Genomic DNA, 115,343 nt, shown 5'->3' with positions numbered 1-115,343 from the left:
AATCCTATACGGGGATCGATAACGCTGTATGTCAAATCGATCACGAGATTGAGAGTTACAAAAAGGAGCGCCATGGCAAGAACAAATCCTTGAACGGCGGCGTAATCCGAAACGACGAGAGCCTCAACGGCGTAAGATCCAATGCCGGGCCATGCAAAGACTTTTTCTACCAATACATTCGCACCGAGGGAGAATGAGAAGACCATCCCTAACGTGGTAATGATCGGAAGAAGCGCATTCCGGAAGGCATATCCGTATGTAACTTTGTGGTCACTTAACCCGGCTGCTCTTGCTGTCCGAATGAAATCTGATGACAGGGCACTCAGCATGGCGGCACGTGTCATTCGTGCAATTGGCGCCAGAGTGAAAAGAGCCAGTGTGATTGCGGGAAGGATAAGTTGCTTGAGGGAGGCAAACCAGGTTTCCCAGTCCCCGGCAATCAACGCGTCAATTAAATAGAATCCCGTCACGTTGTCTGGTTCGATATATAAGAAATCCAACCGCCCAAGAGGAGACGGGGCCAATCCAAGGAGGTAATAGAAAACATAGATGAGTAGTATCCCTGTAAAAAATGTGGGCAGGGATACACCGGCGGTTACCAATATTCGGCACAATTGATCGACAAATGATCCAGGGTTCTTGGCGGCAAGTACGCCGATTGGAATGGCGATGGCGCAAGAGAGGATCAACGCGGTCAGGGTAAGTTCCAATGAAGCTGGAAGCCGGTTCGCCAGGTCTTCTGCGACCGGCTGTCCACTGTATACGGATTGACCGAAGTCACCCTGCAACAAATCTGCGACATATTGTAGGAACTGAATAGGCAGGGGTTTATCCAGACCCATTGATGTTCTGATTTGGGCAATTGACTCCTCGTCTGCGGCCGCTCCTGCGAAATAGACTGCAGGATCCCCGGGAAGTGCGCGCGTCAACACAAAGCTGATGACAACCACTCCAATGACAACAGGAATAGCCTGAACGAGCCGAAGGAGAATGGCGCGCAAACGAGGAGACATAAATCAAGCCCCTTTCAACGGACGAATATCCAGTTGGCGATGGAACCAGAATTCGTAATCCTTGGCACCATTAGCTGCGACATTGAGCGCGGGCTGCCAAAGCGGTATACGCGGAAGGTCCTCGAAGGCAATCTCGAACATACGCATAATTTTTGGTGCGTATTGTGGGTCATCCATCGGCATATGCAGAGTGGTGTCGACAAGGCTTTCAATTTCCGGGTTCATGTAGTTTGAGGAATTGAATAGATGTCCTTTTTTATACGCCCAGAAGAAATAGTAATCGGGTGTATTAAGCCATCCACCGAAGTTTTCGAGATGAAGCGGGAGCTTCTTCTCAACCAACGCGGCGGTTCTCCAGTTGGCGCCAGGTATCTTCTCAATTTCTGTTGAAATACCAATCTTTTCCAAGTTTTCCTGAATTAGCAATGCTGTTGGCTCCATCCAGTCCGCCAGCCCAAGGCTGATGGAGAACGGAACGGAAAACCCGTCGGCAAAACCGGATTGGGCCATAAGTTCTTTCGCTTTATCCAAATCCGTAAAATATGGAGATTTGCGCGGCCACTCGATTGAGTCGATCGTGTCCGGACCTCCCCATAAGCGGGCCCCTCTACCATAAGCGGCTGTCTGGAAGATTTCTTCATATGGAATGGAGTAAGCGACCGCTTTTCGAACATTGGAGTCCTGGAACGGCTCGAATGTATTATTCAGACCAACACAATGCATGCAGTTTTCTATCGGCGTTGAATAGACGTCTAGTTTTTCCGCTAACTCCTTTGCATCTTTATTTGGAATGTTGAATGATAGCTGGACGTCCCCTTTTTCGATCAGAGCACGACGCGTGGAAGGGTTAGGTACTTCCCTGACAATGACGCGTTTAATCGCAGGAAGTGGCCCGCCGACCCAATTGTCATTGCGTTCGTATACAAGCTGTTCTCCGGGGTTCCACTTCAGAACCTTAAAGGCACCAGATCCGGCGGCTGTTTTGTGAAGATACTCGGTAGCCCAGGGATCTTTCTCCGTTGCATGAGCTTTCGCGACCTTTGAGTTAATTACAATAGGCACAGGCACAGCTAAGTCCGGCAAAGTGAGTTTCGAGGCTTTTTCTAATGTAATGACGAAGGTTTCATCATCAATTGCCTCAAACTGCTCTGGCTTGACCAGACCGCCGGCCTTCATTTGTACACTCGGAAATCCGCCAACAGAAACAGCCCGGTCAAAGGACCATTTGACATCCGCTGCGGTTACTTTTGTTCCGTCCCAGAATGTTGCGTCCGGCTTAATCTTGAAGGTGAGCTTTAATCCGTCGTCAGAGACACTCCAGCTCTCCGCCAGTTCTGGTTCGATTTTAGTGTAATCGTAAGAAAGTCCACCGCCAGGGGCTTCTTTCGTTCCAAAGGATACCAAGCGGTCATAGCAATTAACGGCGACCTGATAGCTGGCTCTGTTAGTTCCTTTGCGGTGCAGATCAAGACTATTTATTGTTTGGCCTGTCACAGCGACAATGACATCGCCACTGGCCGCCTGTGCGGGCAATACCTTCAGGAAAGGTAAGCTGGCCACACCCAGCGCCCCACCTGACATTTTAAGAAAATTCCTTCTGGACGTTGATAGAGTCATCGTAATTCCTTTCAGCGCATAAAACTCGAATGGGGATTCTTGCGTATTGGATTAAACCGTGCCTCTTTCTTCGTGGTATTTCCAATGCTATAAATTCACAAAAGCGGTGCATTTTTTGCACCGGTTAAAAATGAGGGGCGATTGTGAAGCACTTACAGACGTTTCATTTGATCGAAGCCGTGAGCCGAGCAGGTTCTATTCGGAAAGCGGCTGAAGATATGAATATTACGGCGTCCGCCCTGAATCGGCGGATACAGCGGTTTGAGTCAGAATTTGGTTCGCAAATATTCGAGCGACTCCCCCGTGGCGTCCGCTTGAATCCGGCCGGTGAGCTGGTGTTACAGCATATTCGGAGTCAAATTTCGGATTTGACTAGAGTCCAGAATCAGGTGGCCGATCTTTCAGGGGAGCGCCGGGGACATATTTCAATTGCTTGCTCACAAGCACTTCTTCCGTATTTCCTGCCCGCTGAAATAGCGAGGTATCGCACTGAACATCCTCGGGTCAGTTTTTCAGTAAATGTAAGGGATAGAGCACAAGCGGAAGAGGAGCTAAGCACATTCGCCAGTGATTTGGCTTTGGTGTTCGAGCCTGTTCACCTTGTGGACTTTGAGGTGATTTGTGCGATTCCCCAGCCGGTTACCGTTTTAATGTCGCCGGACCACCCCTTAGCGAGAGCGGATGAGATCCGATTGCGAGATTGTTTAGACTACCCACATGTCTTGCCCACAACTCATATCGCAATTCGACATTTGATAGAGGCATCGGCACACCGCCTTTCCAGAACAACCGCGCCAATTGTTGAAACGGATTCCTTCGAGTTTATGCGACATTATGTGTTGCGGGAAAAATGTATTGGTTTTCAGATTCCGATCGGCTTGAAAGACGATCCTGCACGGCCTTATGTTACGAAAGAAATTTCAAGTAAGGATATTCCTGTCGGTAATCTTTTCCTGGGCCAGTTAAAAGGGCGTACACTCCCGGTTGCTTCTGCTCGATTTGCTCTGCGAATCGCAGCAATTCTTGAAGAACGCTATGATGTCTGACTGATGGCCTAATGTCTTGGCGCAGAAGTGAGCTGTCTTATCCCATCCTCTCGGATGCATAGCTTCCCGGGCTTGCTGGAAAGACGACCGTCTTGCTGCCGTTTATAAAAACTCGCCGATGAATATGCGCATGAATGGCTCGGGAGAGGACTTGGCTTTCCACATCGCGACCAAGGCTGACGTAATCTGCCGGACTTTGCGCATGGCTGACACGAACAGTGTCCTGTTCGATAATTGGACCTTCGTCGAGATCAGCTGTCACATAATGGGACGTTGCCCCGATCAGTTTGACCCCTCGCTCGAACGCCTGCTTATAGGGGTTGGCGCCCTTGAAGCTTGGCAGGAAGGAATGGTGGATATTTATGATCCGACCGGACATCTTCTTGCACATCTCATCGGACAGAACCTGCATGTAACGAGCAAGGACAATAAGCTCGGCGCCCGTTTCCTCGACTATTGCCATTTGCCGGGCTTCGGCTTCTTTCTTATTCTCCTTCGTCACCTTGATATGATGGAAGGGGATATCGTGATTAACGACGACTTTTTGATACTCGAAATGATTGGAAATGACCGCGACAATCTCGATCGGTAGCGCGCCGATCCGCCAGCGATATAATAGATCGTTGAGGCAGTGCCCGAAACGGGACACCATGATTACGACTTTCATCTTCTCCGATTCATCATGGAAGCTAAATTCCATACTCAGGCGTTCGCCAATCTCTGCAAATTCACCAGTCAGTTCAGCCAAGCCCTTTCCCTCTTCGCTCTGGAAGCTGATCCGCATGAAAAAGTTACCGGTTTCCTGATCATCGAATTGGGCGCTGTCCGTGATATTGCAGCCGTTTGCGGCGAGAAATTCGGAAATAGCAGCAACAATTCCGCGCGTAGATTTGCATTTTACGGTGAGCGCAAATGATTGCATGGGTATTTACTTTCCTGAGAGATCGGTCGTCAGGCAACACTATGCGCCGCTGTGACGAAGGTATGATGAAGTGAAGCCGCTGAGGAACGTGGTCCAAGAATTGTGAAATTCCTAACTGATTCACGGCAAATAATCAAGCAGCCCAAATGCTCGATTAGGCATCGCGTGGCATCGCCCGACGACATTGCTTTGCTATTTAGGTTGCAAATCCGTTCCAGAAGCGGAACAAGGTTATCGCCTGTAATGTCGAAAACGGCCCAGCCATCGGACTGCTCTGTGACGCTTGCGGCGTCGGTGACGAAATTATTTATCTCGTCGGCATAATCAGGATGGTCTGACAGCGATGCCATCAGGAACCACTGATGCACCCCCACCCATATGGCCGTTATATCTTCAGCGAATTGGGCTTGGCCAGGACCCGGCAGGCAGGCTCCCAGTAATGGCTTGAGAAGGTTTTGTAAGTCCTGCTCCGTACCCATACGGGCAGACAGAGAAACGATGGCAAGATCGGGGTTTTCGCTGATGGTAATCCCGCCGATTTTCTTAATCACAGGGACGGTTTTTCCAAGCGCAGTCAATGGAGCAAGCAAATTTTCAGACACGGAGTCGCACTCCTTCCGGGTCGATGAAATGAGGAATAGTGACGGTTATCTGAATATCCATGTTGTCGAGCGGACTCACGATCCGGAGCACCTCGCCATGGCGGTTCTCCCCTTTTTTAAGAAAGGCGAGAGCAATGGAAGAGCCGATATGCGGCGAATAGGCGGCAGAGGTGACCCAACCCTGATCATTCTTCGCATTGGCGGGATCTCCGACGCTCATGAGATGCGCGCCGGATAGGATTGTATCTTCGGCGTATACTGGTCTCAGCCCGACCAGCCGATAATCATCCTCCCGCATAAGATGCGGGCGTCCTGCGAGAACCCGACCAATGCTGTCTTTCTTTTGCGAAACCATGCGCCCCAAGCCGAGCATGGCGGCGGTGCTCTGGCCGTTCAGCTCATTCCCCGCGGCATGCCCCTTCTCGATCCGCAACACACCAAGAGCTTCTGTGCCATAGGGGACAATATCAAACTCCTCGCCCACGTCCATCAGCCGGCGGATGAGCGCGTCTCCATAGCGCGCCGGCACGGCAATCTCATAGGCAAGCTCGCCGGAGAAGGAAATCCGGAATAGCCTTGCGCGCAAACCGCTGCATATAGTGATCTCCCCGCAGGCCATATAGGTAAAGGCCTCGTTCGAAATGTCATGCTCCGGGTCGACTATTTTCTGAAGGAGCTGGCGGGAATTCGGTCCGGCAACGGCAAATTGCGCCCAGGCCTCGGTTGTCGAGATCAGCTGGACGTCGAGCCCCGGCCAGAGGCATTGGCGGCAAAATTCCATATGACGGAAGACGGAAACTGCATTAGCGGTTGTCGTCGTGACAACAAAATGATCCTCTGCGAGCCGCGCTGCGGTCCCGTCATCCATGGCCATGCCGTCCTCGCGCAACATCAGGCCATAACGTGTCTTGCCAACGGGCAGCTTGGCGAAACCATTGCAATATACATGGTTGAGGAATTTTGCCGCATCCGCCCCCTGCACGTCGATCTTGCCCAACGTCGTCACATCGCAGATGCCGACGGATTTTCGCACCGCCAGCACCTCCCGGTCGACGGATTGCCGCCAATGGGTTTCCCCTTCTATCGGAAACCATTGCGCCCGCAGCCAGTTGCCCGCCTCAACGAAGATAGCACCCTGCTCCTCGGCCCATTTGTGACTGGGCGTGAGGCGGTAGGGGCGAAAGTTTTTACCCCGGGACCGTCCGGCGAATGCTCCTATGGAGACCGGCGTATAAGGCGGGCGAAAGATGGTAGTGCCAACATCGGGGATGGTTTTCCCTTCAAGATCAGCAAGGATGGCAAGCGCGCCGAGGTTAGCAGTCTTTCCCTGATCTGTCGCCATTCCAAGGGTGGTATAACGCTTGACATGCTCGACAGACTTGAACCCTTCCTGATGGGCGAGTTTGATGTCCTTAACTGTGACATCATTCTGCAAATCCAGCCAGGCGCGGCCCTTTCCACCCTTTACATACCAGAAGGGGGCGATATTGACGGGTGCACCCTCCGCTTGAGGCAGATCCGGTAGATGGGCTGAGATATCCAAATCCTTTAGCGCTTCGATTGTTTTATCTGCGCCGGATTGAAGAGCCTCATGAGTCGAGAAAAGCCCCGCCGCGGCTCCGGCAACGCGGAGTAGGGGATCGCTATCCGGCACGGGCACAAACGCGGAGATGTGATCATTCCAGACCGGGCGCCCTCGTTTATGACAGGTCAGGTGGACATTGGGATTCCATCCCCCCGCGATACCGAGCGCGCCGCAGGTTAAATCCTTCACCGATCCGTCCTGAAGTCGGACTTTTACGGATTTGAGGCCCAGTCGACCGCGGCTGTCGATAATTTTCGCTCCAGAAAGGACTTCAAATTCCGGCGAAGTAGGGGCATCGGCACGGCTATCGACTAGCGCGGCGATCTTAACCCCTTTCGCATTCAGATCACGTGCGGTGCGGTGACCGTCATCATTGTTGGTAAAAATAGCAACTTCTTTTGCCGGCGCTACTGCCCATCGGTTGGCGTAGGCGCGCATGGCGCCCGCCAGCATCACGCCCGGTCTGTCGTTATTGTCAAAGGTGATGGGCCGTTCCGTCGCTCCGGCAGTGAGTAGTGTTCGCTTTGCATAAATCCGCCAGAGTATTTGGCGAGGCTTCTGAGATGGTGGTTCCGGAAGATGATCTGTTACTCGCTCGACTGCGCCAAAGATACCATGATCATATTGGCCAAAAACGGTTGTCCGCGTCATTAGACGAACATTTGGCAGGTTTGACAACTCCCCGACAACCTCCGCAATCCAGTCATTTGCATGCTGATCTGTGAGAAGCCCGGTGTCAGCGAGTAAGCGGCCACCAAATGTGAAATCTTCCTCGGCCAGAATAACCTCGGCTCCCGCTCGGCCGGCAGTCTGCGCCGCGACAAGCCCGCTCGGGCCTGCGCCAATTACAAGTAGGTCGCAGTGCAGGAAGCCCTTGTCATAATCGTCTGGATCCTCCTCCCCTGAGAGATGGCCAAGGCCGGCAGCGCGGCGGATAAAGGGTTCGTATATTTTTTCCCAGAAAGCGGCAGGCCACATGAAGGTTTTGTAGTAAAAACCTGCTGACAAGAAAGAAGAGAGCCTGTCATTTATCGCCATGACATCAAAGCGAAGGGATGGAAAGCGGTTCTGGCTTTGCGCCTCCAACCCATCGTAAAGTTCTGCAACAGTGGCGCGGGTGTTTGGCTCACGCCGAGCGCCGCTTCGAAGTTCGACAAGGGCATTCGGTTCCTCTGATCCAGCGGAGAAAACACCGCGCGGGCGATGATACTTGAAACTCCGGCCCATCAGCCGAACATCATTCGCAAGAAGCGCAGACGCAAGGGTATCGCCAGCATAGCCGGAATAATTCTTCCCATCGAAGGAGAAGGAGAGGCGGTGATTCCGGTCGATCTGGCCACCGTCGAGACGGTTTTTCTGGCTCATCTGTCCCGCCCCCGCCGCTTAGCATAGTCGACCGCCAGCTCGACATGAGTAATTTCATGGGATGCCGTATCGCGCGTCACCACCAGCCATGATCGATCCCCTTGTTCATGGAACCAGAGTTCTTGATGGCTGCCCGCTGGATTATCCCGAAGATAGAGATAATCATGAAAGTCATTGAGTGCTGTTTCCGCCATTGCATCCGGGCGATCGATCAGGCTGGCGTCACCAAGATAGACAAATTCCTGTGCATCGCGCGGGCCGAGTAAGGGATGGTTGATAATCATGCGCGCCTCAATGCAGGTTCGGCTGGGCGCCCGCGCCCTTTTCATCAATCATGGCTCCGGTCAGGAACCGGTCCAGCCGGAGCTGGGTCGCCGTTTCATGCGGCGTATCGGTCGCCAGTAAATGCGCGAACACATAGCCCGAGGCTGGGGTTGCCTTGAACCCACCATAACACCAGCCGCCATTGAAATAGAGGCCCTCGATCGGGGTTTTGTCAATGAAGGGAGAACCATCCATCGACATATCCATCAGTCCGCCCCACATCCGCAAGAGCCGAGCGCGCCCAATCATCGGCATCAGGGCCATGCCGCCTTCGAGCACATCTTCGACAACAGGTAGATTTCCGCGCTGGGCATAGCTGTTATAGCCGTCAATATCGCCGCCGAAGACAAGCCCACCCTTGTCCGACTGGCTGATATAGAAATGTCCTGCGCCGAAGGTAATAACGCCTGGAATTATTGGTTTCAGCCCTTCGGAAACGAAGGCCTGCAAAACATGACTCTCGATCGGAAGGCGCAGGCCCGCCATCGCCATTACACGGGAAGAACTGCCCGCGACCGAAACGCCGACCTTATTCGCGCCGATATATCCCCTGTTGGTTTCCACACCTTTAATTGTTCCCTTCTCGATCTTGAATCCGGTCACTTCGCAATTCTGAATGATGTCCACCCCATGACTATCGGCGGAGCGGGCGTAGCCCCAGGCGACGGCGTCATGGCGCACGGTACCTCCGCGTCGCTGCAAAAGTCCGCCTTTGATGGGGAATCGCGCATTTTCGAAATCAAGAAAGGGGACCATGTCGCGCACCTGTTCCTGATCCAGCAGTTCCGCATCTGCATCATTCAGGATCATCGCATTCCCGCGTCGCCGAAAGGCATCGCGCTGAGCATCGCTGTGGCAGAGGTTGAGTATGCCACGCTGACTGACCATGGCGTTATAGTTAAGGTCCTGCTCCAGTCCCTCCCAGAGTTTCAGCGCGAATTCGTATAAAGGCTCGTTGCCATCGAGCAAATAGTTGGACCGGATAATTGTTGTATTTCGGCCGACATTGCCACCCCCGATCCAGCCTTTTTCCAGCACGGCGATCCACGCCTTCTTATAGACCTTCGCAAGATAGTGTGCCGTCGCTAGACCATGACCGCCGCCACCGACGATGACGTAATCGTACTCGGGCTGTGGAGCGGGATCCCGCCACACGGGTTTCCACCCGGTGTTCCTCCTCAACCCTTCCAATAACACTCTAAGAGCGGAATAGCGCAAAGTTGGCTCCTTTTTATGAATGCTTGAACAATCGCATAATGCCGTAAATCCGATTGTTCTGATAGGGTCATGATTGACGTCAAAAAAGACATGCGCGGCATGATTACTGGCATGAAACAGGGAATACAATTCTTTGGGGAAAAACGCCTTGCAAGTTTCCTGCGTCGTTGACAGATATACTCTTCACTGAATACCCTTAGTCATGAGACCATCAACTTCGTAACAAGTGTATTTCACAATTTATAGTAGGGCTTTAATCCAGAATGATGGTTGAAAAGAGTAAATCTGAAAAAACCGGGCTCTACTCGAAAGAGCATTACATCCCGATCCTGCTGTCCTTCATTGCGGCCTTTGTCGATGTGATATGTTACCTCGCGCTTTTCAGAACCTTTACCGCCTTTATAACAGGCACTCTGATTATTCTGGCATCGGAAGTCATTCATCCGGACGGAGTTTGGATAATGAAGGCTTTGGTGGTGCTCACATTTGTCGTGGGACTATTCTTGTGGCTTATTCTTCTGCAAAAATTGAAGGATTGGAAATATATACGTGCAGCGGTGCTGGCGGTAGAGGCTGTTTTGCTGGGGGCCTTTATGATATCGGGAATGTTTTTCTCACCGCTGCTCGGCGCGGACACGCCTGAAACGATCCTTGTTGCGCTCATTGCCGTTTTTGCTATGACGCTTCAGAATGCTGTGATGGCAAAGGTTTTCCACCAGCATGTTCCAACGACCGTAATGACCGGTAATTTCGCGCGCTTCGCAATCAGTGTGATCGATATACTCGGTCCCGAACGCGCGAGTGTGGACAGGGACGAGGATGCTGCCTACAAAACCAGAAGGCAGTTACGGCATTATTGTTATGTGCTAACAGCTTTCTCTGCAGGCGCTCTCGCAGGCGCAGTTTCCTATAATGTTGGCGGATTTCTTGCGCTTGCCTGCCCTATCACAATATTAATAGCGCTCGCAATCCATCAATGGCGCATCCGATACGATTCAAACACATGATCTCTGCCTTCGGATAGAGCAAAGAAACTTAACTTTGGAGAACGCCTTTGCGCCGTGTAATTCCGGAAAACTAGAATTCCAAGGAATAACCAACCATTGCGCCTATCCGGTAGTTTTTCTCTCCTTCTTCCTCTTGATATTTATAGCCTGCACCAACTGTTATGCCATTTTCAAAGAGGTATCCCAATGAGGCTTGAAAGACTTCACCGTTCTGTGCCTCATCTGCGTCATCCGGATTTTTATTGTTGATATAGGTATATGTCGATCCCAAGACCCATTGCTGGTAACTCAGTTCCGCGCCGATGGTGTTATAGGTCCGATCGTGTGGTTCCTCGCCGCTTAGGTGATTGATATGCACGATTTCACCCAGAATCCGACCTCTCAAATCAGACGTGAAGATATGCTCATATTGGCCCGAGAATGTGTAGCGATCCTCGCTCGTCTCGTCTCCTTCTCCGGCGGCTTGATGAGCGTAGCCGAGGCGATAGGAAAGTCCCTCCGGGAGATTGCTTTTCAGGGAGTAGAAGTTAGAGCCGCCCAGAGAAACCGCGACGGATGAGAAATTATCCGTATTGGAAACGCCGCCATCGCTTTTGTGGGTGACGCCGCGTTCATATAGTATGGAATTGCTGAGAAAAGTCGTATCTGCGAAGAAGGTGCTCACATCGAGCCGGTGGGTGCCGAAATCACCGGCGTTCAGCTTGGCATAGCCGCCAACGCCGATCTTTTCCCGTACGGTATATTCATCAATAATCTGATACCCATACATGCCCGGCATAACATGTTGATCGAAGCTGATAACAGGATCGAACTTACCAGCATAAGCTCCGAAATTGTCCTCGTCATAATTCACCGTAAGCGCACGAATGAACAGAGGTTCATCCTCAAAGTACCGGTTACTGCCATCCAGCGTTGCGCCACCACCGCCATGATCATGGCCTGCAGGCTCGCCCTCCAGTTCAACATTCGTATTTACCGAAAAACCATTGCCGAACCCGTATCCCATTTCAAGATGTGAGTGGGTATAGGCCTCGTCTATTTCCTCGTCCGCCTCTCCCGCTTTATAGACATGGTCATAAAGGATTTTGACATGCAGATGGCCGTAAAACCCGCTCGTCCCATGGTCTTGACCGTGATCGTGACTATGGTCTTCTGCCATTGTGACAGCGGGAAGCAGGAAAAAAGTCAGGGATGGAAGTATGGTTTTCAGTTTCATTCGTCGGCGCCTCCATTTTCAGTAATGTTATAACATAACAATATCAAAAGAAAGGACCTGTCAAGGGCGATCCGAAGTGAAAGGTAATTTGCTCTGCAACAGGTTGTGATGGAAACTCGTTTAACGCTTGTGCTGAATAAAAAGAAGACGGACAGGTGCATTAATGAATAGCTTTACGCTAGCCACCCAAAGTAACTTTCTCATCACTGGTCGGAGATTTCCTGCGCTTCGCGATCTATTTGATTAATAGCTTTGGTTCGTAAGGAACGATTGAAGAGAAAGGCGGAGATCTGGCCTACAAAAGCCAAGGGCAGTTTTGGCATTACTGTTATGTGCTAACAGCTTTCTCAGCAGGTGCCCTTAAAGGGCGTAATTTCCTATTATATTTAGTGAGATCCTTGCCCTTGCTCGCTTCGTTAGAATCCTAACAGTGCTTGCACTCCATCATTGGCGCACCCGACACGATTCGAACGTGTGACCTCTGCCTTCGGAGTTTTGTTACTGATGCGGCGAGCATAGGTTTTCTGCGGACGCGTGAAGCCGATAGTGGCTATATTTGGCGCACTTTGACGGGTGTAACGCGGACAATGCACGGACATTAATCGAAAGCCTTTCTTGCCTTTTCAAGATAATCGGAATGATGGTGACTATAGAGCTCCGAGGTACGTTCATGGCTATGGCCTAGCCATCCCGCAATGTCGAACAAGGGCACACCCCTTTGCGCCATCCACGTTCCGGAAGTGTGCCGCAAGGTGTGCGGCGTAACGTCTGATAAACCAGCTTTTCGAACAGCAGTTGCGAATGACTTTTTAATATCCTTTATCCGTTCCCCATTGTTATGGATCACGAAACCGGTTTCGTAGCTCCTACCCTTGGCCTGTTTCAGGAAATACATGAGCCGCCGTGGTATTGGAATGATTGGGCGTTGTTTATTTGTTCGATTACGTCCGGGCGGATTGAAATCGATACGCTGATTTTAGAAGCTTACCTGTGGCCAGCGGAGCGACAATATTGCCTCTTTGCGGGCTCCGGTATAAAGGCCAAGCAGAATAAAAAGCGGCAGGTACAACCGGACTCTAGGTTCTGATTTGGCGGCCCATAGAAGTGAAGCGGCTTCACTGCGTGTCAACCAAACACTTTTACCTTCGGGCTTTTTTGGAAGCCATACATGTGGAACGCGGGTTAACCGGCCCATTTTATGATCGTGCTTGATAGCAGCTCTCAAAACGCCTAGTTCTCGCCTAATCGTGCTGTCAGAGCGGTTACGGCTAGCTGAATACGCTAAGCAAGTTGGACGAGAAATATCCCCAACAACATTAGCTCCCCAAAATCTTAATAGTGGAGAAATTGCAAAACCGATACGTTCCGGTGCCGCTGTGTTCACCGCATGCTCATCCGTATAATTTTCCAGAGCATCCAAAATCATATATTTCTCCGGAGGGAGAGGTCCGAAACGTTGCTGCTTGGATTTAATGAATTCTGCGAGCTGTTCTTCAGCTTCTTGATAATTCGTTGTCCCCGTGCTTCGTTCCCGCGTCCGACCCTTTTCGGACCAGCAGATATAATATTTTCCTCGCTTTTTGAGGTATTTGAGATATGCGCCTCTGTTTGGCCTTGGCATGACTTCCTCACATTCTGTTCAATGAATTCATCAATTGTTTCACGTGGATACATCCACGTTCCAGAAACCATAATGGCGGAAATTTTATTTTGCTCTCTGAGCGTCCGGACGGATCGAGCGGGAATGCCTAATTCCTTGGCAAACATTTCAGCGGTGAGTAGCCGGGGGAGATTACCAGTCATCACGCTTCACCCTATTCAGTTCGTAAGGCGAATTTGAAATCTCCTGTTGAAGAGATTGCGTGAGATGATTAGGATGAATATCAGAAAACGATCTCAAAATTTAGCTTCCATCTTACGGTTAAGTTTCATCGTTTTTATGATCAAAAGAGCTCGGCGGCCGTCAAACCTTGCCGGGCTCTTTTTCGTTTTTATTGCCTTTCAATTGAGCAATTTCTTTTCTTAATTCTGTTAGCGCCTCAAAGACTTTTTCCATTTCATAGCCAATGCCTTGAAGTTCCATAGCGTTATGTTCGCCGGTCCATTCATTTTCTAGGTCTTTGAAAGTGTACATGAAACTGAAGTCGGGATTTCTTCGGATAGCTTCTGTGTTGGCGATACACTCGAAAATTTTTCTTGGATCAAACTCCAAAATTTCAGCAATTTTTGCCATATTCACCATGGATGGATATTTTCCATCCGCTTCGCCGGCTTTTTCGTATTTCACCATTGAGTTTGGGCTAATCCCGGCAAATTTTGCCAAGGCGGCACGTGTCATGCCTTTATCTTTGCGCTTCTGTTCTATGATTTGACCCAAAGGCGCGTACGGGCTTGCGGCAGGTCTCTGGCTTGTTGGACTGTTCATAATTCTCTTTAGTGTGAAAATAGTACAAAAAAATATATACCAAAATGCATATTTTGATGCCAATCATTTTTCCCCTTATGGTAGGAAAAATCGTCGATAATGCTTTAGGGAGTATATTTATCTGAAAGTCTTAATGCCCAGTGAGGCTATTCTTAGCGCAAAATTTCTGAAACACATGGAATGGAAAGGTCTAAGGTATCTGCGATTTCTTTTGTCGTGTTACCTTTAGATTTGAGGGATTTAGCAGCGTCGGCTTTTTCGCGGTATATCTGTGAAACGCGAGATGGTGATATACCAAGGGCTTTAGCGATTTTTCTTACCGTAACATTCTTCCCTCGAAGCCTGATTACTTCTTCTGATTGTTTTTTGCGAATTGCCGCCTGTTCCGCTTGTAGCTGACGCTTCATATTTGCTGCAACGTTGATAGACGGAACGTCATTTTCGGACGCTGCCATTTGGATAGCCAGTTCTTTATCAACGCCCATAAAGAAATATTCTAAAGCATCCCGTCCGGCTTTATTAATCTCTCTTATCCGATCTCTCCGCCCATTAGCTTCAGCTTCCTTGTCTTCGGCACGCCGTCGAAGTATGGACGCCTGCACTTCCAGATAGTCGGCAAGGGCATACAAAGATTGCCTATCAAGCTTATTGAAGGTGATTTTAAATAGGTTATCAAGCAATGGAACTTGGTCCTCTCATTACGAACTAATGCTACGCAAAGAATGGCTCGATTAGCTCACTTGTCGGATTTACGGATGGCTCTCATTTTAACCATCAAATTGTCACCGTAAGGCGTAAGTATCCAATATGTGGCTGTATCGGTTACGCTCCTTTTTTTGGCGCTCTCTTGAATCAAGCCTAATGCTCGCAATTGGATGATAATTGTATCTACGTCATGTTCGCTTATTTTGCCGTGGCGGAAAGATTGCCCCTTTAACTTCTCAGTTTTTTCTGCTTCTTGATAGGCTAAAGCTCCAATAATTTCTTGTATTGAACGGCGCAAACGGGTTTCCCGTACTTCACTGATTAAGCTGCCAGATACTAAGGAAAAGACTTCGTTCCATGTTGGCTCGATTGTCACCCGATATTCGACGCCAAGGAAATCATCATAGGGGCGAACTGTAGCTTCAAACTTTGCTTTATCATCCCCTTGAGCAAGGTATTCAGCCCCTGCGGGAGGTCCAGAGCGTGAACCCTGCAATTCGACTTCAAGCTCTGCTACACGATTTCGAAGTGAGAGAATTTCGGAAATAGTTGCTTCTGAGGGAACTTTATCGGCGCGTATCCAGCCGACAGCGGGCCTCTTTTTAACAACCGAGGTAAGCCCGACAATAACGGAAGATTTCAGGTCATGGACAGAGGTCCAATATACGCATGTATGAGCATCTTCGACCTTCTTTCTAAAATTAACTAACTTCTCCCATGCTTGCTCGTCAGTTTCAGTGTTCCCTCTTGGTAATTTATCTGGATCTTTTATGAGGAAAGGAATTACGGCTTTTTTTGACTTTACGGCGTAATCATACTCTTTCTCAGTGTATCCTATCCCTTCACTATCGAGGGAACCATACCGCCCCCCAATGATCAGGAGGTAATAGTCCGATGCATCGATTACGTCTTTTATTAAGTCCCATGCGGTTTCGTCGGAGGCCGGAAATAGTTCCATTCCGGCAGGCATGTGATCAAGCTCTAGAACAGCCTTCAAGACGGCCTGGCGCTCGTCAATTAAATCGCGGAAGGTAGAGGAGATAAAAACCTGATATCGCTTATCTAACGTCATTGTTGAACATTTCTCCAACTGCTAGTAAAACAACATAGCGTTCCAAATTGAATCATTGAGACCCTTTTATCGATCTAACTAGGTAGGCTAACTGTTCAATTCCGTCGTATGTGGTAGGGAGTTTCTCTGGGTCAGCTGTTATTCCGCTAAAAATAAGGCTTTCAAATTTTTCAAGAGCTCCAGAGTTTTTCTCAATTAAATGCTTGGAGCTTTCCGCATAACTTTCAATGAACTGACATAGAGCTTGCCGAAGCTCTATCTGCATCTTTTGCGTTTTCGAACCTTTGTGGCTATGCAAGATAATTCTAAAAAAATAAATGAAGAGAACCTCAATCGCTATCAACGGCGGCAAAATATATAGATAATTATTGTCAATACTAAGATCATTATATAGTCGATATATTACGGTCACAATTTCTGCAACGAGTGGAGCAATAATCAACACGGCCATGAATATTAAACCGGAAAATTGCCACCATTGGCGGACTGAAATTCTCTTCTTTAAATCTTCAAAACCTTGGTTAAGTCCTACAAAGTTAAACTCAGATTTTTGATGCTTAAGTATGTCAGCAAGCGCATCAACCTGACTTTTTTGATTTGAAAGCTCTTTCTTCCAATCTGAAATTAGATTTTTAGCGGTTTCCATGTTTTCAGAAAATGTTTTGAAGTTTTGAATGCCCTCACTTTTGAGCATCTTCTTAATTATATCGGCGGGCATTAAGGTCGATGCATAACGCAAACTGTGTCGGGTATTTTGGTCAAATAAATTAAAATTTGATTCAACTTCATCCTTTACTTTAGTGATCGGAATTGGGGTTGCTTTTTCTTCAATTGGTGACATTTCAAACTCTAGTAAGAAACGATATGCCCAAACAAAAAGTTTATCGAAATGAAGTCGGTTTGACGTGTCAAATTCGTCGATCAGCGTGAAAAATCGACCTCCAATCACCCCTAGATTGAAGGCGCAGTTCTCATCCCACTCTGCTGGTTCGTCGAGTATTTGTAAGAGCACTGTCGAGATAAAATTTCTTTCAAGCTTTATCACCTCGTCACTAGTTTTATGGCTATCAAATTTACGCATGAGGCCTTGAATAGCAAAAATTGCCTTATCTTCAGAAAAAAGCATTATTCCCCCTATACGCGTTGGCATAATTTGAATTAGCTATTTGTAGGTTATAGAAATATAATTCGTTGAACAACTCAAACAGTTATTCATATCCGAAGTGTATACTTCCTTTTCTACGTAACGTATCGAAGGAAGAGTAAATTCCCCAAGAATCTTACTAGCTCTTATGTCGATGATGGGAATTGCTCGTTGTCCTCAAAATCCGGATACTCTTCACCCGCGAAAACCCTCTCATAAAAAGCTGCCCTGATTTCTTTCGCAATCTCGTTGTGATCTTGCCAGTCTTGCCAGAATAGACGGCCCGATGGACTAAGATCATGCTCATCGGCTATTCTTTAAAGTGCTTTAAGTTCGATTGAGAAAATATCGATACCAAACACCGCAGTATCCAAAATTCGGCGTGCCGCTTCCTCTACTTCATCGATTTGCTCTTCATCGATAACTATTCCTCGAAGTTCTGCAATCTCTCCTAACTCTTCGCCGTCCAAAAGCCGGAGGGCATTTTGCAATGCTTCAAAATGTGCACGGGCTTTGACGGGATAGGCACGGAAGCGACCTTGTCTGAGCATATCGAGTTCTCGAAGATGCAGAAGACAGTCTTCCATAAATTTCGAAGTGTGGATGCCACTGGCTGAAATTTCCTCTGGCGTTTCATGCGGGCCAGATGTTTCCATTTCAATCCCAATAACGGCCTCAGGTGTAATTCCCAATATTTCACATAGGGAGTGAAGTCGGGAAATATTGGGCTCCATTCCGCCGTATTCGTATTTCTCAATCGTTTTGACAGGGATGCCGGTGAGCTCTGCCAATTGTTTCCGCGTCAGGTTCTTGGTATTTCTTGCGGCCTTCAGCCGATCGGCAGGGGTATCGTTTTCTTTGATTGCATTGATTATGATTTCAGAAGTCATTTTTCTGATCCTTTCAGTTAAGTATTTGAAAATATTGGGATGGGGAAGGTTCCCCGGGTGTCTCGGGGAGGTCCCCGGGATAGTCTGGGACGAGGTAATCCGGGTAGGGGGTGCCGTCCGTCAAATTATTTCCGGAATTGTTTTTTCCGACGACAAGTGTCCGGACACTTGTCGTTGTTGTGTGCTTCATAGAAGCATTCGCCCGCCAAAGGCGAAGCGCCTGCAATTGCGTTTCTTCCAACTGTCGTTTCTTCAGCAAGTCTTCGAAATTGCCGGAGAAGTTACGAACTATCAGACAAGGCTCGTATCGATCCGTAAATTTCGGCATTGGATTGGTAATGCCTACCACGATATCGCGCGTATCGCCGCTGTCATTGCGTTCCTGAGCGGCTTTGGCTTTTAGCCTTAGGCATGATGTTCCAGAGCCATCTACCGCGCGCGTCTGGCGCTTTGACGAGCTTCAGGCCGTCTTCCTGGAGCTGCTTTCGGAACTCTCGTATTGGTCCAAGAGGGTGGAAAAATTTGAGCCTGTGCGTTTGCTCGAATAGTTCTTTGAGTTCGGGTCCCGCAAGCTGATCAAATTCCGATGGTTTGAAAACATATTTCACACATTCTGCGGGGTTCTGGATACGTTCATCATGGGCGTAGCCTTTTTCAAATCGCGATTTGAGTTAGTCCATGGTTTCCATCCATTTATTTGGCCCCAGCCGCTTGCCAGAGCGCATCAGGACGTGTGAATGCATATTAAGGTGTGGAGCCCCGTCAACCCGCTTTATGGTGTTTTCGACGTTGTAATAGACGAATGAAAGACCGCGCTCTTTGAGCAGCGGATCGCTGTTTAGTTTTGATATTTTCCGGGTGAAGGCTTTATGGGCTTCCCGGTATTCTGACAAGGGCACCCAACCGTTACTTATGACCAGCATACGGAGGTGCTTTTTATTCGCACCGTCCATGTAATAGCGGACATGCTTGAACATATCGTGGATGTTCTTGGCCTGCATGACGGGGATCAGGTTGGAATTACGGAAATTGTTGGCTTTCTCCGCTTGTCCGGTGCAGAGGCCTATGATGGTGGTGCCGTTTTCTTCCTGATAGGCGTTGATGCCCTCCGCCTCCAAACGAGCCGCAATGTCATGGGATTGTTTCTTTAGGATCCGTTCTCTGCTTTTGGCTTCGATAAACTTGTCGCGGTCCACGGCTTTACCAATGGTTTTCTCCCATAGATCGGCTGAGGACAGCACCCCGGTAGTCTCTGGGAGAGCTGTGCCGGAAAGCTTAATCTCGCCCGATTCTCCGTCATATAGCTCGCGAGATGCCGTAAGGCAGAGGGAGGCTGTGAGATTGCTGCGAGGGGGTGCCCCCTCGCGCTCCCCACGCTCGCCGCTGGGCAAGGGTGCAGGCACGTTGTGTCTGCACCCCTGCGGGGGAGCATCGGGTGTCGCCGCCGCATCAAGGGGCTGCCGCACCACTCCTGAGCGGGGCTCAGGACCGTGCAGCCCCTTGACCCGGACGTCAGTGCGCGAGAGGAACGCAGGCCCAGTATGCGGAGGAGAGAGCGCCATCAGTGGACGATTTCCTCGCCCGCTGAGTTTGAATTTCCCTCAAGCGTGTCATTTACAAGCTCGAGAGCTTCGGCAAACTCTTCATCGAAATGGTCAAGGCAGAATGCGAAAACCTGATCTGTCAGCTTTTCAATGGCGTCGGCTTCGCGGGTGAGGCCTTGCTGGTTCAGGAATTGCCGCAACTCGCATGATGCGGCGAGCCAGACGGCGGCTTTGATCGGGGAATACCTGCTCATACGGCACCCCCGATCAGGGCGTGCAAATGGCCGGTTACGGCTAGGATTGCCGTAGCAATTTTACGTCGAAAAAGAGAGGCTTTTTGGAGGTTGCGCGGACATAACGCGGACAGAGACCATTTTTCAGGTCTTTGAAATCTCGCTAAGTCATTGTAAAGATTGGCGCACCCGACACGATTCGAACGTGTGACCTCTGCCTTCGGAGGGCGGTGGTATATGTTTCTTGATATATTTTGATATTTTAATAAGGCATATAGATCAATATATTAATTTCCGTTCGTTTCCGCTTGTTTCCTTTATTGTGATTGCTGGTGATTGCTATATGATTGCTGGAACTGAAATTCGGGAGTGTGGTCATGCAGGCAAAGATCATCAAGCGAAATGTCGACGCGGCACGTCCGCAGGAACGGGACTGGTTTATATGGGATACGGAACTGAAGGGCTTCGGACTTAAAGTCACCCATTCGGGAAATCGTATTTATATTGTTCAGTACCGGATGAGCGGACGCGGCATGCCTACACGACGTCTTACAATCGGAAAGCACGGCTCGCCCTGGACGCCAGAAAAAGCGCGTGCAGAGGCTAAGCGCGTCTTGGGAGAGGTGGCGGATGGGCAAGACCCGCAGCAGGTCAAAATGACAGAGAAAGCCGCGATGACGGTGTCGGAGCTCTGTGACCGCTACTTAGAAGAAGGTTGTGCAACCAAAAAGGCGTCGACGATTGCAACTGACACAGGGCGGATAGAACGACATATCAAGCCTTTGTTGGGAAAGCGGCGGGTCAAGGACCTTACCGTAAATGACATAAAACGCTTTATGGCGGATATCGCAAAAGGCAAAACAGCCGTCGATGAGAAAACCGGACCGCGTGGACGGGCGCGCGTCGTTGGCGGGCAAGGGACGGCATCACGGACAACAGGACTTTTGGGAGGTATTCTTTCCTTTGCCATTGCCGAGGGAGTTCGTAGCGATAATCCGGCTCATGGTGTTAAGCGATTTCCTGACCGGAAGAATGAGCGCTATCTCAATTCTCAGGAGCTGGCAAAACTCGGTGAAACCTTGCGCATTGCCGAAGCTGCGGAAATAGAACGTAACGAGTTTGTGCGCATTTTAGGCAGTACAAAAGGTGAAGCGGAGCGGGCTGCGCTTCATGGCAAGATAACCACACTGGCAAAGGAAGGTGAGAATGAAATGGCAATAGCTGCCATACGCCTGTTAATCCTTACAGGATGCCGCAAGATGGAAATCCTCTCATTGAAATGGCATGAAGTCGATTTTGAATTCGGTTGCTTGCGTCTGGATGATTCCAAGACCGGGCAGAAAGTTGTCATGTTGGGTGCTCCGGCATTGCAATTACTTGCCGGGCTATCACGAGATGAACAATCATTTTTCGTTTTTCCGGCGATGCGAGGGAAAGGGCATTATGTTGGACTGCCAAAAGCTTGGAATAGAATTCGCAAACGCGCTGGATTGCATAATGTGCGTCTTCATGATCTACGACATACTTTTGCGAGTGCGGGCGCGGGAAGTGGCGTTGGGCTGCAGGTGCTTGGAAAGCTGCTAGGGCATTCAGATACTAAAACCACGAGTCGCTATGCGCATATCGCAAACGATCCGATTAAGGCGGCGGCTGATCGAACGGCAGGGCGGCTTGCGGATGCAATGAATAAACGACAATCTAGCGAAGCGACAGTTATCGAAATAAGCAAACACTAAAACAGGCATGTTATGGAGAAAAACAACCCTTACTTCGAAATATATGATGAGATTTTTTTCTTCTTGTGGGATGTCACGACAGGAATTGCCGTTTCAAAGCGTGAGGCATACAAGGGAGCGAGATTGTATGGCGAGTTTCTTTTGAGTGAAATAAGCCGATATGAGCAGGTAAAGAAAGAGGGCGGGCATGCTATCGAACGTCATGGGTTGGTGGCCCCAATGTCGATTATGACCGCTTGGGCTTTCAATGTTTTAGAAGATTGTCACGAGCACCGAATTACACCTCCTCTGGAACTTTGCCATGCGATTTATTATTTAATGGGCTGTAAGCATCTAAATCCAAAACGAGGAAAATATAAAGAACGAGAAGCCTTTTCAAAGCTTTCAAGAAATGTCGGAATTAGAGAAGCATCGCGAGAGATTGGGGTAAATCCGACAACAATCTTAAGATGGAAAAGTGAACTTAAGCAAAGGCACTACCCAGAATTTCCTGGTGGCGAAGATGCCCGGGTCGAAGAATACCAACGCTTAAGAAAGATGACGAACGTCGATGAATTTTACCCTATGCGCTGGCGGGTGTTGCGGAAGAAATAATTAGCGCAACACGGGCAGAATGTTCCATAGTTATCCGTAGGCCTTCACGGCTTTCGTTAACTACCAGAGGAACAGAATTTGCAGAAACCAGTATCTTACTCCCGCCGACTAAGAACCCGTGATGCCGCGTCATATTGCGGTTCTACCAAATCTACTTTCGAAAAACTGAGATTAGTTGGTGACGGTCCGACCTATGCCAAGATTGGCCGTGTTGTTGTTTATGATGTTGATGATCTCGACGCGTGGCTCGACGGTAAGAAGTATCGTTCAACCTCCGAGTATTCATCATCGCTTTGATCCGTGGAAGTGTCGCGGCTGATATCAACTTATGAAGCTGCTAAAAGACTCGGAATCTCCGTCAGAACATTAGAGCGCCATCGCCAGAATAAAACCGGCCCAGTCTTTCTCCGGCTGGGCAGGAGGGTGCTTTACAACGTTGCGGAGCTCCATCGATGGTGTGAAGAAAACAAAACCGTTTGATGGTTGAGGCTATTTAGAAACCACCCTTTATCTTTCCGGGTGTTTCCGCCATAGACCGTCATGAATGAAGACATTCTTCAATTTTTCGATTGTCAAAATGTTAGGAAATTCAATTGGTTAATATAGAGATCGACGGAACCTTACTTTATATAGTTATCTTATGATCGTAAGCATGAAATGAAGGTTTCTCACTACATCCATTATCCGGAAGCTTGCCAGTTTTTGATGACCGTGCGGCAAAGCCAATTGATGGGCAGGCCGGTCAATACGCTCACGACTGTAAATCTTGAGCAGCTTGGTATTCCACCCGTTGAATCTTCTCGTTACCTACGACATTCGTTGCAGAAGCTTCGAAGGTTGTTCGAACGGCGCGACTGCCCCTGGTGCGTTGCATGGGTGCTAGAGAATAGCGATATAAACGGCGTTCATGCGCATATCCTGATCCATCGTAACTTGCCCCTTATGAGCGACTGGCGAGCGTTTCGGGCGCTGGTTCTGAAAGCCTTGAATCAACCGAAGCCGCCGCCCCGCGCTATCCGCTCCTGTAAATTCAGGACATGGTTCCAAAGCTATGAGCAGAGTCGCGGCAATCTTGAGAACTATCTCTTGAAAGGTATCCGCCCGGAGGTCGCGGGCCTGCTCGACATAAATGCGACGCCACAAGGGGTGATTTACGGGAAAAGGATCGGATGGAGTCGGTAAAATTGAAAACAAATTTGCAGTTGCGGCCAAAATATTTCACATTTAGCCAAGGTAACTCATTTCAAGTATCAAATTACTAGTTTTTACTCGTTAAGGCAGTGTCAGGGAAAGCATGTTTGAACAAACCTTCAAGAATATTGATGATGTTTTATGGAAAGAGGCAGGCTGCACGACGGAACTTGACTATACGGAGCAAACGTCATGGATGCTGTTCCTGAAATATCTTGATGACCTTGAACGCGAACGGGCATTGGAAGCTGAGTTGAGCGATACGCCCTATCTATTCATTATTGATGAGGAACATCGCTGGAACCGCTGGGCCGCACCCAAGAAAGCGGATGGCAGCTTCGATCACGACACGGCATTAACGGGCGATGACCTGATTGCCTATGTCGATGATAAGCTTTTCCCTTACCTCAGAGGGTTTAAACAGCGCGCCTCCAGCCCCGATACGATTGAGTATAAAATCGGGGAGATTTTTGGAGAGATTAAATCCAAGTTTCAAAGCGGGTATAGCCTGCGGGATGCGCTGGAGCTGATCGATCAGCTGCAATTCCGCACCCAGGACCAGAAACATGAACTGTCGGCTCTCTATGAAGAGAAGATCAAGAATATGGGCAATGCGGGGCGCAACGGCGGGGAATATTATACGCCCCGCCCGTTGATCCGCGCCATGATTGCGGTGACGAAACCGAAGATAGGGGAGCGGATTTATGACGGTGCTGTCGGGTCTGCAGGGTTTCTATGCGAAGCCTTTGACTATATGCGGCAAGGCGATTTAAGCGCAGGGCAGCTTGATACCCTTCAGCGGAAAACCTTCTACGGGAAGGAGAAGAAGAGCCTCGCTTATGTTATCGCCATCATGAATATGATCCTGCATGGCATCGATACACCCAACATCCTGCATGTGAATACACTGGCCGAGAATATTATGGATATTCAGGAGAAAGACCGCTTTGATGTTGTGCTTGCCAATCCCCCCTTTGGCGGGAAGGAGCGCAAGGAAGTTCAACAGAACTTCCCGATCAAGACGGGGGAGACGGCTTTCCTGTTTCTGCAGCATTTCATCAAGTCCCTGAAGGCGGGGGGACGCGGGGCAGTGGTGATCAAGAATACGTTTCTTTCAAATTCGGATAATGCCTCCCGCGCCCTGCGGAAGGAACTGCTGGAAAGCTGTAACCTTCACACGGTGCTTGATTGCCCGGGCGGTACCTTTATCGGCGCGGGTGTGAAGACGGTGGTCCTGTTCTTTGAAAAGGGCGCGCCAACACGGAACATTTGGTTCTACCAGCTTGATCCGGGCCGGAATATGGGCAAAACGAATCCGCTGAATGACAACGATCTTAAAGAGTTTATCGAACTTCAGACGGATTTCAGGGAGAGTGAAAAATCCTGGTCAGTATCGATTGAGGATATCGACGAGACGGCCTTTGATTTGTCTGTGAAGAACCCGAATACGCCTGAAGAGGCACCACTCAGGGAACCGGAAGAGATTATCGCGGAAATAGCTGCGCTGGATGCTGAGAGTGCTAAAATCCTCTCGACCATCAGAGACATGTTGTGATGTGGAAAAAAGTAATTCTTGGTGAAGTATGCCAACTAATAAATGGTAGGGCGTATAAAAAGTCAGAGCTTCTTGAGGAAGGAAAATATCCAGTCCTTCGCGTTGGGAATTTTTTTTCAAACCGGAATTGGTATTACTCAGATCTAGAATTGAATGAAGACAAATACTGTGATTCAGGAGACCTTCTTTATGCATGGTCTGCTTCATTTGGGCCCCGTATATGGAAAGGGGGCAAGGTAATTTATCACTACCATATATGGAAAACAGATATTGATGAATCAAAATTAGACAAGATGTTTTTGTATTATTGGTTCGATTGGGATACGGAGCGAATCAAGTCCGATCATGGTGCTGGTACAACAATGATTCATGTTACAAAAAGATCAATGGAAGCTCGTGAAATTCTTTTACCACCGCTTCCGGAACAACAGCGGATTGTTGCCATTCTGGATGAGGCCTTTGCGGGAATCGACGCGGCGATTGAGAACACAAAGCGGAACCTGGCAAACGCCCGAGAGCTGTTCGAAAGCTACCTGAACAATGTCTTCACTCAGAAAGGTGATGGATGGTCTGAAAAACGACTTCGTGAGATTTGCGATAGAATTACTGATGGAACACACCAAACTCCTAAATACTATGACAATGGATTTATCTTTTTGTCTTCGAAAAATGTGAAAGAGGGCGTGATCGATTGGGATAACATTAGATATGTAGATGAAGTGCAGCATGTGAATATGCAGCGACGCTTAGCGCCACGTATCAATGATATATTACTTAGAAAAAATGGAGCGGGATATGGCAAGGCAGCAATAGTAGATAGAGATGTAATTTTTGATGTCTATGTTAGCTTGGCCGTTTTGAGGCCTCTAGAGTTTATATTGCCAAGGTATTTACTTCATTTCATAAATTCGCCGTTTGCGATGCAGCAGTTTAATAGTCGTATAAAGGGCACAGGTGTGCCAAATCTTCACCTAGAAGAAATTCAGGCAGTTATTGTAACCTTTCCGGACGACATTAAAGAGCAACAAAGAATTATTGACGGCTTGGACGCCTTCAACACGGAATCCCAACTTCTAGAAGCCGTTTACCAAAAGAAACTTGGTGCTCTCGTGGAACTTAAACAATCCATCCTTCAAAAGGCCTTTAGCGGTGAACTTACCAGAGAAGAGGTTGCCGCATGAATGAAGCGGAGACCCGGGCTGACCTGATCGACCCCGCCTTGAGAGAGGCTGGCTGGGGGGTGGTTGAGGGAAGCCGGGTCAAGCGGGAGGTTATTTCTCAGGGGCGTCTGGTCGGGGGCGGTAAGCGGGCGAAACAGGAAATCGCCGATTATGTTCTTCTCTATCGCGGGATGAAGCTCGCGGTTATTGAAGCAAAGAGAAAAGACCTTCCTGATACGGAAGGCGTTGGCCAGGCCAAGCAATATTCCGCAAAGCTGCAAACGCGCTACGCCTATTCGACAAATGGCGTCGGCATCTATCAGATCGATATGCAGACGGGCGCAGAAGATTATGTAGAGGCTTATCCCACGCCCGATGATCTATGGAATATGGTCTTTGTCGAACAGAACGAATGGCGGGATAAGTTCGCGGAAGTTCCCTTCGAAGACAGGGGCGGCGCATGGGAGCCACGATACTATCAGGACCTTGCGATCCAGAAGACCCTGCAAGCCATTGCGGACGGCAAGCAACGCATTCTTCTGACGCTGGCCACGGGCACCGGCAAGACGGCCATTGCCTTTCAAATCGCCTGGAAGCTCCATTACAGTCGCTGGACCCTCGCCCGTGACGGTGCGCGCCGACCGCGCATATTGTTTCTGGCGGATCGCAACATTCTTGCCGATCAGGCCTATAATTCCTTCTCTGCCTTTTCCGAAGATGCACGGGTGCGGATTGCGCCGGATGAGATTCGCAAGAAGGGCCGGGTGCCGAAGAACGGCAGCGTCTTCTTCACGATCTTTCAAACCTTCATGTCCGGTCAGGACGCGGACGGGAACCCCGCTCCAAACTTTGGGGAGTATCCACCTGACTTTTTCGATTTCATCATCATTGATGAATGCCACAGGGGCGGCGCGGACGATGAGGGGAACTGGCGCGGCATATTGGAGTACTTCTCCCCCGCTGTGCAGCTAGGCCTGACCGCCACGCCCAAGCGCAAGGATAACGTCGATACCTATGCGTATTTTGGGGAGCCCGTCTACATCTACAGCCTGAAGGAAGGAATCAATGATGGCTTCCTGACACCGTTCAAGGTGCAGCAAATAGCCACAACGATGGATGACTATGTCTATACCTCTGATGATGATGTGCTTGAGGGCGAAATTGAAGAGGGTCGCCGGTACAGGGAGGATGAGTTTAATCGCCTGATCGAGATAAAAGAACGGGAAGCCTATCGCGTCCGGCTATTCATGAACGCCATAGACCAGTCACAGAAGACGTTGGTGTTCTGTGCAACGCAGACACATGCGCTGGCTGTGCGAGACTTGATTAACCAGATGAAGCAGAGCAAGGACCCCAATTATTGCGTAAGGGTGACGGCCAATGACGGCGCGATAGGCGAGCAGCATTTGCGGACCTTTCAGGACAACGAAAAAACGATCCCGACAATCCTCACCACATCGCAGAAGCTTTCAACCGGTGTCGATGCCCGCAATATTCGCAACATTGTGTTGATGCGGCCTGTGAACTCCATGATTGAGTTCAAGCAGATTATCGGGCGCGGGACGCGGCTTTTCGACGGCAAGGATTATTTCACCATCTATGACTTTGTGAAGGCTTACGAGCATTTCAATGATCCGGAATGGGATGGAGAACCGCAAGAGCCTGTTACCACGACAACGACGCCTGGAACGGGCGGAGGAAAGGATGAACCTATTGGCGGGGGAAGTGAACCCCCAGCGCCGCGTCAGAAGATTAAAATCAAGCTGGCAGATGGTAAAGAGCGCACCATTCAGCATATGACCGCGACCATGTTTTACAGCCCCGATGGCAAGCCCATGTCGGCGGCAGAATTCATCAGGCGGATGTTCGGCGAGCTGCCCGAGCTGTTCAAGGATGAGGATGAGCTTCGAAAGCTTTGGGGGCAGCCACATAGCCGAAAAGCCTTGCTGGACAGCCTCTCAGAGCGCGGCTATGGCCGGGACCAACTGGATGAGATTAAGCGCATGATTAATGCGGAGAAGAGCGATGTTTATGACGTTCTGTCCTATATCGCTTTTGCGCTTTCTCCTATCACACGGCAGGAACGCGTCGACAGCCGGAAGGCGAAAATTCTTGATCAGTATGATGACAAGCTGCAGGCGTTTCTCGATTTTGTTTTGTCTCAATATGTCAAAGAAGGAACAAGCGAGCTGGAGGTTGAAAAGCTGACTTTGCTGCTCAAAGCCAAGTACGGCACAACAACAGACGGTGTGGAAACATTAGGCGGCACCCAAAAAACCCGCGATGCTTTTATCGGTTTTCAGCAGCATCTCTATGAGTGATGCCTTTAAGACTACCGGATCAGTGAACCAATAAACTGCGCACCGAATTGACGGGCTTCAGGAATTGATAGCGTAAAGATAAGTAAAACCTGCAAGACGGCAATTCCATACAGGCTGGATTTAAACGGTTGCTTGCGCGTCTTGTGCCTTAGAAGATGTTGAGCGGAAATTGAACCTATTGTTCCCCCTAAAAACGCGATAGACAGCAACTCCGATTCTGGTATGCGTCGCCTATCCTGTACAGCACAGTGTTTATCCCAGGCGAATGCCAGGAAGCCAACGATATTGATAATTCCGATATAAGCGGCGGCAATTAATACAATGGTGAAATCATCAGGCAATTGATAGTTTTCCTGTGTAGATCTAGCCTCACTTACAATGGTTCCTTTCAATAGTATTATGTGTGAATTAATGCCTCATTAACGAGGGTTCTATATGTTTGTCCCGAATAACATTCTTTTAGCTTTTTACGGACTTGAGAACTGATCCATACTTAAAGCGGTCCCTAGACCAGATTTGAAGATCTAAAATAGAGAGATATAGATAACGGCTACCAAAACTCCGGTTTTCTGAAAGGTGTTTTAAGGCGCATGATGCAAGGTTTCAAACTCATTCAGCTTCAAGTATTCTCAAAAGTGATTGAGCTACAGACATTTTCTGCGGCGGCGGAATATTTTGGAGTCACACAGCCTGCTATTACCTTTCATGTTAAGGAACTTGAAGAGGCACTTGGTGTTTGTTTGATAGAGCGACCAAATAAGAGCATGAAATCCAAGCCAACCCAGGCAGGCGAGGAACTGCTCAAACATGTCCACAAAATTGACGGCGCTATTTCAATGATGCGTGCAAGCATGGAAAAGTATCGTGAGAGCGTGAGCGAGTAATTCCCCGTGCTATTGAACCTGGTTTAAAAGGGTTATGGGCCCCGCATGAAAAGCAACTCGTTTAATCTTCAGATGTTTAAATTCAGCGCCCTAAATCTCCAACAGACCTTCCAATAATCCGCGCCACCCTGCCCGCTTCCATTTGCCGCAAGCCGGGGTTTGGCTCAGCAAGCGCCCTCATAAACCGCCGCGCCAGTTGCGGCCCCTTTTCGATGGTCAGGCTTATCTCGTTCAGCGCCTTTTCAAGTTGACGGCTGCGCACATCCCGGCGGGCGCACTCCCTCGCGGCCCGCTCGATAACAGATAGCGTTCTTTTAAGCTGGTCTTTATCCACCAGTTCTTCCGACCAGTTGCCGCCAAAGGCGACATTTCCGAGTTGCTTTTTCTTTTCCGTCATGAGAACAAAGTAAGAACATTTGGTTTTGTTTTGCAAGACGGATTTTTATGACATGACGCCCATGCGGTCCCTTTATGTTGATATGAATAGCTTTTTTGCGAGCGTCGAACAGCAGATAGATCCAGCACTTCGTGGAAAGCCCGTCGCGATAACAGCAATTGACAATGAATCAGGCGCTTGCGTTGCCGCCTCTTATGAGGCCAAGGCCTTTGGGATCAAAACTGGCACCCGCATCTATGAGGCAAGAGAGCTATGCCCCGGTATTATCTTCCGCCCCTCCCGGCATCGGCTGTATGTCCGGGTTAATCAAAAAATCGCTTCTGTCATCGATGAAATTGCCGAATTGGAGTTTGTCCGCTCCATTGATGAATTCCAGGTGGCGCTGGGCGGCGATAGCGCCACGCTTGACCGGGCGCTTGACCTTGCCCGTGATATCAAGGCGGCAATACGGGAAAGGGTCGGCTCGGAGCTTCGCAGTTCTATTGGCATCGGTCCGAACCAATTGCTTGCGAAAATAGCGGGTAAGCTGGAGAAGCCGGACGGGCTGCAATGGCTCGCCCCTGAGAACATGCCGGACGCTATCAGGCATCTCTCCCTGGATGACCTGCCCGGTATATCACGGGGTATTCGGGTAAGGCTTTATGATGCCCGCATTTATGATGTAACGGCGCTCTACAGGCTCGATCCGCGTCACGCCCGTATGATTTGGCATTCGGTGGAGGGAGAGCGCTTTGTGAGAGCCTTACAAGGCATGGATATCCCGTTGTTGCCAACCAAGCGGAATGGATACGGCAATAGTAAGGTTCTGGCCCCGGTTCATCGACCGCCTCATAAGGCGAAGCTGGTCGGGCGCTGGTTGGTTGAGAAGGCATCGGAGCGAATGCGGCGGGATGGCTATTGTACCCGGCGGTTTCATATGTCGCTCCGATTGACTGACGGGGCACGCCATGCCGGAAAGAAGATAGAAGCAACGCGGGATACGCGGTTTTTGCTCTCGCTTTATGAGGGGCTTTGGCGAGACATTCGCCGTCGCAGCAACGGGGATGTACTCTCGATTAGCGTTCACCTTGGCGATTTGATCCTGCTGACGGAGCGCAATGGCGACCTGTTCGCGCCGCTCTCGCCCGGAATGCCAAATAGACCTGAAAAGCTCGCCACCGTCATCGACCATATCAACCGCCGGTTTGGGGAGCGCATGGTGAAGTATGGAGAGCATCAGGACCATCCGGGTTTCTTTGAGAAGGGGTAAGGAAGTAAGGAAACCAGCGCGGGCGCACAAACTGCTTATCTAAAGTAGAGAAAAGTAGATATTCCTGTCTTGCACATAAAGCCCTGTTCTGAGCGTGAATTGGTGCAGGAATCTGCTGTTTATGGTATAATTTCCTATTGATTTCGACAAAAAATAATTGGGGTAATTATGGGTGGTAGTGGTTCCGGCACATGGTATCGGTGGGATAAGAAAACGGTTGTTGAGGGTGGCTTGACCCTGAATATTTTCAAGCTGGTTCGGGAAGAGGCACTCATTCCCGGCAAGCTGGTTTCAGGCTCCCTCACCTGGCGAAGCGAGAGGACGGGAGAGAAGACGGCGAGCATTAGTTATGAGGCAAACATGTTCGACCAGAATGCGGCGTGGGTGCGGCTGCATTATACCAGCGATGGCAAGCCGATGAATTACAAGGTTCGATTGACAACGACCCGCCCCCACTATGGCGGGCTGCGATGGTGGTTTATTTGCCCGGTAAATGGCTCCAGGGTGGCAAAGCTGCACTCTCCCCCAGGTGGAGACCTGTTCGCCAGTAGAACGGCTTACAGGCTCGGATATGAAAGCCAGCAGGAAAGCCCGATGTTTCGCTATCTATCGCAGGCGCAAGCTATCCGGCATCGGCTTGGCGGGAGTACCTGCATTGATGACTGGTTCCCGGAAAAACCCAAAGGCATGCACTGGAAGACGTATGAGAAATTGCGGGCGAAGTGCGAGCGGTATGAGCGGCGATGCAACGCGATGGCGGCGCAACGGTTTGGGTTTTGATGTAGGACTACGTTGTCAGCTTGTATATTACGGGTTAAAGGTGATGTACAAATACCTTATAGGATGTAGTGTATTGGGTGCGATGGATTATGGGTACGGCACGAGCCTTGGGGGGCGGGAGAAATGCAAAATGGCGAATTCTTTAAACGTTATAAAAAAATTTTGATTGGTGGTATCGGAGGTCTTTTAGGATTAGCTACAGCTATTGGCGCTATAACAAAATTTTTAGCCCCGTACCCCATTCTTTTGGTAAAAAAAGTATCTGAAAATGGAATTGTACTGGAAGCTGGTGAGTATGTTTTTTCTTACATTGCAGTTTTTCTAATATTATTTTTATTTATTCTGGCTATTTGCGCGCTGTTCGTCGGCTTTATGGGTGGTTTTGGCAAATTGTTTTTTAAACTTCAGAAAACTGAAAATGAACTTAACTTATTCACTCACAATAACAAAAAGATTGTAAGCCAGCTTTATGATGATCAGCCAAGACCCCGGATAATTTTTAATAGGTTAGACTATCTCTGTTATGCGGAGAAAAATGGTGATGCAAGGATTATAATAAACGCTTTAATTTCTTCTTCTACTCAAACTGCGCATTTTTGGACTTTCTGGATAGAGGCAGATGAAGAATCTATACCAATTCAATCCTTTGGCGATCTAGAAATTAAGTGCTCCTGTGGGGATAACAGTAAAGACGTTGCTATACTTGTCTTGGAGAACGAACTAAAGCGAAAACAATTTGCCTTATTCTTTTTGCCGGAGATAAACCCCGGTGAAATGAGAGAAATTCAAATCAGCTATGCTTGGCCAAAATATATGGGGCGTCTTATTAAAAAGAAAACAATGGATTTCACTTGGGGCTTTAAAACGGCTGATCCTACTTCAACAACAGATATGACGTTCTGCGTATACTTCCCCAAAAGCCTTGGTCATATTAACTGTGAGAATCAAGGTGTGGCAATAAACGAAACACACCTAAATCTCTCATCGGCTAACGAAGATGAAATTTTATGGAAATACAAGAACGAAAATGCCGTTTTAGACGGGAAGCAATTTAACTTCAGGTTCTCTATGAAATGAAATTTTGTGCCAATTTGTCAACCACCCCCACCGCCGCCGAAACCGGGCTGGAGAGAAATGTTCGTATTTTCAAATAACATATCGAACTCCTTGTTCTATCCGGTTCGAATATAAGCATTCCTGCCGGGTTACTTCAAGAGCAATTCTCTAAATAATTGGTCAAAAATTGGTTAATTTTCTTTGTGTTGCTAATCTAATACTGCTTGAAACCTAAAAGGAGAATTTTTGGAAAAGATATTCTCACCTATTAGCAGCTCATATTATAGACGAACTTAACCTTACGGCATTGTTTTTGTTGAAGAAATGGATTTGGTGTCAATGTAAAGGTAGTAAATTGCTGATTATATATTTTAATGAGATGAAGTCGACCGTATCTTAAGCGAATTGGTAAAAATCCGTGAATAAAGATTGCTATAAGATTGCTGGCCTAAAAGATCAGCTTATCCAATATCGCTAAGTGATTGAAAAATATGGCGCACCCGACACGATTCGAACGTGTGACCTCTGCCTTCGGAGGGCAGCGCTCTATCCAGCTGAGCTACGGGTGCTGAGATGAGAACCTTGCTATAGCCCAAGCGATCCGCTCTTGCAATGGTTTTAGGGCGCTGTTCTAAGATAACCGCGCCTGTCAGCTGTTATTGCGCCTCAGTCGGTCAATCTTGTCCTTATTCGCAGCTTTCCGGCGGTTGGCTGTTACCGTTGCCGTCAAATCGGCGTCATGGGGATCCGTTAAATTTCTCCGGAGGGTCGCTTCCCCTTGGAGCCTATGGCGTCGACGCAGGCTTTGCTTTTGAAGACGTTCAATATCTGCTTGCATTGACATGAATCTCTCCTTTCCCAACATTAACGTAGCCTTATACATAATGTAGTTCGGTTTGGATTTGATGCCAATCAATTCTCGGATAAATTCAGCATTGCCGGGCCAATCGGTTATGGGAAGTCAACTTTTCGGCCGTTCTTAACGACCATGCGGTGGTTTTTCTTCGCAGCCGCCATCAGGATGTCTTTTGCCGGATTGCCGTTCACAATGAGCAGGTCAGCCTTGAAGCCGGTTTTGATTTGTCCCCGGTTATCGAGTTCCATCAGGCTATGAGCGACCGAGGTTGCGCTGTTCAATGCGTCGATTGGTGTCATACCGCAATCGACCATATAGGCCATTTCCATTGCGTTCTCGCCATGCAGGTTGAAGGGCGTGCCGGCATCAGTCCCCATTGCGATCTTGCCGCCAGCTTTATAGAACATTTTGAAGCTTTCTTTGTGCTTCTCGAACACGCGTCTGGATTTTTCAACAACATAATCCGCGATGCCCTGATCTGCGTTATTGAGAATATTTTGAACTGCCGCGAGTGTCGGGACGAGATAGGTTCCTCGCTCCATCATCGCATCGAGGCATTCTTGGTCCATGAAGATACCATGTTCAATGGAAGTGATGCCAGCGTTCACCGCATTCATAATTCCTTCTGCTCCCTGGGCGTGGCTCGCGGAAGTCTTGTGAAAACGGGCAGCTTCGGCGACACCAACGCGCATTTCATCTGCGGAATAATGCGCATCTTCCGGGTTGACACCCGGCGTCATGACACCGCCGGTGGCCATGATTTTGACCAGATCACTACCCGCGTGGATCTGCTCCCGTACGGCTTTCACCACCTCGTCACAGCCATCTGCGACACGGCCATTCTTGTTGCCATGTCCACCGGTCATACAGATCATCTTGCCAGAAGCCATAATATTCGGGCCAAAAAACCGTCCGCTGTTGCAGGCATCGCGAACCGGGAATTCCAGATAGTTGCGTCCGCCGCAATCGCGCACAGCTGTGATGCCGGATTTGAGTGAAAGTTGTGCATTCTCGAGAACCCGGAGTGTTATTTCGCCGGGATTGACGCCCTCTATGCTGCCGCGAGGATCGGCCTCTCCCTTATAGACGAGGTGGACATGGCAATCGGCGATCCCGGGCATCAAGGTGCCGCCGCTGGTATCGACACGGTCTCCCTTATAGTCCGCAAACTTTTCTGAGGGCGCGACTTCCTTGATCGTATCGCCGTCTGTAAGCACGGCATGGTTTTTGAGAAGCTTGCCTGCGCCGTCGAAAACGTCGCCGCCGATATAGAGAATTTCTGTCATGTCTATTGCCCGTTAATTTGTTTGGTTTCCATCAATATCGCATGATTGACGGTTACATATCCAATAAAAAATCGAGCATGCAATCTACCTCATTCAGTAGTTGCAAGCCGTTGCGATTGAGACGCGCTAACCTGAGGACGTCATCTGAAGGAAAGCGTCCTCAAGGTCTGGCTCCTCCGTTGTGAGGTCGACGATGTCGAGGCCGTCATCTGCGGCAGCTGTGAGAATTTTTGCCATTTTCGTTTCGCTCGGATGATATGAAATATTGATCCGCCGGCCATGAGAAAGTGTCGCGTTGAATTGCTTTAAGTGCTCCGGCACTTCCGTGATATCATGACCAAGAAGTAAGCAGACATTTTTAATGTCGATCTTTCCAAGCAAGGCTTCGGTCGGCTCACAAGCAACAACTTCACCGTGATTTATGATCGCGATTGTGTCGCAGAGCTCTTCCGCTTCTTCTAGATAATGAGTGGTGAGGATAATTGTCGTTCCCTCCTCATTGAGCTTCTTTACATAGTTCCAGAGTTGCTGACGGAGTTCGATATCCACGCCGGCCGTCGGTTCATCGAGGATCAGAACTTCAGGGCGATGCACCATGGCCTTGGCGACGAGCAGCCGCCGTCGCATGCCGCCCGATAGGGTGCGCGCATAAACATCGGCCTTGTCGCTCAAGCCCATGGCGGCGAGGATTTCATCAGTACGCCGCTCTGATTTGGGAACGCCGTAAAGCCCGGCCTGAAACTCCATCACCTCACGCGGTGTGAAAAACGCGTCGAGATTGAGTTCCTGTGGAACAACGCCAACGGCACTTCGTGCTGCACGCATGTCTTTTACTGTATCGAAGCCGCAAATCTGAACCTCTCCGCTTGTTTTATTGACAAGTCCGGCGATGATATTGATCAGGGTTGATTTGCCCGCGCCATTAGGCCCCAGTAACCCAAAGAAGGAGCCATGCTTTACCTCCAGATTGATGCTTTTTAACGCTGTCTTATCTGGTGCAGGACCCTTAATTCTGTATATTTTTGTAAGGTCCCGGACCCTTAAAGCCGGTGTGGTGGACGTTATGTCGGTCATACTATTATTTTCAATTCTTAGTTTATTAATGAACTGGACAATCGCGACATCATATCCAAAAGGTCAATGCGAGCGGAACTACAGCAATCGTCAGCAATGTCGAAATCATGATATAGCTGGCTACATCGGATGCATATTCACTTTGGTAACGCTCTACCCAAAGATATGTCGCGACGGACGCTGGCATCAGGCACATCAATATAAAAACGCCGCGGGTGGTCCCGGTAAACCCGAACAACCAAGTGATCATATAGGCGACGGTGGCTGCCATGGCAATATGGAAGAGCGCAAGATAGGCCCCGGTAATAATTCCGTCCAACCGCAACGTTGCCAAAGTAAAGCCAAGGGTGAGCAGCATAAGCGGGATTGCGAGTCCGCTGAGAATGCTGAAGCAAGAAGCGATCGGTGCGGGCAAGCTGGTGCCCGTGCCCATCAGGATGAGCGCGAGAACAACGCTATAGACAGCTGGCTGTCGAATGAGATCGAGGAACGAGACTTTTCCGATAGGGATCCACATGCCGATGGTGAAGATGCCGGCGATAACGACCGCTACAACAGCAAGGCCGACTGCCATGCCTTCGTTTCCAAACGCCAGCAGGCTGATCGGTAGGCCGATATTACCAGCGTTGTTCAATATCATTGGCGAGAGAAAGGCCCGGACAGGCTTGCGGATGATTTTCAGGAAGGCAAAAGCAATAATAGCGAAGCAGAGTATCATGACTGCTGCCGCTGCCATGACATCAAGAAAAGCGCCGAAAGAGATATGCTTGGCGGTGAGGTGCGATAGGATCAGCGTCGGATAGCCAACATTGCCCACAATGCTGCCGATGGTCTTGGTGTCGAAATTAGTTTTGAATAGCGCAAGCCCGTATCCGACCGCCACACATAGCAGCACTGGGAGAAGAACATTGGTAACATGAATGAATAGCGCCTCCACGAGCTCCCCCTGTCTATGGATATATCTGCCTGCGCGCTGACGGAGCCCGAAATTAGTCATGTTGACAGTGCAAGGCAAATTTTTCTTTCGGCAGGACTATGATAACACCGCACAAATAGTAAATTGCATCATTTCCCGGTTGCGTCCCTGTGCCCAATCGATATCATCCATGCAGTGCCAGCAGATCGAGAATTCGATGAAGCCTCTGGCGATCAGCGTTTATCAGCAGAAGAAGTGAGACGGCTTTATGCAAGCTATTGAGACAATTGAAGTTGACAGCCCGAAAGTTGCCTGTGATGGCGGGAAGGGCTCCCTCGGCCATCCGCGCGTCTATCTCAATATGGGGGACAAGGGGCAGGTTGAATGCCCTTACTGCAGCCGAGTATATGTTTTGAAGGCGGGCGCGAAGGTCAGCGGCGGCCACTGATTTTTGCGAATTTCGAAGTAAAAGACGGGAATGCGGCATGACCGAACCGGACGTCACGGGCGATCCAAATCAAAAACACAGGATTTATCTGGTCGACGGATCGGGCTACATCTTCCGTGCATATTTCGCGATGATTCGAGGGCGGCAGCCTATGACCCGCTCGGACGGGACGCCTACGGGCGCAGTTCTCGGCTTTTCCAATATGCTGTTCAAGCTTATTCAGGATACCCAGGCAGACGGTCGGGTGAGCCATCTTGCGGTTATTTTCGATACCAGCCGTAAGACTTTCCGGTCTGAAATTTATCCAGAATATAAGGCCAACCGGGATGCCCCTCCGGAAGATCTGATTCCACAATTTCCGTTAGTGCGAGAGGCAACACGCGCGTTCAATGTCCCGGCGATCGAGAAGGAAGGCTTCGAGGCTGATGATATCATCGCGACTTATGCAGCTCAGGCTCGCGCGAACGGCATGGAATGCGTGATTGTCTCCTCTGATAAGGATTTGATGCAACTCGTCGGTGGTGACGTGACCATGCTCGATCCAATGAAAAACAAGATGATTGGCGAAGAGGGCGTGCAGGAAAAATTTGGCGTCGGACCGGAGCGGGTGATCGATGTTCAGTCATTGGCAGGGGACAGCGTCGACAATGTTCCGGGTGTCCCTGGCATTGGTATCAAGACGGCCGCGCTGCTGATCAATGAGTTTGGCGACCTAGATACCCTGCTTGAGCGGGCAGCGGAAATTCCGCAGAAGGGGCGCCGTGAAAAACTTATCGAGAATGCCGAAATGGCAAGGGTCAGCCGCGATCTGGTGACGCTCAAAAATGATGTCGAGCTTGATATCGATGTCATGGACCTAACCGTGCAGATGCCAACCGCCGAAGACCTGATTGCCTTTCTCAAAGAAAATGAATTCAAGCAACTCACCAGTCGGGTGATGGGGTTTTTCGGGAAAGGGTTTCGCGAGGACGCGGCGGCATTGCCTGAGGATGATCCGGTCGAGGCAGAGAGCGGCGCGCCGAAAGTTGAAAATGTCACATATACTACTATCCTTGAAATGGACGCGCTTCGGGCCTGGATAAAGGAGGCGTATCGCATTGGACATGTTGCGGTTGATACGGAAACCACCAGTTTGAATGCCATGCAGGCGTCACTTGTCGGCATTTCCCTTTCTATTCATCCGGGGAATGCCTGTTACATTCCGGTTGGGCATGTAAATCCCAAGTCGCAGGGCGGGTTTGATTTTGATGGCGCGGCGGAAAAAGGGGCGGACGATGTCCCGCCTCAGCTTCCGAAAGCGGAGGTTCTAGCGGCGCTGAAACCGCTCCTCGAAGATCCGGGCGTGATGAAGATTGGCCAGAATATCAAGTACGACCAAGTCATCCTCTCGCAGGAAGGGGTGCAGGTCACGCCGATCGACGATACGATGCTTCTCTCCTATTGTCAGGAGGCGGGTTTGCATGGGCACGGTATGGATGAACTGTCGAAGCTTCATTTTGGCATAACCCCGATTCCATTTAAGGAAGTGGCCGGAACCGGCAAATCCCAGATTACCTTTGCCGAGGTGCCCATCGACAAGGCGACGGAGTATGCGGCGGAAGATGCGGACATTACGCTCCGCCTGTATCAACTCCTGAAACGGCAACTTGTGAAAGTGAAAGCCGTCACTCTTTATGAAACGATTGAGCGACCCTTAGTGCCCGTCATCGCAAAGATGGAGCAGGAGGGCGTCAAGGTGGACGCCAAGCTCTTAAGTAACCTTTCCGCTGATTTCGGGGCACGGATGGACGGGCTGGTTGCGGAAATTCACGATCTCGCGGGCGAAGAATTTAACGTCGGATCGCCGAAGCAGCTTGGGCAAATCCTGTTTGATAAAATGGGGCTGTCTGGCGGCAAGAAAGGCAAGACCGGTGCCTATACTACGGATGTTAATGTGTTGGAGGGGCTGGCTGCGGATGGCGTGGAACTCGCGCAGAAAGTTCTCGATTGGCGCCAGCTTTCCAAGCTGAAAAGTACCTATACGGATGCGCTTCAAGGACAGATAAATTCCAAGACGGGACGCATTCACACCTCATTCTCGCTCGCCGCGGCATCCACCGGTCGGCTGGCTTCCAGTGAGCCCAATGTCCAGAACATTCCTATCCGCACAGAAGAGGGGCGCAAGCTGCGTCAGGCATTTATTGCGGAAGAGGGGAATAAACTGATCAGCGCAGACTATTCGCAAATTGAGCTGCGTCTGCTTGCCCATATCGCCGATATCCAATCCCTGAAAGAGGCATTCGCAGAAGGCCTCGACATTCATGCGAAAACGGCATCGCAGGTTTTCGGTGTGTCGATTGAGGGCATGGACCCAATGATGCGCCGTTCTGCGAAGGCGATCAATTTCGGTATTATTTATGGGATTAGCGCCTTTGGGCTGGCGCGCCAGCTCGGTGTCTCCAGAACCGAGGCTCAAGGCTATATCGACCAGTATTTTGTCCAGTATCCGGGCATCAAGGACTATATGAGCAACACAAAGAGTTTCTGTCACGATAATGGTTACGTGGAAACGCTCTTTGGCCGCAGGGTTTATCTTCCGGGGATTAACGATAAAAACGGGGCTCGGCGGAGTTTTTCCGAACGGGCAGCTATCAATGCTCCTATTCAAGGTTCCGCCGCCGATATTATCAAGCGGGCGATGGTTCGATTGCCGGATGTCTTGGCGACCGAAAAGCTCTCTGCACGTATGCTGCTTCAGGTGCATGACGAGCTAATCTTCGAAATGCCGGAGGGTGAAGTAGAGAAAACATCCGAGATTGTCAAATCGGTGATGGAGAGCGCCGCCCAGCCAGCGGTTGAGCTTTCCGTTCCGTTGATTGTCGATGCCGGGATCGGGGACAATTGGGGCGAAGCCCACTAATCGGAACGCATCCCTTGCGACATATGCCGGAGCAAGTTAGGGTCATATCAGTTCCACCTTGATGGTAAGGAATTCAATGCTGGAAACCGCGCTGGTTGCCTTTACAACTTTTTTCGCGACAATCGGGCCGCTGGATGTGGCAGCTTTGTTCGCGGCGCTTACGGTTGGAGCAACCCCAAAAGAACGGCGGCAGATGGCGCTGAAAGGTTCGCTGATTGGCGGCGGGATACTTCTCTTCTTTGCGCTTTTTGGAAAAGCGGTTTTGACGAGTTTTGGTATCACCTTGCCCGCGCTACAGGCCTCCGGTGGTATTTTGCTATTGCTGATCGCGATTGATATGGTGTTTGCACGTGACTCTGGCAGTACCACCGCCACAGATGAAGAAAAGGTCGAGGCGCAAGGCAAGAAGGATGTCTCGGTTTTTCCGCTGGCCACGCCCTTAATCGCTGGTCCTGGCGCGATTGGCGCTGCGGTCCTGCTCGTCGCCGAGACGAAAGGGGATACAGTCGAGACGGCACTGGTGATTGCTGTTCTTCTTGGCATGGTGCTGCTGACATTCCTGTTGATGCTGTTGGCAACGCAGGTGCATAAGCTTCTCGGTGTGACTGGGCTTCACGTGATTTCGCGTGTGGTTGGCGTGTTATTGGCCGCTCTGGCGGTGCAGTTTATTTTTAATGGCATTCGTGATAGCGGGCTTTTGGGATAGCACTTGTTCCTTGGCTCGCTATAGAGTAGATCGAATCGCCCGCATATTAACCATGAATTTGAAAAAATTAACCATATCAGATAGTTAAGGTGAACATGCCGTGGCGAAATTGCATGAGTGATTTGCTAAGGAACATCAGTATTTTACATTAGATTTTACGCAAATATTGGGTAAATTGTGTTGACAATAAGGCAAGTTATCGTCATTTATGAGCGATTAATTTTGCGATTTTTGCTTTGCAATTAACTGGCGCGTACGAAAATGGCCTTCGTTAAGAATATTTTTTTAGGGTTAGGCGTAATATTTAAAGGTTTTCGTAAGTAGCGTGATTTAAGAACAGTAGTAGGAGTACCAAACTATGATTAAATTATTTAAGACATTTTTGGCCGTCGCGGCTCTTTCTGGCTTCTTTGCTCTTCCGGCACAATCAGCCGTCGTTTCCTGGACAACAGATCTACCTGCTGCGGATACCGGTGTTCCATCCCCGACAACGTCCGTTGGTACGGTTTATGAGAACCTGACCACATCAGTGGCCAACCAATATCGTTCGCCTTGGCAAGGAACTGCACTTGATGGCGTTGGTACCTACACCTCGGTACAGAAAGGGTCATACGCGTCCTATATGTTTGACACGGGTTTTTATGCGATCGATTTTATGTGGGGATCCGTTGATGGTTACAATGGCCTTGAATTTTACTATCAGGGCAATTGGGTAGACGCCCTACATGGCGATGACGCACAGCTTAGCAGTGTCAGCAATGGTCTGGGCTTCATTGTCGCCTCGATCATGGCAACGGGCGTTTTTGACGAAGTTCGCTTTACCTCGGGAAGCAACGCATTTGAATATGCAAATATGACGGTATCTGCAGTACCGCTCCCGGCTGCGTTGCCACTTTATGGTGCAGGTCTTGCTGTCCTCGGGTTTTTTGGATGGCGCAAGCGTCGTAAATCCGCAGCATTGGTAGCTTAAACCCCCTTAATAAAGATACTCCTATTTGAAGCGGCGGCCTTTGGGTCACCGCTTTTTATTTTCTATTTATAGATCCGACCTGCACGTTGTTTATAGCGGGGGAGCGACCAGCCAAACAGGATGGCACCGGCGCGCACAGAAAAGCCTGTCACAATAGCACCGCAAGCAGCGATAAGGGGCGTTATACCGCCCAATTCAATTGCAATGACATAGACAGCCGCACTGATAAGTGCCGCTGTGGCATATACTTCCTGCTTTAGGAGGAGAGGTGTTTCGCCCGCAACAAGATCCCGTACGAGTCCGCCGAAAGTTGCCGTAATTATACCAAGTACAACAGCAATGAGGGGGCCAACATCGCTCCCTCTGGCAATTTCGGCACCAAGAACTGCAAATGCGGCCAGCCCGATGGCATCGCTCCAGAGCAGGACGATGTAGCGTCTTTGAACATGGGAGGCGAAAAAATACAGCAGGGTGGCCATGCCCAGACATACCAGCAAATACCGGGGGTCCTCGATCCAGAAAACGGGCTGGTCAAGAATGACATCTCGCATGGTACCACCGCCAATGCCGGTAAAAGTGGCCATCATGCCGAAACCGATCAGGTCCATTTCCTTACGGCTGGCCACAAGTCCGCCTGTCGCGGCGAAGACAGCAACACCAATAAGATCAAGAATGGTTACGAAATCCAAAAACATCACGCCTCCCTCAGTGAATGGCGAATGATCCGCCAGATTGATGGAAAGCGCAAGAGTTCCGCTGTTACAACATCGCCTGCAAAACCCGGTCGGGCGGGGTGTGTCCGTCGATAAAGGTCTTGATATTGATCAGGACCTTCTCGCCCATATCAATGCGTCCTTCGATCGTCGCTGAGCCCATATGCGGCAGAAGAATAACATTATCAAGTTCCATCAGGCGAGGATTGACGGCGGGTTCATGTTCGAACACGTCAAGGCCCGCACCCGCGACCTTGCCATTCCGGAGTAGGCGTGTCAGGGCGTTTTCATCAACGACTTCTCCACGCGATGTATTGACCACGTAACAGCTTGGCTGCAAGAGTGCCAAGCGCCGAGCATTGAGCAGATGAAACGTTGCCGGCGTATGCGGGCAATTGACGGACACGATATCCATCCGCGCCAGCATCTGATCGAGGCTCTCCCAATAGGTCGCCTCTAGCTCATTTTCGACATATTCCGGCAGTCGATTGCGGTTATGGTAATGGATGGAAAGACCGAAGGCACGTGCGCGGCGGGCGACTGCCTGGCCGATCCGGCCCATACCAATGATGCCGAGGCGCTTGCCCCAGATCCGGTGGCCGAGCATGCTGGTCGGGGACCAGCCTGTCCAGTTGCCGGACCGCATCATACGTTCACCCTCTGTCAGGCGGCGCGGTACCGCCATGATCAGCGCCATGGTCATATCGGCGGTGTCCTCGGTCAGGACACCGGGTGTGTTCGTCACAGTAATGTTACGTTGGCGAGCTGTGGCCAGATCAATATGATCAACACCCGTGCCGAAGCTCGCAATTAGTTTGAGGTTGGGGTTCGTCTGGCTGAGTACGCCAAGATCGATTTTATCTGTCACGGTTGGCACAAGAACATCCGCCGTCTTTACCGCCTCGATCAACTGGCTTTGGGTCATCGGCGTATCGTCATGGTTCAGCCGCGTATCGAACAGCTCCATCATGCGGGTTTCGATAACGTCCGGAAGCCTTCTTGTAACAACAACGATGGGTTTCTTCTGCGGCATTTGATGACTCTCTTGTTCCTGGATTTTTGGCAAGACCAATAGACTTTATCTAGCAGATCATGTGGGCGGTTACAATTGCGACCTTGGGTTAGGGGCACCAGTTTTTTTGAACCCTTGACCGGACGCCCTGTCACGCGGCATAAGATGACGTCCGCCTGTAATATACAAAGGTACTGGCATATTGAAACGCAGTCTTGCTATTCTTGGCTTTTTAACCCTGATCCTGATCGCTCCCCTGTCCAATGCGGGCCCAACGGGATCGGAGACCGGCTTGCCGTTGCCGCGTTTTGTCTCCCTGTCGTCAGATAAGGTTAATGTCCGCGCCGGGCCGGGGACCCGCTATCCTATCAAATGGGTCTATGTCCGCCGCGGCTGGCCGGTTGAAGTGGTTGAGGAGTATGAGCTTTGGCGGCAAATCCGTGATACCGATGGTTCAATCGGCTGGGTGCACCGTAATCTTATCAGTAGTCGCAGAACCTTGATCATTACGGGTGAGGTTCGGGCGGTCTATGAAGATCCTGACGAAAGCAGCCCCGTCGTCCTGCTTGCTGAGCCGGGAGTAGTTGGCAAGTTGGAAGAATGCGACGGGCGCTGGTGCGAAATCGAGATTGCCGGCCTCACTGGCTGGCTCATGGCCAACCAGTTCTATGGGGTATATGAGAACGAGAAAATTCGCTAGTCCGACTTAGGCGCTCAGGTCTTCGGCCAACGAAGTGCGCGTGTCGCTCTTGATCAGTGCAATATGTCCATAGTTTTCATGCTCGATACCGAGCTGAATTTCCGTTGCGGGGTCTTTGAACGCAGCCTTCTGCGTTTCGGTCAGGGGAAAATGGAGAAAATGGATGGAGGAGGCTTTGCCGTCATCCGTAGTGCGTTCCACTTCCTCTTCCGGCACGGCGTAGATTTTCTCGCCGCCAATGGAGAGATAAATCGTCCTCTCGATATGTCCGAGCTGGCGCAGCATAAAGTCACGGCGAACCGGATCATCGATTTCGATCATCAGTGTTGCCACGAGTTCCGACCCGTTTGGAATGAGCGGATTATAGGCTTCAAGTTCGTCTTTTAACTGCTCATCGCCCCCTTGTTCGATATACAGCATTTCCTGAATTTGCGACCACATGGTGTCGTAATTCTCAAAGTAGAATGTCGCAAAAGGGCCGATTTCTACCCGGCGGTTCTTTTTTATAGGGATGAGCTTCTGTTTATGTTCTTTCCGAATTTTCTGATATTCGGCGAGGGGCAGAATATCTTCCGGCGTAATTTCACGTTTTTGAGCGGCAGTCATAACAATTATTCCTTTTACAGGCCATAGGCTTTGGCCAAAAGTTCAATCGGATGTAAGGCCGTTTTTTCTTCGGCTCCATCGGTTCCGAGATTTTCAATTCCCTGCAACAAATGCTCTGCCGCCAGCGGGCATTCGGATGCAATATATTTTGCATTGGATTTGAGAGCTGTGCGCGCTGCCGGCTTGCCAACCTTGAGTGCGGTCTCATAATTGCCTTTCATGATCCCCCAAGAGCCGCCGTGGCCGGAACACCGCTCAATTACCGCGACTTTGGCATCGGGGATGAGGCGGAGCACTTCCGCTCCCTTCGCGCCCATATTCTGGGCCCGTGCGTGGCACGCGAGATGCATGGCCATGCTATCACCAATGGGTTGCATGCCGTCTGCGATACCTTCCTTCTTGGCGAATTCCATTACATATTCCGCGACATCAAAGGTCGCCTTCGAGAGTTTCGCTATGGACGCATCGTCTGGTGCCAGCAATGGCCATTCGAACTTCAGCATCAACGCGCAGGAAGAGACAAGCGCAATGACATCGTAGCCTTTGTCAATCCAGCTACCGAGGTCTGCAGAAACCTTTTTGGCATTTTCAACGACGCCCTTAAGGTCCCCCTGTTCCATCAGCGGCATGCCGCAACATCCGGGATAGACAACTTCTGTCTCAATACCATTCTTGGCCAGCACTTTACGGGTGGCTTCCCCGGTGGCGGGATTGTTGTAATTACCAAAGCAAGTGGCATAGATGACCGCCTTGCGACCATAGGCCGGGGCATCTTTGTTGATTTCCAGCGGGTTTTCTTTGGCGCGGACCTCAAGGGTCTTGGACTGGTATTTGGGAAGAGCGGCATGCTTATCAATGCCGAGCGTCGCTTCCATAATACCGCGGGTCATTCCATTGGAAGTTTTTGTAGCCCAGTTTGCAAGTGGTGCAACGGGGGCGGCGAGTTTACCGTTGCGATCAGTCTTGGAAAGCTCCCGGCTTACAAACGAATCTTTGCCGTTTTTCTTTTCCACAGCGCGATAACGCAGCATCAAATGCGGAAAATCCAGATTGAACTCATGCGGTGGTACATATGGGCATTTGGTCATAAAGCACATGTCACAGAGCGTACAGGCATCGACGACCGGTTTAAAATCCTCCGAGGAGACAGAATCGAGTTCTTCGGTTTCAGAGGCGTCGATAAGATCGAACAGGCGAGGGAAGGAATCGCATAAATTAAAGCAACGTCGGCAGCCGTGGCAAATGTCAAACACACGGCGCAACTCGTCGTCCAGTTTCTGCTCGTCATAGAATTCTGGATTATTCCAGTCAATAATGTGCCGTGTCGGCGCGTCCAAACTTCCTTCGCGCATAATATTCCTCTGAATGTAACTGGGAGCGAAGGGATAGCGAATCTAAAACTCGCTATCCCGGAAATTGAATCCGAAAGCCGGATTAGTCGTCCAGTGTGTTGAGTGCTTTCTGGAAACGGCCCGCATGGCTTTTTTCTGCCTTTGCAAGGGTTTCGAACCAGTCGGCAATCTCGTCATGGCCTTCTTCGCGCGCGGTTTTGGCCATACCCGGATACATATCAGTATATTCGTGAGTTTCGCCAGCAACAGCTGCTTTGAGGTTATCGGAAGTGCCGCCGATGGGCAGGCCGGTTGCCGGATCGCCTACTTCTTCAAGGTATTCCAGGTGGCCGTGTGCATGGCCGGTTTCACCTTCCGCCGTTGAGCGGAAAACCGTTGCAACATCGTTGTATCCTTCGACATCCGCTTTCTGAGCGAAGTAAAGGTAACGGCGGTTCGCCTGTGATTCACCTGCAAAGGCATCTTTCAGATTTTGTTCGGTTTTGCTTCCCGCTAGAGACATGAAGTCCTCCTAGAATGAAAATTTGGATTAGGTCTGTTCAAGACAGAACAGGATTACCCAAATAATATAGGTCCCGGAAAAACCACTGTCAATAAATTAGAATTCTTCTAAACAATAAATCTTAGGAATGGGCGGAAGATACTATTTTTGGGTCGAACTTACGCGCACAATTACATCGACACTGCTGATTTCCGTACCATCGGGGAGCGGAGGGATATTGTCGACCTTAAGGTCGTTCTTCGCGATATCTTCCAAAGTGCCGGATTGTTCATGAAAGAAATGGTGATGCGGCGTTACATTCGTATCGAAATAAGAACGGCTTGAATCCACAACAACTTCCCTCAGGAGACCAGCGGCGGTAAATTGATGTAAATTGTTGTAGATAGTGGCGAGTGATATCGCAACATTTGCGCCCATGGCGTCATTATGCAAGCGCTCCGCCGTGATGTGACGATTGCCATCAGAGAATAACAACTGTGCCAATACCAAGCGTTGCTTGGTTGGCCGTAACTGAGCATCCCTCAGTTTTTTCTCTAAATCCATTAACTCAGATTGCACCATTGGCTACACTCTATATGTCTAAGCTCCTCTCCAGTGAGGAACATTATTATAAGTATATAGGATTTATTTTAATAATTCAAATCTGCAACAGTAAGTTTCCCACTTTTCGGGCTATTTTCCTGTCATTATTCGCTCGATCAGCTGCTTGACGGTCGGAATGAAGCCATCTGCATAGAATGGATCAGTCGCGAAACGATATGCGCCATGCCCGGCAAACATAAGATTATTCTCAATATTTGCATCGGAATGGATCACGTCCTGCAGGGTTTTCTGGATGCAGAAGCTTCTCGGATCAGCTTTCCGGCCTGTGTTGCCCTTTTCGCCTTCCGCCCAGTTGGAGAAAGAGCATTGGGAGAGGCATCCCATACAATCAATCTGGTCTTTACGTATTTCCGCCATTTTCTCAGGCGATACGAAAATGAGCGTTGAGTCCGGAGTCTTCATGGTCTCGGTGTACCCTTCCGCGATCCAGCCTTCCGCCCGACCTTTATCTTCTGCCGTCAGGTAAACTTCTCGCTTGCGGGCGCCGATACCGAAAGACGTATCATGCGCTCCGATAGGTTCGTTTGAAAACGCAACCTGCCGTTCAGAGCGAGCTTTCAGCTCGTCCAGGAATTCGTTGCGCACGGCAGAAGACCAGAAACCAGTTGGGCTGAATTTATTGAGAAAGACGTCGCCCTTTTTCAGTGTGCCAAGTTTTTTCTTCCAGGCATCGGAAATAGGGCTCTCTTCCGTGAGAAGCGGTCGGGTGCCAAACTGGAACGCAATCGGGCCGATTTCCGGATTGTCGAGCCAATGCTCCCATTCGTCAATATGCCAAACACCTCCTGCCATGATGATCGGTACGTTGTTAAGGCCCATCTCATTCATGAGCTTGCGTAATTCTGCGACCCGTGGGTAGGGATCCTCAGGCTTCAGCGGATCTTCAACATTGCTAAGGCCGTTATGTCCGCCCGCAAGCCAAGGGTCTTCATATACGACGCCACCAAGCCATTCGGAAAATTTGTGATACGCGCGCTTCCACAACGCACGAAAGGCCCGCGCGGAGGAAATTATCGGATAGTAGTGAACCTTATAGTCGGCGGCGATCTGCGCAATGCGATAGGGCATGCCAGCGCCGCAGGTTATTCCGTGAATCAGGCCTTTGGTTCCCTCAAGAACGCCGTGGAGGATACGTTCCGCGCCACCCATTTCCCAAAGAACATTCATGTGAATGCGACCGTTTCCACTTGCAAGCTCGTGAGCTATCTGGGCCTGGGCAATACCGCCTTTAATGCCATAGGCAACCAGTTCGTCATGACGGTCCCGCCGTGTACGACCATGGTAAATTTGCGGAATAATATTTCCCTCATCGTCGAAGCTGTCGGCATTGACGCCTGAGAAAGTCGCAACACCGCCCGCGGCAGCCCAAGCGCCTGAGCTTTGCCCAGAAGATACAGCAATGCCTTTGCCACCCTCAATCAGGGGCAGGGCTTCCTTGCCTGACAACATAATCGAATTCAACGGCTTCACGAGATAATTCCTATGGCTACATACCTAAGCATTAACTTAACACTTAGAGCATGGTAGCCCAAGCATCAAGAGACATATAAAAAACGAGGGCGGCAGGACAACTACGTCCACACCGCCCTCGATCTCGAATATAGCTGGCGTTGGAGCCTTATTCCTCCGCTGCAGCCTTTTCGTCGTCTGCCAGAACGGCCTTCATGGAAAGCCGTACTTTGCCGCGACCGTCAATCTCTAGAACTTTCACGCGAACTTCATCGCCTTCGTTGACAACGTCGGTAACCTTGCCGACGCGCTGCGGCGCCAGTTCGGAAATATGAACGAGGCCATCGCGGTTTCCGAAGAAATTCACGAAAGCACCGAAATCAACGACTTTCACGACTTTACCTGTGTAGGTCACGCCAACTTCAGGATCATCAACGATGGATTTAATCCAGTTGATGGCCGCATCCGCACTTTCAGTTGTGGTTGCGGCAACCTTGACGGTGCCATCATCCTCGATATCGATTTTGGCGCCGGTCACTTCGCAGATTTCGCGAATAACCTTGCCACCTGTTCCGATAATATCGCGGATTTTGTCTTTATGGACCTGCAGCTGAGTAATACGAGGGGCGCCATCACGAACGCCGTCACGGGCGCTGTCGATTGCCTTGCCCATCTCTTTCAGGATATGCAGTCGGCCTTCGGTGGCCTGTGCAAGCGCGATGCGCATGATTTCCTCTGTAATGCCGGAAATCTTGATATCCATCTGGAGCGAGGTAATCCCTTTATCGGTACCCGCAACCTTGAAGTCCATATCACCGAGATGGTCTTCATCACCCAGAATATCAGAAAGAACGGCAAATTGGCCGTCTTCTTCCAGAATAAGGCCCATGGCAATACCGGCCACGGGGCGTTCGAGCGGAACGCCCGCATCCATCAACGCAAGAGATGTACCGCATACAGTTGCCATAGAGGAAGAACCGTTAGATTCGGTCACTTCCGAGACAACTCGCAATGTGTATGGGAATTTGTCTTTTGCAGGCAATAGTGGATGGATTGCCCGCCATGCCAACTTGCCATGCCCGACTTCCCGGCGACCGGTAAAACCGATACGACCGACTTCACCGACCGAATAGGGTGGGAAGTTATAGTGAAGCATGAAGTTTTCGCGATACTCGCCCGCAAGCGCATCCACGATCTGCTCGTCCTGTCCGGTGCCGAGGGTGGCAACGACCAGAGCCTGTGTTTCTCCGCGTGTGAAAAGAGCAGAGCCATGACTACGCGGCAGGGAGCCGATTTCAGCGATAATCGGGCGAACCGTTTTGGTATCCCGTCCATCAATGCGGCTACCCGTTGCAATGATGTTGCCACGGACAATTTTCTTCTCGATCTTTTTCAGGATACCGCCAGCATCTTCACGCTCATCTTCATCAAGTGAGGCAATCGCAGCTTCCTTCGCAGCTGACACTTTATCTGTCCGAGTTTGCTTGACCTGCTCTTTGTAAGCATCGGCGAGCGCGGATTCAGCAGCGGCCGTTACTTTTGCTTCCAGATCCTTGTCTGTTTCCTCGGGTGTGAAATCCCAGGGTTCTTTCGCACAAGCTTCTGCAAGCTCGATAATTGCATCTAGAACCGTCTGCATTTCGCGATGGCCATACATCACTGCGCCCAGCATTTCTTCTTCGCTGAGTTCGTGCGCTTCTGATTCGATCATCAGTACGGCTTCTTCTGTGCCAGCGATCACAAGGTCTAGCTTGGTATCGTCCATTTGTGCGGCGACCGGGTTCAGTACATACTCTCCGTCAATAAAGCCAACGCGTGCAGCGCCAACCGGACCGAGGAATGGAATACCGGAGATTGTCAATGCAGCGGATGCGCCAACGAGGGCAACGACATCCGGGTCATTTTCCATGTCATGCGCGAGAACTGTGCAAATAACCTGTGTTTCATTCTTGAAACCAGTTACGAAAGACGGGCGCAGCGGCCGGTCGATCAAGCGAGAGGTGAGAGTTTCTTTTTCACTCGGACGACCTTCGCGTTTGAAAAAGCCGCCCGGAATCTTACCGGCGGCGAATGCTTTTTCCTGATAGTTGACAGTGAGCGGGAAGAAATCCAGTCCCGGCTTCCGTGTCCTTTGGGCAACTGCCGTACAGAGTACCTGCGTGCCACCATATGTGATCATAACTGCACCGTCAGCCTGACGGGCAACTTTACCTGTTTCCAATACGAGCGGACGTCCGCCCCACATCACTTCCTTGCGATGTACTTCAAACATTTTTTTTCCTTCCAACGCAGGAACAGCCCCATGCCGTCCTGCCAAATCTGAGACCCTATGCCTCAGTCCTTATTTCTATTTTACTTAACTTCAAACGTTGCATTTATGAAGATCAAGCCTTCCTAAATGCGGCAAACGCCGATGTGCAATGGGCGAGCCCAAGGCAGACACCGGCGTTTGTTGGGAGTGCGGTCTGTATGACAGATCCACGCATCTTAACTTTACTTACGAATACCAAGGCGCTTAATAGTTTCCTGGTAACGTGTTTCTTCGACTTTCCGTAGGTAGTCGAGCAGACGACGACGGCGGCTGACCATTTTTAACAGTCCGCGGCGTGAATGCACATCGCCTTTATGTTCTTTGAAATGATCTGTAAGGTTGCCAATCCGTTCAGTCAAAATGGCAATCTGTACTTCAGGGGAGCCGGTGTCCCCTTCTTTTGTCGCATATTCCGTGATCAGTTCTGCTTTACGTTCTGCAGTGATCGACATCGGGTTCTCCTAGGTTTATAAATTAAAAATCCGGACAGGGTACATCCGGTCAGCCTCGATTTTCGCGATACCGATCGGGATGTTTCCGTCCATGGCACAGACAAAACCGTCTGCTTGATTTGGGGCCGCCACGTCATTACCGTGCCGCAAACGTATCGCCTGCGGTTCCGTTACGGCCAGAGCCGGGATGTCGTCCAGCGCGGTCGTAATTGGGAGCAAGCCCTCAAATTCTGCGGGACACTGCCACAGCTTTGCCAACTTATCCAGTGAAATCGCATCCATCTCTAAAAAAGGACCGACCCGGATACGGCGAAGGGCTGACAAATGGGCAACAGTTCCCAGCTTCACCGCTATGTCGCGAGCGAGAGAGCGGATATATGTGCCTTTTCCGCAGGTCACCTCAAAGATGGCGTGCTCGGTGTCAACGATCTCGATCAGGCTTAAGCTTTCGATACGGACTTCGCGTTCCGGCATATCAATGTCTTGTCCGGCACGGGCCAGTTTGTAGGCTCGCTCGCCATTTATTTTAATGGCGGAAAAAGCAGGGGGGTACTGTCGGATCGTGCCGGTAAAAGAAGGCAGGATATTCAGAATATCCTCTCGGGTTGGGCGGATATCGGACGTGGCCTCGATTTCCCCTTCAATATCATCCGTATTGCGCTTTTCCCCCCAACGGGCGGTGAAACGATATTCCTTGCTGTCATCAGTGATATAGCTGACCGTTTTCGTCGCCTCGCCAAGTGCGATGGGGAGAATTCCGGTTGCAAAGGGGTCGAGCGTGCCCGCATGGCCCGCCTTTGCCGCATTCATGATCCGCTTGACACGGCCCACCACCTGCGCAGAGCTCAGGCCAGCATCCTTGTCAATGTTGAGCCATCCATGGATGGGGATACCGCGCCGCTTTCGTGCCATAGGATGCTATTTGGAATCTTCCGGTAGCCGGTTTTTGCGAATGAGATCGTCTATATGGCTGCCGTAGGCAAAGGAATCGTCCTTCTTGAAAACCAGCCGTGGGGTGAACTTCATGGTAAGATGTTTTCCCATCTCTCCCTGAATGACGCCTGACGTCCGATTAAGGCCGGCGATGACTGCTTCCTCGTTGACACCGCCAAGAGAGGTGACATAGACGGTAGCATTTCGCATGTCAGGACTCGGTTTCACTTCCGAGATCGTGACAGACGACCCCGCAACATCCGGATCATGAATCAAGTCCCGTGAGAGAATATCGGCAATGACATGGCGGAGCTCTTCGCCCACACGTAACTGCCGCTTGCTCGCAGTCCTTGGGCCTCGTTTTGTATGTGCCATGAGATTTCTCCCGCGAATCTACGCGATGTTGAGCAGGGGAGCCCTAAAGCTCCCGTGCCACCTCTTCGACCTCAAAGCATTCGATGAAGTCACCGACTTTCAGGTCATGGTAATTCTCGAACGCCATACCGCATTCCATGCCGGATTTCACCTCTTTGACTTCATCCTTGAAGCGCTTGAGAGTTGACAGTGTTCCTTCATGAATAACTACATCATCACGCAGCAATCGTACCTTCGCGCCGCGCTTGACGTTGCCTTCGGTAACCATACAGCCGCCGATTTTTCCGATCTTCGAAATATTGAAGACTTCGCGAATTTCCGCATAGCCGAGGAAGTTTTCCCGCAGGGTCGGGGCCAGCATGCCGGACAGCATCGCTCGCATATCGTCGATCACGTTGTAGATGACTGAGTAATACTGAATATCGATGCCCTGACTTTCAGCTTCATCTCTCGCCTGCTTGTTGGCACGGGTGTTAAAGGCGATAATAATTGCCCGTGACGCGGCCGCTAGGGCAACATCGGATTCAGTGATACCACCAACGCCGGAGAGAAGGACTTTTACCGCAACTTCATCGGTGCCAAGGTTTTCAAGGGCCGTGGTAATTGCTTCCGCCGAACCTTGAACGTCCGCCTTGATCACGACCGGCAGTTCATCCGCTGTGCCTTCCTGAATGGCGCTGAACATCTGCTCAATCGTGCCACGGGCGCTTGCTGTAACCTTCTTGTCCTTGTCCAGTTGCTGACGGTAGGTGGCAATTTCCTTCGCCTTACTTTCCGACTCTGTCACAACGAAATCATCGCCCGCTGTCGGCGTACCCTGAATACCCAGAACTTCGACCGGAACGGACGGTCCCGCTTCTTCAACGTTTTGACCGCGATGATCAAGAAGAGCGCGAACTTTGCCCATTGCCGGACCCATCACAAAGTAGTCACCGACATGGAGAGTTCCCCGGTTTACAAGAACGGTACCGACCATGCCGCGTCCCGTCTCGAGTTTTGCCTCGACAACCGTACCATGTGCGGACCGGTTGGGGTTGGCTTTAAGTTCCAGTACTTCGGCCTGCAGGAGGATTGCTTCCTGCAGCTTATCAAGCCCGGCGCCCGTTTTGGCGGAAACTTCCACGTCCAGAACGTCACCACCCATATCTTCGACGAAGATTTCATGCTGGAGCAGTTCCTGCCGCACTTTGTTCGGGTCTGCGGCCGGCTTGTCGCATTTGTTGATAGCGACGATAATCGGAACTTCCGCCGCCTTCGCATGTTTGATCGCCTCAATTGTCTGGGGCATTACGCTGTCATCTGCGGCAACGACCAGAATAACGATATCAGTGACCTGCGCGCCACGCATGCGCATTGCTGTAAAAGCTTCATGGCCTGGTGTATCGAGGAAGGTGATGATCTCACCGGAGGCGAGCTTTACCTGATACGCACCAATGTGCTGTGTAATACCGCCCGCTTCGCCGGAGACAACGTCTGACTTGCGAAGGGCGTCCAGAAGGGAGGTTTTACCATGATCGACATGGCCCATGACGGCAACAACTGGCGCACGTGGCTGGAGGCTTTCAGCAGTGTCCTCCTCTTCACCGCCCAGGCCGATTTCCACGTCGGACGCGGCAATTCGGCGTGCTTTATGGCCGAGTTCTTCAACGACCAGCTCCGCCGTATCCGCATCGATGGTCTGATTGGCCGTCGCCATGATGCCAAGTTTCATCAATGCCTTGATAACATCGACAGAACGTTCGGTCATACGGTTGGCAAGTTCCTGCACGGAGATGACTTCCGGGATGGTAACTTCACGGAAAATTTTCTGTGGTGGCTCTGCATCTTGCTGGTGCTTTTTGCGGGCGCGCCGGATAGAGGCGAGGGACCGTTGTTTCGGCCCACGATCATCAAGCGCTTCCCCAATTGTCAGGCGGCCCGAGCGACGGCGCTGCTCATTCGGTTTGCGAGTAGGTGTGGGACGTTCTTCAGCACCGCGTATATTTTTCGTTGTTTTCTTGCGACCACCTGCGAGATCATTGCCTGGAGTGGAGTCACCTTCAACGGTCCGTTGATTGCGCGGCGGCGGTGCTTTCGCCTCGCGCCGAAGTTCTTCGTCTTTCGCAGTTGACTTGACCTTCTCACGATGGACGGCAACTTGCGCATTCTTTGTCGCGTTTGCTTCTTCTGACAGACGGCGCGCCTCTTCCTCTTCTGCACGGCGTCTTTCTTCAGGAGAGCGGCGTTTCTGTTTTACAGGCTCAGCTGGAGATTCTGCCTCTTTTGTGGCGTCATCGGCAGCTTTTGGTTCTTCTGCTGCTTTGCGTGCGTCCTCTGCGGCTTGCGCTTCTTCGCGGGCTTTTTGCTCCGCGGCATCACGCAAGGATTGCTCACGAGCGAGACCTAGCGCCGCTGCGCGTGCTGCCTTCTCGTCATTAGTCAGAATGACGGTTCCATCTTTGGAGCCACTGGATTTTGACGTTTCAGCTGGCTTTTTCTTGCTTGCCGCAGGCTTCGCGACATGGAGAGTCTTCTTTGCCGCCGGTGCAGCAGGGCTAGCTGTAGCTGGCTTCTGGCCGCCAAGACCCAGAGTGCTACGCTTTTTGCGCACTTCCACCTGTACCGTCTTGGAGCGCCCATGGGTAAAGCTCTGACGGACCTGACTATTGCCGCCAGCGGGTTTTTTCGCTTCTAACGGTTTATTCAGGCTAAGCGACTTACGCCCATCCTTGTCATTTGTCTCAGTCATTCTTACTCCGACACTTCGGTATTTAGGTTGCGTTGACCCCTGAACATTTTCAGCCGGGAGGCCGCCGTCAAAATCTTTTTCGTCAGGGCGCTATTTGTCAGGCAGGCATGGATTGCATTTTCCAAACCCAACGCCTGACTTAATTCGGCGCCGCTGAATATTTCTATCACTGGCAGCGGTCCAGCGATCCGCTTGAGCTTCTGCCGTCCGTCTTCGGCTCCATCGGCGGCGGCAATCAATAAGGTTGCCTTCCCCGATTTCAGCGCCCTCTCAACCTTGGCAAAGCCGACTGTCACCAAACCGCCTTTACGCCCAAGCCCTATCAGGGACAAACTTCGTTGTGCCAAAGACTGGTCAATTATCGCTACCAGGTCTTCCGACACAGTTACTGCTCGCTTCGCCGCTTTGCCAAACAGTCGTTTCTTAACTGCCAGCTCAACTGCTTTCGCATCGCAGCTTACCCAGATTCCGCGTCCAGGCAAGTTAAAGCCAATATCATGAACCAACTGACCATCAGGTGAGACCGCAAAGCGAAGTAGTGCGTCCTTTTCCTGTATTTGTCCAGTGGCTATACACCGGCGTTGCGGATCACTCAAGTCTACTTCTCCGCCAGCTGCCTCAATCGGCTGAATTTTCTTCCTCTGTTTCTTCTTCCGTTGCGGCATCTTCATCTTCGAACCAATGCGCGCGTGCCGCCATTACAACCTGATTGGCTTCATCTGCCGTCAGGCCGAATTCACGTAAAATTCCGTCTTCCGGGCTGATAAGTTCGTCGCCAGACAGATCCGCGAGATCGTCAAGTTCCTTAACGCCAGCTTCACCCAGAGCGACAATCATGGCAGGGGTCAGGAGCTGCAAATTCACGATGTCATCACTGACACCCATTTCCTGCCGCTTTTCTTCCAGCTCGGAATTAGTTTGCTCGACATATTCTCGCGCACGATTGCTCAACTCAACTGCGATTTCTTCATCGAAGCCTTCGATTTCGGCAATTTCGTTGACATCCACATACATGACGTCTTCAACAGAGGTAAACCCTTCCGAGGCCAATAGTTGGGCAATCGTCTCGTCCACATCAAGGGCGGCCATGAAGTTTTGTGTACGCTCAGTGAATTCAGCCTGACGTCGGTTGCTTTCCTCTTCCTCCGTCAGGATATCGATATCCCAGCCGGACAGTTGTGAGGCAAGCCGGACATTCTGTCCGCGCCGACCAATGGCGAGGGAGAGCTGGTCATCAGGAACAACAACCTCGATACGGTTTGCATCTTCATCAAGCACGACTTTGGCGACTTCTGCAGGCGCCAATGCATTGACAATGAAGCTTGCCTGATCGGGCGACCACTGAATGATATCAATCTTCTCGCCCTGCAACTCGTTGACTACTGCTTGCACGCGAGACCCGCGCATACCTACACAGGCACCAACTGGGTCAATGCTCGGGTCGCTGGAAAGAACGGCAATTTTCGCCCGGCTTCCCGGATCGCGGGCAACGGCCTTCACTTCGATAATGCCGTCATAAATTTCAGGCACTTCCTGACCGAACAGTTTCGACATAAACTGTGGATGACTGCGGGAGAGAAAAATCTGCGGTCCGCGAGGCTCTTGCCGCACGTCATAGATATAGGCACGAATACGGTCGCCCTGACGGAATGTTTCTCGCGGCAACATTTCATCGCGGCGGACCACGGCGTCAGCTTTGCCTAGATCAACCGTTACATTGCCATATTCAACACGTTTGACGATGCCGTTGACAACCTCGCCGACGCGATCCTTATACTCATGATACTGGCGTTCACGCTCCGCTTCACGGACCTTTTGAACGATCACCTGCTTTGCCGTCTGGGCAGCGATGCGACCAAAATCGATGGGTGGCAGCGGGTCGACCAGCAGATCGCCAACGACGGCGCCTTCTTTTTCCGGCTGGGCGTCGGCAACAGAAATCTGCGTCGCCTCATTCTCGACTTCCTCGGCGACTTCACGGATGCGGGCAAGACGAATTTCACCTGTTCCCCGATCAATATTGGCGCGAATGTCATTTTCATGCCCGTATTTAGCGCGCGCCGCTTTCTGGATAGCCTCTTCCATTGCTTCCAAAACGATATCCCGATCGATAACCTTTTCTCGGGCAACCGCATCGGCGACTTGCAATAATTCCAGGCGGTTTAAACTAGCTGCGTTTTCCATGACCAAATGTCCGTCCAAAAAACATGTTTACGATTTAATCACGACTTGTGCTCGCCGCGATCAGTTCGTCTGTCAAAATCAATTTTGCCTTCCTCACGTCAGAAAAAGGCAGCTCCAGTCGACTGGAGTCGTCCAGCTGCAGTATGACCATATCATTCTCTAGGCCCAACAGCTTCCCACGATATCGGCGCTGGCCGTCAACAGCCTGCTCCAATTCCACTTTTGCCTCAAACCCGGACCAGCGCTGAAAATCCTTGAGGCGCGTCAGCGGCCGATCAATTCCAGGAGAGGAAACTTCAAGATTATAGGCACCCGAAATGGGATCTTCCACATCTAACAGCGCCGATACCATCTGGCTGACTTCCGTGCAACCCTCAATGGTCATTGTCCCGTCTGGTTTTTCCGCCATAATCTGAAGCACTTTACTTTCGCTTCCCGTCAGGCGTACCCGCACCACTTCGTAGCCCATATCATTTAAAGGCGGCGTGATCAGATCTTCAATTTTCTCGATCGGGTTCAGGGTACTTCTCGCAGTTGTGACAAAACATAAAAAAACAGCGGACCAGAGGCCCACCGCTCAAATGCTCATCCTGACGGTGAGCGAACAGTATGTATACGCCTATAATAGCTGAGATGCTGGCAAAGCCAAGCTTTTTATTTGCGTTGGCCCCGCAGGAACTGGCCTATTGGCGGTGGAATCGATAGTAGACGGGCCGCAGCCCTTTTTCGACGGCCTTCATCTCATAGCGCGTTGGTGGCCAGTCGCTCCCGCGCTCACGCCAATCCTCAGGTTTTTCAGCTATCCATGTGAATTTTTCGGATCGCAGCATGTGCCAAAGGATCCATGCGCCGTAATCCTCATGATCAGTACCGATTCGAAGCTCCCCACCGGGTTTAATAACCCGGGCGAGGGATTCAATGTTTTCATTAGAGACGAATCGCCGTTTTTTATGCCCGCTTTTTGGCCAGGGGTCAGGGAAAAGAATAAACGCACGATCAATGCTTGCATCGGGCAGTTTTCCGATTACCAGTTCTGCCGCGTCGTTATGGAGCCGGACATTCTTCGCGTCATTTTCTTCCAGCTTGCCTAGAAGGGTTGCGACGCCATTGATATACGGTTCGCAACCGATAAAGCCGACATCGGGATTTTCCTTCGCCTGCCATGCCAGATGTTCCCCACTGCCAAAGCCAATCTCCAGCCAAAAGGCGCGGCAGGAATCGTCGAACAGGCAAGGGAGGTCAATCTGGCATGGCTCAAGCGAAATAGCCAGTTTTGGAAACCATGATTCGATCAGACGTTGCTGCCCCTTGCGAAGAGGCTTTCCCCGGCGACGGCCATACAGGATGCGCGCGCCGTCCTTCGTCTGCATGTCCGACATTGTCACAGCGTTAGGAAAGCGCAGATTTCAAACTGTCCACCAGATCGGTCTTTTCCCAAGAGAAGCCACCATCTGCTTCGGGCGCTCTGCCAAAATGGCCATAGGCGGCAGTCCGGGCATAGATCGGTTTGTTCAGGCCAAGATGCTCCCGAATGCCGCGCGGCGTCAGATCCATAACTTCCATCAGAGCCTTGGCGACTTTATTTTCGTCAACCTGACCTGTTCCGTAAAGATCAACATAGAGTGACAGCGGCTTGGATACGCCAATGGCGTAAGATACCTGGATGCAGCAGCGATCAGCAAGGCCAGCGGCTACGACGTTTTTGGCGAGATAACGAGACGCATAGGCGGCGGAGCGGTCGACTTTTGTTGGATCCTTACCTGAAAAAGCACCGCCGCCATGAGGCGCGGCACCGCCATATGTATCAACAATGATCTTACGGCCTGTCAAACCGGCGTCCCCGTCCGGGCCACCGATGACGAATTTTCCGGTTGGGTTGACGTAGAATTCATCTTCCGGACACATCCAGCCATCGGGTAGTACGTCGACGACGTATTTGCGAACAATTTCCCGCACGGCATCCGTGTCGAGGCCTTCATCATGTTGGGTGGAGACAACAACCGACGTTGCGCGGACGGGTTTTCCATCTTCATAGGCGAGAGTGACCTGACTTTTTGAATCCGGTCCCAAGCCTATTTCCGTGCCGCTGTGACGTGCATCCGCAAGTGCTTTCAGAATATTGTGGGAATAATAAATAGGCGCGGGCATCAGGACATCTGTCTCGTTCACCGCATAACCGAACATAATCCCCTGATCGCCGGCGCCTTCATCCTTATTGCCAGCGGCATCCACACCTTGAGCGATGTCCACTGACTGAGCATGCAGATACACATCGACGGACGCATTCTTCCAATGAAAGCCATCCTGTTCATAACCGATGTCCTTTACGGCGGCGCGAGCAGTTTCTTCAATAAGGGATTTCGTGATTTCAGCTGGGCCGCGAACCTCACCGGCAAGCACAATCTTGTTTGTTGTCGTCAGTGTTTCGCAGGCGACGCGGGAAAAGGGGTCCTGTGACAGATATAAATCGACAATACTGTCCGAAATCCGGTCACAAACCTTGTCAGGGTGCCCTTCCGATACCGATTCACTTGTGAAAAGAAAATTTTTGCTAGGCACGCGAACATCCTTTTGTTTTAGTCAATGGCGCTTTATGGAAGCCAAAGGGAACGGCGCCGACCACCCAATTTGAAAGTCTGCCGCACTCTAACAAAATCGAAGTTGCGGTCAAGAAAATCTGCGTTCCGGTCTAATTCGTCGACACAGAAGTGTCTTTATCTGCCTCATCAGCGGCCAATGCCTTGACGACATCAAAGACCCGTTTGCGAACGTCCAGATTATTAATTTTGTAGTAGGCACGGACAAGTTCCAAAGTCTCGCGTTTTCCGAGAAAATCATGTTCGAACTCGTCTGTTGGTTCCTGTATGCCTGAGGTTTGTAGGGTGCTTCCTGACGGCATTTCCTCAAAAAAGAAGGCGGGCTTTACATCAAGAATACGACTGAGCTCAAACAGACGGCTTGCGCCGATACGATTGGCGCCGCGTTCGTATTTTTGTATTTGTTGGAACGTCAAGCCCAGCTTTTCTCCCAGCTTTTGTTGGCTGAGACCAAGTAATGTCCGACGCATTCGGAGTCGGCTACCTACATGCGCATCCACCGGATGATTTGACATCTATATCCCTCATACTATCTGGCGGTTTGAAAATAACCATACGTGCTAACAGTTCGCACTTCTAAACCTTCAAGTTGTTTTTAATCAGTATCGCCAAAGAAATTTCTAGTCAAGAAGACAAGCGTGCGTTTTTCGAAGGTCGGCGGCGAAGACCGATCCCAATTCCAGTAAAGGCGATCACCAGTGCAACCGGGATTGCCTCACCGTAGTGCGCATACAATGTCCGTTCCGGTATCGGTAGAGGCAAATCTCCGTCAATAAAACCTGTTTCATTGAGGGCGAGTTCTTCTGGTACACGGCCATACGGATCAATGATTGCCGAAATGCCCGTATTTGCGGCTCGCACTACTGCGACACCCTGCTCAACCGCGCGGGTCCGGGTCATGGCAAAATGCTGGTAAGGGCCCGATGTCGTGCCAAACCATCCATCATTAGTAATATTGAGGATCCAGGAAAAGGGGGTGTCGGGATCTACCTCCCACGGGAAGACAATTTCGTAACATATCAGAGCCCGCGCAGGCGGTAGGCCGGGAATATTGATCACTTTTTTTGCGGAACTATCCGGCGTGGCAAAATCAGACATCTGATCGAGTGCGGGAATGATTTCAGAAAGGCCAGTCGCCGCCATAAGTGAGCGGAGCGGCATGTATTCACCATAAGGTACCAGATGCTGCTTGTCATAAATATCCAGTATCTCGCCAGTCTCGCCGAGAACCTGCAGGCTGTTCCAGTATTGTCGAACAACGGGGTCACGACGTGGGGCACCGGTTGCAATGGCGCCGCCCGGCGGGATAATTTGCGCCAGTTCTTTTTGTAACGGCTTCGTCGTCGTTAGATAATACGGCACCGCCGTTTCTGGCCAGATAAAGTAACGGGGTAGACTGGTTCCATCATCGGTCAGGCTGAGCGCTACAATCTTGCGCAAATGCTCCAGAAGAAGATTATGCTTCCATTTATCCTTTTGTGGAATATTTGGCTGGACGATGCGCAAAGTTGCATTCTCGAAAGTTTTCACGGCTGTGGCCGGGATGCGGGCTATACCGATACCGTAGAAAATTGCAAAAAGCCCGGCGGTGATAGCGAGTGAGAGAGAAGCCGTCCTTCGCGATGTTTCGGCTTCTCCAAAAAGCGCGGGCAGGGAGCTCAGAAAAACCGTCAGCAGGGTCAGGCCGTACACCCCCATAAATGCAGTTGTTTGCAGAACCGGGAGAATACCGCTCCAGCTATAGCCAATCGTGTTCCAGGCGAAGCCGGTGAAAATTACCCCGCGGACATACTCAAACGCGATCCAGGCTGCGCTGAGAATAAAAACCCTCGCAAGCGATCTTGCCCCGGACATATGGGTTACAAGCGTGGCGCAGCCAGAGAAAATGGCAAGAATTGCGGGAAGCACCAGAACGGGCAAAGGCATCAACAACGCATGTGTCTTTGCGTCCACCGTGAAGGCGACGCCGATCCAATATAGGCCGGCAATGAACTGCCCCCAACCAAACCACCACCCCGCAAGGAAAGCCTGCCGCCGCGTAGTTGCAGTACTGAGTATCCAGAGAAGGCCGGTAAAGCTGACCGGGAGCAAGAAGACAAGATTAAGTGGCGGCAACGCCGCGGCGATAAGGGCACCCAGTATAAAGGCAAGAAGATACTTCTTAATTTGGGACAAGTTTGAAACCCAAGTATTCAGGGCCGTCATTCAGCAAGTTCCGAATCCGGTGCGCGTCGCCGAATTCTAACCTTTTTGACTTTTCTGGGGTCCGCATCGATGATTTCAAAATCCAAGCCGCCGGAATGGGAGATGATTTCCCCGCGCGCTGGAATCTGACCGGCAAGCTGAAAGACCAGGCCGCCAACCGTATCTACTTCATCGTCTTCCTCTTCGGGAAGTAGGTCCATTTCCACGAGCGCTTCAAGTTCCTCAATGGATGCCCGCGCATCGGCTTCAAGCATGCCATTCGCGCCGACGACGATCAGTGGACCTTCCTGCTCGTCATGCTCGTCCTCGATGTCACCGACAATTTCCTCGACCAGATCCTCGATCGTAACCAGCCCGTCAATACCACCATATTCATCGACGACGGCCGCCATGTGAATATGTGTCGCGCGCATTTTAAGCAGGAGGTCAGGAACAGTCATTGATGGCGGCACGAATAGAATTTCGCGTCGGAAGTTCAACCAATCACCCCCGTCTTTCTTGCTCCAGAAGTTGATCAGGTCCTTGATGTGGAACATGCCGGTCACATTATCCAGTGTCTCGCTGTAAACGGGCATGCGCGAATGGCTTGTTTCCTTGAACCGCTCTACCACCTCATGCAGTGTCGAATTAGCATCGATCGCCTCTATGTCGGCGCGTGGGACCAACACATCACTTATGCTGAGTTCACTGAAACTCAGGATATTGGTCAGCATCAATTTCTCGGTGGCGTTAATGGATTGTTCCGGATCGTTATGCTCTTCGATCAATTCCTCAAGCGTTGAGCGGACGCTTCGATCCGATTGCTGCCCGATTCCGAGAACCCGCTTTAGCATATGTAGGACACCATTCGAGGATTTTGGTATTGTCGGATCTTCCGGCGTTTCGGGAAGGCTCTCGCTCGACACATTTTCGGTCATTTTCGGTCAGAGGTCTCCTGTCGCGGTTAATCTGAAAGCTCGTAGGGGTTGGCAATATTTAAGGTTTGCAAGATCATGATTTCAAGATTTTCCATCTTCTCGGCTTCATTTTCTTCCATATGATCAAAACCGGCAAGATGTAAAACGCCATGTACCAGCAAATGTGTCAAATGATCGCGGACGCTTTTGTTCTGCTCGGTTGCTTCGCGGATCAATGTTTCCCGCGCCATGACAATATCACCGAGCAATAGCGGCTCTTTCATCTGCGCGGCACTTGCAAGTTCTGACTGGTCAAGCGGGGCATCCGGAAAGGAAAGAACATTTGTTGGTTTATTCTTATCACGGTGATTCCGATTCAAGGTATGAACTTCTGCGTCATCTGTGAAAACAAGGCTGATCTCTACCGCTGGCTTTGGGGCATCGGTAAGGGGTGTGAGTTTAAACTCCTTGCTGACAACGCCAAGAGTCGCTTGGACGGCTTCTGTCGTCAGGCTGTTGATATCCGCAACATTTTCTTGCCAAGCGGAGTCGTTAATGGATATGGCAAGATCGATGGTAAAGGGAAGATTATCCATCAGAGCATCATGATTTTCGGGCCTTCAATGCCAGTTGCTTTTCCCGGTCATGTTCCCCATAGGCGCGAACGATACGGGTGACTAGCGGATGTCGGACAACGTCAGATTCACCAAAATTAATGAAATCGACCCCTTTAACGCCCTTTAAAATATCAACCGCTTCATGCAATCCAGAACGCATCCCGAGTGGTAGGTCAACTTGGCTCAAGTCTCCGGTGACTGCCATGCGGGAATTTTCGCCCATGCGGGTGAGTAGCATTTTCATCTGCACCGGCGTTGTATTCTGTGCTTCATCAAGGATAATTGCCGCATTGGAAAGTGTCCGACCGCGCATAAAGGCGAGCGCGGCTACCTCGATTTCCCCATTTTCAAGGCGTTTGACAACTTCCTCCGCGGGCAGCATGTCATAGAGCGCGTCGTAAAGTGGTCGTAGATAGGGGTCGATCTTGTCGCGCATATCGCCGGGGAGGAAACCGAGCTTTTCGCCAGCTTCCACTGCCGGCCGGGCCAGAATAAGCCGATCGACCTTATTCTCAATCAGCATGGCAACAGCATTTGCAACGGCAAGATAGGTTTTACCCGTACCGGCGGGCCCGAGGCCGAAAACCAGTTCATGGGTGCGCAAGGAATTTACATAAACGCCCTGATTGGTCGAGCGGGGCGTGATCCGCCGACGTTTGGTAACGATCAAACCATTCTCTCCGGAAACAGATCCGCGGCTCCCGTCTTCTGCTGGCGCATCGCTTGCCATGCGAATAGCGCCGTCGACCTCGCCTTCGGTGACATCCATCCCTTTTTTCAGGCGCTCATAAAGATCCTGCAGAACGGTTTTAGCTGCGGCCTTTGCCGTGTTGCTACCAGAAACGGCCATCTTATTGCCACGAGAAACAACAGAAACATCAAGCCCTTGTTCGATCCGTGCGAGATAGCGGTCATGCTCTCCGACGAGTTGGGCGAGTAGGTGATTGTCGTCAAATTCAAGAATAGTCGCGGTGTTCTTATCCGGATTGGATTTCGAGGTTTTGGAGCTGGATTGATTTTTTGCCACGTTTGTTCCTATGCCGCGTCTGCGACACTACCGGGTTTCAATTCGCCACGTAGAGAGTTTGCATTTCCCTCTTGTACAATGACAGTTGCAATGCGCCCTATTCGATGAGGGGGCGAGGGAATGAAGACGGACTGCATATAGGGGCTGCGGCCAACTAGCTGCCCTTCACGTTTTCCTTCCCGCTCCAGCAGGACATCAATTTCCTTGCCGACAAAAGTCTGGTTATAGGCAAGCTGTTGTTCATTCAAAAGAGTTTGTAGCTGCGCAAGTCGTTCGGATTTTACCGCCTCATCAATAATGTCGCCATCCAGTGCGGCTGCGGGAGTTCCGGGGCGCGGGCTGTATTTGAAACTATAGGCCTGCGCGTATTTGACGTCACGCACTAGCTGGAGGGTATCTTCAAATTCTTGATCCGTCTCACCCGGAAAACCGACGATGAAGTCGCCTGACAGAGCGAGGTCCGGCTTATAGTGTCGGAGCTTGTCAATAATACGCCGGTATTCATCCGCCGTATGGCGCCGGTTCATAGCCGCGAGAATTCGATCAGATCCTGCCTGAACAGGCAGGTGAAGATACGGCATCAGGATATCTACATCCCGGTGGGCCTGACAGAGATCCTCGGTCATCTCCAGTGGGTGCGACGTCGTATAGCGCAATCGGTCAAGCCCATCAATTTCCGCCAGTTCATAAATCAGACGCGCGAGACTGGCCGGTTTTCCATCTGCTCCGTCACCGTGATAAGCGTTTACATTCTGTCCGAGCAGGGTAATTTCCCTAGTTCCTCCGGCGACCATGCGCTTTGCTTCGTCAAGAATGGCGGCGACCGGGCGAGAAAATTCGGCACCACGTGTATAGGGAACGACACAAAAGGCGCAGAATTTATCGCAGCCTTCCTGAACGGTGAGAAAAGCGCTCAGGTTCTTGTCGATTGCCTCATCGGGTAGGTAATCAAATTTGGGTTCAACGGGAAACTCCGTCTCCAATATATGGCCGACGCCACGGGTTGCCTGAGCCACCATTTCCGGAAGCTGATGATAGGACTGTGGCCCGAACACCATATCCACATAGGGCGCCCGTTTCATGATCTCCGCTCCTTCGGCCTGCGCGACGCATCCGGCAACGGCGATAATCATGTCGCCTTCCTCGCGGGATTTTTTATCGGCGCGCATATTGCGCAGGCGCCCCAGCTCGGAAAATGTCTTCTCCGATGCCTTTTCGCGAATGTGACAGGTATTGAGAATTGCCATATCCGCATCTGCGGGTTTGTCTGTCAGGGAGTAGCCAAGGGGGCCCATCAAGTCTGCCATGCGGGCTGAATCATAGACATTCATCTGGCAGCCATATGTCGAGATATAAAGTTTTTTATTCACGCGTCCTAGTCAACCTCACCGGTACAGAAGGTCTTATCCATCAATCTGTAAAACCGTTCTTTATCATGGGTAAATTAGCAATTATATGACAAATAGAGAAGCGGGGCCTGTAATTCACGGGAAAAATCGCCAAATGCGCATTTTTCCTGAAATTACGGAACATTAAGGCTCTTCTCTTCCGGTTAATGCACGGCTAAGGCTTTTCGCGATGGTCAATTGACAATCACTTGCCATTGTTTTCCGAGAATCATAGTCATCAATTGTCACCGGCGGATGAAACCGCAGCTCCGCCGTAATAGTGCCCCGCTTAAGAAACTCCCATACATGGCTGAGCAGTTCTTCATCCCCGACCCAGGCAACAATCCTCATCGTGCCCCGTGTCAGCGGAATGTCATTTAACCGGCTGTAGGCAACGGTGACAGGCTGCACGAGAAGATGGCCGCCGTTAATCTCCCGTTCCGCTAGGCCGAAATATGCACTTTTGAAATTCTGGATAATGATCCCGTTTGACGATGTGCCTTCCGGGAACAGGAACAGGTTGTCACCATTTTCAAGATGTTCCTGCATTTCACCCTTATGGCCCTTGATCGCAGGGCGAGTACGTTCGATAAAGATTGTCTGCTGTAATTTGGAGATCGCCCCGACAAGCGGATATTTTTCCACCTCTTTCTTGGCGACAAAGCTGCCCGGGAGAACCTTCCCGACCACCGGAATATCGAGCCATGAGATGTGGTTGAGCACGAACAATGTCGGGTCTCCATGCTCAATCTTGCCTGAGACTACAACCTTCACTCGCAGCAGCCAGCAAATCCCCGCATGGAAAATTTGCGGAATACGGTATCGGTATTGTTTGAAGAACAGCAGAACCATTATCTGGGCGGGGACCAGAACCGCCACCCATAGAAGAACGGCCAGCACAGTAAGAATTGGGCGGATGTTACTCATATGCGTGGACGCATGGTACCATTAATTGAATTTCTTGCTATGGATTGTCTGCTTGATGTTGACGACTGATTCTTCGGGCGAGACCTTTGTCATCTTCGATTTTAACAGAGGCTTTCCGTAAAGCTCGAGCCGATGATCTATCAACTCGAAACCAAGCTCCTTTGCAATTTTCTTCTGCAGTTCTTCAATCTGTTCACTCGTAAATTCAATCACCTGTCCTGTTTGTACATTGATCAGATGATCATGATGATCTTCGGAGACTTCCTCATAGCGAGCCCGACCGTCGCCGAAGTCGTGACGCTCAAGAATCCCGTTTTCCTCAAACATACGAACCGTGCGATAAACAGTGGATATGCTGATGGTGTCATCAAGCTCCGAGGCCCGTTTATAAACCAACTCAACATCAGGATGGTCTTGTGATTCCGAAAGAACACGCGCAATTACGCGGCGTTGTTCCGTCATGCGCAGGCCTTTTTCAAGGCAGACTTGTTCCAAACGAGTTGGCATATGAACCTCTGTTAACATTCAACGACCACTGACTTGCTGTCAGCAGTCCTGATTTTATACAATTTATTTTTTAGGGCCAGCGAAAGTGGATATTACTTGCTCTTTGCTTTCTTGCGGCGGGTTCCAAGACCAATTTTTTTCGCAAGATTACGGCGCTGCTCGGCATAATTGGGGGCAACCATTGGGTAGTCGGACGGTAGGCCCCAACGCTCCCGATATTCATCCGGGGTCATGTCGTAAGACGTTTTGAGGTGCCGTTTGAGCATTTTCAGCTTTTTACCGTCTTCCAGGCAAATGATGTAATCCGGATTAACGGATTTACGGATGGCGACAACCGGCTCTGGTTTGTCTTCTTCTTCAGCTGCTTCACCAATGGTTGAAAGAGTCTTATATACATCACTAATCAGTGAAGAAATTTCTCCAGTACTGACAGGATTGCGAGACAAATGCGAGGTAACGATATCCGTCGTCAGAGCAAGAAGCTCCAGCTTTTCTATTTTTTCGGACATTAATAGTATCCCTCCCTCAATATCGGATGACTTAAAGTGTATAATCAATATAAGTGAAAGAACGAAATATTAAATAGAATAAAGAAAAAAATATTTTAAGCTAACATTTATTCCGATTTTCTGTTTGTTGCGATTAGTGGGTTAAATAATTCTTTTCATTATAATGGCATCTTCCGGATTCCCGTTTCGGTTGTAATAATTTTTTCGACGGCCGATTTCTTCAAATCTTCCCGTAGTATAAAGACGTATGGCTGTGAAATTTTGTGAACCTACTTCGAGAAACACAAACCTAACACCCGTGTCTTTTAATTTCTCAATACCTGCGGCAAGAAGTTGTGCGGCAAATCCCTTCCCGCGAAATTCCGGTAAGGTACCAAGAGTCAGTATCTCCGCTTCATCCGAGACAATCCGGTAAAGTGAAAGGCCCACAGGTTCTTGGTCGCTACTTAATATCTGCAGTAGAGTGCCCGGAATGCTAAGCGCGGAGGTAAACTCGACTTCACTCCAGCTTGCCATGAAGCAACGGGCATGCATTGCCGTTACGAGGGGTACGGCAGATGCGTCGGTGAAGAAGTTGTTGGATATTCTGTCTTTTTGCATGGCCCGTCTCGATCAGTTCGCTACCGGGTCTTTGCCGCCCGGTAACTTTGCGTCCGGTGCCCGAAGATAGAGCGGGGCAGGAGGCGGCGCATATGGGGCCGGTAATCCGCGCACGGCGGCAAGACGGACAAGATCAACAGCGTCCGGGTCGTCGGGTAAGTTCAGGATTTTGTATGCTTCAGCATCAAATCCCGGCATGTTTTCCAGAAGGCGCGCGCCCGAACCAACAAGCACAGCGGTCTCTATATCAAGAGATGCCAACGCCTGTTCTGTCTTGATTGCGGCGGGCGCATCTATCGGAGAAATTTCCTCATCCTTTTGCAGACGATTGAATGCCTGAATATAAACTTCTCCGCGTCGGGCATCGGCGGTGGCGATTATCGCGCGGCCCTTTGTTGCTAAAACGGGTACAGCGGCGGCAAGTGCTTCAAGTGTGGTAATACCGATAACCGGCTTTTTCGCGGCAACAGCTATTCCGCGCGCGGCGGCGAGGCCGATCCGCAGCCCTGTAAAAGTACCGGGACCGACAGTGACAGCAATCAGATCAAGGTCTTTATATATCATTGCTGCTGACTTCATTTGGGCCTCTATCATCGGTAGCAGGGCTTCCGCATGTCCGCGCCGGCGGTTCTCATGATCATGGGCAAGGATATTGTTTCCGTCGGCTACGGCAACAGAACAGGCATTCAGGGCTGTATCAAATGCCAGTATCTTCATTATATTGCCTTCCGTAATCTAGCCATGTAGGGTCACCGTGAGGCGAGAGTGTTACGCTCAATGCCGCGTGATTTCAAGCCAGCAGGTTCAAGATGCCCTTAAATGAGAGTTTAGTTGAAATAACCGCCGAAGACTTCAATGTTGATCTGGATCTGCGCTATGCTTCAACGAATAATTTCACCGGCAGGGCGATATATAGCAGAGGAGCCTGTTTCCTGAACTTAGAGGCGGGAGAGAATTTGCGCCGCGCGGTGGATCTGGCGGCGGATATCGGCTTGCGTTTTAAGCTCTTTGACGGTTTTCGCCCGACAGAGGCGGTACAAGCGCTCTGGGACCATACACCGAACCCGAATTTTCTTTCCGCCCCGAGCAGTGGTTCTCCGCATTCGAGAGGGGCGGCAATTGATCTCACCCTGATTGACGGCGCCGGGCAGGAACTTGAGATGGGAACGGGGTTTGATGCGATGACGCCCACCTCCTATCATGGCGCACGCGACATTTCAGCAGAGGCGCAGCGGAACCGGGCCATATTGCTGGGTATTATGTCGGCTGCGGGCTGGGATTTTTATCGAAATGAATGGTGGCATTACCAATTGTTTAGACCCCGCCGATACCCTACCCTCTCAGACAAGGCAGCCGGCACCCGGATGATGGACAGCGCCAGCCATTCAGAGGCGGGCTAGAGAGAGTTATGAGACAGACAGAAAAAGCAACAACACGCACCTTAAGGGCCATCTTAATGGCCATCGCCTTTCTGGGCATGAGCAGTCTTGCACAAGCCGCTGACTGGGCCAGTGTGATCATGTATCACCGTTTCGGGGAAGATCAATATACGTCGACCAACATCCGCGTTGAACAGTTCAAGGAACATATTCTGGAACTGCAAAATGGAGAGTATACCGTTTTACCGCTTAACGAGATTGTCGACCGCCTTGAAAAAGGTGAGGACCTTCCCGATCGCACCGTTGCGCTGACCATCGATGATGCCTATGCCTCGGTCTATAATGTTGCCTGGCCAATACTGCGGGAAGCAAAACTTCCGTTTACGATATTTGTTGCTGTCGAAGGTGTGGACAAGAATCTTCCAGGTTATATGAACTGGGATCAGGTCCGGGAACTCCGCGATGCGGGCGTCCATATCGGTCATCACACCTATTCGCATACTCATTTGCCGCTTCTGAGTCAGGATGAAATTGAAGCTGACATTAACCTCGCAAGTGAACGGTATGAAGCGGAACTGGGCTTTGTTCCCGCAATATTTGCCTATCCCTATGGTGAATATGGCAACGACGTAAAAACAATTATTCGCAAACTTGGCTTCAAGGCCGCGTTCGGTCAGCAATCGGGTGTTTCTTATTCCGGTCACGACCGTCTTGAACTTCCGCGCTTTGCAATGAGTGAGAATTATGGCGGCATTGGACGCTTTCGTTTGGCGGCGAATGCGTTGCCGCTTCGGGTCACGGACGTGACACCGTCTGATAACGTCCTGAAACGTAATCCGCCCAATTTTGGATTTACCATTGCCGAAGATTACGGCAACCTCAATGGTCTTTCCTGTTTTTCATCTAATCAGACCGGAGGTGCAGTGCCAATTGAGAAAATCGGCGACGCACGGATTGAGATACGGCTCGCCTCGGCCTTCAAACCGGGACGCGGCCGCATAAACTGTACTCTTCTTGGTCCGGACCGGCGCTGGCGCTGGTTTGGCTCACTATTCTACATCCCGAAATAATAGCAATCAGAAAGGGGAATGCCGATGTATCGCCCGAACAAACTAAAAGAGCACCTGAAGGCGGGGGAAAAGGCCGCGGCCTGCTGGATATTCTCAAATTCCTCGGACATGGCGGAGATTGTAGCAGGGGCAGGTTTCGATGCGCTTATGATTGATCATGAGCATGGTTCAGGCAGTTTAGAGACTGCGATTGATCAGCACCGGGCAGTGCGATCCGTCAGTGACGTGACTGTTCTGATGCGGGTTCCCTGGAACGATACTGTTCTGATTAAACGTGCGCTGGATAGCGGAATGGACGGAATTATGGTGCCATCCGTTAACACCGCAGAGGAAGCAAAGGTCGCCGTTGCAGCCTGCCGCTACCCCCCGACGGGTATACGAAGTGCAGGGTTTGGCGCGGCACGGGCGGGAGGATATGGCCGGACGGCGCGATCATATCGAGACAATCTCGACAATGACTTGATGATCATATGCCAGATTGAAACCAAGGAAGCCGTTGGAAATATTGAGGAAATCGCAGCTGTCGACGGTGTTGATATGCTGTTTATTGGGCCCAACGATCTATCCGGCAGCATCAACAAGCTCGGCGAATTTGATGACCCTGAAGTCAAGGCTCTATTTGAGGAGGCGCGGGATCGCATTAAGGCGAGCCCAGCCTATCTCGGTTGCATATCGAAGGGGGCGACACAAACCAGCGACCTTTTCTCGCAAGGGTTTGATTTTCTTCTTTGCACCGGGGATACAGGGCTGGTTTCAAGCGCTGCAGACGAACTCCTGAAAAATATCAAGAAATAGCGACATCCGTCCGACGTAATTCCTCTGCAGGCAGTTGGATCCGGTTAAAGTGTCACGTTATGGCTAGCGGCGGCTTCGGTGATCTGACGCCAGGTTTCCTCGTCAATGTCGATGCCCTCGGCACGGCGTTGCTCCCGCTGCTCTCGTTCCGGATCGCCCGGAACGATCACGTTGTCATAACCTGCACGCGGCGGAGAATCGCGCACGTAATCGCACATCGCCTTCATCTCGCTCGCGATATAGTCCGTATCCGTCAGACGAGTTGGATCTATGATGATGGAGAGCATATTATTAATAATGCGGGTGTCGCGGACATTCTTCGGCTGGATCGTGCCACCGCCGCCGATCGCGCCGGTCAATAACTCACACATCAATGCCAGACCATATCCCTTATGCTCTGCCAATGGGAGAAGAGAGCCAACCTCGTCAGAGAACATAACGCCCGGATCTGTTGTCGCGTTACCGTCTTTATCGATAAGCAGTCCTTCCTCCAACTTTTTGCCACTGTTATGGGCGACCCGAATTTTCCCTAGTGCGACCTTGCTCGTTGCGAAATCAAGGATGATGCGCGGCTCTTCCGCGGTATCGGGGAGGGAAACACAGATCGGATTCGTACCGTAGCGGGCATCCGCACCACGATGTGGCGCGACGAGGCCTCTATGCCCCGTGACATTGACAAAATGAATTGAGACAAGGCCCGCATCAGCGCATTGTTCCCCATAGGTTCCAACACGGCCGATATGGTGGGCATTTCGCAGGGCAGAGAGCGCGAGGCCAGTTTCCTTCGCGACGGAGATGGCCTGCGCCATTGCTTCGCGGGCGACGACCTGCCCAAATCCGGCTCTGCCGTCAAAAACCAGAATTGAACCATCCTTCTTGATCTGCTCCACATGCTCATTGGGATGGAGGGCGCCAGCCTTGATGTTGTCGATATAGCGGGGGATCATCCCGACACCATGGCTATCATGACCGGAAAGGTTGGCAAGGACGAGGTGATCGGCAACGATCGCGGCCTCAATCGGTTCACTTCCTGCCGCCTTGAATATTTTCTCAACGAAGTCCTGCAAGACGTCATGCTCAATACGCATAGATCGGTTTCTCCCGCTATTGGTTTTTATTTATATCGCTGTCATTCCGCCATCGACCACAAGTTCGGACCCTGTGACGTGGCGTGCCTCGTCGGAGGCAAGGAACAGAATGCAATTTGCAATGTCGACGGGCTCTGCGGCAGCTTTTAGGGGAACACGCCCGGGAATAGCGTCCCAGCCTTTTTCGATATTCCCGCCATACATCTCCATCAGCTCATCACCCATATTAGTGCGGACCGGGTCGGGATGCACGGAATTGCAGCGAATGCCATATTCCTTATTGGCGCAATGAATGGCGACCGTTTTGGTGAGCTGCCGAACAGCTGCTTTTGAGGCGCCATAGGCCGCGAGTGTAGGTGTGCCGATTATCGCCGCAACAGAGGAAATATTGACGATGGCGCCGCCTCGGTCTTTCATGGCTTTGATCGCGGACTGACAACCCAGGAAGACACCTTCGACATTCACCTTCTGGATAGCCTGCCAATGGGCCAGATCCGTATCTTCAATTGTTTGATGGTCCCCGATGGAGAGAATACCAGCATTGTTTACGAGAATATCGAGCCCCTTGGTATCAGAGGTGATCGTCGCCATTACCTGCTGCCAGTCTTCTTCTTTTGTGACGTCCTGAGCAATGAAACGGGCATTTTCGCCAAACTCCTTCACAGCGGCTTCCCCTACCTCTGTGTTTTTGTCGGTCATCAGGACATAAGCCCCTTCCTCGACAAAACGTCGGGTGGTCGCAAGTCCGATACCGGTTGCAGCCCCTGTTATCAGCGCGACCTTGTTTGCTAATCTACCCATGATCTCCCCTTTATTATTCTTATGGCGCCCTGGAAGAAGCGGCGTCCTTGTTCAGATTTGTTATGCTGTTATCTTTCCACATAGCACCGTAATTTGCGAGATGGAAAGTCGCAGGAATAGAAATTGAACAGGTCAGGGTGAATTTACGGGCGGTTCGCGGCCAATCGCTCGGGAGCAAGGTTAGCATCTTCGAAATCGTCGAACTGGTTTATTTCAATCAATGATCGCAGATTATCCACATATTCCTGCCCTTTCTCGGAATATACATGCAGCGTATCAACGAGAGGGGCAGTATCATAGGTGAGTTTCGGGCCTGTATGACGGCGGGCACGAATTTCCCGGAACTCGGCATAGGCCGCATGGGAATTCAGATTATGAACATAGGCGGCAATCGAGTCGGCGATAGAGTTGAATGCCTTAACTTCATGGGTTTCATCATCGGCCCTTTCGTCCGGGACAATTCCCTTACCTGCAGACCAGACTCGCTGTCCGAAAAGGGCGTTTCCTTCGCGAGCGAAACGAGACGTTCCCCAACCGGATTCTTCCACAGCCTGAGCAAGCGCCAGTGGTACAGGGACTTCATCGACTTTTAGCAAAAGCTGTTCAAGATCAGTCGTTTCTTCCCGGTAACGAATGGCCATTTCATCAAGCCATTTCCTGTCGGTGGCGCGGAGGTTGTCAAACCCTGTATTATCTTGAAGGAGGGTTGAAAGGCGCTCCCGCCGATCCAAGATTTTCTCATTGGTGCTCAGGATGAGGGGTAAAACGATCTTGATAAACGCCTTTTTGCGCTGGTCTACATCTGTAACGTCAGCAATATCAACCGGAACCTGCTCGACGTAAAAGCGCGGAACAGGCTGTCCGTTGCGAATATCCTGCAACTGGTAGTCTACCTGACTCAGAGCTGTATCAAGAGAAGCCATGTCGAATTGATCGGATTGCTCCCGCGTTTGAGAGCTCGCGGGGGTGCGTTTTGCGAACAATGCCCTGCTCTCGCCGTAGGAAGAAAAGCTGACATTATGTGCACTGTCAATAAGCTCAGGCACCAGATACGCCGTCGCCAGAACTACGCCTGCCAATGTCACGATCTTGTTTGATTTAATACCAGATCTAAAAAGCTGCATAATTAAATTTGCGTAGTGTCCTAGCCATCGAAATGAGCCAACTGCCGAGAATACAATATGTAGATGTGCTGCCGTTCTTTTACACAATATATAGGCTCAAAATGCGTTTTAATGCACTTTGAGCCGAAAATGGAATATGTGAGTCTCTATCTACGATATCAAGAGAAGATTTATCTTGTGTAATTTTAGTAATTGATTCAACTGGTTATAAAATTTCCATCTATTTAGCGCGAATTTGGGCCAAATTAAAATGGGCTAAATAGCGAATCAAGAAGTTGGTATAAGCGAAAACAGGAATACCGAGATCATGTCACCGCATCCAGCTGCCGAGTTGTCAGATTGCCTGGTACAACGGTAATCGGGATTGCAAATGTACCGGACATTTCGCCAACAAGGCTTTTGATCAAGGGGCCGGGCCCGACAGTATCTGGGGATGCCGCAAGCACAAGGACGCGGATATCGGAGTCTTCCTCAATCAGTGCCAAGACTTCTTCCTTTTTATGTCCGTCGCGGATGACGAATTCCGGCACGATGGTCGTTTCCTTCTGAATTTCCTCCGCGAGGTATTGCAAGAGCTCTTCGGCGCCCTCACGGGCTTCTTCTCGCATTGCTTGCTCCACCCCCATCCAGTGTTGGAACTCAGGCGGTTCAATGACATAGAGCAGAATCACGCCGCCGCCAACGTGCCATGCCCGACGGCTGGCGAAGCGGATAGCCGATTTGCATTCCGGCGTTTCGTCGACGACGACAAGAAACTTGTTGCGCACGCCGCTCTGGGTCTCCTCTGACATAAAGACTCCGTCAGTTGTTTTCGGGAAAATTATCCTGCCACTATCGGCACAGTTATTTCAAGAGAATGTTGCTGATCTCTTGCAGCTGTGTCCGGGCGCGCAAGACATAGAAGCCTTGAGCCGTCAGATGATTAGGGAGAAACTGGGAATCCGGCGTAGCATTGACGACAATAAATGGATCAAGGTCAATTACCGATTTAAGACTTGCAAGCATTTGCGCCCAGGCGTTGGTAAGTCCACGCTCCTTGATCAGGCTCTCATAGTCTTGCGACAGCGCCTTTAGCAGTAAGTAGTAGCCATACGCCTGCCCTTTAACGCCATAGAAAATATTATCCGCCTGAAAATCAATGAGATCGCCTGAATTTTCATCGATATGCTTGTCGATTGTTGCGGTCGACGATCCGATATCAAGGGCAATCCGGTCAAGCGTTGCCAACAGATTATCGGCGCGTTTCTCGAATACGGCTTTGCCTTCAGCGAGCCGCTTGTTATAGCTGATCAAAGAGGTCCGGGCCTTTTCATACTGCTCCTCAGAAGCCGCAGTAGGCAGCAGAGAGACGGACGGATCCCAAGCCCATTTTGTGCCTGAATATTGCAGCAAACCTGCCGCTTCCTGTAAGTCGGGGTCCGTCTGGCTGGAGCCGCGTGTCCGGCCAATCTGATCAGTCAATTCAAACCCGAACCGGGCAAGCGCGGAAATTATTCCCTGCTGGTAATTCGGCATATTGTCGAGGGCGGCAGAGGGCATGAAGAAAGGATCGTTCGCTGTCCAACGATTGACATTGATTTCCCTGTCAATAAGACCGGCCATCATATCCACCGCATGGCTGCCCCCGGCAACAACATTGGTACCGGTCGGCACAAAATCGGTGTCGTCCTCAATGTTGTTGATCATGATCATGCCGACGGGATAATAAAGAACCAAGAAAAGCAGAATAAGCAACGCGAATACTTTCCAGCTCCGCTTCGCGCTTTCTCGAACCGTCGCGGCCCGCCGCCCGATCCGTTTCGTCTCCTTCCCGCTACTGCCGATTTCGCTCATCTATCCTGCCCCGTAACCGAGTGATCCGTTCATCTGGCTTCATACAAAGATGTATGTTGTTTCGGTCAGACTTACAAGTTGCCTTCCTTAAGGGCGAATAAATCCGACTACTTCTTTGACCTCTGCCATGACCGGCGCGGCGAGGGCGGCAGCGCGTTCCGCTCCTTCTTTAAGGATAGTATCCACATGCGCAGGATCCGCCATGAGTCTTTTCATTTCTTCTCCGATGGGGCCGAATTTCTCAACGGCCAGTTCGGTAAGCGCTGGCTTGAAGGTAGAAAATGCAGCTCCGGCGAACTCATCGAGAACCGCCTGCTTGCTAAGATCGGCAAGCGCCGCATAGATGCCAACGAGATTGGCCGCCTCCGGCCGACCTTTCAGACCCTCTTCCGTTTCAGGTAGCGGATCGGCATCCGTTCGCGCCTTGCGGAGTTTTTTTGCGATACTGTCGCGATCATCCGTAAAGGTGATGCGCGAATAATCACTCGGATCAGACTTTGACATTTTCTTGGATCCGTCCCGCAGGGACATGACCCGCGTTGCCGCGCCAAAGATCAATGGTTCTACGAGCGGAAAGGTTTCGGTCTCGTAATCGTTGTTGAACTTCTGCGCAATATCACGGGTCAGCTCAAGATGCTGCTTCTGATCTTCACCAACCGGAACATGGGTTGCCTTGTAGGCGAGGATATCTGCCGCCATCAGGGAGGGATAGGCATAAAGGCCGACGGACGCATTTTCGCGATTTTTACCAGCCTTCTCCTTGAACTGGGTCATGCGATTTAACCAGCCGAGGCGCGCAACGCAATTGAATATCCAGGCGAGTTCTGCGTGGGCCGCGACAGTGCTTTGCGCGAAAATAATCGATCGCTTTGGATCCACTCCGGCAGCAATGTATGCCGCCGCCACTTCCCGCGTATTACTGCGTAAGTCTGCCGGATCCTGCCAGACCGTGATGGCGTGCATATCAACAGCGCAGTAAATACATTCATAATCTTCCTGCAATCCAACAAAATTGCGGATCGCGCCGAGATAGTTACCGAGATGAAGATTTCCGCTTGGCTGAACGCCGGAGAAAATACGAGACATGACTAAAAGCTCCTCACGCTTTGGACACGGGCCCCAAAATTGACGGACTGATCATCAGGCCATCGGGACCGGGATGGGCTGCTGCCCGGGAATTGATCTCGGCCTTATTGCAGGCGCCTTCGGTATCGTCAACAGATTTACGCGTTCGGGCGGCGTTTCAGCATGGATTTTATTTCTTGCAGGCGCGCAGTGCCGGTGAGAAGGCTGCTGACGGCATATAATACGCCGCCGCCAATCACCAGTGAGATGAGGGCGCCTACTCTCTCTGTCATGTCACCGGAAAAAGCATTGGCCAGATATTCACGGGCGAAATAGAGTCCGGCGGCCATGATAGCGGAAGCAACAATCATACCCGCGAACCGTCGGAGGAGACGTGAATCCGCGGTATAATGGCCGCGCCGTCGGAGAATTAAGAATAGTAACACGACATTAAACCAGGAGGAAAGAGAGGTCGCGAGTGCGATCCCCACATGCTCCAGATAGCGGATCAGTATGAGGCTCAAAACTACATTCAGTATCATGGCGAGAACGCCGACAACCACCGGCGTTGTGGTATCCTCCCGCGCAAAAAATCCCGGTGCAAGAATTTTAACAAGCACATAGGCGGGAAGCCCGGTTGCGAAGGCAAGCAGGGCCGCCGCTGTTGCGCGGCTTGCTTCTAAGGTAAATTCTCCATGCTGAAACAGGACGGACGTAATTTCCTCCGGGATGACAATTAACGCGGCTGCCGCTGGCAAGGTGAGGAGCATGGAAAGTTCCATCGCGCGGTTCATGCTGTTCATCGCTGTTTCTTCTTCGCCTGACCGAAGTTGCCGCGAAAGCATCGGCAACAGTGCGGTGCCGACCGCAATACCGATCACGCCCAGTGGAAGTTGATACACCCGATCAGCGTAGTACAGATAGGAAATAGATCCCGTCGCCAGGAAGGACGCAATAATCGTTCCAACCAGGATATTGATCTGCATCACGCCGGCACCAAGCGCACCGGGAAGCATCAGGCGGAAGAGGCGTTTGATGTCGGAATTGAAGGCGGGCCAACGGAGTTTGATACCGATCTCCGCCCGTTTGCACGCGATGGCAAGAAATATTACCTGAGCCACACCAGCAATCGCAACGCCTATAGCGAGCAGCATGCCGACATCGGCTTCTGTACGGCCTATTCCAATCAGCAGGCAGGCAATAAGAATAATATTGAGCAGGATTGGCGCTGCGGCCATCGCCGCAAATTTATAAAAGGCATTTAATATGCCTCCCAGAAGTGCAACGATGGCCATTGCAATCAGGTAGGGAAATGTGACGCGGGTAAATTCGACGGCCAGCTCAAACCGTGATCCGTCCGGGGCAAAGCCGGGTGCCAGCATCAGCATCATGACCGGCATGAAGATCATGAAAAGGGCTGAAAAGATAAGAAGAAAACCGACAAGAATGCTGAGCGCATGGCCCGCAAATTCGAGTGCTGGATCTTTGCCCTCCGCTTCTAGTTTGCGCGCAAACAGAGGGATGAAGGCGGCAGAAAACGCGCCTTCCGCCACCAGGCGGCGAAACATGTTCGGAATGCGAAAGGCAACAAAGAAAGCGTCCGCCACCGGCCCGGCACCTAACACAGACGCCATCAAAATATCGCGTAAAAATCCGAGGACGCGACTGATCATGGTAAAGCCACCGACTGTGGCCACGGACTTAATCAAACTCATGAACCCCCTATAGCACAGGCGCGCTAGAGCTGCCCATCAGCTTCCGCTACTCGCTGCTTTTTTTGTACGGGTTGCTTTTCTTTTTGGTTTCATATCTTCGGTAAGAGCAAGAAGCAGTTTCTTCTCTATATTTGCAAGCTTGACTTTGTTGGTAATTTTCAGGCCGAAACTGTCTTTTACATAGAAAACGTCAACCGCTCGTTCACCATAGGTCGCAATATGAGCCGACGAGATGGACAGGGAAAGCGTGAATAATGTTCGGGTCAGCTTGGCAAGCAAGCCGGGTCGATCGCGTCCCCGCACCTCAATCACGGTATGGGTGTTCGATGCCTTGTTATCCAGAATTATTGCGGGCTGTACGGTAAAGACTTCCGTTCTGCTCGGTAGGCTTGATTCCCGCAGCTCCACTATTTCCAAGTGAGGTTTTCGGGAGCCCTGAAGCGTGTCCTCGATCGCCTGGTGCAATTTTTTCATGCGTCCCCGTTGATCGTAAACCTTGCCTTCAGAATCCTGAATAAAAAATGTATCGAGCGCCATACCGTCCGTCGTAGTATGAATTTTCGCATCCACGATATTCGCGCCGCTTATCGACATGGCGCCAGTGATCCGGGAAAAGAGACCTGGATGATCGGCAGTATAAACAATAACTTCCGTTATTGAACGGAAGGGGTCGCTTTTTGACTCGATGGTGAAAAGCGCTTTCTCCTTGTCCGCTTTTCGCATTAGCTCCGCATGGGTGACGCGGTCTTCACTGCTGGTGCCGATCCAGTAGGATTGATAGAAACGCCGGATATGGGCATCAATATCGCCTTTTTGCCATGACCTTAGAAGTTCGCGTAATTCTTCCTGGTAATGCTTGGCCCGCTCCGCCCGGCCTTCTGAAATATGACCGCCGGTCAAGGCATTTTCCGAGGCGTAGTAAAGTTCACGCAGAAGCTGACCTTTCCAGCCGTTCCAGACATTTGGCCCAACCGCTCGGATATCCGCGACTGTCAGGACCAGCAGAAGCCGTAACCGCTCAGGGCTTTGAACGATTTTGACAAAATCCTCAATAGTTTTTGGGTCTGAGATATCCCGTTTGAAGGCAAAGGCGCTGAACGCCAGATGATATCGCACGAGCCATGCCACCGTTTCCGTCTCTGACGGCGACAGCCCGAGCCGGGGACAGAGTTTTTCTGCTACCTCGGCCCCGAGGATTGAGTGATCTCCGCCGCGTCCCTTCGCGATATCATGGATCAATACGGCGCAGTAGAGGACATTTCGTGACACGATCTTGGGCATAATATTGTGAGAAAGAGGGTGTTCACTTTGCAAGGCACCATCTTCAATCTGCGAAATGATGCCGATTGCCCGAATGGTGTGCTCATCCACGGTATAGACATGATACATATCATGCTGCATTTGGGCAACGACACGGCCGAAATCGGGAATAAACCGGCCGAAGACACCGGCCTCGTTCAGGCGTCGGAGGGTTGTTTCCGGATCTTTGCGACTGGTCATCATCTCAAGGAAGAGTTGGTTTGCCCGCTCATCATTGCGAACACTGCGATTGATCAGCTTGAGATCCTGTCGGATTAGACGGAGTGCATTTGGATGGACATCCAGGCCCTTTTCCTGAGCCAGATGGAACAGTTCCAGCATCCGTATCGGATCTTTTTTAAAATCATCTTCGTGGGCCACGTCAATGCGTCCGCTTTCGACGACGTAGCCTTTTAACTTCCGTCTGGCAAGCCCGAAACGAGGGATCGGCAGACGGCTTTTCTTCTGTTGCTCTGCCTCAAGATTGGCGCAGAAAATACGCGTCAGGTCCCCAACATCCTTCGCGACGAGGAAGTAATGCTTCATGAACCGTTCCACGCCGCTGGACCCGGCATGATCTTTATAGAGCAACCGTTTAGCGAGTTCCGTTTGAACGTCAAAGGTGATCCGTTCTTCCGGACGCCCTGTCAGATAGTGAAGATGACACCGCACGGTACGAAGGAAATTTGATGCCTTGGTAAATCTGCGGCGCTCCTTCTCGGTAAAAACACCGAGTTTCACAAGCTTTGATATATCCGTCGTCCCATGCAGAAATTTCGCGATCCAGAACAGGGTTTGCATATCACGGAGACCGCCTTTTCCCTCCTTGATGTTGGGTTCAACGACATAGCGGGAATTGCCAAAACGATCATGACGCTCTTTTCTTTCCTTCAGCTTTGCTTCGATAAACTCGCGGCTGTGTCCGGAAACAACCTCCTTCATATATTTGCGATACATCTCCGTGAACATTTCCTGATCGCCCCAGACATAGCGTGCCTCTAGCAGGGCGGTCTGGATTGTTGTGTCTTTTTTAGCGAGGCGGACGCATTCATCAACGGTACGGGTGGAATGCCCGACTTTCAGGCCGAGATCCCAAAGCATATAGAGCACAAACTCGATTACCTGCTCACACCAGGAGGTCTGTTTGTAGGGAAAGAGAAAGAGCAGATCGACATCGGAGAAGGGTGCCAGCTCCCCCCGGCCATATCCCCCAACCGCAACGAGCGACAGCTTTTCTTCTGGAGTCGGGTTGCTCAATTGATAGACATATTGGGCCGCAACATCGAAAATAGCACGAATTAGCTGATCGACCAGGAAGCACTGGGCATACATCATTGCCCGGCCTTTATTGGATTGCTGGAAGCGCTGTTTTACAACGTCGCTGCCATGGTCGAGGCGCACCTTAAGCTGGCGTAAAATTTCCTGTCGGAATTCAACGCTACTCGTATCGAACTTATCAGCTGTCTCGGCGATCGACTGGACTAATGCGCGACGGTCGATAATTTCTTTCTGATTTGGAATTTTTTCCATTTGCAATCCAATTGGCCTGCCGGCCTTGCTATATGACTGGCTGCCTTTTAAACTTTATTGAAACGCTATTTAGCAAATATTGGGACCAAAAGCCCGAATTATATGATCATTGATATTTTGAAGTACGGAATCTTACCAACAGGTCCCCTGTTATGAAACAGTTCGATATTGACGATTTGTCGGTTGCCGCAGCATATAAATCCTATCCCAAAGAACAAAGAAATAAACTTTTGGCGCTAAGGCAGCTTATATTCGAGACTGCCGAAACAATCGGCGATATGAAATTGAGTGAAACGTTGAAATGGGGGGAGCCAAGCTATAATGCAAGTGGCAAGGCGGGCACGCCAATCCGGCTTGCGCCGTCCAAGGAAAAGAATATGTGTGGTCTATTCGTGCATTGTCAGACCAGCCTTATTAATGAATTCAGAGATCGGTATCCGGATACTTTTCATTATAGCGGGACGCGCGCTATTTTTTTTGAGTCTGATAGTACCCTTGCAACTCCGGAGCTTCGGGAATTTATCACCGCGGCGTTGACGTATCACCGGCGCAAATCCAACGTATTCAAGGCTTGACCTTATGGATTTTTGGGCCTTAGTAGATGGCGCGGTAATGGGTGCCGCACTTATCATTGCCATCGGCGCGCAGAACCTGTTTGTCCTGCGTCAGGGTGCACGGCGCGACCAGATATTCATCATCTGCCTGTTATCATCCTTGATTGACGCATCGTTAATCCTGTTAGGGGCGATGGGACTTGGCTCTTTCATTGCGGCTTTTCCCGCGCTGGTGCCATGGGCGAGCTGGGGCGGCGCGCTTTTCCTGATCCTATTCGGTTTTCTTTCCTGTCGGCGGGCAATCTGGCCGGAGCCCATTCAGGCAATTGATGAAATACCGTTTATTACCTCAACCCGAAAAGCAATTCTATTGACGCTCGCGTTTGGATTCTTAAATCCGCATGTCTATCTGGATACGGTGATTTTGCTGGGTAGTATCGCCTCGGGATATGCAATAAATGCGCGGATTTACTTTGTGATCGGAGCGGTCGTTGCATCTTTCGTCTGGTTTTTCGCTATTGGATATGGCGCGCGACTATTTGCGCCAGTAATGCAGAACCGGACGGGTGCCCGCTGCCTCGAGTTGATTGTCGCCACGATGATGTTTTTTATTGCGGCCAGCCTTATTTATGATCAGCTGGCCGCAATAGATTAAAGGCTGGATCAGGTGATCGTCTGGCCGCCATCAATCACGATTGTTTGGCCTGTCAGGAACGTCCCGGCATCAGAGGCCATCAATATGGCGGCGCCAGCAATCTCTTCTGGCTGCCCGATCCGTTGCAGCGGCGCACGTGATGTTGCACGTTTCAGAATTTCCGGGTCTTCCCAAAGTGCCCGCGCAAAATTTGTCTGGATCAAACCTGGAGCGATCGCATTGATGCGAATATTGTCTGCGCCATGTTCAACGGCAAGGTTGCGGACGAGCTGCATATCTGCTGCCTTGGAAATGCTGTAGGCCCCCAGAACAGCCGAACCTCGAATGCCGCCAATTGAGGAGACAATGATGATGGCGCCATCCTTGCGGGCCTTCATTTCAGGCAGAACCATATTGCAGAGCCAGTGGTTTGACTTGATATTGGCGGCCATAATTTTGTCAAACGCATCATCGGGGATGTCTGTGGACGGGCCAAAGAAGGGGTTGAGGGCTGCATTGCAAACCAGTACATGGATTTCGCCCATCTGTTTATGAGCTTCATCCACAAGGTTTTGCAGTGACTCCTTAGAATTGATGTTGCAGGGGATGACAATTGCCTGACCGCTGCTTCCCTCTGGCAGGCTATCATTGATTTCCTTCGCCACTTCTTCGCAAACTTCTGCCTTCCGGCTTGAAATCGTAACCTTTGCCCCTGCCAGTGCCATTTGATGGGCAATTGCCTTGCCGATGCCCTTGCTGGAGCCGGTAATGACAATATTTTTGCCGGTCAGATCAAACATATTATGTCTCCCTTATTGTTATTTTTAGTGGTTTATTCTGAGTTGAAACCTAATGAGTTGTGACTGCGTTGTCATTAATTAGTTGGTCAGTCACGGCTCAGTTTCTTGAGTTCATAAAGCAGGTTGAGCGCCTCGCGAGGTGAAAGGTCGTCAACATTGATGGTCTTGACGCGCTCTTCAAGCTTGGATGGCGTTTTTGTCTTTTCCTGCGCCGCCGTTTCCGCAATCACCGTAGAAAAAAGCGGGAGGTCGTTGGCGAGCCGCGTTGCCGCCGAGCCCTGATCCTTTTCTTCTAACGCAGCCAGAACGGCCTCCGCCCGCTTTATGACGGTTTTGGGAAGGCCAGCTAATTTCGCAACCTGAATGCCATAGGACCTATCTGCCGATCCGTCTCCAACTTCATGCAGGAAGATGACATCACCTTTCCACTCCCGTACACGCATGCTGTGGTTCTGAAGCGCATCAAGCTTGGCGGCGAGCGCCGTTAATTCGTGATAATGGGTTGCGAACAGAGCCCGGCACTGATTGATGTCATGCAGGTTTTCAACCGTCGCCCATGCAATGGACAGACCGTCATATGTAGCGGTTCCCCGACCAATCTCATCAAGGATGACAAGGGCGCGCGGGCCCGCCTGATTGAGGATTGAGGCAGTCTCCACCATTTCGACCATAAAGGTTGAACGACCACGGGCGAGATCATCGGCGGCGCCAACGCGGCTAAAAAGCCGATCAACTATGCCAATATGGGCGGCATTTGCGGGTACGAAAGCGCCCATCTGCGCCAATATTGTAATCAGTGCGTTCTGCCGTAAAAATGTGCTCTTACCGGCCATATTCGGGCCAGTCAGAAGCCAGAGCCGCTGCGCTTCGTTGAGGCAACAGTCGTTGGCAACAAAATCGGCTTCGGCGCTGGCTTTAAGTGCGGCTTCGACGACCGAATGTCGACCTCCGGCGATATCAAAGCAAAGGCTATTATCCACGACAGGGCGACAGTAGGATTGTTCTGTCGCCAATTCTGCATTGCTTGCGGCGACGTCAATACGGGCAATGGCTTCGGCCGCGGCGAGGATTGCCGGTCCGGCCTTTTTCACTTTTTCGACCAGCTCATCGAATAAGGAAATTTCCATCGCCAGCGCCCGATCCGCCGCGCGTGAGATTTTGTCCTCCAGCTCGCCAAGTTCAACTGTCGAATAGCGCACTGCATTTGCCATGGTCTGACGGTGGATGAAATGTTCCGTCATTTTGTCGGCGAATCGCGGTGTGATCTCGATAAAATAGCCAAGCACATTGTTATGCTTGATCTTGAGAGAGGGGACATCAACTTCCTTCGCGTATGCCGCTTGCAGATTAGCAATATGCCGACGGCTTTCATCGCGGAGCGTGCGGAATTCCTCCAAATCGGCACGAAAACCGCGAGCGATAAAGCCGCCATCTCGCGCCAGTAAAGGGACATCCGGCGAGAGGGCCGCGCGCAAGAGTTCAACAATTTCCGCGTGATATCCAAGCCGTTCACTTGCCTCTGTCAGACCAGCGGGCAGGGAATCAAGACCGCTTGTGGCCATACATTCCCGAATATTCGCTGTCTCCGCAAGGCCATCGCGAATTACAGCGAGGTCACGTGGCCCACCCCGCCCCAGTGTCAGGCGAGAAAGCGCCCGCTCAGTATCCGGGCAGCGCCGCAGGATCTCGCGAAGCCGCTCCCGCCGGCCATGGTCGCTGGTAAAGAAGCTCACCATATCGAGCCGTTCGGTGATTTTTGCAGGATCAGTAAGAGGGCTTGATAAATCTGCGGCGAGGCGACGACCTCCACCGCCAGTGACCGTCCGGTCGATTGTGGCGAGCAGACTTCCGCTTTTCTCTCCAGTCATTGTGCGGGTTAGCTCAAGATTGCGGCGGGTTGCGGCATCGATGGACATAACATCTGAGGCGGCGAGCTTCACCGGTGCTTTGATCAGGGGGAACTTACCCTTCTGCGTCAGCTCTACATAGTCAACCAGTGCGCCCGCTGCAGCCAGCTCTGCTCGATTGAAGGCACCGAAAGCATCAAGGGTTGCCACATCGAACAGCACTTTGAGGCGTTTTTCGCCATTTTGGCTATCAAAACGGACAGACGGCAGTGGAGTCAGCGCTTTTCCCCAGTCGTTCATAAGCTCCGAAAAATTCTCTTCATCCAACCACTTATCCGAAACCAGAATTTCACCGGGCTGGAGGCGTGCAATCTGGGTAGGCAGATCATCCAGTTCGGTACCAACCGTAAAAAACTCACCGGTAGATATATCAAGCCAGGCCATGGCATAATCTTTTCCAGCCCGTGCGAGCGCGAGCAGAAAATTATGGCTTCTGGCATCAAGAAGGCTGTCTTCGGTAATGGTGCCCGGCGTAACCAGTCGCACAACCTCTCGCGCAACCACGGCTTTATAGCCGCGCTTCTTCGCCTCCGCCGGACTTTCCGTTTGTTCAGCAACCGCGACCCGATGTCCTTTACGGATCAGCTTTTGCAGATAGTTATCCGCCGCATGAACGGGAACACCACACATGGGAATGTCATCGCCTTCGTGCTTTCCTCGTTTCGTCAACGCTATATCAAGTGCTTTTGAGGCGATTTCGGCGTCGTCAAAAAACAACTCGTAAAAATCACCCATCCGATAAAACAGCAAGCTGCCAGGATGCGCCTCCTTGATGGCGAGATACTGTTCCATCATGGGGGTTACTGATTTATTCGGTTGCGACTTGGTTTTGACTAAGGTAGGCATGAAGGAAAACTACCATAGCAGGCCATTTTGCCAACTGCTTAATCGTAATTTTTAACCTAGAAATAAATGACAAAAGTTTTGTGAGGACACGGGTCGATGAGCGATAAACCGGATTTCAGCCAATATGAAGAGGCGTTGCGCTATCACGCGCAGGGCAAACCCGGAAAACTTGAAATTGTCGCGACCAAGGCCGTTGCGACCCAGCAGGATCTCTCTCTTGCTTATTCACCGGGTGTCGCCGGACCGTGCCTTGCCATCGCGGACGATCCGGAGCGAGTGTATGACTACACGACGAAGGGCAATCGCGTTGCCGTCATATCCAATGGTACTGCCGTGCTTGGCCTTGGCAACCTTGGTGCACTTGGGTCCAAGCCTGTGATGGAGGGAAAGGCAGTCCTGTTTAAGCGCTTTGCCGATATCGACTGCTTTGATTTAGAGCTTGATACCGAAAACGTTGATGAGATTGTCAATTGCGTTCGCCTGATGGGACCTAGTTTTGGCGGTATCAATTTGGAAGATATCAAGGCGCCCGAGTGTTTTATTATCGAGCAACGCCTGCGCGAGCTTATGGATATTCCTGTCTTTCATGATGACCAGCATGGCACAGCAATTATCTGCGCGGCGGGGATTATTAATGCGCTGGACTTGACGGGGCGGTCACTCAAGAACTGCAAAGTCGTGGTCAACGGTGCGGGCGCTGCGGCAATCGCCTGTCTTGAACTGATCAAGGCGATGGGTTTGCCGCATAACAACGCCATCCTTTGCGATACCAAGGGTGTGATCTATCAGGGCCGTGAAGACGGGATGAACCAGTGGAAATCGGCCCATGCGGTTGAAACAGAAACCCGCACACTGGAAGAGGCGATGGAGGGCGCGGATATATTCCTCGGACTATCCGTAAAAGATGCCGTTAGCAAGGAAATGGTCGGGACTATGGCAGATAAGCCAATTATTTTCGCCATGGCCAACCCGGACCCAGAGATCCGCCCGGAGGAAATTGCTGAAGTTCGTAAAGATGCGATCGTTGCGACGGGACGCTCTGACTATCCGAATCAGGTGAACAATGTTCTCGGATTTCCGTATATCTTCCGCGGGGCACTAGATGTGCGGGCGACAACGATCAATGAGGAAATGAAGATCGCCGCTGCGGAGGCATTGGCCGAACTCGCGCGGGAGGATGTCCCCGATGAAGTCGCCGCCGCCTACAAAGGTAAGCGGCCGATCTATGGCCCGGATTATATTATCCCCGTGCCATTCGATCCGCGGCTTATCAGCCATGTGCCGACGGCGGTCGCAAAAGCGGCCATGGATAGCGGCGTTGCTCGTCGTCCCATCATCGACGAACTGGCCTATCGTAACGAGCTTCGGGCGCGTCTCGATCCGACGGCAGGCTCCTTGCAGCTTATCCTCGATGAAGTGCGCGCCGCGCCGCGCCGTGTTGTCTTCGCCGAAGGTGAGGAAGAAAAGGTTATCCGCGCCGCCGTCGAATTCCAAAAAGCAGGATATGGCATTCCGGTCCTGATCGGACGCGAGGATGAAATTCGTAAAATCATGGCCGAGATCGGCATTGAAGGCTCTGAAAACATAGAGATTTATAATGCGCGGGAGATGGAGAATCGCGAGAAATATTATAAATTTCTCTATGAGCGGCTGCAGCGGAAAGGCTATTTGCTTCGGGATTGTGCTCGCCTTGTAAATCGGGATCGAAATATTTTTGCTGCCTGCATGGTCGCCATGGGAGATGCCGACGCGGTTCTCACGGGTGTTACCAGGCGCTTCTCTGTCGCGTTCAAGGAAATCCAGAAAGTGATCGATCCAAAACCGGATCAGCTTGTGATTGGCGTTTCCGTTATTGTTGGTCGTGATCGTACTGTCTTCATGGCCGACACGACTGTTACTACCTTGCCAACGGCGGAAGAGCTTGTCGCCATTTCCAAGGAAACAGCTGAGGTAGCGAGACGCTTAGGCCATGAGCCGCGTGTTGCGCTTCTGTCCTATTCCAATTTTGGCAATCCGAAGCATTACACGGCCGACAGCATTCGCGACGCCGTTGAGATGATGGATCGCGAAGAGCTTGATTTCGAATATGAGGGCGATATTTCCGCAGATGTCGCGCTGGACCCCGACTTGATGGCGAGCTTCTATCCATTCTGCCGCTTGTCCGGACCGGCCAATGTTCTGGTTATGCCCGGCCTGCATTCCGCCAATATCGCAGCGAAACTGTTACCGGTGTTGGGAGAGAGCAAAGTGATTGGCCCGTTGCTTGTCGGGTTGTCAAAGCCGGTACAGATTGTTCCCATCGGTGCAACCGTTTCCGATCTGGTCAACATGGCGGCGCTTGCCGCGCATGAGGCTAGTCAGTAACGAATAGCCTATGTCTTAATCATATAGCCTCTGGTGTAGCTTTCTGTGAGCAATCCAGAATGCTGCGGCGCTGAACACAACGATGTAGATGATATGTAGCATGATGGTGGCGACATCCAACTCCGTGCCGGCGGTGAGTGGACGGATGGCTGCTACGAGATGCGTCATGGGGAAAAACCAGGCAAAATACTGGACGAATTCTGGGAAGCGGCCAATGTCGAAGAAGACGCCACAGAACACGAACATGGGTGTCACCCAGAAAGTGAAGAAATAGGCGAAGAATTCATATCCCTTGGCGTAGGCGGTCGCGACCAGTCCCGCACAGGCAAAACAGATTGAACCCAGAAACACGATTGGCAGGGTCAGGAGCGGTTCAAAAGAAGTCGGGACGCCGCCCCATAGCCAGCCAACAACCAGGACACAAATGGCCGAGAATAGGGCCTTCACCGACGCCCAGAGGATTTCTCCCATCATTAATTCTGCTAATGTAACTGGAGTCGAGAGAATAGCATCCCAGTTTTTCTGTAGGAAATAGCGAGTGAAAGCGCCAATTGATGTCTCGAAACTTGCCGCGAAGGCAGCCGAATATCCGATCATACCTGCGACAACGAACGTCAGGTAACTCATCCCCGACATTGTGTCGATGAAGGATCCCATGCCAAATCCAAAGGCGAACAGGAACAGAATAGGGTTGGCGACGTTCGACACGAGAGAAGAGCCCAGAAGCTTTCTGAACACTCGATACTGGCGATCATAGACCGCCAATACATAAACAGATTCCGGCATTTTCATCGGGCTCAATTCTCCCTCAGTTTTCGCCCGGTCAGGCGTAGGAAAACATCCTCAAGATTGGCGGGTCGATGCAGATAGATCGCCTCTTCGGGCAGATCAGCAATAAATTCTGCAGTGTCATCGACAAAATAGAGCACGGAATCGCCAATGTCCTCCTGATCCCACCGATTTTCGGAAGAGGCGGCGAGGTTGGGTTTTTGCACTTCGAACACAAAACCTTTCACATGGCGTGCGATCAATTCCTTTGGCGTGCCCTGATCTAGGATTGTGCCGTTATCAATAACGACAATCTGGTCACAAAGCCGCTGCGCTTCATCCATATAATGCGTGGTTAGCAAAAGGGTGCGCCCCTCCTTTTTGAGTTCCGTCAGCTGTTTCCAGATGAGCACGCGGGCCTGCGGATCGAGCCCGGTTGTCGGCTCATCAAGGATCACCATTTCAGGGCTGCCAATAAGGGCTCGTGCAATCGTTAGCCGCCGCTTCATCCCGCCGGAAAGAGCATTTACCGGCGCAAATTTCTTGTCATTGAGTTGCATGAAATCGAGCAGTTCAGCCGTTCGCTGATCAATAGCAGATTTGGAAAGCGCAAAATATCGGCCAAACGCGACAAGATTTTCCTGAACCGTGATGTCCGGGTCGAGATTACTTTCCTGCGGTACAAGGCCGATTTTCGCCTTTATCTCCCGTCTCATTCGGCTGGCGGGCTCGCCGAAAACTTTCAGTTCCCCAGAGGTAACTTCAGATAGGCCCATGATCATACGCATGGTCGTGGACTTGCCCGCGCCGTTGGGTCCAAGCAGGCCGAAACACTGTCCTGCCGGTACGGAAAAATCGATTCCCTTGACCACTTCAAGCTTGCCGTAACGTTTGACAAGATTAGTTGCGGTGATGACGGCTGTGCTCTCCATGGGGTCCCTCTTGCGCTATCAGAGCGGGAGGGTATGGAGTTTGACCTCAAAGGGCAAGACTTTGGTCTTCAATATTGAGTTTTGGTTGTTTACTGAGGAATTAGGTGTAAGTCGGCTCGGTGTTGTCCGGGTCATTCTGTTCATACACACCAAGGCCAAGTACGGTGCGGTTGACATACGAGAAATAGGAAACCGCCTGATTTATCTCGAGGATTTCGCCATCTGAGAGCCCCGAATTTCGAAGTTCATCAATCATATTCACGGAAATCTGGTTTGGTCGTGTCGTTAACAGATTGGCATAGAGCATCATTGCGAGATCCGGACCGGCGAGAATATGATCCGGCTGGTCTGCTTCAAATGCGGTCCAGAGTCTGTTTGAATAATCTTCATCATCTAAAAGATCGGAGAGGCCCTTGAAGTAAAAATCTGCGCAGTAGTCACAACCATTTAATAGGCTGACATAGACCCCGATCGCATCAATTTTCCATTTCGCGAGCGCGTTGGCACTGTTGTTCAGTACATGTTGGGATAGGATCATATGCCCTTCCATCATATGCGGGCGTAGGGAATGGGCGACCATAACAGTATCGAGTTCCCCGTCCTCACCTCTGATGCGCTCATAAAGGCTTTTAAGAGGACCGTCCGCATGTTCCATCGGGATAGTTCTGATCCAGGTCATTTCGTTTCCCTCGCAAATGCGTACCAGGCAGACGGCACAGCACAAAGACGCGCGGCAAGGATCCGGCATATTTTTCGCAAATGCTTTTGTGCTCCATAAAATTGCAGCCTATATTCGCTGATAGAACCTTAACGAAGTCTTAAGAAAACTCATTCAGTCGGGAGAGGTGAAATGGCAGCTAAACACAAGCATGGCGATCCACTACCGGAGACAGTTCTTCGGGTGAAGAGCCTTGAATCCCTGCTTATTGAAAAAGGGCTTGTTGAGGCAGAGGCACTCGATGCTTTGATTGACAGATATGAAAACAAGGTGGGGCCTAGGAATGGCGCAAAAGTCGTCGCACGAGCCTGGGTGGACGCGGCGTATCGCGAGCGGCTTTTGAAAGATGCGACTTCGGCAGTCGCTGAGTTTGGGTTTACAGGTGCGCAAGGGGAAGAATTGGTGGCGGTCGAGAATACGGACAATATCCACAATGTCGTAGTCTGCACATTATGCTCTTGCTACCCTTGGCCAGTACTGGGCCTGCCGCCGGTCTGGTATAAATCCGCGCCCTATCGCGCGCGCGTTGTTCGTGAACCCCGAAAAGTACTGGAGGAGTTTGGAACCCAGCTTCCGCAGAGTCAGGAGGTGCGGGTGTGGGATAGTACGGCGGAAACCCGTTATCTTGTTATCCCAAAAAGACCTGAAGGCACGGAAGGCTTAGATGAAGGGGCACTTGCGGAGCTTGTCAATCGTGACAGCATGATCGGCACGCGCGAAGCGGATAGCCCGGCTACGGTGGAGGGTGTCTGATATGGATGGTATTCATGATATGGGCGGTATGCATGGCATGGGTCCGATAGAACTTGAGGAGAATGAACCGGTTTTCCATGCAGACTGGGAAAAGCGGATGTTTGCCATGAACAATGCGATTTCTGCTGTGGGCGTTCGCAATCTTGATGAATCACGCCATGCCCGGGAACGCATGGATCCGGCGACATATCTTGCCAGTAGCTACTATGAAATCTGGCTGGATGGCCTTATCCGAATACTGAGTGAAAAAGGCATGATTTCGGAAGAGGAGCTCTCAGGCGATATTCCGCCGGCGCCGGTAACGACGCCACGTCCGGCCCTGAAAGGCCGGGACGTCGATACAGTTATGGACAAAGGCGGAACCTATATTACTGAGGATGGAAAGCCGAGCCGTTTCAAGGTAGGGGACAAAGTGCGGGCAAAAAATTTCCACCCAATTGGGCATACGCGCCTACCACGGTATGCACGAGGGCATGTTGGCGAGATCTTTGCCGACTATGGTCCGCATATCTTTCCGGATGCAAGCGCACATGGCAAAAGCAATCCGCAACCTCTCTACAGTGTGAAGTTTGCCTCTACGGAACTTTGGGGGCCGGATGGCACCGAAGGCGACTATGTTTATATCGATCTGTGGGATGATTATCTGGAGGCGACTGGCGATGGCGCTTGATCCAGTTCTGCAATCCATCAATATCCCGCAGGATGAAGAGGGACCTGTGTTTGATGAGCCATGGCAAGCTCAGGCGTTTGCCATGACAGTCAAACTGAATGAAGGGGGCCAATTTAGCTGGAGTGAATGGGCGGAAGTATTCGGTGCTGAAATCGCAGCGGATACAGTGTCGGGGCAAGGTGTCGGGAATGCTGCCTATTACCAATGCTGGCTTTCGGCACTAGAAAAAATCGTCGATCAAAAAGCATTACTCACGCCTGAACAGCTTTCTGCGCGAAAGGCAGAGTGGCGAGAAGCGTCGGAACATACGCCGCATGGTCAGCCAATTGAAATCCGTAAATCATCGAAATAGATTTGCGTATAGTGTTCCAAAGTCTTATGTCTCTGGTCAAATGAAACTAGAAAACTGGAAAGCATGTGTCTGATAATTTTTCACCGCCATCGCCTGATCCCGAAATTAAAGACAAGCTGGATAAAGCTGCCGAGATAATCACGGGTCATCTCGACAAAGCTTTGCAGGATTGTGTATCCGCCGGGCTTGAGCGTGAACATTTCACGGCGGCCGTGATTGCGACTATGATGCAGGCGGTAGAAACCAGCCTCGGCGGCAATGCTGCAGGCGCTCTTCAGGAAATGGCGCAGATGGCGTCGGAACGTGAAGACGAAACGCCCGTCCAGTAGACGGGCGCTTCAGCGTTAATCCAATGTGTGGATTGGTAGGTCCAGAAGTGCGCGACGGCGGAGCCATTGGCTTGGTCGGTAACGATCTTCCCCGGTAATTTCCTGCAGCTTTTCCATAATCGTCAAGCAATTCCGGGTACCCATATTATCTGCAAGCTCAACTGAACCTAATGGGTAATTGAGCCCCAGCTTCATGCCTTTATCGATATCTTCCGGAGTGGCAACGCCGATCTGGGCCATTTCACAGCCAAGATTTGCGATCATCGCGCGGATACGCTGGGCAACGAAACCCGGGTTATCCTTGATACGCGTCACGCCGCCGGAAACCTCGCTCAACATTGCCATAACGGATTGAACGATTTCTTCGTTGGCACCGGGGGCGGCCATAACAGTCGCGCGGGAGAAAACGCCTGTATGGGTATCGATGGCGACAAGACGTTTCGGATCAAGACCGAGGCGGACACATAGTGCCGTGCAGTCTTCTCCAATTGGATCAGCGAGAATAGGCGATGTGCCATCGTCCTCAGAAAGAACACTCACGCCCAGATCCCGCAGCAAACCATCCAGCGCGGCAGAAGGCTCCGCGAGCACAACACGACGCGCAGGGCTCGCGGAGATTTTCTCTTCTACGTCCGGGCGGATGATTGTGCTGTCCTCGGTATATTCGTAAAAACCGGCCTTGGTTTTTTTACCAAGGCGACCCGCCTCCATCATGCTTTCATGCAGAGGATAGGTAGACAGGCGCTTATCCTGAAAATAGCCGTTGTAAATAATCTGGCTGACCGGAAAATTAACGTCAATCCCCGTTAGGTCAATAAGCTCGAACGGGCCCATGCGGAAACCGCAGGCTTCTCGCATGATGGCGTCCACCTGGAACGGTGTTGCAACGCCTTCAGAGACGATCCTCAGTGCTTCCGTCGTATAGGCACGGCCACCAAGATTAACCAGGAAGCCGGGTGCGTCCTTGACCACGACGGGAACGCGGCCCATCCGCTTTCCGATGACTTCAAGCGCCTTGGTTACATCTTCGCTTGTGTCTGTGCCATTAATGACCTCGACCAGCTTCATCAGCGGGACCGGGTTGAAGAAATGCAGGCCCGCGATCCGACCGCGATGGGTGCAGGCCGAGGCTATGGAGGAAATTCGGATACTTGATGTGTTGGAGGCGATAATGGTGTCTGGGCTGACAATATTTTCGAGTTGCTGGAACACCTTCTGTTTGATGTCGATATTCTCGACAATGGCCTCGACGACCAGATCGCACTCCGAAAGTCCGTCGATGCCCTCAGCAACATGAAGGCGCCCAATCGCTGCGTCGCCTTCACTTTTCTCCATGCGGCCTTTTTCAACGGAACGACTTATCATGGAAGTGATAAAATCTTTCGCTGTTGCCGCGGCACCTTCAGCGGCGTCGAAAATATAAACCAGCATGCCGCCGGTTGCGGATACCTGTGCGATGCCCCGGCCCATTGCGCCGGCGCCGACGATACCAATCTTTAAATCCTGCTTTTGCGGGTCGATACTCATTCTATTTTCCATTATTGTTCTTGTAGAAAGTTATGACCGACTTATACCGTGCGCATGAAATTTGTAAAACCCTACCTTGATGCTAGGGCAGGGAATCCTTACATGACTTAATGATAGTGCCTTATTGGGCTATTCAAAGCTGCGGTTAATAACTGATCGGCAGCAGGCTCGCTCATTTGGAGGAGAATATGTATGCCGCGTGCATCATCATTTAATCACCCGCTGATGCTCGGCTTTGACCGGTTTGACCAGATTCTCGACCAGTTGTCGAAATCTTCGAAGGAAGGTTATCCGCCCTATAATATTGAGCAGATGGGCGATAGAGAGTTGCGCATCACGCTTGCTGTTGCCGGTTTCACCGAGGACGACCTTCAGATAACACTGGAACAAAACCAACTTATCATTCATGGTAAGCAGAAGGACGAGTCGGAGCGTGTGTTTCTTCACCGTGGAATCGCGGCCCGCCAGTTCCAGCGTAAATTTGTTCTTGCGGAAGGGTTGAAAGTTACCGGCGCCGATATGGAAAACGGCCTTCTACATATTGAATTGCAGTTGCCCACGCCGAAAACTGAAAGCCATCAAATCAAGATCAGAAAGAAAAGTTCAAAAAAAGAAATGAAGCCCGTCAATTCGTCAGAATTTATTGAATAATAATTTATTGGGTCGCGTTAAGGAGTATTATAAATGCAATATCAGGAAGCTACTCTCCGCCAGCTAAGTCCCGCTGCCTTTGGTATGCTGGGATCTATGGATATGGCTTATATCCGTGCCGTTGGAGAAAACGATGCCGTTGTGTTTCGCATTTTCGCCGCCAATGGCCAGCAACTCGGAGAAGAAAAATCAGCCGATGCCGCAATGGTTGTCGCTCGCCAGAATGATTTTGAGGCGTTTCTGGTTAACTAGGCGCGGCAGCGAAATTTTCTCTCAATAGGATTAGGCGGCGGACTGTGCGCCTTCTTCGGTCAGAATTGCGTATAAAGCGTCCGCATCCTGGCTGCCCCTCAGTTTTTCACATCGCCCCTTGTCCCGTAGCGTGCGGGATACGCGGGCGAGAGCCTTGAGATGATCGGCGCCGGATGATTCAGGAGCCAGCAGCAAAAACATGAGATCGACCGGCAGGTTGTCCATCGAATCGAAATCGACGCTAGTGCTCAGCTTCGCGAATATGCCATACACCTTGTCAATTCCGGGAAGTTTGCCGTGAGGGATTGCAATGCCCTTGCCGATACCTGTGGTGCCTAGACGCTCGCGTTCAATCAGAACGTCCAGAATGTCCCGCTCGGCGCAGCCGGTTACAACAGCGGCGCGGCGAGCCAACTCCTGCAATGCCTGCTTTTTGCTGGTTGCTTTCAGATCCGCAAAGACAGTCTGCGGCTGAATAAGATCACTGATTTCCATGATACCTGATCTGGTTGCTGAATTAAGACGGCAAATAAAATTTATGCGGACTTTTCGACTTTGGGGTCGATCCAGCCGATATTGCCGTCGGGCCGCCGATACACCACATTCAGTTCCCGCGTGGAGGAGTTCTGAAACATCATGGCGGGCAGATTTGCAAGATCCATCCGCATTACGGCTTCGCCCACCGAGCAGTCGGGAATATTTGCGCTACTTTCCGCAATGATCATGGGTTGCCAATCGTCCTGGGCGTCCGTTTCGGATGGGTCTTCTTCTGGCTCTGGTGCCAGAACATAGCTTTGGGCGGCAAAGGCCATTTTTGCCTGATACCGTTCTTTACCGTGATGGCTTTTAAGTCGGCGTTTATACCGGCGGAGCTGTTTCTCAACGCGCTCTAAAGCAGCGTCGAAACTGCTATAGGCATCCGTATGATCGGCCGAGGCCGCAACGTCAATGCCAGAGCCGATATGAACATTACATTCTGTGTGAAAGTTATGGCTGTTCTTGCTCAGTGTTACTTGAGCGTCGATGGCATTATCGAAATATTTGGAAACGCCGTTTTCCAGACTCCCTTCGATATGCTCGCGAAGGGCATCGCCGACATCAATCTGCTTACCTTTTACAATCACATGCATCTCAATGATCCAATCTTAAGAAGTGAGGCCAATACCCGCCAAAAATAGCGCTAAATTCCATTTGAGGGCGGGACCATAGTTTTTGCGCGTGGCAATGTCAACACACGCTATTTGAAACGGAAAAACGCCGTGCCAGAGGCATCCTTTGTTGCATCCCATTTATGAAGCAATCAACTGCTTCTTCATTCTCCGTCTTTCCACGGACGACGGAATATTCATAGCATCACGATACTTTGCAACGGTCCGCCGTGCAATATCTATCCCCTGAAGTTTCATCAATTCAACGATTTTGTCGTCGGAAAGAATACGATTTGGGGCTTCATCATTCACAAGCTGTTTTAATTTATGCCGGACGGACGCAGCTGAATGGGAATCGCCACCGGATGTCGAGTTGATGGCGGAAGTGAAGAAGTATTTTAACTCAAACACTCCGCGGGACGTAGCCAGATACTTATTGGACGTGACGCGACTGACGGTGCTCTCATGCATCGAGATCGCCTCGGCAATTGTTTTAAGGTTAAGCGGGCGGAGGAATTCAATGCCTTGAGTGAAGAACATTTCCTGCTCTTCGACAAGCGCGGTGGCAACCTTTAGTATAGTATGCGCCCGCTGGTCGAGGGATTTTACCAGCCAGTTGGCGGAGTTCAGGCATTCGGACAGATATTCTTTCTCTTCCTTACGCCGCGATTTGTTGTTGATAACCGAATAATAGCGATTGTTAACCAGTACCTTGGGCAGAGTTTCGCTGTTTAGCTCTATCTGCCAGCCACCGTCCGGCCGCCGGTGAACGAAAACATCGGGCACTACAGTCTGGGCCACCTCGCCGCCGAATTGCAGTCCGGGCTTTGGATCGAGGGCCTTGATTTCCGCAATCATTTCGGCGAGATCTTCCTGATCGACGCCGCAAACCTCCAGCAAACCTTTGAGGTTTCCTTCGGCCAGCATCGGCAGGTTTTGAAGAAGTGCTGCAATGGCCGGATCGTAGCGGTTTTTTTCCTTTAGCTGTAAAGCAAGGCATTCCGTAAGATCAGTAGCGAAAACGCCGGTTGGCTCCAAGCCGCGCAACGTTTCTAAAACTGACTGAAGTCTTTCTGTCGTGCAGCCTAGATTTTCTGCCGCGTTGCCTAGATCGCCAACAAGGTATCCCGCATCACTCACCATATCGATTAAGTATGACGCAATCAGTTTGTCTGCTGGCGACAGAGATAGGAGATTTAGCTGCTGACTGAGATGGTCGTGAAGTGACAGTTCCTCACTCAATGTATTCTCAAGATTGAGGTCAGTTCCGGAAAAGGAACTGCTTCCCCCTGAACTTGCCGCCAGAACGCCGGTATTGGCGGCATCCGCGCCAATCACATCCGACGGGGCATCGAGAGCGGCGTCACTTGTATAGATATTGTCGTAATCTGTGTCGATGGCAGTATTTTCAGCGGCTGAAAGGGGGGCTTCGTCAGAAATGGTTATTTCTTCAAGCGGTGTAGAATCCCTGTCATTTTCGATGTCTCTATCGTTATCCGCAGTAAGATACTCTTCCTCATCGGGGTGCGTCTCATCGCGTTCAAGGAGGGGGTTTTTCTCCAGTTCTTGCTCCACATAGGCGGCAAGGTCGAGATTGGACAATTGCAACAGCTTAATTGCTTGCTGCAACTGTGGTGTCATCACAAGTTGCTGGCTTTGCCTTAGATCAAGTCTGGGCGTTAGCGCCATTGTCTCTCCTGATCCCCGTCAATCTCAAGCTGTCTAGAGATTGAAGCGATCCCCCAAATATACGCGTCTCACTCCTTCATCGGATACGATTTCCGACGGATTTCCTTCCTTTATGACACGTCCTTCGTTAAGAATATATGCACGGTCAATGATATCAAGCGTTTCACGCACATTATGTTCCGTAATCAGAACACCTATTCCCCTGTCTTTGAGATGAGAAACCAGATCGCGAATGTCGCCGACTGCGATTGGATCGATGCCCGCCAAGGGCTCGTCCAGCATGATGTAGTTCGGCTGGCCCGCCAGTGCGCGTGCAATTTCAACCCGGCGACGCTCCCCACCCGACAGGGCAATCGACGGCGTGCGACGAAGGTGTGAGATGGAAAACTCTGCCAGCAGGCTCTCTAACTGGTTCTCGCGCTTTTCGCGGACTGGCTCAATAAGTTCAAGAACGGATCGAATATTCTGCTCTACATTCATGCCACGGAAAATCGATGCTTCCTGCGGCAGATAACCGATACCAAGTCGGGCGCGACGATACATGGGGAGGTCCGTAACATCGCGACCGTCAAGATAAATCGTCCCGTAGTCTGGGCGCAGTAATCCTGAAATGATATAGAAGCTGGTTGTCTTACCGGCACCGTTTGGACCCAAAAGGCCAACGGCCTCACCGCGGTTGACGGTTATGTCAACGCCACGAAGGATCGGTCTCTTTTTAAAAGACTTCCCGATGTTTTGCGCTCTCAGGCCGGAATTTTCTGCTACCAGTCGCGGGCCCCGATCCAATTCCTCTGTTCCTGTTGTCATATCCGTCTCTAACTCTACTCGCCGGCTTTCTTTTCAGGAACAAAAATCCCTTTTACACGGCCTGTGCTGCCATCTGTCGCGCCGCCGCCTTCAACGCGGCTTTTGCCGGTGATCAGATCCAGGGTCAGCTTGTTGCCACGCAGAACATTCTTTCCCTGCGTTAATACCACATTTCCCTGCAAATCAATTTGCTTATTTGTAACATCGTAGACGCCTTTGTCGCCCTGCGCTGTTTCGCGCGGGCTGGAGAGAAAAACATCCCCTAAGGCGTCGATCTGGCGAATGTTGGCGGGCTCTCCATTTGTTGACTGGTTTTTGTCGGAATAATGCACCATCAGCTTGGCGGCCCGCATCCTGATCTCGCCCTGAACAACCTGAACATTCCCCTCAAAAATGGCAAGCTGGTTGGCTTGCTGCACTTCTAACGAGTCTGCCGTGATCTCAATCGGCTGGTTGGTGTCAATGCTACCCCCCGTGAGTGCAGATTGCGCCAATGTGCTTTGTGGCAGGCCGATTAAAAGCAGGCCAATGGCAAGGGTCAGTATATTCACTTTTTTTGTCAGCCTGCGCATTTGGGGATGTCCAAGATTCTTTATTAAGGATTGATAGTCATTTTGACATTACCGTCAAATCGTATGTTACCAGTAATCTGGTCCGCGGCAAGACCATCCGCTTCAATGGCCCCGAGCGGGCCGTGACCTTTCAGTCGATTGTCGCTTGTGATTGTCCGTTTCTTCAGGTTGACCTGAGCTGAATTGGCAGAGAACTGGTTGCCACTGTCGCTGAAAATGTCAATCACGCCATAGAGATCGAGCACGCCGGTTTCCGTGTCCAGTTCACCCGCTGGCGCAGAGATTGAAATCCAGTCTTTACTGGGAAGTGTGATATCTGCCTGAATATTCGTAAGTGAGACAAGAGAGGCCGTTGCTGTCTTCTGCGTCGCTGTATCCGCCGTCACGACATATTGCCGCTCGTTAATATCACTTGCGACATACTGCGGATTTTTCATCGTCAGCCCGTCATCGGATACCGTGACATCCGCATAGTCGAGCTTGAAGCCTTCGGGCTTATCAAGATTGGGGAGGATAAATGCCAGGCCGACCAGAAGGATTGCAAGTCCCAACAGTATGAATTTGATAACGGAAACAAAATGACTGTATCGGGCGTTGAACTTCAATTCAGCCAGACCCGGTGTGCCAACGAAGTCCGCTGTGCCGGCAAGTGTCTCGTTGGAGATTTCATCTTTTGTTGGTAGGGCATCTACGCGCTTCATGTTTTACATGACCCCGCTGCGCAGGCAGTCATGTACGCTGATGATGCCAATCGTCTGGCCGTCATCGACCACGAAAAGACAAGTAATGCCGTTAAAGCCGGTGGAATTCATCTGGGCGAGGGCTTCACCTGCAAGCGCTCTGGACGTAATCGTCTGCGGGTCGCGTGTCATGACTTCACTAACGGGTTTGCCGAGAAGGTCTGCGCCCATATGGCGCCGCAAGTCACCATCCGTAATGATTCCGATAAGCGCTTCGTTCGCATTTAGAATGCCAACGCAGCCGAAGCTTTTCGTTGATATTTCTATCAGCGCTTCGCTCATCAATGTGTTTTCACCGACAAGTGGCATGGCCTCTCCGGTATGCATTAGGTCGGCAACCTTGATCAGGGAGCCGCCAAGCTTCCCGCCCGGGTGAAAGACGCGGAACTGTTCTGCATCGAAACCACGGCGGGAAAGCAGAGCAACCGCCAACGCATCCCCCATCGCCAAGGTAGCCGTTGTCGAGGTTGTCGGCGCCAGACCCATCGGGCAGGCCTCCGGAACATCCGGCAGGAGTAACAGCGCATCGGCGCGTCGGCCAAGTGTACTATCCGCCTTGCCAACGATCGCGATAAGCGGGATATGGAACCGCCGGGTATAGGCAATGATATCGCTTAGCTCTTTCGTGCCACCGGAATTCGACAGACATATCACGACATCGTCCTTGGTGATCATGCCAAGATCGCCGTGGCTTGCCTCTGCTGGATGAACGAATTGCGCAGGTGTGCCCGTGGACGCAAGTGTCGCGGCAATCTTATTGCCGATATGCCCGCTTTTGCCCATGCCGCTGACAATGACCCGGCCACGTGCCTTAAAGATAAAATCTAAGGCTTTGATAAATTCATCGTTGAGATCTTCCAGCAGCTGCAAAATCGCATCGGCCTCTGTTCTCAGGACTTTTCGGGCGGCAACAAGGTCGTTCGTTTCGTCAACTCCCATCGTTGCCGCGCCCTTTGAAATTGCCATTAGCCGATCCGTCATCTGTTTGCGTTTCCCGGCGCCAAAAAAATCGGGCCGACGCGCCATCGCTGAACTTCACCAATATATAAGAAAATTGTGCCTTCTTAACAAGGTTAATAGCGCTTTGCCACTATACCCTAACTATGTGCGAAGATGTCTGTGTCTGGCCATCCTGCAAGATCGAGTTGTGCACGCGTTGGCAAAAATTTGAAACATTGCGCTGCAATCACCGCTCGCCCTTCGCGTATTAGCATTTCATCAAGGCGTTCTTTCAGCTGATGCAGATAGAGAACATCGGATGCGGCATATTCCATTTGCGCATCGCTAAGCTCATCCGCGCCCCAGTCGGAAGATTGCTGTTGCTTTGAGATATCAATGCCAAGAACCTCCTGACAGAGGTTCTTCAGCCCATGCCGATCGGTGTAGGTCCTGATCAGGCGGGAGGCGATTTTTGTGCAGTAAACTGGCGCGCAGGTCACATTGAGATAATGTTCCAACACGGCAATATCGAACCGGCCGAAATGGAAAATTTTGAGCCGTTCCGGATCACTAAGCTGCCGGACGAGATTTGGTGCATCATAGCTTTGCCCATTGAACTTGACGAGATGTGCGTTCCCATCGCCGGACGAAAGCTGAACAAGACAAAGCCTGTCACGATGCGGGAGAAGTCCCATTGTCTCACTGTCCACTGCAATGGACGGTCCGAGATCGACATCGTCAGGAAGGTCGCCATGATGTAGAAAAATTGCCATTTCATCCTCCGGTAACGGCTAGTGCAGCGAGAAGGATGGGGCATAACCGTAAATATATGCTAAAGCATTGGTGCCCAGGAGAAGACTCGAACTTCCACTTCCATACAGAAACTAGCACCTGAAGCTAGCGCGTCTACCAATTCCGCCACCTGGGCAACTTATCGTCGCCTCTGATATAAAGCGCATGGCCGTATGTCAACAAACTTCGTCAAAAGAATTGAAGAAATTTACGGTTTGCCCTTGGCGTTGCAGAGCTAAACGGGTAGATATTGGCATTAACTGAGGTATTTCGGGTGGGTGCAAGACCTCGCCGTAAGTAGAGGAACTAGGGAATGTCGGGTCATTTGATTACCATTTTCGGCGGGTCCGGCTTTATCGGCCGGCATCTGGTTGGTCGTCTGGCAGCGAAGGGGTATCAAGTCCGCCTCGCTGTGCGTGACCCGGAAAGCGCGGCCCAATTGATGACGCAGGGCGTCGTTGGCCAGATCGCCGGAGTCAAAACGAATGTCCGGGATCAGCGGTCTGTCGATCGGGCGGTCGCGGGCGCGGACATCGTGATTAATCTTGTTGGCGTACTTTATGAGAAGGGCGCGCAGAATTTTGGGCGACTTCACGTCGATGCGGCAGAGCGCATTGCTGCTGCGGCAAAGGCGGCAGGTGCGACGCAGCTTATTCATATGTCTGCGCTTGGCGCCCGAAAAGATCATGAGGCGGCCTATGCGCGTAGTAAGGCCGTTGGGGAAGAACTGGCAGCCAAGGAATTTCCGGGCGCGACCATTCTCCGTCCGTCGGTCGTGTTTGGTTGTGATGACGATTTTTTTAACCGCTTTGCAACTATTTTGTCTTTGGCACCGGTCTTTCCGTTGGCGGATGGCGGTAAGACGAAGATGCAGCCGATCTGGGTGGAGGATCTCGCGGATGCAATCGTCAGGATCATTGAAACGCCGTCGCAGCAGGGAAAAATCTGGGAACTGACAGGTCCGGATGTTTATAGCTTCAAGGAACTTATGGAGAAGGTTCTCGAATTTACGGGGCGTAAATGTGTACTGTTGCCGGTACCCTCAGCCATTATGTCAGTTATGGCGGGTTTTATGGCCCTTGCACCAGGGCGGCCGCAATTGACTTCGGATCAGGTCAAGATGCTGCAGGAAGATAATGTGGCGAGTGGCAATTTCCCGAATCTTGAGGATATCGGGATTCAACCAAACACGATTGATGCAGTGGTGCCGGAATATCTGCGACGCTATCGTCGGGGCGGCGGCCTGAATTCCATTGCCGCACAATAGGTCCGTATCGGACTTATGTATTTGGGAAATTATGGAAAAATTGCGACCCTAAAACGGTAAGCTGCAAAAATGAACGAATTATACGTCAGTAGTGCTGACATATAATGATTTTTTTGCTGGTATTTTGCGAGCAATTAGGTTATTCAAATCAATAACTGAGAGATTTTCGCGGCTTCGCGCTTCTTGAGGGGACATTCAAGAATGACCCGCCCGCTCGCTGCTATGTCTTAATTTGTAATTTGATCAATATGACTGTTTTTACCCGAGCCTTTATATTGAGGTTCGGGATGGGAATGCCTGATGACTGAAAAAATGCTAAAGTTTGTCTCTCTGGATAAGAAAATGCCATCCAAGCGCACCGCAGAGACGCGCCGCCAGGATTTCGACGAAATTTATGACGAGTTTGATAGTGACCGGGCCACGGAGCAGTCAAGCCGTTGTTCGCAATGCGGTATCCCCTATTGTCAGGTTCATTGTCCCGTCCAGAATAATATTCCGGACTGGTTGATGATGACGGCGGCAGGTCGCCTGGAAGAGGCGTATGAAGTTAGCCAGTCCACAAACAATTTCCCGGAAATCTGTGGTCGCATCTGCCCGCAGGACAGGCTTTGCGAAGGTTCCTGTGTCATTGAGAAGGGCTTTGAATCGGTCACAATCGGAGCCGTTGAAAAGTATATTACGGACACTGCCTGGGAAAAAGGTTGGGTCAAGCCGACTGTTCCAAGTGTCGAGCGCGAACAGTCCGTTGGTGTTATCGGCGCAGGTCCGGGTGGCTTAGCAGCAGCGGACGAACTGCGCAAGAGAGGCTATCAGGTTCATGTCTATGATCGTTATGATCGCGTCGGCGGCCTCATGATCTATGGTATCCCAAGCTTTAAGCTGGAAAAGGATGTGGTTGAGAAGCGAGCCAAGTTGCTGAGCGACAGCGGAGTAACCTTCCATCTGAATTTCGAAATAGGTCGCGATGCAACGCTTGCCGATCTTCGGGCGAAACATGACTCGATCGTTATTGCGACCGGTGTTTATAAATCTCGGGACATAGCGGTACCAGGAAGTGGTCTTGGCGGAATTGTGCCGGCGCTGGAATATCTGACGGCGTCGAACCGGAAAGGCCTCGGCGATGACGTCCCGGCTTTTGAGGATGGAACACTGAATGCTTCGGGTAAGAATGTTGTTGTTATTGGCGGTGGTGATACGGCGATGGACTGCGTCCGGACAGCTATCCGGCAGGGAGCGAAATCTGTTAAATGCCTTTATCGCCGGGACCGCAAGAATATGCCGGGCTCACTCCGTGAGGTTTTGAACGCGGAAGAGGAGGGTGTTGAATTTGTCTGGCTCTCCGCGCCGAAGGCCTTTCTTGGCGATGGGCAAGTAAACGGTGTCAAGGCAATCGAGATGCATTTGGGCATTGCCGATTCCACTGGCCGACAGGTGCCGGTCGAAATTGAGGGATCGGAATATGACATTCCGTGCGATCTGGCGATCAAGGCGCTTGGCTTTGATGCAGAGGATATTCCTCAACTGTTTGACGAGCCGGGTCTTGAAGTTTCCAACTGGGGCACTGTTTCGGTCAACTTCAAAACGGGAATGACCAATCTGGAAGGGGTATTTGCCGTAGGTGATATTGTCCGCGGGGCGTCCCTGGTGGTCTGGGCTATTCGTGACGGGCGCGATGCCGCGCAGTCTGTCCATCGGTTCCTGACCCATAAACAGATGAATGAACAAACAGTGCTGGCTTCGTAGCGGAGTGGGATGAAAAATGAAAAAGCAAATTGAAAATCAACAAGCCAATCTCTCCTCAGGCGAAGAATTCGTTAAATCTTGGACGGAAAACGCAACGCATTTACAGGCTAACGGACTCTACGACCCGGCTGAGGAAAAAGACAATTGCGGCGTGGGTCTCGTCGCGGCGATTGATGGCAAGGCTTCGCGCGCTGTCGTTGTGGCCGGGATCGATGCCCTGAAAGCTGTCTGGCACCGAGGGGCAGTTGATGCCGATGGGAAGACCGGCGACGGCTGTGGCATTCACGTTCAAATTCCGCAGGATTTCTTCAAAGAGCATATTATGCGGACCGGTCATGAGCCGATCGACGGAAAGCTGGCTGTTGGGATGGTGTTCCTGCCTAAAACGAATTTCGAGGCGCAGGAGACATGCCGGACAATCGTTGAGAGTGAAATTCTTGCATTTGGCTATTATATCTATGGCTGGCGGCAGGTGCCGGTGGACGCGAGCATTATTGGTGAAAAGGCCAATGCGACACGCCCCGAGATCGAGCAGATCATGATCGCCAATACGCGTGGCGTCGATGATGACGAGTTCGAACGCGACCTTTATATCATCCGTCGCAGGATCGAAAAGAAAGTACTGGCGGCGCATATCAGTGGCTTTTATATTTGCACACTGTCCTGCCGGTCGATTATCTATAAGGGAATGTTTCTAGCCGAACAGTTGTCGAGCTTTTACCCTGACCTGCTTGACGAGCGGTTCGTTTCGACCTTCGCGATCTATCATCAGCGTTATTCGACTAACACCTTCCCAACCTGGAACCTGGCGCAGCCTTTCCGGATGCTTGCCCACAATGGTGAAATCAACACCATACGGGGCAATGTCAACTGGATGAAAAGCCATGAGATCCGGATGGTGTCTGACACCTTCGGCGATAAATCAGATGACGTAAAACCCATTGTACAGGCGGGTAGTTCAGACAGCTCGGCCCTTGATGCCGTGTTTGAAGTGCTTGTCCGCGCCGGACGTAGCGCGCCAATGGCGAAAACACTCCTGATCCCGGAAAGCTGGGGTAACAAGGAAAATATGCCAGCAAAGCATAAAGCCCTTTATGCCTATTGTAATTCGGTTATGGAACCATGGGATGGTCCTGCCGCCGTCTGTGCGACTGACGGTCGTTGGGTCATCGCCGGATTGGATCGGAATGGCCTGCGCCCGCTTCGCTATACAATTACCGGCGACAATCTATTGCTGGTGGGGTCGGAGACGGGCATGGTGCCTGTCAATGAATCCAAAATCGTGCGCAAGGGCCGGGTTGGCCCGGGCGAAATGATCGGCGTGGATTTGAAGAAAGGCCGGTTCTTTTTTGATCGCGAATTGAAGGACAAGATGGCTAACGCCCAGCCCTTCGAAAAATGGATCGAAAATACGGTTGATCTTGGCAGCCGGCTTGAAGGCGCCGACGAACCACATCATTTTGACCGTAAAGATCTCCGTAAACGGCAGCTTTGCTCCGGCTGGTCACTGGAAGATCTGGAATTGATCGTACAGCCCATGGCCGAAGATGGAAAAGAGGCTATCGGCTCTATGGGGGATGACACGCCGCTTGCTGTCCTCTCCAAGCATTACCGGGGCTTGCATCATTATTTCCGGCAGCGTTTCAGTCAGGTGACAAACCCGCCGATTGACAGCCTGCGCGAACGCCGTGTTATGACCTTGAAGACCCGGCTGGGCAATCTGAATAACATTCTGGATGAGGACAAGAGCCAGGCGGAAATCCTGTCGCTTGAGTCGCCGGTTCTGACGAATGGTGAGTTCGACGCCATGCAAAAATATATGGGCGATACCGCGCAGGAAATTGACTGCACCTTTGATGTCACGGACGGTCCGGAAGCCCTTACCAAAGCGCTCCGCTATATCCGTGCTGAGGCGGAAAACGCGGTACGTGGCGGCTGCGCCCATTTGATCTTGAGCGATATGAATACGGGGCCGACACGTGCGCCTATTCCGTCAATTTTGGCGGCGGCAGGGGTTCACACGCATTTGGTGAGCGAAGGGCTGCGTACTTTTACTTCAATTAATATTCGTTCAGGCGAATGTCTGGATGTTCAGTATTTCGCCGTTCTCATTGGAGTAGGCGCAACAACGGTAAACGCCTATCTGTTGCAAGAAACGATCATGGATCGCCATGAACGAGGTTTGTTTCCGGGACTTGATATCAAGTCCTGCCTTCAGCGCGCGAAAGAGGCGGTCGATCAGGGCTTGTTGAAAGTTATGTCCAAAATGGGCATTTCGGTGATCAGTTCCTATCGTGGTGGTTATAATTTCGAGGCCGTTGGTCTGTCGCGTGCGCTGGTCGCAGAATTTTTCCCGGGCATGCCCTCGCGGATTTCTGGCATCGGTCTTCCTGGTATCCAGCATAAGGTGCTTGAGCAGCATGAAAAAGCCTATCGCGAGGATGTAATTAGCCTGCCTGTTGGGGGATTGTACCGCTACAGAGCTTCCGGTGAGGTGCATTCTTTCGATGGAGAATTGGTCCATCTGCTGCAATCGGCCGTCGAAAAGGACAGCTATTCTCTCTATAAGAAGTATAGCGAGGGAATGAGCAAGATGGCGCCGGTGAACCTGCGTGATTTGCTGGATTTCAAGTCACCGCGTCAGCCGATCCCGATTGACGAAGTTGAAAGCATTACGGAAATTCGCAAGCGGTTCGTAACCGGCGCGATGAGCCTTGGCGCGCTCAGTAAGGAGGCGCATGAGACTTTAGCCATCGCCATGAACCGGATTGGGGGCAAGTCCGATAGTGGCGAGGGAGGCGAAGATGTGAGCCGGTTTAAGCCGCGCCCCAATGGTGACAACCCCAGCTCTGCAATCAAGCAGATTGCTTCGGGCCGGTTCGGCGTAACGGCGGAATATCTCAATAACTGTGAAGAGATTGAGATTAAGATTGCACAGGGCGCCAAGCCGGGTGAAGGCGGGCAACTTCCCGGCTTCAAGGTGTCGGAAATGATTGCGAAACTGCGGAACTCAACGCCGGGAGTGACCCTGATTTCACCGCCGCCACATCATGATATCTATTCTATTGAGGATCTGGCGCAGCTTATTTACGACCTGAAACAGATCAATCCTGAGGCGCGGGTTTGCGTCAAGCTGGTGGCGGAAGCTGGCATCGGAACGGTTGCTGCGGGCGTCGCCAAGGCGAAAGCTGATGTCATCATGATTTCCGGAAACTCTGGCGGGACCGGGGCGAGCCCGCAGACATCACTTAAATACGCGGGTGTCCCTTGGGAAATGGGCCTGCCCGAAGTCAATCAGGTGTTGACCCTGAATAAGCTTCGCCATGGGGTGTTGCTCCGGGTCGATGGCGGGATGAAGACCGGCCGTGATATCGTTATCAGCGCCATGATGGGGGGCGAAGAGTATGGCCTTGGGACAGGCGCGCTGGTTGCGCTTGGCTGTATTCTCGTGCGGCAATGTCATTCCAATACCTGCCCAGTCGGTATCTGCACGCAGGATGAGGAATTGCGTAAAAAATATGAAGGGAATGCGGATAAGGTCGTCAATCTCTTCAGTTTCCTCGCGGAAGAGGTGCGGGAGATTCTGGCCCAGCTTGGCTATCGATCCCTGCAAGAGATTATCGGGCAGAGCGGTCTGCTTTCTCAGGTCAGTCGTGGTTCGGCGCATCTTGATGATCTCGATCTGAACCCGTTATTGGCGGAAGCCGATGCAGGAAATAACCCCAGATATTGCGTCAATGAGGGACCGGTTCCTGTTCCTGAAACATTGGATGCGCAGATGATCATGGACGCGGCGAGTGTCTTTAACAAAGGCGGCGAGAAAAAGCAGCTTGCCTACAGCATTCGCAATACGCATCGGGCCATTGGTACCAAGCTGTCGTCCCGGATTGTTCGAAAATTCGGAATGACCGGCCTTGAGCCCGGTCATATTACGGTGCGCTTGCGCGGCTCAGCTGGTCAGTCTCTTGGTGCCTTCGCGGTTCAGGGCCTGAAGCTGGAAGTACTGGGGGATGCCAATGATTACTGCGGTAAGGGGTTATCCGGCGGGACAATTGTGGTTCGGCCTGTTACATCCAGCCCTCTCAAGTGGAACGAGAACGCCATCATCGGCAATACGGTTCTATATGGGGCGACATCAGGCGAGCTTTATGCCGCCGGTCAAGCAGGAGAGCGGTTTGCGGTTCGAAATTCTGGCGCTACTTCAGTCGTTGAAGGATGCGGCACTAATGGCTGCGAGTATATGACGGGTGGCATGGTGGCAATTCTGGGCGCTGTCGGTGATAACTTCGGCGCCGGTATGACCGGCGGTATGGCGTTTGTTTATGATGTCGACGACGTCCTGCCTGTTCATATTAACGATGAATCCGTTGTCTATCAGCGACTCGCGTCCAGCTATTGGGAAGGCGTTCTGAAAGAGATGATAGCGGAACATGCCGAAAATACTCACTCCAAGTTTGCTCAGGCGCTGCTTGCCGATTGGGGGTGGGAGCGGGATCGCTTTTACCAGGTTTGCCCTAAGGAGATGCTGAACAAGCTTGAGCATCCGATTTCTGATGAAATTGCTCAGCAGCGAGCCTAGAAGCGTCATTTACGTATGATAGAAAAGCCGAGATACTGCTATCTCGGCTTTTTTAATGGGTAGAAATTTCCCTGCAAAGAGGCGAAATTGCCGCCGTAATTATAGATTTACGCTAATTGATGGCGGTTGATAACGGCGATGTTCTGGCACGGTGTTTGCTTTGTTTCAGGTAGTAAAATGTTGCAAGTTCACACAGGAGAAACAGAAATGGAAAATGTAGCTGCCTTTGATACGAATGATATGGGAACTTTACCGCCTAAACTTGCGGATCCGATAATCAGCACAGAATATGTAAAATGGGCGGCACGACGTTTCATTCTGATCTATGGGGAAGAGGCGCCGGAAATGGCCCTTAAACAGGTCACGCGTCTTGACGGACTTGGGAAAATTCGTATTGCAGAAATGTTTGACCGTGTTCGACGTGAATGTGCGCGGCTCTTGAAACGGAGTGAAAATCTCAGGATTTATCCTGTTAACTAACCAACATGCCGATTAATACAAATTTTTCGCAAAATCGTCCATTCAGCCTATTCTACATTCCTTCCGCATGGGGTAATGTCGCCCCATGCGTACACTCTATCATTTCTGGATATCTCCTGCTTGCCGCAAGGTGCGTCTCGCCCTTGCCGAAAAAGAGCTAAAGTTTGAGCTGAAAATCGAAAAGCCTTGGGAACGGCGCCCGGGCTTGCTGGCCAGAAACCCCGCAGGGGAAGTTCCGGTGCTAATCGATGAGAATGAGATCACATTGGCCGACAGCCAAGCAATTTGCGAGTATCTAGAAGAAACCTATGAAGATATCCGGTTGCTACCCGAAGACCGACTTGATCGCGCAGAAACAAGGCGCCTTATTGGCTGGTTTGATCGGAAATTCTTTAGTGAGGTGACCGATAATCTCGTCGAAGAAAAGATCATGAAGCGGTTAACGAAATCGGGAACACCAAATACGGCCGCCATCCGCGCAGGCCATCATAATATTCACTACCATCTAGAATATATTTCCTATTTAGTGGAGCGGCGGTCTTGGCTGGCGGGCGATCAATTCAGCCTAGCTGACATCGCGGCAGCGGCGCAGCTCTCTAGTGTGGATTATCTCGGCGATGTCCCATGGGAGCAGCATCCCTCAGCCAAGATATGGTATGCGCGGGCAAAATCGCGCCCGAGTTTCCGTGCGATCCTCGCGGATAACCTGCCGGGAATGCCAGCGCCCTCACATTATGCCGATCTCGATTTCTAGTTCCTTTCCAGTGTCCGTGGACAAAGCAGCACTTCGCACGGCTGCGCGTGCCGAAGGATTTGACGCGATTGGGTTTGTGTCTGCTGATATCGGAGATATCCCCGGAAAACATCTGAAAGAGTTTATCTCGGCCGGACGTCATGGCGACATGGACTGGATTGTCGAGAAAGCTGCACGCCGTCATCATCCACAGGCTCTTTGGCCGGAAGCTAAATCGGTTATCATGCTTGGACTCAATTACGGCCCGGAGATTGACCCGCTTGCCTATACAGAAGAGAGCGAACACGGGGTCATTTCCGTCTATGCGCAAGGCCGGGATTATCATGATGTCGTCAAGAAGAAGCTCAAACGCATCGCCCGCGGAATCGTCCGGGATTATGGCGGAGACGTAAAAGTCTTCGTTGATACGGCACCGGTGATGGAAAAACCATTGGCGGCTAAAGCAGGTCTTGGCTGGCAGGGAAAGCATACCAATCTCTTAAGCAGGGATTTTGGCTCATGGCTGTTCCTTGGATGTATCTTCACCACGCATGAAATCACGCCTGACCTGGCGACGGAGGGGAGTTGCGGCTCATGTACGGAATGTCTTGATATCTGCCCGACGAATGCCTTTCCTGAGCCGTATCAGCTTGATGCGAGGCGCTGCATCTCCTATCTCACGATTGAGACAAAGGCACATATTGATCGGCATATGAGGCCGTTAATCGGTAACCGGATCTACGGTTGCGATGATTGCCTGGCTGTCTGTCCCTGGAACAAGTATGCGAAAACAGCACGTGAACTGAAGCTCCGGGCTCGCTCGGAACTCATTGCGCCATCGCTTGCAGAACTCGCAACACTCGATGACGCGGCATTTCGGGCTCTATTTTCGGGTTCGCCCGTTAAGAGACTGGGGAGGAACCGGTTCTTGCGCAATGTCCTGATTGCGATAGGAAACAGCGGCCATTTGGCTTTTCTGGAAGTAGTAACACCGCTTTTGAGCGATAGATCGGCAATTATACGGGTTGCTGCAGTTTGGGCTCTGGGGCAGCTGGCCACACCTGAGATTTATGGCCAGCATTTTGATATTCTGGTAGGACAGGAAACGGACGACGCGGTGCGGACGGAATGGTTTTTAAGTAAAGGGAATGAGAATGAGCAGGCTTGAAAGTTTTATCCGGCGCATTAGTGCACAGCGTGATTGCCTGAACCATGCCGCTGCCATTATCGAGGATAAACCGGGAAGTGTGTTAGAACTCGGCCTGGGCAACGGCCGAACATTTGATCATCTCCGCAGTCTGATGCCGGAGCGGGATATCTATGTGTTCGACCGTCATGTAAAGGCGCACCCTGATTGCATTCCGGATTCCGATCATATGATCGTCGGTAATTTTCTTGAAACCGTTCCGACCGCGCTAGAGAAGATGACGGACAAGGCTGTCCTTGCCCATTGCGATATTGGTTCCGGCGACAAGGCGGCCAGTGTCGCGCTTGCCAGAATGCTTGGTGAAAGTCTTCCAAAGCTGCTGGTCACGGGCGCGATAATTGTCAGTGACCAGCCATTTGAGGTGCCAAGCTGGCAATCCCTTCGGCTTCCTGAAGGTGTTGCCGAAGGCCGCTATCACATATATCGCCAGATGTAATTGGTGCTATTGGGCGAGATAGCCGCCATCGGCAACAAACTCTGCGCCAGTCACAAACGCCGCTTCGTCGGAGGCAAGATAAAGGATCATTGACGCAATCTCCTCTGGTTTGCCGAGACGCCCGAGAGGGTGGGATTCCTTTAATCTAGTTTCTTCAGCCTCTCGCTCGGCCTCTGCGATTTTATCGAACCGACGCATAACCATTGGCGTTTCGATATATCCCGGATGCACTGAGTTTACGCGCACATTATATCTCTTGTTTGCGCATTCAATGGCAGCAGCCTTTGTGAATAGCCGAACGCCACCCTTGCTTGCGGCATAGGCCGAAATATTGGACATGCCGACAAAGCCGAGAACGGAAGAAATATTGACGATGGCACCACCACCCGTATCCTTCATGCTGTCAACGGCGGCCTGTGTGCCGAGGAATGTCCCATCCAGATTAATGGATATTGTCTGGCGCCAGAAATCATAGCTCATCTCGAGAAGGCCTTTTGCCCGTCCGATCCCGGCGGAATTGACCAGAATATCAAGCCGATCCCAGCGGTTGATGACTGACTCGACAACAGTGCGCCATTCCTCCGGGTTCACTACATCAAGATTCTGATAAAAGGCTTCATGCCCTGACTTTATTAATTCTTCCGCCAGCGTCTCGCCTTTATCCGGGTCGATATCGGTAAGGGCAACTTTTGCGCCTTCGCGAGCGAACCGTTCCGCGGTCGCTTTGCCGATGCCAGACGCCGCGCCTGTGATCAGCGCGATTTTCCCCTCAAGGCGGCCATTGTTTGGTGATCCTTGCAGCATGTTCCCCTCCCTTTTTATTATTTTTCCCTAACTTTGCCGTAAGCCTTCGTCTTCGGCAAGCCCTAACCGCCGGAAGATTTCGGCAATAAGGTGTAGGTCACGACGGGTGTATGGCCTTTCAGTTCAGCTTCTCCTTGCGGTTTCAATCTGAATTCGCCATTTAATAATTTCGCCGTCGTTTCGGAAATGAGAATGTCGCCCGTCCGGGCCGTTTGTTGAAGACGCGCGGCAATATTCACGGCATCACCCCAGATGTCATAGGAATATTTGCTGTGGCCGATGACACCGGCAACGACCGATCCTGTATTAATTCCGGTTCTTAATCCCAGAGATCCTGTTGACGGCCCGGATAGTTCATTTACATAGGCCATAGTTTCCAGGGCAAACTCCGCCGCTTCTTTGGCGCCAGTTTCTGCATCTCCATCCATGCCACCGCATACCATATAAGCATC

Annotated in this window: 115 protein-coding genes and 2 tRNA genes (2 of these 117 running past the window's edge); 38 read left to right on the top strand and 79 right to left on the bottom strand. The window is 51.1% G+C overall.

Annotated features, from left to right (window positions below; all coding sequences use genetic code 11):
• Together LKE13_RS03375 and LKE13_RS03370 are read right to left on the bottom strand one after the other, a co-directional pair.
• Nucleotides 1–1,013, bottom strand: the 5' portion of a protein-coding gene (locus LKE13_RS03375; protein WP_227948282.1) for an ABC transporter permease. Its footprint begins 13 nt before the window's first position; 1,013 of the gene's 1,026 nt are visible here — the first part of the coding sequence; its start codon is at nt 1,011–1,013; its stop codon lies off the left edge, out of view.
• 3 nt (nt 1,014–1,016) lie between these two features.
• Nucleotides 1,017–2,630, bottom strand: a complete 1,614-nt coding sequence (locus LKE13_RS03370; RefSeq protein ID WP_227948281.1) for an ABC transporter substrate-binding protein — start codon at nt 2,628–2,630, stop codon at nt 1,017–1,019.
• 143 nt (nt 2,631–2,773) lie between these two features.
• Between LKE13_RS03370 and LKE13_RS03365 the strand changes: the two genes are divergently transcribed.
• Nucleotides 2,774–3,676, top strand: coding sequence for a LysR family transcriptional regulator (locus tag LKE13_RS03365; RefSeq protein WP_227948280.1), 903 nt, complete (start codon nt 2,774–2,776; stop codon nt 3,674–3,676).
• 37 nt (nt 3,677–3,713) lie between these two features.
• Here the strand turns inward: LKE13_RS03365 and purU are convergent, their stop codons facing one another.
• The 5 genes from purU to LKE13_RS03340 are packed head-to-tail and all read right to left on the bottom strand — an operon-like array spanning nt 3,714 to nt 9,692.
• The gene (gene purU, locus LKE13_RS03360) at nt 3,714–4,598 is read right to left on the bottom strand and encodes a formyltetrahydrofolate deformylase (protein WP_227948279.1); all 885 of its coding nucleotides are present in this window, start codon (nt 4,596–4,598) and stop codon (nt 3,714–3,716) included.
• A 29-nt stretch (nt 4,599–4,627) separates the two neighbouring features.
• A complete protein-coding gene (locus tag LKE13_RS03355; protein WP_227948278.1) occupies nt 4,628–5,200 on the bottom strand; it encodes a sarcosine oxidase subunit gamma in 573 nt (190 codons plus the stop codon).
• Nucleotides 5,193–8,150 (bottom strand): sarcosine oxidase subunit alpha family protein, encoded by a 2,958-nt coding sequence (locus LKE13_RS03350; protein WP_227948277.1) that lies wholly within the window; start codon nt 8,148–8,150, stop codon nt 5,193–5,195. The genes LKE13_RS03355 and LKE13_RS03350 overlap by 8 nt, the downstream gene beginning before the upstream one ends.
• Nucleotides 8,147–8,434, bottom strand: a complete 288-nt coding sequence (locus LKE13_RS03345) for a sarcosine oxidase subunit delta (RefSeq protein ID WP_415776492.1) — start codon at nt 8,432–8,434, stop codon at nt 8,147–8,149. Before LKE13_RS03345 ends, LKE13_RS03350 begins: the two co-directional genes overlap by 4 nt.
• 7 nt (nt 8,435–8,441) lie before the next feature.
• Nucleotides 8,442–9,692 (bottom strand): sarcosine oxidase subunit beta family protein, encoded by a 1,251-nt coding sequence (locus LKE13_RS03340; protein WP_227948275.1) that lies wholly within the window; start codon nt 9,690–9,692, stop codon nt 8,442–8,444.
• A 263-nt stretch (nt 9,693–9,955) separates the two neighbouring features.
• Here LKE13_RS03340 and LKE13_RS03335 point away from each other — a divergent pair, with 263 nt between their 5' ends.
• Nucleotides 9,956–10,699 carry a YoaK family protein gene (locus LKE13_RS03335; protein ID WP_227948274.1) on the top strand — a complete coding sequence of 248 codons (744 nt, stop codon included), beginning with the start codon at nt 9,956–9,958 and terminating at the stop codon, nt 10,697–10,699.
• A 70-nt stretch (nt 10,700–10,769) separates the two neighbouring features.
• On the opposite strand, the gene LKE13_RS03330 is transcribed toward LKE13_RS03335, so the two are convergent.
• The 12 genes from LKE13_RS03330 to LKE13_RS03275 all read right to left on the bottom strand — a co-directional run bounded on the left by LKE13_RS03330 (nt 10,770) and on the right by LKE13_RS03275 (nt 19,949).
• The gene (locus LKE13_RS03330; RefSeq protein WP_227948273.1) at nt 10,770–11,915 is read right to left on the bottom strand and encodes a hypothetical protein; all 1,146 of its coding nucleotides are present in this window, start codon (nt 11,913–11,915) and stop codon (nt 10,770–10,772) included.
• Nucleotides 11,916–12,513: 598 nt separating this feature from the next.
• Nucleotides 12,514–12,882, bottom strand: coding sequence for a tyrosine-type recombinase/integrase (locus LKE13_RS03325; RefSeq protein ID WP_321576132.1), 369 nt, complete (start codon nt 12,880–12,882; stop codon nt 12,514–12,516).
• 9 nt (nt 12,883–12,891) lie between these two features.
• Nucleotides 12,892–13,341: a hypothetical protein gene (locus tag LKE13_RS03320; protein ID WP_227948272.1), complete on the bottom strand. Its 450-nt coding sequence runs from the start codon at nt 13,339–13,341 to the stop codon at nt 12,892–12,894.
• The gene (locus tag LKE13_RS03315) at nt 13,338–13,718 is read right to left on the bottom strand and encodes a helix-turn-helix domain-containing protein (protein ID WP_227948271.1); all 381 of its coding nucleotides are present in this window, start codon (nt 13,716–13,718) and stop codon (nt 13,338–13,340) included. Before LKE13_RS03315 ends, LKE13_RS03320 begins: the two co-directional genes overlap by 4 nt.
• A gap of 160 nt (nt 13,719–13,878) precedes the next feature.
• Entirely contained in the window at nt 13,879–14,340 is a 462-nt protein-coding gene (locus LKE13_RS03310) for a helix-turn-helix transcriptional regulator (protein ID WP_227948270.1), read from the bottom strand.
• 152 nt (nt 14,341–14,492) lie between these two features.
• Nucleotides 14,493–15,020: a hypothetical protein gene (locus LKE13_RS03305; protein ID WP_227948269.1), complete on the bottom strand. Its 528-nt coding sequence runs from the start codon at nt 15,018–15,020 to the stop codon at nt 14,493–14,495.
• Between the two features lie 56 nt (nt 15,021–15,076).
• On the bottom strand, nt 15,077–16,117 hold the full coding sequence (locus tag LKE13_RS03300) for a DUF4062 domain-containing protein (RefSeq protein WP_227948268.1): 1,041 nt from the start codon (nt 16,115–16,117) through the stop codon (nt 15,077–15,079).
• Between the two features lie 52 nt (nt 16,118–16,169).
• Nucleotides 16,170–17,243, bottom strand: a complete 1,074-nt coding sequence (locus LKE13_RS03295; RefSeq protein ID WP_227948267.1) for a hypothetical protein — start codon at nt 17,241–17,243, stop codon at nt 16,170–16,172.
• 335 nt (nt 17,244–17,578) lie between these two features.
• Complete coding sequence (locus tag LKE13_RS03290; RefSeq protein WP_227948266.1) at nt 17,579–18,151, bottom strand: helix-turn-helix domain-containing protein; 573 nt, start codon at nt 18,149–18,151, stop codon at nt 17,579–17,581.
• Nucleotides 18,152–18,164: 13 nt separating this feature from the next.
• Entirely contained in the window at nt 18,165–18,479 is a 315-nt protein-coding gene (locus LKE13_RS03285; protein ID WP_227948265.1) for a hypothetical protein, read from the bottom strand.
• 343 nt (nt 18,480–18,822) lie between these two features.
• Nucleotides 18,823–19,554 carry a hypothetical protein gene (locus tag LKE13_RS03280; protein WP_227948264.1) on the bottom strand — a complete coding sequence of 244 codons (732 nt, stop codon included), beginning with the start codon at nt 19,552–19,554 and terminating at the stop codon, nt 18,823–18,825.
• A gap of 158 nt (nt 19,555–19,712) precedes the next feature.
• The gene (locus LKE13_RS03275) at nt 19,713–19,949 is read right to left on the bottom strand and encodes a hypothetical protein (protein ID WP_227948263.1); all 237 of its coding nucleotides are present in this window, start codon (nt 19,947–19,949) and stop codon (nt 19,713–19,715) included.
• A gap of 356 nt (nt 19,950–20,305) precedes the next feature.
• On the opposite strand from LKE13_RS03275, the gene LKE13_RS03270 reads away from it, so the two are divergent.
• The 8 genes from LKE13_RS03270 (at nt 20,306) to hsdR (ending at nt 28,485) form a co-directional block, all read left to right on the top strand.
• Nucleotides 20,306–21,664: a site-specific integrase gene (locus tag LKE13_RS03270; protein ID WP_227948262.1), complete on the top strand. Its 1,359-nt coding sequence runs from the start codon at nt 20,306–20,308 to the stop codon at nt 21,662–21,664.
• Nucleotides 21,665–21,676: 12 nt separating this feature from the next.
• Complete coding sequence (locus tag LKE13_RS03265; protein WP_227948261.1) at nt 21,677–22,258, top strand: hypothetical protein; 582 nt, start codon at nt 21,677–21,679, stop codon at nt 22,256–22,258.
• Nucleotides 22,259–22,336: 78 nt separating this feature from the next.
• Nucleotides 22,337–22,555 (top strand): DNA-binding protein, encoded by a 219-nt coding sequence (locus tag LKE13_RS03260; RefSeq protein ID WP_227948260.1) that lies wholly within the window; start codon nt 22,337–22,339, stop codon nt 22,553–22,555.
• 3 nt (nt 22,556–22,558) lie between these two features.
• Nucleotides 22,559–22,738 carry a helix-turn-helix transcriptional regulator gene (locus LKE13_RS18850; RefSeq protein ID WP_415776479.1) on the top strand — a complete coding sequence of 60 codons (180 nt, stop codon included), beginning with the start codon at nt 22,559–22,561 and terminating at the stop codon, nt 22,736–22,738.
• A gap of 177 nt (nt 22,739–22,915) precedes the next feature.
• Entirely contained in the window at nt 22,916–23,440 is a 525-nt protein-coding gene (locus tag LKE13_RS03250) for a hypothetical protein (protein WP_227948258.1), read from the top strand.
• A 112-nt stretch (nt 23,441–23,552) separates the two neighbouring features.
• Nucleotides 23,553–25,004 (top strand): N-6 DNA methylase, encoded by a 1,452-nt coding sequence (locus LKE13_RS03245; RefSeq protein ID WP_227948257.1) that lies wholly within the window; start codon nt 23,553–23,555, stop codon nt 25,002–25,004.
• A complete protein-coding gene (locus tag LKE13_RS03240) occupies nt 25,004–26,185 on the top strand; it encodes a restriction endonuclease subunit S (RefSeq protein WP_227948859.1) in 1,182 nt (393 codons plus the stop codon). Before LKE13_RS03245 ends, LKE13_RS03240 begins: the two co-directional genes overlap by 1 nt.
• Nucleotides 26,182–28,485, top strand: coding sequence for an EcoAI/FtnUII family type I restriction enzme subunit R (hsdR, locus tag LKE13_RS03235; RefSeq protein WP_227948256.1), 2,304 nt, complete (start codon nt 26,182–26,184; stop codon nt 28,483–28,485). Before LKE13_RS03240 ends, hsdR begins: the two co-directional genes overlap by 4 nt.
• An 11-nt stretch (nt 28,486–28,496) precedes the next feature.
• Here the strand turns inward: hsdR and LKE13_RS03230 are convergent, their stop codons facing one another.
• A complete protein-coding gene (locus LKE13_RS03230) occupies nt 28,497–28,826 on the bottom strand; it encodes a DUF1294 domain-containing protein (RefSeq protein WP_227948255.1) in 330 nt (109 codons plus the stop codon).
• A gap of 249 nt (nt 28,827–29,075) precedes the next feature.
• On the opposite strand from LKE13_RS03230, the gene LKE13_RS03225 reads away from it, so the two are divergent.
• Nucleotides 29,076–29,369 carry a LysR family transcriptional regulator gene (locus LKE13_RS03225; protein WP_227948254.1) on the top strand — a complete coding sequence of 98 codons (294 nt, stop codon included), beginning with the start codon at nt 29,076–29,078 and terminating at the stop codon, nt 29,367–29,369.
• Between the two features lie 82 nt (nt 29,370–29,451).
• Here LKE13_RS03225 and LKE13_RS03220 read toward each other — a convergent pair whose 3' ends face one another.
• Nucleotides 29,452–29,766, bottom strand: coding sequence for a hypothetical protein (locus LKE13_RS03220; protein ID WP_227948253.1), 315 nt, complete (start codon nt 29,764–29,766; stop codon nt 29,452–29,454).
• Between the two features lie 52 nt (nt 29,767–29,818).
• Between LKE13_RS03220 and LKE13_RS03215 the strand changes: the two genes are divergently transcribed.
• The 3 genes from LKE13_RS03215 (at nt 29,819) to LKE13_RS03205 (ending at nt 32,872) form a co-directional block, all read left to right on the top strand.
• Nucleotides 29,819–31,015 carry a Y-family DNA polymerase gene (locus LKE13_RS03215; protein WP_227948252.1) on the top strand — a complete coding sequence of 399 codons (1,197 nt, stop codon included), beginning with the start codon at nt 29,819–29,821 and terminating at the stop codon, nt 31,013–31,015.
• A 168-nt stretch (nt 31,016–31,183) separates the two neighbouring features.
• Nucleotides 31,184–31,795, top strand: coding sequence for a hypothetical protein (locus LKE13_RS03210; RefSeq protein ID WP_227948251.1), 612 nt, complete (start codon nt 31,184–31,186; stop codon nt 31,793–31,795).
• Nucleotides 31,796–31,918: 123 nt separating this feature from the next.
• On the top strand, nt 31,919–32,872 hold the full coding sequence (locus tag LKE13_RS03205) for a hypothetical protein (protein WP_227948250.1): 954 nt from the start codon (nt 31,919–31,921) through the stop codon (nt 32,870–32,872).
• Between the two features lie 471 nt (nt 32,873–33,343).
• Here the strand turns inward: LKE13_RS03205 and LKE13_RS03200 are convergent.
• The 5 genes from LKE13_RS03200 to LKE13_RS18730 form a co-directional block, all read right to left on the bottom strand.
• Nucleotides 33,344–33,420: transfer RNA gene (locus tag LKE13_RS03200), tRNA-Arg, on the bottom strand.
• 80 nt (nt 33,421–33,500) lie between these two features.
• Nucleotides 33,501–33,695, bottom strand: coding sequence for a hypothetical protein (locus tag LKE13_RS03195; RefSeq protein WP_227948249.1), 195 nt, complete (start codon nt 33,693–33,695; stop codon nt 33,501–33,503).
• Between the two features lie 107 nt (nt 33,696–33,802).
• Nucleotides 33,803–34,993: a metal-dependent hydrolase family protein gene (locus LKE13_RS03190; protein WP_227948248.1), complete on the bottom strand. Its 1,191-nt coding sequence runs from the start codon at nt 34,991–34,993 to the stop codon at nt 33,803–33,805.
• 126 nt (nt 34,994–35,119) lie between these two features.
• Nucleotides 35,120–36,067: an ABC transporter ATP-binding protein gene (locus LKE13_RS03185; RefSeq protein ID WP_227948247.1), complete on the bottom strand. Its 948-nt coding sequence runs from the start codon at nt 36,065–36,067 to the stop codon at nt 35,120–35,122.
• Nucleotides 36,068–36,116: 49 nt separating this feature from the next.
• The gene (locus LKE13_RS18730; RefSeq protein WP_227948246.1) at nt 36,117–37,004 is read right to left on the bottom strand and encodes an AEC family transporter; all 888 of its coding nucleotides are present in this window, start codon (nt 37,002–37,004) and stop codon (nt 36,117–36,119) included.
• A gap of 247 nt (nt 37,005–37,251) precedes the next feature.
• Between LKE13_RS18730 and LKE13_RS03175 the strand changes: the two genes are divergently transcribed.
• The 4 genes from LKE13_RS03175 (at nt 37,252) to LKE13_RS03160 (ending at nt 42,006) form a co-directional block, all read left to right on the top strand.
• Nucleotides 37,252–37,431: a zinc-finger domain-containing protein gene (locus tag LKE13_RS03175; protein WP_227948245.1), complete on the top strand. Its 180-nt coding sequence runs from the start codon at nt 37,252–37,254 to the stop codon at nt 37,429–37,431.
• Nucleotides 37,432–37,468: 37 nt separating this feature from the next.
• Nucleotides 37,469–40,330: a DNA polymerase I gene (gene polA / locus LKE13_RS03170; protein ID WP_227948244.1), complete on the top strand. Its 2,862-nt coding sequence runs from the start codon at nt 37,469–37,471 to the stop codon at nt 40,328–40,330.
• 76 nt (nt 40,331–40,406) lie between these two features.
• Entirely contained in the window at nt 40,407–41,036 is a 630-nt protein-coding gene (locus LKE13_RS03165; protein ID WP_227948243.1) for a MarC family protein, read from the top strand.
• A gap of 358 nt (nt 41,037–41,394) precedes the next feature.
• Complete coding sequence (locus LKE13_RS03160) at nt 41,395–42,006, top strand: VPLPA-CTERM sorting domain-containing protein (protein WP_227948242.1); 612 nt, start codon at nt 41,395–41,397, stop codon at nt 42,004–42,006.
• 62 nt (nt 42,007–42,068) lie between these two features.
• On the opposite strand, the gene LKE13_RS03155 is transcribed toward LKE13_RS03160, so the two are convergent.
• Nucleotides 42,069–42,701 (bottom strand): trimeric intracellular cation channel family protein, encoded by a 633-nt coding sequence (locus tag LKE13_RS03155; RefSeq protein WP_227948241.1) that lies wholly within the window; start codon nt 42,699–42,701, stop codon nt 42,069–42,071.
• Between the two features lie 64 nt (nt 42,702–42,765).
• Nucleotides 42,766–43,752: a 2-hydroxyacid dehydrogenase gene (locus LKE13_RS03150; protein WP_227948240.1), complete on the bottom strand. Its 987-nt coding sequence runs from the start codon at nt 43,750–43,752 to the stop codon at nt 42,766–42,768.
• Nucleotides 43,753–43,933: 181 nt separating this feature from the next.
• On the opposite strand from LKE13_RS03150, the gene LKE13_RS03145 reads away from it, so the two are divergent.
• Nucleotides 43,934–44,431 carry an SH3 domain-containing protein gene (locus LKE13_RS03145; protein ID WP_227948239.1) on the top strand — a complete coding sequence of 166 codons (498 nt, stop codon included), beginning with the start codon at nt 43,934–43,936 and terminating at the stop codon, nt 44,429–44,431.
• 6 nt (nt 44,432–44,437) lie between these two features.
• On the opposite strand, the gene LKE13_RS03140 is transcribed toward LKE13_RS03145, so the two are convergent.
• The 26 genes from LKE13_RS03140 to tsaB form a co-directional block, all read right to left on the bottom strand.
• Entirely contained in the window at nt 44,438–45,037 is a 600-nt protein-coding gene (locus LKE13_RS03140) for a DUF3501 family protein (protein ID WP_227948238.1), read from the bottom strand.
• 14 nt (nt 45,038–45,051) lie between these two features.
• Nucleotides 45,052–46,389 (bottom strand): heterodisulfide reductase-related iron-sulfur binding cluster, encoded by a 1,338-nt coding sequence (locus LKE13_RS03135; protein WP_227948237.1) that lies wholly within the window; start codon nt 46,387–46,389, stop codon nt 45,052–45,054.
• Nucleotides 46,390–46,471: 82 nt separating this feature from the next.
• Complete coding sequence (locus tag LKE13_RS03130; RefSeq protein ID WP_227948236.1) at nt 46,472–46,891, bottom strand: rubrerythrin family protein; 420 nt, start codon at nt 46,889–46,891, stop codon at nt 46,472–46,474.
• Between the two features lie 141 nt (nt 46,892–47,032).
• Entirely contained in the window at nt 47,033–47,452 is a 420-nt protein-coding gene (gene irrA, locus LKE13_RS03125; protein ID WP_227948235.1) for an iron response transcriptional regulator IrrA, read from the bottom strand.
• Between the two features lie 111 nt (nt 47,453–47,563).
• Complete coding sequence (locus LKE13_RS03120; protein ID WP_227948234.1) at nt 47,564–48,964, bottom strand: NAD(P)H-dependent flavin oxidoreductase; 1,401 nt, start codon at nt 48,962–48,964, stop codon at nt 47,564–47,566.
• Between the two features lie 148 nt (nt 48,965–49,112).
• A complete protein-coding gene (pnp, locus tag LKE13_RS03115; RefSeq protein ID WP_227948233.1) occupies nt 49,113–51,215 on the bottom strand; it encodes a polyribonucleotide nucleotidyltransferase in 2,103 nt (700 codons plus the stop codon).
• A 221-nt stretch (nt 51,216–51,436) separates the two neighbouring features.
• Complete coding sequence (gene rpsO / locus LKE13_RS03110) at nt 51,437–51,706, bottom strand: 30S ribosomal protein S15 (protein ID WP_227948232.1); 270 nt, start codon at nt 51,704–51,706, stop codon at nt 51,437–51,439.
• Between the two features lie 15 nt (nt 51,707–51,721).
• Nucleotides 51,722–52,618: a tRNA pseudouridine(55) synthase TruB gene (gene truB, locus LKE13_RS03105; RefSeq protein ID WP_227948231.1), complete on the bottom strand. Its 897-nt coding sequence runs from the start codon at nt 52,616–52,618 to the stop codon at nt 51,722–51,724.
• Nucleotides 52,619–52,624: 6 nt separating this feature from the next.
• Nucleotides 52,625–53,014: a 30S ribosome-binding factor RbfA gene (gene rbfA, locus LKE13_RS03100; RefSeq protein WP_227948230.1), complete on the bottom strand. Its 390-nt coding sequence runs from the start codon at nt 53,012–53,014 to the stop codon at nt 52,625–52,627.
• Nucleotides 53,015–53,057: 43 nt separating this feature from the next.
• Complete coding sequence (gene infB / locus LKE13_RS03095; RefSeq protein WP_227948229.1) at nt 53,058–55,742, bottom strand: translation initiation factor IF-2; 2,685 nt, start codon at nt 55,740–55,742, stop codon at nt 53,058–53,060.
• A 2-nt stretch (nt 55,743–55,744) separates the two neighbouring features.
• On the bottom strand, nt 55,745–56,338 hold the full coding sequence (locus LKE13_RS03090) for an RNA-binding protein (protein ID WP_265334750.1): 594 nt from the start codon (nt 56,336–56,338) through the stop codon (nt 55,745–55,747).
• A 22-nt stretch (nt 56,339–56,360) separates the two neighbouring features.
• Nucleotides 56,361–57,926: a transcription termination factor NusA gene (gene nusA, locus LKE13_RS03085; protein ID WP_227948228.1), complete on the bottom strand. Its 1,566-nt coding sequence runs from the start codon at nt 57,924–57,926 to the stop codon at nt 56,361–56,363.
• 34 nt (nt 57,927–57,960) lie between these two features.
• Complete coding sequence (gene rimP / locus LKE13_RS03080; protein WP_227948227.1) at nt 57,961–58,500, bottom strand: ribosome maturation factor RimP; 540 nt, start codon at nt 58,498–58,500, stop codon at nt 57,961–57,963.
• A 109-nt stretch (nt 58,501–58,609) separates the two neighbouring features.
• A complete protein-coding gene (gene trmB, locus LKE13_RS03075) occupies nt 58,610–59,305 on the bottom strand; it encodes a tRNA (guanine(46)-N(7))-methyltransferase TrmB (RefSeq protein WP_227948226.1) in 696 nt (231 codons plus the stop codon).
• A 10-nt stretch (nt 59,306–59,315) separates the two neighbouring features.
• A complete protein-coding gene (gene metK, locus LKE13_RS03070; protein WP_227948225.1) occupies nt 59,316–60,485 on the bottom strand; it encodes a methionine adenosyltransferase in 1,170 nt (389 codons plus the stop codon).
• 130 nt (nt 60,486–60,615) lie between these two features.
• Complete coding sequence (locus tag LKE13_RS03065; protein WP_227948224.1) at nt 60,616–61,038, bottom strand: helix-turn-helix domain-containing protein; 423 nt, start codon at nt 61,036–61,038, stop codon at nt 60,616–60,618.
• Between the two features lie 109 nt (nt 61,039–61,147).
• Nucleotides 61,148–62,728 (bottom strand): apolipoprotein N-acyltransferase, encoded by a 1,581-nt coding sequence (lnt, locus tag LKE13_RS03060; RefSeq protein WP_227948223.1) that lies wholly within the window; start codon nt 62,726–62,728, stop codon nt 61,148–61,150.
• Nucleotides 62,725–63,645: a hemolysin family protein gene (locus tag LKE13_RS03055; RefSeq protein WP_227948222.1), complete on the bottom strand. Its 921-nt coding sequence runs from the start codon at nt 63,643–63,645 to the stop codon at nt 62,725–62,727. Before LKE13_RS03055 ends, lnt begins: the two co-directional genes overlap by 4 nt.
• Before the next feature lie 26 nt (nt 63,646–63,671).
• Complete coding sequence (gene ybeY / locus LKE13_RS03050; protein ID WP_227948221.1) at nt 63,672–64,220, bottom strand: rRNA maturation RNase YbeY; 549 nt, start codon at nt 64,218–64,220, stop codon at nt 63,672–63,674.
• Between the two features lie 7 nt (nt 64,221–64,227).
• Nucleotides 64,228–65,268, bottom strand: a complete 1,041-nt coding sequence (locus LKE13_RS03045; RefSeq protein WP_227948220.1) for a PhoH family protein — start codon at nt 65,266–65,268, stop codon at nt 64,228–64,230.
• Nucleotides 65,269–65,276: 8 nt separating this feature from the next.
• Entirely contained in the window at nt 65,277–66,638 is a 1,362-nt protein-coding gene (gene miaB / locus LKE13_RS03040; RefSeq protein ID WP_227948219.1) for a tRNA (N6-isopentenyl adenosine(37)-C2)-methylthiotransferase MiaB, read from the bottom strand.
• Between the two features lie 162 nt (nt 66,639–66,800).
• On the bottom strand, nt 66,801–67,583 hold the full coding sequence (locus LKE13_RS03035) for a lysophospholipid acyltransferase family protein (protein ID WP_227948218.1): 783 nt from the start codon (nt 67,581–67,583) through the stop codon (nt 66,801–66,803).
• 21 nt (nt 67,584–67,604) lie between these two features.
• The gene (locus tag LKE13_RS03030; RefSeq protein WP_227948217.1) at nt 67,605–68,090 is read right to left on the bottom strand and encodes a Fur family transcriptional regulator; all 486 of its coding nucleotides are present in this window, start codon (nt 68,088–68,090) and stop codon (nt 67,605–67,607) included.
• A 92-nt stretch (nt 68,091–68,182) separates the two neighbouring features.
• On the bottom strand, nt 68,183–68,599 hold the full coding sequence (locus LKE13_RS03025; protein ID WP_227948216.1) for a MucR family transcriptional regulator: 417 nt from the start codon (nt 68,597–68,599) through the stop codon (nt 68,183–68,185).
• A gap of 141 nt (nt 68,600–68,740) precedes the next feature.
• Nucleotides 68,741–69,199, bottom strand: a complete 459-nt coding sequence (gene rimI, locus LKE13_RS03020; protein ID WP_227948215.1) for a ribosomal protein S18-alanine N-acetyltransferase — start codon at nt 69,197–69,199, stop codon at nt 68,741–68,743.
• A gap of 12 nt (nt 69,200–69,211) precedes the next feature.
• Nucleotides 69,212–69,916 (bottom strand): tRNA (adenosine(37)-N6)-threonylcarbamoyltransferase complex dimerization subunit type 1 TsaB, encoded by a 705-nt coding sequence (tsaB, locus tag LKE13_RS03015; RefSeq protein WP_227948214.1) that lies wholly within the window; start codon nt 69,914–69,916, stop codon nt 69,212–69,214.
• Between the two features lie 92 nt (nt 69,917–70,008).
• On the opposite strand from tsaB, the gene ddpX reads away from it, so the two are divergent.
• From ddpX to LKE13_RS03000, 3 genes are read left to right on the top strand one after another with little or no spacing between them, the layout of a single operon-like run.
• Nucleotides 70,009–70,599 carry a D-alanyl-D-alanine dipeptidase gene (ddpX, locus tag LKE13_RS03010; protein WP_227948213.1) on the top strand — a complete coding sequence of 197 codons (591 nt, stop codon included), beginning with the start codon at nt 70,009–70,011 and terminating at the stop codon, nt 70,597–70,599.
• 8 nt (nt 70,600–70,607) lie between these two features.
• Complete coding sequence (locus LKE13_RS03005) at nt 70,608–71,648, top strand: polysaccharide deacetylase family protein (protein WP_227948212.1); 1,041 nt, start codon at nt 70,608–70,610, stop codon at nt 71,646–71,648.
• Between the two features lie 24 nt (nt 71,649–71,672).
• The gene (locus LKE13_RS03000) at nt 71,673–72,443 is read left to right on the top strand and encodes an HpcH/HpaI aldolase family protein (RefSeq protein ID WP_227948211.1); all 771 of its coding nucleotides are present in this window, start codon (nt 71,673–71,675) and stop codon (nt 72,441–72,443) included.
• Nucleotides 72,444–72,487: 44 nt separating this feature from the next.
• Here LKE13_RS03000 and LKE13_RS02995 read toward each other — a convergent pair whose 3' ends face one another.
• The 8 genes from LKE13_RS02995 to LKE13_RS02960 all read right to left on the bottom strand — a co-directional run bounded on the left by LKE13_RS02995 (nt 72,488) and on the right by LKE13_RS02960 (nt 82,898).
• Complete coding sequence (locus LKE13_RS02995; RefSeq protein WP_227948210.1) at nt 72,488–73,531, bottom strand: malate/lactate/ureidoglycolate dehydrogenase; 1,044 nt, start codon at nt 73,529–73,531, stop codon at nt 72,488–72,490.
• A 30-nt stretch (nt 73,532–73,561) separates the two neighbouring features.
• Nucleotides 73,562–74,332 carry a glucose 1-dehydrogenase gene (locus tag LKE13_RS02990; RefSeq protein ID WP_227948209.1) on the bottom strand — a complete coding sequence of 257 codons (771 nt, stop codon included), beginning with the start codon at nt 74,330–74,332 and terminating at the stop codon, nt 73,562–73,564.
• Between the two features lie 143 nt (nt 74,333–74,475).
• Entirely contained in the window at nt 74,476–75,456 is a 981-nt protein-coding gene (locus LKE13_RS02985) for a glucosaminidase domain-containing protein (protein ID WP_227948208.1), read from the bottom strand.
• Between the two features lie 305 nt (nt 75,457–75,761).
• Nucleotides 75,762–76,247, bottom strand: a complete 486-nt coding sequence (locus tag LKE13_RS02980; RefSeq protein WP_227948207.1) for a universal stress protein — start codon at nt 76,245–76,247, stop codon at nt 75,762–75,764.
• Between the two features lie 52 nt (nt 76,248–76,299).
• Nucleotides 76,300–77,289 (bottom strand): DUF2333 family protein, encoded by a 990-nt coding sequence (locus tag LKE13_RS02975; protein WP_227948206.1) that lies wholly within the window; start codon nt 77,287–77,289, stop codon nt 76,300–76,302.
• 87 nt (nt 77,290–77,376) lie between these two features.
• Entirely contained in the window at nt 77,377–78,375 is a 999-nt protein-coding gene (gene trpS / locus LKE13_RS02970) for a tryptophan--tRNA ligase (RefSeq protein ID WP_227948205.1), read from the bottom strand.
• Nucleotides 78,376–78,512: 137 nt separating this feature from the next.
• A complete protein-coding gene (murJ, locus tag LKE13_RS02965; protein ID WP_227948204.1) occupies nt 78,513–80,069 on the bottom strand; it encodes a murein biosynthesis integral membrane protein MurJ in 1,557 nt (518 codons plus the stop codon).
• Between the two features lie 36 nt (nt 80,070–80,105).
• Nucleotides 80,106–82,898, bottom strand: coding sequence for a [protein-PII] uridylyltransferase (locus tag LKE13_RS02960; protein ID WP_227948203.1), 2,793 nt, complete (start codon nt 82,896–82,898; stop codon nt 80,106–80,108).
• A 152-nt stretch (nt 82,899–83,050) separates the two neighbouring features.
• Here LKE13_RS02960 and LKE13_RS02955 point away from each other — a divergent pair, with 152 nt between their 5' ends.
• Together LKE13_RS02955 and LKE13_RS02950 are read left to right on the top strand one after the other, a co-directional pair.
• Nucleotides 83,051–83,473, top strand: coding sequence for a DUF1801 domain-containing protein (locus tag LKE13_RS02955; RefSeq protein ID WP_227948202.1), 423 nt, complete (start codon nt 83,051–83,053; stop codon nt 83,471–83,473).
• A 4-nt stretch (nt 83,474–83,477) separates the two neighbouring features.
• Nucleotides 83,478–84,107 (top strand): LysE/ArgO family amino acid transporter, encoded by a 630-nt coding sequence (locus LKE13_RS02950; protein ID WP_227948201.1) that lies wholly within the window; start codon nt 83,478–83,480, stop codon nt 84,105–84,107.
• A gap of 8 nt (nt 84,108–84,115) precedes the next feature.
• Here the strand turns inward: LKE13_RS02950 and LKE13_RS02945 are convergent, their stop codons facing one another.
• Nucleotides 84,116–84,886 carry an SDR family NAD(P)-dependent oxidoreductase gene (locus tag LKE13_RS02945; protein WP_227948200.1) on the bottom strand — a complete coding sequence of 257 codons (771 nt, stop codon included), beginning with the start codon at nt 84,884–84,886 and terminating at the stop codon, nt 84,116–84,118.
• Nucleotides 84,887–84,972: 86 nt separating this feature from the next.
• Nucleotides 84,973–87,639: a DNA mismatch repair protein MutS gene (mutS, locus tag LKE13_RS02940; RefSeq protein ID WP_227948199.1), complete on the bottom strand. Its 2,667-nt coding sequence runs from the start codon at nt 87,637–87,639 to the stop codon at nt 84,973–84,975.
• Between the two features lie 96 nt (nt 87,640–87,735).
• Between mutS and LKE13_RS18725 the strand changes: the two genes are divergently transcribed.
• Nucleotides 87,736–90,003 carry an NADP-dependent malic enzyme gene (locus LKE13_RS18725; protein WP_321576128.1) on the top strand — a complete coding sequence of 756 codons (2,268 nt, stop codon included), beginning with the start codon at nt 87,736–87,738 and terminating at the stop codon, nt 90,001–90,003.
• Between the two features lie 15 nt (nt 90,004–90,018).
• Here LKE13_RS18725 and LKE13_RS02925 read toward each other — a convergent pair whose 3' ends face one another.
• The 3 genes from LKE13_RS02925 to LKE13_RS02915 all read right to left on the bottom strand — a co-directional run bounded on the left by LKE13_RS02925 (nt 90,019) and on the right by LKE13_RS02915 (nt 92,382).
• Entirely contained in the window at nt 90,019–90,795 is a 777-nt protein-coding gene (locus LKE13_RS02925) for an ABC transporter permease (RefSeq protein WP_227948198.1), read from the bottom strand.
• A 5-nt stretch (nt 90,796–90,800) separates the two neighbouring features.
• A complete protein-coding gene (locus tag LKE13_RS02920; protein ID WP_227948197.1) occupies nt 90,801–91,703 on the bottom strand; it encodes an ABC transporter ATP-binding protein in 903 nt (300 codons plus the stop codon).
• Between the two features lie 100 nt (nt 91,704–91,803).
• On the bottom strand, nt 91,804–92,382 hold the full coding sequence (locus LKE13_RS02915) for a carboxymuconolactone decarboxylase family protein (protein WP_227948196.1): 579 nt from the start codon (nt 92,380–92,382) through the stop codon (nt 91,804–91,806).
• Between the two features lie 171 nt (nt 92,383–92,553).
• Between LKE13_RS02915 and nthA the strand changes: the two genes are divergently transcribed.
• From nthA to LKE13_RS02895, 4 genes are all read left to right on the top strand, one after another.
• Entirely contained in the window at nt 92,554–93,174 is a 621-nt protein-coding gene (gene nthA, locus LKE13_RS02910) for a nitrile hydratase subunit alpha (protein ID WP_227948195.1), read from the top strand.
• Nucleotide 93,175: 1 nt separating this feature from the next.
• A complete protein-coding gene (gene nthB / locus LKE13_RS02905; RefSeq protein ID WP_227948194.1) occupies nt 93,176–93,844 on the top strand; it encodes a nitrile hydratase subunit beta in 669 nt (222 codons plus the stop codon).
• A complete protein-coding gene (locus tag LKE13_RS02900; RefSeq protein ID WP_227948193.1) occupies nt 93,834–94,196 on the top strand; it encodes a nitrile hydratase accessory protein in 363 nt (120 codons plus the stop codon). The genes nthB and LKE13_RS02900 overlap by 11 nt, the downstream gene beginning before the upstream one ends.
• 65 nt (nt 94,197–94,261) lie before the next feature.
• A complete protein-coding gene (locus LKE13_RS02895; RefSeq protein ID WP_227948192.1) occupies nt 94,262–94,525 on the top strand; it encodes a hypothetical protein in 264 nt (87 codons plus the stop codon).
• A 15-nt stretch (nt 94,526–94,540) separates the two neighbouring features.
• On the opposite strand, the gene LKE13_RS02890 is transcribed toward LKE13_RS02895, so the two are convergent.
• Complete coding sequence (locus LKE13_RS02890) at nt 94,541–96,052, bottom strand: 3-hydroxyacyl-CoA dehydrogenase (RefSeq protein WP_227948191.1); 1,512 nt, start codon at nt 96,050–96,052, stop codon at nt 94,541–94,543.
• A gap of 192 nt (nt 96,053–96,244) precedes the next feature.
• Between LKE13_RS02890 and LKE13_RS02885 the strand changes: the two genes are divergently transcribed.
• Together LKE13_RS02885 and LKE13_RS02880 are read left to right on the top strand one after the other, a co-directional pair.
• Complete coding sequence (locus LKE13_RS02885; protein WP_227948190.1) at nt 96,245–96,703, top strand: Hsp20 family protein; 459 nt, start codon at nt 96,245–96,247, stop codon at nt 96,701–96,703.
• Nucleotides 96,704–96,736: 33 nt separating this feature from the next.
• Nucleotides 96,737–96,955 carry a DUF1150 domain-containing protein gene (locus LKE13_RS02880; protein WP_227948189.1) on the top strand — a complete coding sequence of 73 codons (219 nt, stop codon included), beginning with the start codon at nt 96,737–96,739 and terminating at the stop codon, nt 96,953–96,955.
• A 30-nt stretch (nt 96,956–96,985) separates the two neighbouring features.
• On the opposite strand, the gene ptsN is transcribed toward LKE13_RS02880, so the two are convergent.
• The 9 genes from ptsN to LKE13_RS02835 all read right to left on the bottom strand — a co-directional run bounded on the left by ptsN (nt 96,986) and on the right by LKE13_RS02835 (nt 103,778).
• Complete coding sequence (gene ptsN / locus LKE13_RS02875; protein WP_227948188.1) at nt 96,986–97,450, bottom strand: PTS IIA-like nitrogen regulatory protein PtsN; 465 nt, start codon at nt 97,448–97,450, stop codon at nt 96,986–96,988.
• Between the two features lie 41 nt (nt 97,451–97,491).
• Nucleotides 97,492–98,085, bottom strand: a complete 594-nt coding sequence (hpf, locus tag LKE13_RS02870) for a ribosome hibernation-promoting factor, HPF/YfiA family (protein ID WP_227948187.1) — start codon at nt 98,083–98,085, stop codon at nt 97,492–97,494.
• Between the two features lie 159 nt (nt 98,086–98,244).
• Entirely contained in the window at nt 98,245–99,792 is a 1,548-nt protein-coding gene (gene rpoN / locus LKE13_RS02865) for an RNA polymerase factor sigma-54 (RefSeq protein WP_227948186.1), read from the bottom strand.
• 33 nt (nt 99,793–99,825) lie between these two features.
• Nucleotides 99,826–100,599 carry an LPS export ABC transporter ATP-binding protein gene (lptB, locus tag LKE13_RS02860; RefSeq protein ID WP_227948185.1) on the bottom strand — a complete coding sequence of 258 codons (774 nt, stop codon included), beginning with the start codon at nt 100,597–100,599 and terminating at the stop codon, nt 99,826–99,828.
• Between the two features lie 14 nt (nt 100,600–100,613).
• Complete coding sequence (gene lptA, locus LKE13_RS02855) at nt 100,614–101,171, bottom strand: lipopolysaccharide transport periplasmic protein LptA (RefSeq protein ID WP_227948184.1); 558 nt, start codon at nt 101,169–101,171, stop codon at nt 100,614–100,616.
• A gap of 23 nt (nt 101,172–101,194) precedes the next feature.
• Nucleotides 101,195–101,872, bottom strand: coding sequence for an LPS export ABC transporter periplasmic protein LptC (lptC, locus tag LKE13_RS02850; protein ID WP_227948183.1), 678 nt, complete (start codon nt 101,870–101,872; stop codon nt 101,195–101,197).
• Between the two features lie 3 nt (nt 101,873–101,875).
• Nucleotides 101,876–102,892: a KpsF/GutQ family sugar-phosphate isomerase gene (locus LKE13_RS02845; protein WP_227948182.1), complete on the bottom strand. Its 1,017-nt coding sequence runs from the start codon at nt 102,890–102,892 to the stop codon at nt 101,876–101,878.
• Nucleotides 102,893–103,008: 116 nt separating this feature from the next.
• On the bottom strand, nt 103,009–103,623 hold the full coding sequence (locus LKE13_RS02840; protein WP_227948181.1) for a ribonuclease D: 615 nt from the start codon (nt 103,621–103,623) through the stop codon (nt 103,009–103,011).
• 68 nt (nt 103,624–103,691) lie between these two features.
• A tRNA-Leu gene (locus LKE13_RS02835) sits at nt 103,692–103,778 on the bottom strand.
• 177 nt (nt 103,779–103,955) lie between these two features.
• Between LKE13_RS02835 and LKE13_RS02830 the strand changes: the two genes are divergently transcribed.
• The 7 genes from LKE13_RS02830 (at nt 103,956) to LKE13_RS02800 (ending at nt 114,087) form a co-directional block, all read left to right on the top strand.
• A complete protein-coding gene (locus LKE13_RS02830) occupies nt 103,956–104,909 on the top strand; it encodes a complex I NDUFA9 subunit family protein (RefSeq protein WP_227948180.1) in 954 nt (317 codons plus the stop codon).
• A 300-nt stretch (nt 104,910–105,209) separates the two neighbouring features.
• A complete protein-coding gene (locus LKE13_RS02825) occupies nt 105,210–106,652 on the top strand; it encodes an NAD(P)-dependent oxidoreductase (protein ID WP_227948179.1) in 1,443 nt (480 codons plus the stop codon).
• A 16-nt stretch (nt 106,653–106,668) separates the two neighbouring features.
• Nucleotides 106,669–111,231 carry a glutamate synthase large subunit gene (gltB, locus tag LKE13_RS02820; protein ID WP_227948178.1) on the top strand — a complete coding sequence of 1,521 codons (4,563 nt, stop codon included), beginning with the start codon at nt 106,669–106,671 and terminating at the stop codon, nt 111,229–111,231.
• Nucleotides 111,232–111,438: 207 nt separating this feature from the next.
• Complete coding sequence (locus tag LKE13_RS02815) at nt 111,439–111,711, top strand: hypothetical protein (protein ID WP_227948177.1); 273 nt, start codon at nt 111,439–111,441, stop codon at nt 111,709–111,711.
• A gap of 85 nt (nt 111,712–111,796) precedes the next feature.
• A complete protein-coding gene (locus LKE13_RS02810; RefSeq protein WP_227948176.1) occupies nt 111,797–112,465 on the top strand; it encodes a glutathione S-transferase family protein in 669 nt (222 codons plus the stop codon).
• Nucleotides 112,446–113,612, top strand: a complete 1,167-nt coding sequence (gene queG, locus LKE13_RS02805; RefSeq protein WP_265334749.1) for a tRNA epoxyqueuosine(34) reductase QueG — start codon at nt 112,446–112,448, stop codon at nt 113,610–113,612. The genes LKE13_RS02810 and queG overlap by 20 nt, the downstream gene beginning before the upstream one ends.
• Complete coding sequence (locus LKE13_RS02800; protein WP_227948174.1) at nt 113,599–114,087, top strand: class I SAM-dependent methyltransferase; 489 nt, start codon at nt 113,599–113,601, stop codon at nt 114,085–114,087. Before queG ends, LKE13_RS02800 begins: the two co-directional genes overlap by 14 nt.
• 6 nt (nt 114,088–114,093) lie before the next feature.
• Here LKE13_RS02800 and LKE13_RS02795 read toward each other — a convergent pair whose 3' ends face one another.
• Together LKE13_RS02795 and LKE13_RS02790 are read right to left on the bottom strand one after the other, a co-directional pair.
• The gene (locus tag LKE13_RS02795) at nt 114,094–114,891 is read right to left on the bottom strand and encodes an SDR family NAD(P)-dependent oxidoreductase (RefSeq protein WP_227948173.1); all 798 of its coding nucleotides are present in this window, start codon (nt 114,889–114,891) and stop codon (nt 114,094–114,096) included.
• Between the two features lie 62 nt (nt 114,892–114,953).
• Nucleotides 114,954–115,343: the 3' end of an adenylate/guanylate cyclase domain-containing protein gene (locus LKE13_RS02790; RefSeq protein ID WP_227948172.1), read on the bottom strand. 849 nt of this gene lie beyond the right edge of the window; 390 of the gene's 1,239 nt are visible here — the last part of the coding sequence; its start codon lies off the right edge, out of view; the stop codon is at nt 114,954–114,956.

The organism is Sneathiella sp. HT1-7 (assembly GCF_020731145.1).
Classification (GTDB): Bacteria; Pseudomonadota; Alphaproteobacteria; order Sneathiellales; family Sneathiellaceae; genus Sneathiella.
This window is presented reverse-complemented; position numbering and strand designations above follow the sequence as displayed.

Bases quoted from the DNA above. Each gene is read 5' to 3' on its own strand.
- LKE13_RS03065 (WP_227948224.1), bottom strand. From the start codon at position 61,038: ATGTCAAATCATCCGGTGGATGCGCATGTAGGTAGCCGACTCCGAATG.
- LKE13_RS03175 (WP_227948245.1), top strand. From the start codon at position 37,252: ATGCAAGCTATTGAGACAATTGAAGTTGACAGCCCGAAAGTTGCCTGT.
- LKE13_RS02830 (WP_227948180.1), top strand. From the start codon at position 103,956: ATGTCGGGTCATTTGATTACCATTTTCGGCGGGTCCGGCTTTATCGGC.
- rpoN (WP_227948186.1), bottom strand. From the start codon at position 99,792: ATGGCGCTAACGCCCAGACTTGATCTAAGGCAAAGCCAGCAACTTGTG.
- LKE13_RS02960 (WP_227948203.1), bottom strand. From the start codon at position 82,898: ATGGAAAAAATTCCAAATCAGAAAGAAATTATCGACCGTCGCGCATTA.
- LKE13_RS02920 (WP_227948197.1), bottom strand. From the start codon at position 91,703: ATGGAGAGCACAGCCGTCATCACCGCAACTAATCTTGTCAAACGTTAC.
- LKE13_RS03035 (WP_227948218.1), bottom strand. From the start codon at position 67,583: ATGAGTAACATCCGCCCAATTCTTACTGTGCTGGCCGTTCTTCTATGG.
- trpS (WP_227948205.1), bottom strand. From the start codon at position 78,375: ATGTCTCGTATTTTCTCCGGCGTTCAGCCAAGCGGAAATCTTCATCTC.
- LKE13_RS03370 (WP_227948281.1), bottom strand. From the start codon at position 2,630: ATGACTCTATCAACGTCCAGAAGGAATTTTCTTAAAATGTCAGGTGGG.
- truB (WP_227948231.1), bottom strand. From the start codon at position 52,618: ATGGCACGAAAGCGGCGCGGTATCCCCATCCATGGATGGCTCAACATT.
- polA (WP_227948244.1), top strand. From the start codon at position 37,469: ATGACCGAACCGGACGTCACGGGCGATCCAAATCAAAAACACAGGATT.
- LKE13_RS03225 (WP_227948254.1), top strand. From the start codon at position 29,076: ATGATGCAAGGTTTCAAACTCATTCAGCTTCAAGTATTCTCAAAAGTG.
- LKE13_RS03300 (WP_227948268.1), bottom strand. From the start codon at position 16,117: ATGACGTTAGATAAGCGATATCAGGTTTTTATCTCCTCTACCTTCCGC.
- tsaB (WP_227948214.1), bottom strand. From the start codon at position 69,916: ATGAAGATACTGGCATTTGATACAGCCCTGAATGCCTGTTCTGTTGCC.
- LKE13_RS03025 (WP_227948216.1), bottom strand. From the start codon at position 68,599: ATGTCCGAAAAAATAGAAAAGCTGGAGCTTCTTGCTCTGACGACGGAT.
- rpsO (WP_227948232.1), bottom strand. From the start codon at position 51,706: ATGTCGATCACTGCAGAACGTAAAGCAGAACTGATCACGGAATATGCG.
- LKE13_RS03335 (WP_227948274.1), top strand. From the start codon at position 9,956: ATGATGGTTGAAAAGAGTAAATCTGAAAAAACCGGGCTCTACTCGAAA.
- LKE13_RS02950 (WP_227948201.1), top strand. From the start codon at position 83,478: ATGGATTTTTGGGCCTTAGTAGATGGCGCGGTAATGGGTGCCGCACTT.
- lptB (WP_227948185.1), bottom strand. From the start codon at position 100,599: ATGACAACAGGAACAGAGGAATTGGATCGGGGCCCGCGACTGGTAGCA.
- queG (WP_265334749.1), top strand. From the start codon at position 112,446: ATGCCGATCTCGATTTCTAGTTCCTTTCCAGTGTCCGTGGACAAAGCA.
- LKE13_RS02925 (WP_227948198.1), bottom strand. From the start codon at position 90,795: ATGAAAATGCCGGAATCTGTTTATGTATTGGCGGTCTATGATCGCCAG.
- LKE13_RS03000 (WP_227948211.1), top strand. From the start codon at position 71,673: ATGTATCGCCCGAACAAACTAAAAGAGCACCTGAAGGCGGGGGAAAAG.
- LKE13_RS03290 (WP_227948266.1), bottom strand. From the start codon at position 18,151: ATGACTTCTGAAATCATAATCAATGCAATCAAAGAAAACGATACCCCT.
- LKE13_RS02945 (WP_227948200.1), bottom strand. From the start codon at position 84,886: ATGTTTGATCTGACCGGCAAAAATATTGTCATTACCGGCTCCAGCAAG.
- LKE13_RS03275 (WP_227948263.1), bottom strand. From the start codon at position 19,949: ATGAGCAGGTATTCCCCGATCAAAGCCGCCGTCTGGCTCGCCGCATCA.
- LKE13_RS03190 (WP_227948248.1), bottom strand. From the start codon at position 34,993: ATGACAGAAATTCTCTATATCGGCGGCGACGTTTTCGACGGCGCAGGC.
- LKE13_RS02990 (WP_227948209.1), bottom strand. From the start codon at position 74,332: ATGGGTAGATTAGCAAACAAGGTCGCGCTGATAACAGGGGCTGCAACC.
- lnt (WP_227948223.1), bottom strand. From the start codon at position 62,728: ATGACGGCCCTGAATACTTGGGTTTCAAACTTGTCCCAAATTAAGAAG.
- LKE13_RS02890 (WP_227948191.1), bottom strand. From the start codon at position 96,052: ATGAGTATCGACCCGCAAAAGCAGGATTTAAAGATTGGTATCGTCGGC.
- nthB (WP_227948194.1), top strand. From the start codon at position 93,176: ATGGATGGTATTCATGATATGGGCGGTATGCATGGCATGGGTCCGATA.
- LKE13_RS03215 (WP_227948252.1), top strand. From the start codon at position 29,819: ATGACGCCCATGCGGTCCCTTTATGTTGATATGAATAGCTTTTTTGCG.
- pnp (WP_227948233.1), bottom strand. From the start codon at position 51,215: ATGTTTGAAGTACATCGCAAGGAAGTGATGTGGGGCGGACGTCCGCTC.
- infB (WP_227948229.1), bottom strand. From the start codon at position 55,742: ATGACTGAGACAAATGACAAGGATGGGCGTAAGTCGCTTAGCCTGAAT.
- LKE13_RS03285 (WP_227948265.1), bottom strand. From the start codon at position 18,479: ATGCCGAAATTTACGGATCGATACGAGCCTTGTCTGATAGTTCGTAAC.
- LKE13_RS03350 (WP_227948277.1), bottom strand. From the start codon at position 8,150: ATGAGCCAGAAAAACCGTCTCGACGGTGGCCAGATCGACCGGAATCAC.
- LKE13_RS02800 (WP_227948174.1), top strand. From the start codon at position 113,599: ATGAGCAGGCTTGAAAGTTTTATCCGGCGCATTAGTGCACAGCGTGAT.
- LKE13_RS03295 (WP_227948267.1), bottom strand. From the start codon at position 17,243: ATGCTTTTTTCTGAAGATAAGGCAATTTTTGCTATTCAAGGCCTCATG.
- hsdR (WP_227948256.1), top strand. From the start codon at position 26,182: ATGAATGAAGCGGAGACCCGGGCTGACCTGATCGACCCCGCCTTGAGA.
- nthA (WP_227948195.1), top strand. From the start codon at position 92,554: ATGGCAGCTAAACACAAGCATGGCGATCCACTACCGGAGACAGTTCTT.
- LKE13_RS03250 (WP_227948258.1), top strand. From the start codon at position 22,916: ATGAAGGTTTCTCACTACATCCATTATCCGGAAGCTTGCCAGTTTTTG.
- LKE13_RS03160 (WP_227948242.1), top strand. From the start codon at position 41,395: ATGATTAAATTATTTAAGACATTTTTGGCCGTCGCGGCTCTTTCTGGC.
- LKE13_RS02900 (WP_227948193.1), top strand. From the start codon at position 93,834: ATGGCGCTTGATCCAGTTCTGCAATCCATCAATATCCCGCAGGATGAA.
- LKE13_RS03210 (WP_227948251.1), top strand. From the start codon at position 31,184: ATGGGTGGTAGTGGTTCCGGCACATGGTATCGGTGGGATAAGAAAACG.
- LKE13_RS02845 (WP_227948182.1), bottom strand. From the start codon at position 102,892: ATGACGGATCGGCTAATGGCAATTTCAAAGGGCGCGGCAACGATGGGA.
- mutS (WP_227948199.1), bottom strand. From the start codon at position 87,639: ATGCCTACCTTAGTCAAAACCAAGTCGCAACCGAATAAATCAGTAACC.
- ptsN (WP_227948188.1), bottom strand. From the start codon at position 97,450: ATGGAAATCAGTGATCTTATTCAGCCGCAGACTGTCTTTGCGGATCTG.
- purU (WP_227948279.1), bottom strand. From the start codon at position 4,598: ATGCAATCATTTGCGCTCACCGTAAAATGCAAATCTACGCGCGGAATT.
- LKE13_RS02825 (WP_227948179.1), top strand. From the start codon at position 105,210: ATGACTGAAAAAATGCTAAAGTTTGTCTCTCTGGATAAGAAAATGCCA.
- trmB (WP_227948226.1), bottom strand. From the start codon at position 59,305: ATGTCGGACATGCAGACGAAGGACGGCGCGCGCATCCTGTATGGCCGT.
- ddpX (WP_227948213.1), top strand. From the start codon at position 70,009: ATGCCCTTAAATGAGAGTTTAGTTGAAATAACCGCCGAAGACTTCAAT.
- LKE13_RS02980 (WP_227948207.1), bottom strand. From the start codon at position 76,247: ATGTCAGAGGAGACCCAGAGCGGCGTGCGCAACAAGTTTCTTGTCGTC.
- irrA (WP_227948235.1), bottom strand. From the start codon at position 47,452: ATGGTGCAATCTGAGTTAATGGATTTAGAGAAAAAACTGAGGGATGCT.
- LKE13_RS03240 (WP_227948859.1), top strand. From the start codon at position 25,004: ATGTGGAAAAAAGTAATTCTTGGTGAAGTATGCCAACTAATAAATGGT.
- LKE13_RS02885 (WP_227948190.1), top strand. From the start codon at position 96,245: ATGCCGCGTGCATCATCATTTAATCACCCGCTGATGCTCGGCTTTGAC.
- LKE13_RS03055 (WP_227948222.1), bottom strand. From the start codon at position 63,645: ATGACCGAAAATGTGTCGAGCGAGAGCCTTCCCGAAACGCCGGAAGAT.
- LKE13_RS03030 (WP_227948217.1), bottom strand. From the start codon at position 68,090: ATGCCAACTCGTTTGGAACAAGTCTGCCTTGAAAAAGGCCTGCGCATG.
- LKE13_RS03310 (WP_227948270.1), bottom strand. From the start codon at position 14,340: ATGAACAGTCCAACAAGCCAGAGACCTGCCGCAAGCCCGTACGCGCCT.
- hpf (WP_227948187.1), bottom strand. From the start codon at position 98,085: ATGCATGTGATTGTAAAAGGTAAGCAGATTGATGTCGGCGATGCCCTT.
- LKE13_RS03320 (WP_227948272.1), bottom strand. From the start codon at position 13,341: ATGATTTTGGATGCTCTGGAAAATTATACGGATGAGCATGCGGTGAAC.
- LKE13_RS02985 (WP_227948208.1), bottom strand. From the start codon at position 75,456: ATGCAGCTTTTTAGATCTGGTATTAAATCAAACAAGATCGTGACATTG.
- lptC (WP_227948183.1), bottom strand. From the start codon at position 101,872: ATGAAGCGCGTAGATGCCCTACCAACAAAAGATGAAATCTCCAACGAG.
- rbfA (WP_227948230.1), bottom strand. From the start codon at position 53,014: ATGGCACATACAAAACGAGGCCCAAGGACTGCGAGCAAGCGGCAGTTA.
- LKE13_RS02955 (WP_227948202.1), top strand. From the start codon at position 83,051: ATGAAACAGTTCGATATTGACGATTTGTCGGTTGCCGCAGCATATAAA.
- LKE13_RS03205 (WP_227948250.1), top strand. From the start codon at position 31,919: ATGCAAAATGGCGAATTCTTTAAACGTTATAAAAAAATTTTGATTGGT.
- LKE13_RS03345 (WP_415776492.1), bottom strand. From the start codon at position 8,434: ATGATTATCAACCATCCCTTACTCGGCCCGCGCGATGCACAGGAATTT.
- rimI (WP_227948215.1), bottom strand. From the start codon at position 69,199: ATGCAAAAAGACAGAATATCCAACAACTTCTTCACCGACGCATCTGCC.
- LKE13_RS03220 (WP_227948253.1), bottom strand. From the start codon at position 29,766: ATGACGGAAAAGAAAAAGCAACTCGGAAATGTCGCCTTTGGCGGCAAC.
- LKE13_RS03135 (WP_227948237.1), bottom strand. From the start codon at position 46,389: ATGCGCGAAGGAAGTTTGGACGCGCCGACACGGCACATTATTGACTGG.
- LKE13_RS02915 (WP_227948196.1), bottom strand. From the start codon at position 92,382: ATGACCTGGATCAGAACTATCCCGATGGAACATGCGGACGGTCCTCTT.
- LKE13_RS03150 (WP_227948240.1), bottom strand. From the start codon at position 43,752: ATGCCGCAGAAGAAACCCATCGTTGTTGTTACAAGAAGGCTTCCGGAC.
- lptA (WP_227948184.1), bottom strand. From the start codon at position 101,171: ATGCGCAGGCTGACAAAAAAAGTGAATATACTGACCCTTGCCATTGGC.
- LKE13_RS03165 (WP_227948243.1), top strand. From the start codon at position 40,407: ATGCTGGAAACCGCGCTGGTTGCCTTTACAACTTTTTTCGCGACAATC.
- ybeY (WP_227948221.1), bottom strand. From the start codon at position 64,220: ATGGATAATCTTCCCTTTACCATCGATCTTGCCATATCCATTAACGAC.
- LKE13_RS02795 (WP_227948173.1), bottom strand. From the start codon at position 114,891: ATGCTGCAAGGATCACCAAACAATGGCCGCCTTGAGGGGAAAATCGCG.
- LKE13_RS03155 (WP_227948241.1), bottom strand. From the start codon at position 42,701: ATGTTTTTGGATTTCGTAACCATTCTTGATCTTATTGGTGTTGCTGTC.
- LKE13_RS03195 (WP_227948249.1), bottom strand. From the start codon at position 33,695: ATGTCAATGCAAGCAGATATTGAACGTCTTCAAAAGCAAAGCCTGCGT.
- LKE13_RS02975 (WP_227948206.1), bottom strand. From the start codon at position 77,289: ATGAGCGAAATCGGCAGTAGCGGGAAGGAGACGAAACGGATCGGGCGG.
- LKE13_RS02840 (WP_227948181.1), bottom strand. From the start codon at position 103,623: ATGGCAATTTTTCTACATCATGGCGACCTTCCTGACGATGTCGATCTC.
- LKE13_RS03005 (WP_227948212.1), top strand. From the start codon at position 70,608: ATGAGACAGACAGAAAAAGCAACAACACGCACCTTAAGGGCCATCTTA.
- LKE13_RS03130 (WP_227948236.1), bottom strand. From the start codon at position 46,891: ATGTCTCTAGCGGGAAGCAAAACCGAACAAAATCTGAAAGATGCCTTT.
- nusA (WP_227948228.1), bottom strand. From the start codon at position 57,926: ATGGAAAACGCAGCTAGTTTAAACCGCCTGGAATTATTGCAAGTCGCC.
- LKE13_RS03185 (WP_227948247.1), bottom strand. From the start codon at position 36,067: ATGACCGACATAACGTCCACCACACCGGCTTTAAGGGTCCGGGACCTT.
- LKE13_RS03140 (WP_227948238.1), bottom strand. From the start codon at position 45,037: ATGACTGCCGCTCAAAAACGTGAAATTACGCCGGAAGATATTCTGCCC.
- gltB (WP_227948178.1), top strand. From the start codon at position 106,669: ATGAAAAAGCAAATTGAAAATCAACAAGCCAATCTCTCCTCAGGCGAA.
- LKE13_RS02995 (WP_227948210.1), bottom strand. From the start codon at position 73,531: ATGCGTATTGAGCATGACGTCTTGCAGGACTTCGTTGAGAAAATATTC.
- LKE13_RS02815 (WP_227948177.1), top strand. From the start codon at position 111,439: ATGGAAAATGTAGCTGCCTTTGATACGAATGATATGGGAACTTTACCG.
- LKE13_RS02880 (WP_227948189.1), top strand. From the start codon at position 96,737: ATGCAATATCAGGAAGCTACTCTCCGCCAGCTAAGTCCCGCTGCCTTT.
- LKE13_RS02810 (WP_227948176.1), top strand. From the start codon at position 111,797: ATGCGTACACTCTATCATTTCTGGATATCTCCTGCTTGCCGCAAGGTG.
- murJ (WP_227948204.1), bottom strand. From the start codon at position 80,069: ATGAGTTTGATTAAGTCCGTGGCCACAGTCGGTGGCTTTACCATGATC.
- LKE13_RS03315 (WP_227948271.1), bottom strand. From the start codon at position 13,718: ATGACTGGTAATCTCCCCCGGCTACTCACCGCTGAAATGTTTGCCAAG.
- LKE13_RS03245 (WP_227948257.1), top strand. From the start codon at position 23,553: ATGTTTGAACAAACCTTCAAGAATATTGATGATGTTTTATGGAAAGAG.
- LKE13_RS03265 (WP_227948261.1), top strand. From the start codon at position 21,677: ATGGAGAAAAACAACCCTTACTTCGAAATATATGATGAGATTTTTTTC.
- LKE13_RS18725 (WP_321576128.1), top strand. From the start codon at position 87,736: ATGAGCGATAAACCGGATTTCAGCCAATATGAAGAGGCGTTGCGCTAT.
- LKE13_RS03330 (WP_227948273.1), bottom strand. From the start codon at position 11,915: ATGAAACTGAAAACCATACTTCCATCCCTGACTTTTTTCCTGCTTCCC.
- LKE13_RS03270 (WP_227948262.1), top strand. From the start codon at position 20,306: ATGCAGGCAAAGATCATCAAGCGAAATGTCGACGCGGCACGTCCGCAG.